Source organism: Pseudomonas sp. B10(2017) (assembly GCF_002113295.1).
Lineage (GTDB): Bacteria > Pseudomonadota > Gammaproteobacteria > Pseudomonadales > Pseudomonadaceae > Aquipseudomonas > Aquipseudomonas pudica.
The window spans coordinates 1-93,268 of the sequence record NZ_NEJU01000023.1 but is presented as its reverse complement, the minus strand read 5'-3'; the positions used below and the strand labels follow the sequence as shown (position 1 = coordinate 93,268).

91 protein-coding genes and 1 pseudogene are annotated in these 93,268 nt (G+C 62.5%); 46 read left to right on the top strand and 46 right to left on the bottom strand.

The features are described from left to right. Positions 1-304: 304 nt before the first annotated feature. Together CAF92_RS22880 and CAF92_RS22875 are read right to left on the bottom strand one after the other, a co-directional pair. Complete coding sequence (locus CAF92_RS22880) at positions 305-1,525, bottom strand: CaiB/BaiF CoA-transferase family protein (protein ID WP_085602009.1); 1,221 nt, start codon at positions 1,523-1,525, stop codon at positions 305-307. Positions 1,526-1,539: 14 nt separating this feature from the next. Continuing rightward, positions 1,540-2,721: an acyl-CoA dehydrogenase gene (locus CAF92_RS22875; protein ID WP_085602008.1), complete on the bottom strand. Its 1,182-nt coding sequence runs from the start codon at positions 2,719-2,721 to the stop codon at positions 1,540-1,542. A 161-nt stretch (positions 2,722-2,882) separates the two neighbouring features. On the opposite strand from CAF92_RS22875, the gene CAF92_RS22870 reads away from it, so the two are divergent. The 10 genes from CAF92_RS22870 (at position 2,883) to CAF92_RS22825 (ending at position 12,693) form a co-directional block, all read left to right on the top strand. Beyond that, positions 2,883-3,782, top strand: coding sequence for a LysR family transcriptional regulator (locus CAF92_RS22870; RefSeq protein ID WP_085602007.1), 900 nt, complete (start codon positions 2,883-2,885; stop codon positions 3,780-3,782). 438 nt (positions 3,783-4,220) lie between these two features. Next, a complete protein-coding gene (locus CAF92_RS22865; RefSeq protein WP_046616903.1) occupies positions 4,221-5,342 on the top strand; it encodes a Re/Si-specific NAD(P)(+) transhydrogenase subunit alpha in 1,122 nt (373 codons plus the stop codon). 11 nt (positions 5,343-5,353) lie between these two features. Then, positions 5,354-5,668 (top strand): NAD(P) transhydrogenase subunit alpha, encoded by a 315-nt coding sequence (locus CAF92_RS22860; RefSeq protein WP_003256966.1) that lies wholly within the window; start codon positions 5,354-5,356, stop codon positions 5,666-5,668. A gap of 2 nt (positions 5,669-5,670) precedes the next feature. Further along, positions 5,671-7,107: an NAD(P)(+) transhydrogenase (Re/Si-specific) subunit beta gene (locus CAF92_RS22855; protein WP_015268505.1), complete on the top strand. Its 1,437-nt coding sequence runs from the start codon at positions 5,671-5,673 to the stop codon at positions 7,105-7,107. A gap of 186 nt (positions 7,108-7,293) precedes the next feature. After that, positions 7,294-8,787 (top strand): acetyl-CoA hydrolase/transferase family protein, encoded by a 1,494-nt coding sequence (locus CAF92_RS22850; protein ID WP_013970344.1) that lies wholly within the window; start codon positions 7,294-7,296, stop codon positions 8,785-8,787. A 374-nt stretch (positions 8,788-9,161) separates the two neighbouring features. Beyond that, complete coding sequence (locus CAF92_RS22845; RefSeq protein WP_003256968.1) at positions 9,162-9,377, top strand: DUF1127 domain-containing protein; 216 nt, start codon at positions 9,162-9,164, stop codon at positions 9,375-9,377. 307 nt (positions 9,378-9,684) lie between these two features. Next, a complete protein-coding gene (locus tag CAF92_RS22840) occupies positions 9,685-10,002 on the top strand; it encodes a DUF2388 domain-containing protein (protein WP_046616904.1) in 318 nt (105 codons plus the stop codon). An 88-nt stretch (positions 10,003-10,090) separates the two neighbouring features. Further along, a complete protein-coding gene (locus CAF92_RS22835; RefSeq protein WP_085602006.1) occupies positions 10,091-10,384 on the top strand; it encodes a DUF2388 domain-containing protein in 294 nt (97 codons plus the stop codon). Between the two features lie 36 nt (positions 10,385-10,420). Continuing rightward, positions 10,421-10,741 carry a DUF2388 domain-containing protein gene (locus tag CAF92_RS22830; RefSeq protein WP_003256970.1) on the top strand — a complete coding sequence of 107 codons (321 nt, stop codon included), beginning with the start codon at positions 10,421-10,423 and terminating at the stop codon, positions 10,739-10,741. Next, complete coding sequence (locus CAF92_RS22825) at positions 10,738-12,693, top strand: DUF4105 domain-containing protein (RefSeq protein ID WP_085602005.1); 1,956 nt, start codon at positions 10,738-10,740, stop codon at positions 12,691-12,693. The genes CAF92_RS22830 and CAF92_RS22825 overlap by 4 nt, the downstream gene beginning before the upstream one ends. 126 nt (positions 12,694-12,819) lie before the next feature. Here CAF92_RS22825 and CAF92_RS22820 read toward each other — a convergent pair whose 3' ends face one another. Beyond that, the gene (locus tag CAF92_RS22820) at positions 12,820-13,221 is read right to left on the bottom strand and encodes a GFA family protein (protein ID WP_046616907.1); all 402 of its coding nucleotides are present in this window, start codon (positions 13,219-13,221) and stop codon (positions 12,820-12,822) included. A gap of 266 nt (positions 13,222-13,487) precedes the next feature. On the opposite strand from CAF92_RS22820, the gene CAF92_RS22810 reads away from it, so the two are divergent. The 9 genes from CAF92_RS22810 (at position 13,488) to CAF92_RS22770 (ending at position 23,687) form a co-directional block, all read left to right on the top strand. Beyond that, positions 13,488-14,795: a CitMHS family transporter gene (locus CAF92_RS22810; protein ID WP_015268498.1), complete on the top strand. Its 1,308-nt coding sequence runs from the start codon at positions 13,488-13,490 to the stop codon at positions 14,793-14,795. 71 nt (positions 14,796-14,866) lie between these two features. After that, positions 14,867-15,637: a TerC family protein gene (locus tag CAF92_RS22805; RefSeq protein WP_046616908.1), complete on the top strand. Its 771-nt coding sequence runs from the start codon at positions 14,867-14,869 to the stop codon at positions 15,635-15,637. A gap of 197 nt (positions 15,638-15,834) precedes the next feature. Next, entirely contained in the window at positions 15,835-17,493 is a 1,659-nt protein-coding gene (locus tag CAF92_RS22800) for a Na/Pi cotransporter family protein (protein WP_046616909.1), read from the top strand. 30 nt (positions 17,494-17,523) lie between these two features. Then, positions 17,524-18,924 (top strand): pitrilysin family protein, encoded by a 1,401-nt coding sequence (locus CAF92_RS22795; RefSeq protein WP_085602003.1) that lies wholly within the window; start codon positions 17,524-17,526, stop codon positions 18,922-18,924. A 129-nt stretch (positions 18,925-19,053) separates the two neighbouring features. Next, positions 19,054-20,076, top strand: coding sequence for a DUF5924 family protein (locus CAF92_RS22790; RefSeq protein ID WP_046616911.1), 1,023 nt, complete (start codon positions 19,054-19,056; stop codon positions 20,074-20,076). Positions 20,077-20,209: 133 nt separating this feature from the next. Then, positions 20,210-21,343 (top strand): ABC transporter permease, encoded by a 1,134-nt coding sequence (locus CAF92_RS22785; RefSeq protein WP_046616912.1) that lies wholly within the window; start codon positions 20,210-20,212, stop codon positions 21,341-21,343. Next, positions 21,340-22,131, top strand: coding sequence for an ABC transporter ATP-binding protein (locus CAF92_RS22780; protein WP_046616913.1), 792 nt, complete (start codon positions 21,340-21,342; stop codon positions 22,129-22,131). The genes CAF92_RS22785 and CAF92_RS22780 overlap by 4 nt, the downstream gene beginning before the upstream one ends. 3 nt (positions 22,132-22,134) lie before the next feature. Beyond that, positions 22,135-23,073 carry an MlaD family protein gene (locus tag CAF92_RS22775; RefSeq protein ID WP_046616914.1) on the top strand — a complete coding sequence of 313 codons (939 nt, stop codon included), beginning with the start codon at positions 22,135-22,137 and terminating at the stop codon, positions 23,071-23,073. Then, positions 23,070-23,687 (top strand): ABC-type transport auxiliary lipoprotein family protein, encoded by a 618-nt coding sequence (locus CAF92_RS22770; protein ID WP_085602002.1) that lies wholly within the window; start codon positions 23,070-23,072, stop codon positions 23,685-23,687. Before CAF92_RS22775 ends, CAF92_RS22770 begins: the two co-directional genes overlap by 4 nt. Before the next feature lie 26 nt (positions 23,688-23,713). On the opposite strand, the gene CAF92_RS22765 is transcribed toward CAF92_RS22770, so the two are convergent. From CAF92_RS22765 to CAF92_RS22740, 6 genes are all read right to left on the bottom strand, one after another. Beyond that, positions 23,714-24,943, bottom strand: a complete 1,230-nt coding sequence (locus CAF92_RS22765; RefSeq protein ID WP_085602001.1) for a nucleoside recognition domain-containing protein — start codon at positions 24,941-24,943, stop codon at positions 23,714-23,716. A gap of 238 nt (positions 24,944-25,181) precedes the next feature. Continuing rightward, entirely contained in the window at positions 25,182-26,510 is a 1,329-nt protein-coding gene (gene gltP, locus CAF92_RS22760) for a glutamate/aspartate:proton symporter GltP (protein WP_025337235.1), read from the bottom strand. 743 nt (positions 26,511-27,253) lie between these two features. Next, on the bottom strand, positions 27,254-27,724 hold the full coding sequence (locus CAF92_RS22755; protein WP_025337234.1) for an inhibitor of vertebrate lysozyme family protein: 471 nt from the start codon (positions 27,722-27,724) through the stop codon (positions 27,254-27,256). Between the two features lie 2 nt (positions 27,725-27,726). Beyond that, on the bottom strand, positions 27,727-27,888 hold the full coding sequence (locus tag CAF92_RS22750) for a DUF1328 domain-containing protein (protein ID WP_003252966.1): 162 nt from the start codon (positions 27,886-27,888) through the stop codon (positions 27,727-27,729). 41 nt (positions 27,889-27,929) lie between these two features. Next, positions 27,930-28,220 carry a hypothetical protein gene (locus tag CAF92_RS22745; protein WP_046616917.1) on the bottom strand — a complete coding sequence of 97 codons (291 nt, stop codon included), beginning with the start codon at positions 28,218-28,220 and terminating at the stop codon, positions 27,930-27,932. Positions 28,221-28,394: 174 nt separating this feature from the next. Then, positions 28,395-29,216 (bottom strand): BON domain-containing protein, encoded by an 822-nt coding sequence (locus CAF92_RS22740; RefSeq protein WP_085602000.1) that lies wholly within the window; start codon positions 29,214-29,216, stop codon positions 28,395-28,397. 211 nt (positions 29,217-29,427) lie between these two features. On the opposite strand from CAF92_RS22740, the gene algB reads away from it, so the two are divergent. Both algB and CAF92_RS22730 read left to right on the top strand, forming a co-directional pair. Then, a complete protein-coding gene (gene algB, locus CAF92_RS22735; protein ID WP_046616919.1) occupies positions 29,428-30,774 on the top strand; it encodes a sigma-54-dependent response regulator transcription factor AlgB in 1,347 nt (448 codons plus the stop codon). After that, a complete protein-coding gene (locus CAF92_RS22730; protein ID WP_046616920.1) occupies positions 30,771-32,552 on the top strand; it encodes a KinB sensor domain-containing domain in 1,782 nt (593 codons plus the stop codon). The genes algB and CAF92_RS22730 overlap by 4 nt, the downstream gene beginning before the upstream one ends. Before the next feature lie 121 nt (positions 32,553-32,673). Here the strand turns inward: CAF92_RS22730 and CAF92_RS22725 are convergent, their stop codons facing one another. From CAF92_RS22725 to CAF92_RS22695, 7 genes and pseudogenes are all read right to left on the bottom strand, one after another. Beyond that, positions 32,674-34,278: an EAL domain-containing protein gene (locus CAF92_RS22725; RefSeq protein WP_046616921.1), complete on the bottom strand. Its 1,605-nt coding sequence runs from the start codon at positions 34,276-34,278 to the stop codon at positions 32,674-32,676. A gap of 307 nt (positions 34,279-34,585) precedes the next feature. Next, a complete protein-coding gene (locus tag CAF92_RS22720) occupies positions 34,586-35,374 on the bottom strand; it encodes an N-acetylmuramoyl-L-alanine amidase (protein ID WP_085601999.1) in 789 nt (262 codons plus the stop codon). Positions 35,375-35,454: 80 nt separating this feature from the next. Beyond that, positions 35,455-37,374 (bottom strand): GGDEF domain-containing protein, encoded by a 1,920-nt coding sequence (locus CAF92_RS22715; RefSeq protein WP_085601998.1) that lies wholly within the window; start codon positions 37,372-37,374, stop codon positions 35,455-35,457. Positions 37,375-37,401: 27 nt separating this feature from the next. Continuing rightward, positions 37,402-38,234 (bottom strand): annotated as a pseudogene (locus CAF92_RS22710) (endonuclease/exonuclease/phosphatase family protein). A 34-nt stretch (positions 38,235-38,268) separates the two neighbouring features. Beyond that, positions 38,269-38,901 carry a thiol:disulfide interchange protein DsbA gene (gene dsbA, locus CAF92_RS22705; protein WP_046615267.1) on the bottom strand — a complete coding sequence of 211 codons (633 nt, stop codon included), beginning with the start codon at positions 38,899-38,901 and terminating at the stop codon, positions 38,269-38,271. A gap of 174 nt (positions 38,902-39,075) precedes the next feature. Then, positions 39,076-39,693, bottom strand: a complete 618-nt coding sequence (locus tag CAF92_RS22700; RefSeq protein ID WP_003256951.1) for a cytochrome c — start codon at positions 39,691-39,693, stop codon at positions 39,076-39,078. 31 nt (positions 39,694-39,724) lie between these two features. Beyond that, complete coding sequence (locus CAF92_RS22695; protein ID WP_046615268.1) at positions 39,725-40,027, bottom strand: cytochrome c5 family protein; 303 nt, start codon at positions 40,025-40,027, stop codon at positions 39,725-39,727. 201 nt (positions 40,028-40,228) lie between these two features. Between CAF92_RS22695 and yihA the strand changes: the two genes are divergently transcribed. Further along, positions 40,229-40,861, top strand: a complete 633-nt coding sequence (yihA, locus tag CAF92_RS22690) for a ribosome biogenesis GTP-binding protein YihA/YsxC (protein ID WP_003252993.1) — start codon at positions 40,229-40,231, stop codon at positions 40,859-40,861. A 413-nt stretch (positions 40,862-41,274) separates the two neighbouring features. On the opposite strand, the gene polA is transcribed toward yihA, so the two are convergent. Further along, positions 41,275-44,022 carry a DNA polymerase I gene (gene polA / locus CAF92_RS22685; RefSeq protein ID WP_046615269.1) on the bottom strand — a complete coding sequence of 916 codons (2,748 nt, stop codon included), beginning with the start codon at positions 44,020-44,022 and terminating at the stop codon, positions 41,275-41,277. Positions 44,023-44,097: 75 nt separating this feature from the next. On the opposite strand from polA, the gene CAF92_RS22680 reads away from it, so the two are divergent. Both CAF92_RS22680 and CAF92_RS22675 read left to right on the top strand, forming a co-directional pair. Further along, positions 44,098-44,385, top strand: coding sequence for a DUF2782 domain-containing protein (locus CAF92_RS22680; RefSeq protein ID WP_013970316.1), 288 nt, complete (start codon positions 44,098-44,100; stop codon positions 44,383-44,385). 69 nt (positions 44,386-44,454) lie between these two features. Next, positions 44,455-45,405: a homoserine kinase gene (locus CAF92_RS22675; RefSeq protein ID WP_024087954.1), complete on the top strand. Its 951-nt coding sequence runs from the start codon at positions 44,455-44,457 to the stop codon at positions 45,403-45,405. 111 nt (positions 45,406-45,516) lie between these two features. Here CAF92_RS22675 and CAF92_RS22670 read toward each other — a convergent pair whose 3' ends face one another. Beyond that, positions 45,517-46,473 (bottom strand): zinc ABC transporter substrate-binding protein, encoded by a 957-nt coding sequence (locus CAF92_RS22670; protein WP_085601997.1) that lies wholly within the window; start codon positions 46,471-46,473, stop codon positions 45,517-45,519. 18 nt (positions 46,474-46,491) lie between these two features. Between CAF92_RS22670 and zur the strand changes: the two genes are divergently transcribed. The 4 genes from zur (at position 46,492) to CAF92_RS22650 (ending at position 49,360) form a co-directional block, all read left to right on the top strand. Continuing rightward, the gene (gene zur / locus CAF92_RS22665) at positions 46,492-46,977 is read left to right on the top strand and encodes a zinc uptake transcriptional repressor Zur (RefSeq protein WP_046615272.1); all 486 of its coding nucleotides are present in this window, start codon (positions 46,492-46,494) and stop codon (positions 46,975-46,977) included. After that, positions 46,974-47,750, top strand: a complete 777-nt coding sequence (znuC, locus tag CAF92_RS22660) for a zinc ABC transporter ATP-binding protein ZnuC (protein ID WP_046615273.1) — start codon at positions 46,974-46,976, stop codon at positions 47,748-47,750. Before zur ends, znuC begins: the two co-directional genes overlap by 4 nt. Further along, positions 47,743-48,525: a zinc ABC transporter permease subunit ZnuB gene (gene znuB, locus CAF92_RS22655; protein WP_046615274.1), complete on the top strand. Its 783-nt coding sequence runs from the start codon at positions 47,743-47,745 to the stop codon at positions 48,523-48,525. The genes znuC and znuB overlap by 8 nt, the downstream gene beginning before the upstream one ends. A gap of 127 nt (positions 48,526-48,652) precedes the next feature. Then, a complete protein-coding gene (locus tag CAF92_RS22650; protein WP_085601996.1) occupies positions 48,653-49,360 on the top strand; it encodes a PA5502 family lipoprotein in 708 nt (235 codons plus the stop codon). Positions 49,361-49,474: 114 nt separating this feature from the next. Here CAF92_RS22650 and katE read toward each other — a convergent pair whose 3' ends face one another. Beyond that, complete coding sequence (katE, locus tag CAF92_RS22645; RefSeq protein WP_085601995.1) at positions 49,475-51,610, bottom strand: catalase HPII; 2,136 nt, start codon at positions 51,608-51,610, stop codon at positions 49,475-49,477. Positions 51,611-51,837: 227 nt separating this feature from the next. Here katE and CAF92_RS22640 point away from each other — a divergent pair, with 227 nt between their 5' ends. The 3 genes from CAF92_RS22640 (at position 51,838) to CAF92_RS22630 (ending at position 54,351) form a co-directional block, all read left to right on the top strand. Further along, the gene (locus CAF92_RS22640) at positions 51,838-52,845 is read left to right on the top strand and encodes a methionine ABC transporter ATP-binding protein (protein ID WP_003256960.1); all 1,008 of its coding nucleotides are present in this window, start codon (positions 51,838-51,840) and stop codon (positions 52,843-52,845) included. Next, complete coding sequence (locus CAF92_RS22635; protein ID WP_013970307.1) at positions 52,845-53,516, top strand: methionine ABC transporter permease; 672 nt, start codon at positions 52,845-52,847, stop codon at positions 53,514-53,516. The genes CAF92_RS22640 and CAF92_RS22635 overlap by 1 nt, the downstream gene beginning before the upstream one ends. A 64-nt stretch (positions 53,517-53,580) precedes the next feature. Further along, entirely contained in the window at positions 53,581-54,351 is a 771-nt protein-coding gene (locus tag CAF92_RS22630; RefSeq protein ID WP_085601994.1) for a MetQ/NlpA family ABC transporter substrate-binding protein, read from the top strand. A 120-nt stretch (positions 54,352-54,471) separates the two neighbouring features. On the opposite strand, the gene CAF92_RS22625 is transcribed toward CAF92_RS22630, so the two are convergent. From CAF92_RS22625 to CAF92_RS22605, 5 genes are read right to left on the bottom strand one after another with little or no spacing between them, the layout of a single operon-like run. Next, a complete protein-coding gene (locus CAF92_RS22625; protein WP_013970305.1) occupies positions 54,472-55,104 on the bottom strand; it encodes an SCO family protein in 633 nt (210 codons plus the stop codon). Next, positions 55,101-55,994, bottom strand: a complete 894-nt coding sequence (gene cyoE, locus CAF92_RS22620) for a heme o synthase (protein ID WP_085601993.1) — start codon at positions 55,992-55,994, stop codon at positions 55,101-55,103. The genes CAF92_RS22625 and cyoE overlap by 4 nt, the downstream gene beginning before the upstream one ends. Beyond that, a complete protein-coding gene (locus CAF92_RS22615; protein WP_046615278.1) occupies positions 55,979-57,058 on the bottom strand; it encodes a heme A synthase in 1,080 nt (359 codons plus the stop codon). The genes cyoE and CAF92_RS22615 overlap by 16 nt, the downstream gene beginning before the upstream one ends. A gap of 9 nt (positions 57,059-57,067) precedes the next feature. Then, complete coding sequence (locus tag CAF92_RS22610) at positions 57,068-57,649, bottom strand: hypothetical protein (RefSeq protein WP_085601992.1); 582 nt, start codon at positions 57,647-57,649, stop codon at positions 57,068-57,070. Next, positions 57,618-58,355 (bottom strand): SURF1 family protein, encoded by a 738-nt coding sequence (locus CAF92_RS22605; protein WP_085601991.1) that lies wholly within the window; start codon positions 58,353-58,355, stop codon positions 57,618-57,620. The genes CAF92_RS22610 and CAF92_RS22605 overlap by 32 nt, the downstream gene beginning before the upstream one ends. 63 nt (positions 58,356-58,418) lie before the next feature. On the opposite strand from CAF92_RS22605, the gene CAF92_RS22600 reads away from it, so the two are divergent. Further along, positions 58,419-58,622, top strand: coding sequence for a twin transmembrane helix small protein (locus CAF92_RS22600; RefSeq protein WP_003258925.1), 204 nt, complete (start codon positions 58,419-58,421; stop codon positions 58,620-58,622). Between the two features lie 99 nt (positions 58,623-58,721). Here the strand turns inward: CAF92_RS22600 and CAF92_RS22595 are convergent, their stop codons facing one another. The 4 genes from CAF92_RS22595 to coxB are packed head-to-tail and all read right to left on the bottom strand — an operon-like array spanning position 58,722 to position 62,963. Then, a complete protein-coding gene (locus CAF92_RS22595; RefSeq protein ID WP_003258926.1) occupies positions 58,722-59,609 on the bottom strand; it encodes a cytochrome c oxidase subunit 3 in 888 nt (295 codons plus the stop codon). Positions 59,610-59,625: 16 nt separating this feature from the next. After that, entirely contained in the window at positions 59,626-60,192 is a 567-nt protein-coding gene (locus tag CAF92_RS22590; protein WP_015268464.1) for a cytochrome c oxidase assembly protein, read from the bottom strand. Positions 60,193-60,202: 10 nt separating this feature from the next. Further along, positions 60,203-61,792, bottom strand: a complete 1,590-nt coding sequence (gene ctaD / locus CAF92_RS22585) for a cytochrome c oxidase subunit I (RefSeq protein ID WP_013970300.1) — start codon at positions 61,790-61,792, stop codon at positions 60,203-60,205. A 43-nt stretch (positions 61,793-61,835) separates the two neighbouring features. After that, the gene (gene coxB / locus CAF92_RS22580; protein WP_085601990.1) at positions 61,836-62,963 is read right to left on the bottom strand and encodes a cytochrome c oxidase subunit II; all 1,128 of its coding nucleotides are present in this window, start codon (positions 62,961-62,963) and stop codon (positions 61,836-61,838) included. Between the two features lie 369 nt (positions 62,964-63,332). On the opposite strand from coxB, the gene CAF92_RS22575 reads away from it, so the two are divergent. Beyond that, the gene (locus CAF92_RS22575; protein ID WP_085601989.1) at positions 63,333-63,974 is read left to right on the top strand and encodes a hypothetical protein; all 642 of its coding nucleotides are present in this window, start codon (positions 63,333-63,335) and stop codon (positions 63,972-63,974) included. Positions 63,975-64,105: 131 nt separating this feature from the next. On the opposite strand, the gene CAF92_RS22570 is transcribed toward CAF92_RS22575, so the two are convergent. The 6 genes from CAF92_RS22570 to prlC all read right to left on the bottom strand — a co-directional run bounded on the left by CAF92_RS22570 (position 64,106) and on the right by prlC (position 72,588). Continuing rightward, complete coding sequence (locus tag CAF92_RS22570) at positions 64,106-65,638, bottom strand: SulP family inorganic anion transporter (RefSeq protein WP_085601988.1); 1,533 nt, start codon at positions 65,636-65,638, stop codon at positions 64,106-64,108. A 191-nt stretch (positions 65,639-65,829) separates the two neighbouring features. Then, complete coding sequence (locus CAF92_RS22565; protein WP_013970295.1) at positions 65,830-66,549, bottom strand: carbonic anhydrase; 720 nt, start codon at positions 66,547-66,549, stop codon at positions 65,830-65,832. A 422-nt stretch (positions 66,550-66,971) separates the two neighbouring features. Further along, positions 66,972-68,030, bottom strand: coding sequence for a PA0069 family radical SAM protein (locus tag CAF92_RS22560; protein WP_085601987.1), 1,059 nt, complete (start codon positions 68,028-68,030; stop codon positions 66,972-66,974). Between the two features lie 77 nt (positions 68,031-68,107). Beyond that, a complete protein-coding gene (locus tag CAF92_RS22555; RefSeq protein ID WP_085601986.1) occupies positions 68,108-70,102 on the bottom strand; it encodes a M3 family metallopeptidase in 1,995 nt (664 codons plus the stop codon). Between the two features lie 120 nt (positions 70,103-70,222). Next, positions 70,223-70,504 carry a YheV family putative zinc ribbon protein gene (locus CAF92_RS22550; RefSeq protein ID WP_013970292.1) on the bottom strand — a complete coding sequence of 94 codons (282 nt, stop codon included), beginning with the start codon at positions 70,502-70,504 and terminating at the stop codon, positions 70,223-70,225. Then, a complete protein-coding gene (gene prlC, locus CAF92_RS22545; RefSeq protein WP_085601985.1) occupies positions 70,501-72,588 on the bottom strand; it encodes an oligopeptidase A in 2,088 nt (695 codons plus the stop codon). The genes CAF92_RS22550 and prlC overlap by 4 nt, the downstream gene beginning before the upstream one ends. 66 nt (positions 72,589-72,654) lie before the next feature. On the opposite strand from prlC, the gene CAF92_RS22540 reads away from it, so the two are divergent. Both CAF92_RS22540 and CAF92_RS22535 read left to right on the top strand, forming a co-directional pair. After that, entirely contained in the window at positions 72,655-73,203 is a 549-nt protein-coding gene (locus CAF92_RS22540; protein ID WP_003261048.1) for a gamma carbonic anhydrase family protein, read from the top strand. A 119-nt stretch (positions 73,204-73,322) separates the two neighbouring features. Then, positions 73,323-73,973: an HAD family hydrolase gene (locus tag CAF92_RS22535; RefSeq protein ID WP_085601984.1), complete on the top strand. Its 651-nt coding sequence runs from the start codon at positions 73,323-73,325 to the stop codon at positions 73,971-73,973. Positions 73,974-74,090: 117 nt separating this feature from the next. Here the strand turns inward: CAF92_RS22535 and CAF92_RS22530 are convergent, their stop codons facing one another. Continuing rightward, positions 74,091-75,164, bottom strand: a complete 1,074-nt coding sequence (locus CAF92_RS22530) for an aminopeptidase (protein WP_085601983.1) — start codon at positions 75,162-75,164, stop codon at positions 74,091-74,093. 85 nt (positions 75,165-75,249) lie between these two features. On the opposite strand from CAF92_RS22530, the gene CAF92_RS22525 reads away from it, so the two are divergent. Both CAF92_RS22525 and CAF92_RS22520 read left to right on the top strand, forming a co-directional pair. After that, on the top strand, positions 75,250-75,663 hold the full coding sequence (locus CAF92_RS22525) for a hypothetical protein (protein ID WP_015268455.1): 414 nt from the start codon (positions 75,250-75,252) through the stop codon (positions 75,661-75,663). 55 nt (positions 75,664-75,718) lie between these two features. Further along, positions 75,719-76,132, top strand: a complete 414-nt coding sequence (locus CAF92_RS22520; RefSeq protein WP_046615291.1) for a hypothetical protein — start codon at positions 75,719-75,721, stop codon at positions 76,130-76,132. Between the two features lie 44 nt (positions 76,133-76,176). Here the strand turns inward: CAF92_RS22520 and CAF92_RS22515 are convergent, their stop codons facing one another. After that, the gene (locus tag CAF92_RS22515) at positions 76,177-76,410 is read right to left on the bottom strand and encodes a DUF1161 domain-containing protein (protein ID WP_046615292.1); all 234 of its coding nucleotides are present in this window, start codon (positions 76,408-76,410) and stop codon (positions 76,177-76,179) included. A 73-nt stretch (positions 76,411-76,483) separates the two neighbouring features. Further along, positions 76,484-76,909, bottom strand: coding sequence for an OsmC family protein (locus tag CAF92_RS22510; protein WP_085601982.1), 426 nt, complete (start codon positions 76,907-76,909; stop codon positions 76,484-76,486). A 151-nt stretch (positions 76,910-77,060) separates the two neighbouring features. On the opposite strand from CAF92_RS22510, the gene CAF92_RS22505 reads away from it, so the two are divergent. Then, positions 77,061-78,065, top strand: a complete 1,005-nt coding sequence (locus CAF92_RS22505) for an LLM class flavin-dependent oxidoreductase (protein ID WP_046615294.1) — start codon at positions 77,061-77,063, stop codon at positions 78,063-78,065. A gap of 98 nt (positions 78,066-78,163) precedes the next feature. Here CAF92_RS22505 and CAF92_RS22500 read toward each other — a convergent pair whose 3' ends face one another. Together CAF92_RS22500 and CAF92_RS22495 are read right to left on the bottom strand one after the other, a co-directional pair. After that, the gene (locus CAF92_RS22500; protein WP_003261041.1) at positions 78,164-78,385 is read right to left on the bottom strand and encodes a DUF1161 domain-containing protein; all 222 of its coding nucleotides are present in this window, start codon (positions 78,383-78,385) and stop codon (positions 78,164-78,166) included. Positions 78,386-78,486: 101 nt separating this feature from the next. Further along, positions 78,487-78,702: a dodecin gene (locus CAF92_RS22495; RefSeq protein WP_013970282.1), complete on the bottom strand. Its 216-nt coding sequence runs from the start codon at positions 78,700-78,702 to the stop codon at positions 78,487-78,489. 150 nt (positions 78,703-78,852) lie between these two features. Between CAF92_RS22495 and CAF92_RS22490 the strand changes: the two genes are divergently transcribed. Continuing rightward, on the top strand, positions 78,853-79,176 hold the full coding sequence (locus CAF92_RS22490; protein WP_003261039.1) for a YqjD family protein: 324 nt from the start codon (positions 78,853-78,855) through the stop codon (positions 79,174-79,176). Here CAF92_RS22490 and CAF92_RS22485 read toward each other — a convergent pair. Continuing rightward, positions 79,173-80,069, bottom strand: coding sequence for a LysR family transcriptional regulator (locus CAF92_RS22485; RefSeq protein WP_085601981.1), 897 nt, complete (start codon positions 80,067-80,069; stop codon positions 79,173-79,175). The two genes, CAF92_RS22490 and CAF92_RS22485, sit on opposite strands and share 4 nt — an antisense overlap. A gap of 110 nt (positions 80,070-80,179) precedes the next feature. Between CAF92_RS22485 and trpB the strand changes: the two genes are divergently transcribed. Both trpB and trpA read left to right on the top strand, forming a co-directional pair. Beyond that, positions 80,180-81,397, top strand: a complete 1,218-nt coding sequence (gene trpB, locus CAF92_RS22480) for a tryptophan synthase subunit beta (RefSeq protein ID WP_015268451.1) — start codon at positions 80,180-80,182, stop codon at positions 81,395-81,397. Beyond that, on the top strand, positions 81,394-82,203 hold the full coding sequence (gene trpA, locus CAF92_RS22475; protein ID WP_046615296.1) for a tryptophan synthase subunit alpha: 810 nt from the start codon (positions 81,394-81,396) through the stop codon (positions 82,201-82,203). Before trpB ends, trpA begins: the two co-directional genes overlap by 4 nt. Before the next feature lie 120 nt (positions 82,204-82,323). On the opposite strand, the gene CAF92_RS22470 is transcribed toward trpA, so the two are convergent. Continuing rightward, a complete protein-coding gene (locus CAF92_RS22470; protein ID WP_046615297.1) occupies positions 82,324-82,656 on the bottom strand; it encodes a DOPA 4,5-dioxygenase family protein in 333 nt (110 codons plus the stop codon). Between the two features lie 52 nt (positions 82,657-82,708). Between CAF92_RS22470 and CAF92_RS22465 the strand changes: the two genes are divergently transcribed. Further along, positions 82,709-83,326 (top strand): NAD(P)-dependent oxidoreductase, encoded by a 618-nt coding sequence (locus tag CAF92_RS22465; protein WP_046615298.1) that lies wholly within the window; start codon positions 82,709-82,711, stop codon positions 83,324-83,326. A 130-nt stretch (positions 83,327-83,456) separates the two neighbouring features. Here CAF92_RS22465 and CAF92_RS22460 read toward each other — a convergent pair whose 3' ends face one another. After that, positions 83,457-84,356, bottom strand: coding sequence for a LysR family transcriptional regulator (locus CAF92_RS22460; RefSeq protein ID WP_085601980.1), 900 nt, complete (start codon positions 84,354-84,356; stop codon positions 83,457-83,459). 108 nt (positions 84,357-84,464) lie between these two features. On the opposite strand from CAF92_RS22460, the gene betC reads away from it, so the two are divergent. The 3 genes from betC (at position 84,465) to CAF92_RS22440 (ending at position 88,635) form a co-directional block, all read left to right on the top strand. Next, entirely contained in the window at positions 84,465-85,982 is a 1,518-nt protein-coding gene (gene betC, locus CAF92_RS22455; RefSeq protein ID WP_085601979.1) for a choline-sulfatase, read from the top strand. Positions 85,983-85,996: 14 nt separating this feature from the next. Continuing rightward, on the top strand, positions 85,997-86,926 hold the full coding sequence (gene choX / locus CAF92_RS22450) for a choline ABC transporter substrate-binding protein (RefSeq protein ID WP_085601978.1): 930 nt from the start codon (positions 85,997-85,999) through the stop codon (positions 86,924-86,926). A gap of 143 nt (positions 86,927-87,069) precedes the next feature. Next, on the top strand, positions 87,070-88,635 hold the full coding sequence (locus CAF92_RS22440; RefSeq protein ID WP_085601977.1) for a SulP family inorganic anion transporter: 1,566 nt from the start codon (positions 87,070-87,072) through the stop codon (positions 88,633-88,635). Between the two features lie 44 nt (positions 88,636-88,679). On the opposite strand, the gene aroE is transcribed toward CAF92_RS22440, so the two are convergent. The 3 genes from aroE to CAF92_RS22425 form a co-directional block, all read right to left on the bottom strand. Further along, positions 88,680-89,504, bottom strand: coding sequence for a shikimate dehydrogenase (aroE, locus tag CAF92_RS22435; protein WP_085601976.1), 825 nt, complete (start codon positions 89,502-89,504; stop codon positions 88,680-88,682). Positions 89,505-89,529: 25 nt separating this feature from the next. Then, positions 89,530-90,441, bottom strand: coding sequence for an oxygen-dependent coproporphyrinogen oxidase (gene hemF / locus CAF92_RS22430; protein WP_085601975.1), 912 nt, complete (start codon positions 90,439-90,441; stop codon positions 89,530-89,532). A 210-nt stretch (positions 90,442-90,651) separates the two neighbouring features. After that, positions 90,652-90,915 carry a hypothetical protein gene (locus tag CAF92_RS22425; RefSeq protein WP_085601974.1) on the bottom strand — a complete coding sequence of 88 codons (264 nt, stop codon included), beginning with the start codon at positions 90,913-90,915 and terminating at the stop codon, positions 90,652-90,654. Positions 90,916-91,168: 253 nt separating this feature from the next. Between CAF92_RS22425 and CAF92_RS22420 the strand changes: the two genes are divergently transcribed. Next, positions 91,169-92,146: an NADPH:quinone reductase gene (locus tag CAF92_RS22420; protein WP_085601973.1), complete on the top strand. Its 978-nt coding sequence runs from the start codon at positions 91,169-91,171 to the stop codon at positions 92,144-92,146. A gap of 278 nt (positions 92,147-92,424) precedes the next feature. Here the strand turns inward: CAF92_RS22420 and CAF92_RS22410 are convergent, their stop codons facing one another. Next, complete coding sequence (locus CAF92_RS22410) at positions 92,425-92,733, bottom strand: hypothetical protein (RefSeq protein WP_170978805.1); 309 nt, start codon at positions 92,731-92,733, stop codon at positions 92,425-92,427. Positions 92,734-93,268 lie beyond the last annotated feature (535 nt).

Genomic DNA, 93,268 nt, shown 5'->3' with positions numbered 1-93,268 from the left:
CTTCAAACACTTGACTCGCTGCGATCTCTCGTAGCGGGAGGCGAATCATACAGCGTTTAGAAGCGCTGTCAACCATCATCTCAACCGCTGGCGATCATTCGATCGAAGCACTCCTGATACTACCTGAATCGCCTAACTAATTGATTTACAAGAAGTTTTACGCTTCGGCCACGTCAGAAGTGGGGCGCATTATAAGCGGATTCGAAACCGCGTCAACCCTTAATTTCAAGAAACCTTGATATCGCTGAAAAGCAAAGCGGGGAGGCCTGACGGCCTCCCCGCTTTTCACCAGGGCCAAACGCCCTTAAAGCACACCGGTACTGCGCAGCCGCCGCACCTCACCGGCATCCAGCCCCAATACATCCTCCAGCACCACCTCGGTATGCTCACCCAGCAGCGGCGGCGCCCGACGGTACTCAACCGGCGTCTCCGACAACCGTATCGGGCTCGCCACCTGCGGCACACTTCCCGCCAACGGATGCGGAATGTTTACCGCCAATCCGCGTGCCAGAACCTGCGGATCCTGGAACATCTGCGCCAGGTCATTGATAGGCCCGCACGGCACTCCTGCAGCTTCGAGCTGGCTTACCCATTCCGCCGTGGTCTTGAACACCGTGGCCTGGCGGATCAAAGGAATCAGCTCGGCCCGGTTGGCAACCCGCAGCTTGTTGGTAACGAAACGCGGGTCGTCCGCCCATTGCGGCTGCCCGGCCACCTCGGCGAACTTGCGGAACTGGCTGTCGTTGCCCACGGTCAGGATGAAGTCGCCGTCCGCCGTGGGAAAATCCTGATAAGGCACGATATTGGGGTGCGCATTACCAAGCCGACGAGGCGGGTTGCCAGTGGTCAGGTAGTTCATCGCCTGGTTCGCCAGGCAGGCCACCTGCACATCGAGCAACGCCATGTCGACATGCTGGCCCACCCCAGCCTGCTCGCGATGGGCGAGGGCAGCGAGGATCGCCACCGTGGAGTACAACCCGGTAAGGATGTCGGTCAGCGCCACCCCTACCTTGACCGGCCCCGCACCCTCTTCACCTTCCGGGCGGCCGGTCAGGCTCATCAGCCCGCCCAACCCCTGAATCATGAAGTCATAACCCGCGCGCTTGGCATAAGGCCCGGTCTGCCCGAACCCAGTGATGGAACAATAGATAAGCCGCGGATTGATCGCCTTCAGGCTCTGGTAGTCCAGGCCGTAGGCAGCCAACCCACCAACCTTGAAGTTCTCGATGACGATATCGGACTTCGCCGCCAACTCACGTACCAGGCGCTGCCCCTCGGCCTGGGTAAAGTCGATGGTCACCGAGCGCTTGTTGCGGTTGGCCGACAGGTAATAGGCCGCCTCGCTTGTGCTCTCACCCTTGGCATCCTTGAGGAAAGGCGGCCCCCATGAGCGGGTATCGTCACCACTGCCAGGGCGCTCGACCTTGATCACATCGGCACCAAGGTCAGCGAGAATCTGGCCAGACCATGGGCCGGCCAACACGCGAGAAAGGTCCAGCACCCGCAGATGTGATAGCGCGCCCATTGGCTGGCTCCTTATCAATAGAAGGCCTGGATGCCGGTCTGCGCACGCCCCAGGATCAGTGCATGCACATCGTGAGTACCTTCATAGGTGTTGACCACCTCCAGGTTGACCAAGTGACGAGCCACGCCGAACTCATCGGAAATGCCATTGCCCCCCAGCATGTCACGCGCCATGCGGGCAATATCCAACGCCTTGCCACACGAGTTGCGCTTCATGATCGACGTGATCTCCACTGCAGCCGTGCCTTCGTCCTGCATCCGCCCCAGACGCAGGCAGCCCTGCAGTGCCAGGGTGATTTCAGTCTGCATGTCGGCCAGCTTCTTCTGTATCAACTGGTTGGCAGCCAACGGGCGACCGAATTGCTGACGGTCCAGGGTATACTGACGCGCAGTGTGCCAGCAGGCTTCCGCAGCTCCCAGCGCACCCCACGAGATGCCATAGCGGGCGGAGTTCAGGCAGGTGAACGGACCTTTGAGGCCGCGTACATCCGGGAAGATGTTTTCTTCCGGCACGAACACGTTATCCATGACGATTTCGCCAGTTATCGAGGCGCGCAGCCCGACCTTGCCGTGAATCGCCGGCGCGCTGAGGCCTTGCCAACCCTTTTCCAGAACAAAGCCGCGGATATCACCCGCATCGTCCTTGGCCCAGACCACGAACACATCGGCGATCGGGCTGTTGGTGATCCACATCTTGCTGCCAGTCAGGCGGTAGCCGCCGTCGACCTTCCGGGCACGGGTAATCATCGAACCCGGGTCGGAACCGTGGTTGGGCTCGGTCAGGCCGAAGCAACCGATCCACTCGCCGCTAGCCAGCTTGGGCAGGTACTTCTGCTTTTGTGCCTCGGTACCGAACTCGTTGATTGGCACCATCACCAGCGACGACTGCACGCTCATCATCGAGCGGTAACCCGAGTCGATGCGCTCTACCTCGCGAGCAATCAGGCCATAGCACACGTAGTTCAGGCCACTGCCACCGTATTGCTCGGGAATGGTGGCGCCCAGCAACCCGACCTCACCCATTTCACGAAAGATCGCCGGGTCGGTCTGCTCATGACGGAAAGCCTCGAGCACACGCGGGGCCAGCTTGTCCTGGGCGAACTGATAAGCGCTGTCACGCACCATGCGCTCTTCTTCAGTGAGCTGCTGATCGAGCAGCAGCGGGTCGATCCAGTTGAAGCTTGCTTTACCGGCCATGAGCGAAATCCTCGAAATAGGGGGCAGTTTCTTGTGCCTTTGAGCCTAGGCCTGATCGGCCGTCGGGACAAACGAGGATTGCGCACCAATTAGTGATAATTTGTCACTTCGTAAATCGGCAAAACGCCATATTGACAGCCTTACGAGTGAGGTTGACGTACATGCGCCGCAAGATTCCCAGTACCGCCGCCCTGGTTTGTTTCGAGGCGGCAGCACGCAACGAGAGCTTTACCAAGGCCGCCCAGGAACTTGCGCTGACCCAAGGCGCCGTCTGTCGGCAGATAGGTGGCCTGGAAGCCTTCCTTAATGTGGAGCTGTTCCGCCGCTCGCGCCGCGGCGTGAAGCTGACAGAAGCCGGCCTTTCCTATAGCCGCCAGGTGGCCGCCCAATTGGACGCGGTAGAGCGCGATACCTTGTCGGTAATGCGCCAGCAGGGCGCCAACGTGATCGAGCTCGCCGTGGTACCCACCTTCGGCACCCAATGGCTGCTACCGCGACTAAAGGACTTCCAGCAGCGCCATCCAGAGGTCACGGTCAACCTCACCAACCGCACCCGGCCTTTCCTGTTTGCCGACACCACCTTCGACGCCGCTATCTACTTCGGCGATGCCGACTGGTCCGGCACGCAGTCGCACCGGCTGATGGGGGAAAACCCGGTGCCGGTGTGCAGCCCTGTGCTGCTGGACGGGCAGGGCACGCTCGACGCGCAGCGTATCGCCCGGCTACCACTGCTGCAGCAGAGCACGCGCCCCTATGCCTGGCGGCAATGGTTCGGCAGCGTCGGCATGAATGTGGAACGCGACATGACAGGCCCGCGCTATGAACTATTCTCGATGCTCGCGCAGGCGGCCATGCATGAGATGGGCATCGCCCTGATTCCGCCGTTCCTGATCCAGCGCGAGTTGGAGGAGGGCAGGTTGGTGGTCGCTAACAGGCATGCCCTGAGTAGTGACAAGGCCTACTATCTGATGATCCCGGAGCGCAAGGTGGAGTCGGCTTCGCTACGCGCCTTCCGCGACTGGCTGCTAAGCCAGGCCCAGGCCTACACGGCCAAGACGTGAGCAAAACCCGATAACTTGACCCCGTAGTCAATTATTTTTAACACCTACAGATATATGTATTTGTCGCATATACGTAAACTGTTATGCAGGGTGCAAAAATCCGCTTTAACCCTGCTTACGGCGCGGCTTTGCGGGTTATTTTGCGACATTCACCAAGCCGTAAGCGAATTGATCGCAAAATTTTTGTTTTTTTCTCCTAATCTGCCAATAGCCTATGTTTGACGGGCTGCAGCCTGGCCGTTGCGACATACGGTCACAGGGTGACTTGTAGTTTTGACTTCGTTTCGCTCCAGAACCGGTTGAAGGCCTCTGGCTTCGTCTGCAAAATGCTTCGCCCGCCCGGGAATCGGCGGGCTGGCGCTCCACAGCCGCCCCAGCGCACCATCCGAAGTGCGCTGGCTTTTAAAAAGACAAAAGGTCACCGCAGGAGAAATAGTCGTGCACATTGGTGTTCCTCTCGAGACGCAGACCGGTGAGACAAGGGTCGCTGCGACCCCGGAAACCATCAAGAAACTGATTGGCCAGGGCCATCAGGTCACCGTCCAACGGGGGGCAGGGCTCAATGCCAGCATTCCGGACAGTGCCTATGAGGCCGTGGGTGCTTCCCTGGGAAGTGCAGCCGATGCCTACGGCGCCCAATTGGTGCTCAAAGTGGTCGCCCCCAACGACCAGGAACTGGCCCTGATAAACAGTGGCAGCCTCCTGGTGGGCATGCTCAACCCCTTCAACAGCGAGCTGATCGGCAAGATGGCCGAGCGCGGCATTACCGCGTTCGCGCTGGAGGCTGCGCCGCGCACCTCGCGGGCGCAGAGCCTGGACGTACTGTCGTCGCAGGCCAACATCGCCGGTTACAAGGCTGTGTTGCTGGCTGCCCATCACTATCCACGCTTCATGCCCATGCTCATGACCGCCGCCGGTACCGTCAAGGCTGCGCGCGTGCTGATCCTGGGCGCGGGCGTTGCCGGCCTGCAGGCCATTGCCACGGCCAAGCGCCTGGGCGCAGTGATCGAGGCGTCCGACGTACGCCCGGCCGTGAAGGAGCAGATCGAGTCGCTGGGCGCCAAGTTCATCGACGTACCCTACGAAACCGATGAAGAGCGCGAGTGCGCCGAAGGTGTCGGCGGTTACGCCCGGCCGATGCCGGCCAGCTGGATGCAACGCCAGGCCCAGGCCGTGCACGAGCGCGCCAAGCAGGCGGATATCGTAATTACCACTGCGCTGATCCCGGGGCGCAAGGCGCCGACCCTGCTAAGCGCCGAAACCGTCGCGCAGATGAAGCCCGGCTCGGTGGTCATCGACCTTGCAGCAGCCCAGGGCGGCAACTGCCCACTGACTGTCGCCGACCAGGTGGTACACGAGAACGGCGTGATCATCGTCGGCCCGACCAACCTGCCGGCCCAGGTGGGCGCCGATGCCTCGGCACTGTATGCACGCAACCTGCTGGACTTCATGAAGCTGCTGTTCGACAAGGACGGCGCGCTGGTCATCAACCTCGAAGACGACATCGTCGCGGCCTGCCTGATGTGCCGTGATGGTCAGGTCGTCCGCAAGAACGGCTAAGGAGCACGACAATGGAAGACATGCTGATTTCCCATGGCATCTACAACCTGATCATCTTCGTGCTGGCCATCTATGTGGGCTACCACGTGGTGTGGAACGTCACCCCGGCACTGCACACGCCACTGATGGCCGTGACCAACGCCATCTCCGCGATCGTCATCGTCGGCGCCATGCTGGCCGCCGCCCTGACGGTGACCCCGGCCGGCAAGCTGATGGGCACCCTGGCGGTGGCTCTGGCCGCGGTCAACGTGTTCGGTGGCTTCCTGGTCACCCGTCGCATGCTTGAGATGTTCAAGAAGAAAACCAAGAACGAGGCGCAGAAGTAAGCATGAGCATGAATCTGGTAACGCTCCTCTACCTCGTCGCCTCGGTGTGCTTCATCCAGGCGCTCAAGGGCCTGTCGCACCCGACTACCTCGCGGCGTGGCAACCTGTTCGGCATGATCGGCATGGGTATCGCCATCGTCACTACGGTCGGCCTCATTTATAAGCTCGGGGCCGAGCTTGCCACCGCTGGCATCGGCTACGTCCTCGTTGGCCTGCTGGTCGGCGGCACTGCCGGTTCGATAATGGCCAAGCGCGTCGAGATGACCAAGATGCCGGAACTGGTCGCCTTCATGCACAGCATGATCGGCCTGGCTGCGGTGTTCATCGCCATCGCCGCAGTGCTGGAACCGCAATCGATGGGCATCGTTGCCGCCATGAGCGACCCGATCCCCACCGGCAACCGCCTGGAACTGTTCCTCGGCGCAGCCATCGGTGCCATTACCTTCTCCGGCTCGGTGATCGCCTTCGGCAAGCTGTCGGGCAAGTACAAGTTCCGCCTGTTCCAGGGCGCACCGGTACAGTTCGCCGGCCAGCACAAGTTGAACCTGATCCTCGGCCTGACCACCATTGCCCTGGGCCTGCTGTTCACCTTCACTGGCCACTACAGTGCCTTCACCCTGATGCTGGTCTTGGCCTTCATCATGGGCGTGCTGATCATTATTCCGATCGGGGGCGCCGACATGCCGGTAGTGGTGTCGATGCTCAATAGCTATTCGGGCTGGGCAGCGGCCGGTATCGGTTTCTCGCTTAACAACTCGATGCTGATCATCGCAGGCTCCCTGGTCGGCTCGTCCGGTGCCATCCTCTCGTACATCATGTGCAAGGCGATGAACCGTTCGTTCTTCAACGTCATCCTCGGTGGCTTCGGTGGTGATACCGATGCGGGCGCGGCGCAAGGTTCCAAAGAGCAGCGCCCGGTGAAGTCTGGCTCGGCCGACGATGCCACCTTCCTGCTCAGCAACGCCGACAGCGTGATCATCGTCCCGGGTTACGGCCTGGCGGTGGCTCGCGCCCAGCATGCGCTCAAGGAACTGACCGAGAAGCTGAGCCACAACGGCGTGACCGTGAAGTACGCGATCCACCCAGTAGCGGGCCGTATGCCCGGGCACATGAACGTGCTGCTGGCCGAGGCAGAAGTACCGTACGACCAGGTGTTCGAAATGGAAGACATCAACGCCGAGTTCGGCCAGGCCGATGTGGTGCTGGTGCTGGGCGCCAACGACGTGGTCAACCCGGCAGCGAAGAACGACCCCAAGTCGCCGATCGCCGGCATGCCGATCCTCGAAGCGTTCAAGGCCAAGACCATCATCGTCAACAAGCGCTCCATGGCCAGTGGCTATGCCGGCCTGGACAACGAACTGTTCTACCTCGACAAGACCATGATGGTGTTCGGCGACGCCAAGAAGGTCATCGAAGACATGGTGAAGGCGGTGGAGTGACAACGGCCGCTGCAAACCAGCTGATATAAAGGAAGCCCCGGTCAGAATCTGCCGGGGCTTTTCTTTTATTGATCCGGATCAACGGCTCTACTCCAACGCTTCTCATACGACCATGGTCGTGGGACGGCAAGGGGCGAAGTCTCTAGACTGCGCTGCAGTAGTTTCAGTAGCCCGAGATAACAATCCATGTACCGTGATCGTATCCGCTTGTCCTCCCTGCACAGCAAGGTAATGAGTGCGGCTGATGCCGCTGGTCTGATCGAGGACGGCATGACCGTCGGCATGAGCGGTTTCACCCGCGCCGGCGAAGCCAAGGCCGTACCGCATGCACTGGCCGAGCGTGCCAAGCAATCGCCACTGAAAATCAGCCTGATGACCGGCGCCAGCCTGGGCAACGACCTGGACAAGCAACTGACCGAGGCTGGCGTGCTGGCTCGCCGCATGCCGTTCCAGGTCGATAGCACCCTGCGCAAGGCTATCAACGACGGTCAGGTGATGTTCATCGACCAGCATCTGTCAGAAACCGTCGAGCAGCTGCGCAACCAGCAGCTGAAACTGCCGGACATCGCGGTCATCGAAGCCGTGGCCATCACCGAGCAGGGCCACATCGTGCCAACCACCTCGGTGGGCAACTCGGCCAGCTTTGCGATCTTCGCCAAGCAGGTGATTGTCGAGATAAACCTCTCGCACAACACCAACCTCGAAGGCCTGCACGACATCTATATCCCGACCTACCGCCCGACCCGTACGCCAATCCCGTTGGTCAAGGTCGACGACCGTATCGGCAGCACCGCCATTCCGATCGACCCGGCCAAGATCGTCGGCATCGTTATCAGCGACCAGCCGGACTCGCCGTCCACCGTCCTGCCTCCGGATGACGAAACCCAGGGCATCGCCGACCACCTGATCAACTTCCTCAAGAAAGAAGTGGAAGCTGGCCGCATGACCAACAAGCTTGGCCCGCTGCAGGCCGGTATCGGCAGCATCGCCAACGCAGTGATGTGCGGCCTGATCGAGTCGCCGTTCGAAGACCTGACCATGTACTCCGAAGTACTGCAGGATTCCACCTTCGACCTGATCGATGCTGGCAAGCTGAGTTTCGCCTCGGGCAGCTCGATCACCTTGTCGACCCGCCGCAACGCCGATGTGTTCGGCAACCTGGAGCGTTACAAGGACAAGCTGGTTCTGCGCCCGCAAGAGATTTCCAACCACCCGGAAGTGGTCCGCCGTCTGGGCATCATCGGTATCAATACCGCGCTGGAGTTCGACATCTACGGTAACGTCAACTCCACCCACGTCTGCGGCACCAAGATGATGAACGGCATCGGCGGCTCGGGTGACTTCGCCCGTAACGCCCACCTTGCCGTGTTCGTCACCAAGTCGATTGCCAAGGGTGGCGCGATTTCCAGCGTGGTACCGATGGTCAGCCATGTCGACCATACCGAGCACGACGTGGACATCCTGGTCACCGAGCAAGGCCTGGCCGACCTGCGTGGCCTGGCGCCACGTGAGCGCGCCCGGGCGATCATCGACAACTGTGTACACCCGGACTACCGAGCAGCGCTGAACGACTACTTCGATCGCGCCTGCCAGCGTGGTGGCCACACCCCACACATACTGCGCGAAGCCCTGAGCTGGCACGAGAACCTGGAAGAAACCGGGCGCATGCTGGCTAGCTGATACAGATGAGGTACGGAACGGCGGCCCTGCTTCCGCTGTTCCGGCCTCTTCGCAGGCAATTCCGCGAATGGGCCAGATACAGTCAAACCCTTCGATCAATACACCTTGCCGTAGCATCCAGCATAATCTGTACTACTGTACCGGTTCTTGCGCGCCTTCTCGGCTCGCAAATCAACCTCCCTAAATCAAAACGCACCAAATAAGTGCAGACCAGTACAGTTGCGCCAGTTTCGAGTGCAACAGTAGGGTTACACAGTTAACTGGACCATCGTCTTTCCACCGAACTGTATCTACTGTAATGGACGACAGAGGAGGATCATTGGCATCAGTTAAATCACTACCTAATCCCGCCATAAGCGGAAGGATGAAACATCATGGAACGTACCCTCAGTTCCGGTCTGGTTTTTGAAAGCAACGCCCAACAATCCAACGCTTCGCTGCCGCTGCGCGCTCTGTCCACCCTGCTGCTGTGGCAGCGCCGTATGGCCAGCCGCCGTCAACTGGCTCGCCTGGACGCCCGCCTGCTGGCCGATGCCGGTATCAGCGAGTCGCAGCGTTACGAAGAGCTGAGCAAGCCTTTCTGGCGCTAAGCTCCGGCTTGCCGGCTTTGGTCGGCACCGCGAATTTCCGAAACCCGTTGCAGGTGACTGCGACGGGTTTTTTGTTTGCAGACGGCATGCCAGAGCCTTTTACAAGCACACATGTACAGTTTGTAAAGTCACAAAACAAACCATAACAGTTTGTTGGCGCGCTGTTCATTGACATCCAGAAACACCGGCGCGTGATACGCTTGGCATAACAGTCTGGTAGAACGCACTGTTGAAAAAGTACCGCGACGAGCTGTGCGAGCGTCCGATAAAACAGAACCACCCGACCCTAGTCCAGGAGTCCACGATCATGTCCCGTAAATACCTGATTGGCGCCGCCCTGATGCTGAGCCTGGCCGGCACCGCAAACGCCACCAGCTTCGTTGTCACCACCGACGCCGTCGTTGGCGCAGTGGCCGCGTCCACCGATGCCACTTCCGATATTTCCTCCTCGTTCCGTGACGACAAGATTGTCCAGGCCGCCCGTGACGACGCCGCCAGCTTCGTTGGCAGCCAGGGCGACATTCGTGGTGCCAAGCTGGAAAGCGCTTTCATGCACATCCGCTCGCAAATGCCAGCCCTGCAAGCCAGCGACGCGCAACTGGCCCAGGCCATCCTGGCGCTTTGACCCCGACTGAGCCGTTCAGCTGTGCTGGTCACCACCAGCACAGCCGCACACATCTTTGCCATCCACGTTTCCAGCTGTTGTAGAGCCCATGCGTTATCTGTTGCCGTTGCTGTTCTCCGTTGTTGGCATGGTCAGCGCCCATGCCATGGATACCACTACGCAAAGCCTGGTCATCACTGGCTATGTGACCAGCCAGGTCACCACCGCACCGTTCGACCGTAAACTGGTCCGCCAGGCCCAGGACGATGCCGCTGCCTTCGTCGCCAGCGACGGCCAGATCCGCGGTGCGCGGCTGGAGGCAGCACTGGAATCACTACGCCACAATTGCGCACGGCATACCGTCGGCGATCTGGAACTGGCGCAGGCAATTCTCGTCCAATAACTACATCTGACTCCCTGTATTTTTCGGAGATGCTCCATGCGTAAACCGCTGATTGCCGCTACCCTCGGCATGCTGCTGCTGGCCGACCTGGCTCAGGCACAGACCCTGGTGGCCACCAGCAATATCATCGTGCGGGCCTTTGGCCGTTCGATCGACTTCACCTCTGACACCACCACCTCGATCCGCGACTCCAAAGTGGTGCGCGAAGCCCATGACGACGCCGCCAGCTTTGTCGCCAGCAACGGTGACATCCGCGGCGCCCAGCTCGAGGCCGCTTTCAACACTCTGCGCGAGCGCGTTCCGCAAGCGCGCGACGCCAGCGACCAGGTACTGGCTGAAGCCATCCTCGCGCTGTGAACCGCGTGCGCGCCTGGCTGCTCGGCTGCGTCCTGACGCTGCTCGGCACGCCCGCCCTGGCCGACCTGCAGCTCGAGCTGCAGGCGTCCGGCCTTGACCCACAGCAGACCCGAGCCACTCAGGCTCTGCTCGACGAAGCCGTGGGCAAGCTGCCCCCTCGCTTCAAGCAACAACTGAACCGCCGCGTGCGGGTCAGCTGGAGCGACAACATGCCGACCGACGCCTATGGCCAGGCATCGCTGGTATCTACCCTCGAACTCAATCGCCGCCTACTGCCCAGCCTCACCGATGGCAGTGCTGCCACCGAGCGCACCAAGCGCCCGCATGGCACGGTGCGAGAAGAACTGCTGGCCACCGTGCTGCACGAACTCACCCATATCTACGACCGTGCCCGGCTGTGGCCCAGCGCCGAGAACGCGCTGATCGCCCGTTGCAAGCGCCAGCAAGGTACGTTGGGCAAAGTTGGCCTGCCCGAAGCATGCAGAGGCCAGGCAGAGCGCCGTTTCACCCTCAGCGACGACCCGCGCCTGCTCGACCTGGCCGGCTGGCAACAGTATGTGGGCCGACGCGGCGAGCGCGAGCAGCACAACGGCCAGTTCGTGCGCAGCCCCGACAGTTATGAACTGAGCAGCCCCAAGGAATACATCGCGGTCAACATGGAGTACTTCCTCCTCGACCCGAGCTACGGCTGCCGCCGTCCGGCGCTGAACCAGTACCTGCGCGAACACTTCGGCTGGGCACCGCAGCAGGACAGCTGCGCCAAGGGCCTGCCGTTCATCAATGCCGGCAGCGACTTCGCCCGCCAACCGCTGGGTGAAATCGACCCCGAGCGGGTCTATGAGGTGGACTACCTGCTGGCCGAAGCCAACCAGAACCTGGTCAGCCGCTGGGGCCACAGCATGCTGCGCCTGGTGATCTGCAAGCCGGGTCGCCCCCGCGGGCCGGACTGCCGCCTGGACCTCGACCAGAGCCTGGTGCTGTCGTACCGAGCCTTCGTCAACGATGTGCAGCTTTCCAGCTGGGACGGCCTGGTCGGTGCCTACCCCTCGCGCCTGTTCGTGCTGCCGCTGGGCCAGGTGATCGACGAGTACACCAAGACCGAACTGCGCAGCCTGGCGTCGGTGCCCTTGCGGCTGAACCGCGACGAGATCGAGAACCTTGTGCGTCAGGCCGCCGAAATGCACTGGAGCTATGATGGCAACTACTGGTTCCTGTCCAACAATTGCGCGGTAGAGTCGTTGAAGCTGCTGCGCAGCGGCACCGCCAACCCACGCCTGAACGACCTCGACAGCATCATGCCCAATGGCTTGCTGGCCGTGCTCAAGGGCAGGGGGCTGGCCGATACCAGCGTGCTCGACGACCCCCGCGAGGCGCTGCGCCTGGGTTATCGCTTCGACTCCTACCGCGACCGTTACCAGGCCATGTTCGAGGTGTTGAAGAAGCAGTTGCCAATCAAGCAGGATAAGGTCGAGGACTGGCTGGCCCTGGACGCCGAGCAACGGCGAGGTTGGTTCGCCCAGGCCGACCTGCGCACCAGCGCCGCCTTGCTGCTGCTTGAACAGGCCAGCTTGCGCCGGCAACTGCTTCTGGCCCAGGACGAGGTCAAACAGCGCTACCTGAACGCCGCCGCGCTGAACGATGGTAGCGTCAGCAAGGCCGATGCGACCCTCAGGCAGATGCTTGCCAACAGTGGCTTCCTCAGCCGCCCGGCAGAGTTGCTCGACAGCAAGGGCTACGGGCTGCCGCAGCCGCAGGAGCGCAAGCAACTGGAGCAGGTCAGCAGCGAGCGGCAAGCGCAGTTGCTGCGCTTGAGCACGAGCCTGGACAAAGAGGTTAGAGCGCTGCTGGAGCCATCGCGGGCCAGGGAGATTGCGGCGGTGGAAGCCAATGTGAAGCAGGTGGGCGAGCATCTGCGGGCATTGCACAAGGCTGCAGGAGGCCTGCAGTTGTAAGTACGGCTGTGCCGGCCCTATCGCCGGCAGGCCAGCGCCCACGAGATCACCATGGGTCTGAAAGTGGTGGGACACCTGTGGGAGCTGGCTTGCCGGCGATAGGGCCGGCAGCACCAACACAATCCCTTACAGGTTTTCCTCCGCCTCCGAAGGCAAATCCTCATCCAGATGCAACCAGGGCAACCGGCTACCCACCCAGATATGCCGGTTGGCCCTGACCCGTTCCGGGTGGTCCAGCGTCGCCACCGTCACATCAACCGTCTCCGAGCTGTGTGTAGTCACCAACGCCACATGCGCCCCGCAATGCCCACAGAAGTACCGGCTGCAACTGGACGGTGCCACATAGCAGTTCGGCTCTCCAGCCAACCACCGGAACCCCGAGCGGGGCAGGGTGAGCCAGGTCACCACCAGCCCGCCACTGACCCGTCGGCAGATAGAACAATGGCAATGGGCGATGTCTGTCAGGTCGCCCGCCAACCGATAACGCAAGGCGCCACAATGGCAGCCACCCTCGGTCACATCCTGCATCACCTACCTCTCGTCGCCTTTGCTTCGGCGAAAGCTGGCTGAAAGCTTGCCCTCATAGGATAGCCCCCACTACCGGCACAAGACCGGTCAGCCAGGGCACCCGGTAACCACCGCGCCCGGCCCAATCAACAACAACAATGGTGATTCTGATGTATTCCTGTGCCCGACTTTCCGTAGTTCCCCTCTGCATGCTCCCCGCACAGCGCCAAACGCGCTGATCCGCCCGAATCGACGTTCCTTCGCCGCGCCACGCCTGGAGTATTGCCATGCTGACCTTCCTCGGCTTTGCCATGGTCATCACCTTCATGTACCTGATCATGACCAAGCGCCTGTCTGCCCTGATAGCGCTGATCCTGGTACCGATCCTGTTCGCCCTGTTCGGCGGTTTTTCCGCAAAGATCGGCCCGATGATGCTCGAGGGCATCAGCAAACTCGCACCTACCGGTGTGATGCTGATGTTCGCCATCCTCTATTTCGCCCTGATGATCGACTCCGGCCTGTTCGACCCGGCTGTGCGCAAGATCCTCAAGCTGGTCAAGGGTGACCCGCTGAAAGTCTCCGTCGGCACCGCAGTGCTGGCCCTGGTGGTCTCGCTCGACGGTGACGGCGCCACCACCTACATGATCTGCTGCGCCGCCATGCTGCCGATGTACAGCCGCCTGGGCATGAGCCCGCGGATCATGGCCGGCCTGATCATTCTCGCCGGCGGGGTGATGAACATGACCCCTTGGGGTGGCCCGACGGCCCGCGCAGCCAGCGCCCTGCACGTGGACCCGTCGGACATCTTCGTACCAATGATCCCGGCCATGCTGTTCGGCGTGCTGGCGATCCTGGCCATCGCCTACATGTACGGCAAGCGCGAACGTGCCCGCCTGGGCGAGTTGCACCTGCCCACCGACGACATCGACCACAGCGAAATCACCGTTTCACAGTACCCGGACGCGCGCCGGCCAAAACTGCTGTACTTCAACGGCGCCCTGACCGCTGCCCTGATGGTCGCGCTGATTGCCGGCGTACTGCCGCTGCCGGTGCTGTTCATGATCGCCTTCAGCATCGCCATGATCGTCAACTACCCGTGCCTGCAACAGCAGAAAGACCGCATCGCCGCCCACGCCGGCAGCGTGCTGGCGGTCACCGGTCTGATCTTCGCCGCCGGCATCTTCACCGGGATCCTGTCGGGCACCGGCATGGTCGACGCCATGTCCAAGAGCCTGCTGTCGGTCATCCCCGAGGCGTTGGGCCCATACCTGGCGGTGATCACCGCGATCGTGAGCATGCCGTTCACCTTCTTCATGTCCAACGACGCGTTCTACTATGGCGTGCTGCCAGTGCTGGCCGAAGCTGCCAGCCACTACGGCATCAGCCCGGTGGAAATGGCGCGTGCTTCGATTGTCGGGCAACCGGTACACCTGCTCAGCCCCCTGGTACCCTCCACCTACCTGCTGGTGGCCCTGGCCGGCATCGAGTTCGGCGATCATCAGCGCTTCACCTTGAAGTGGGCAGTGCTGGTATGCCTGTGCATAATGCTCGCCGCGCTGCTGATGGGGATTTTCCCGCTGTTCAGTAGTCTTTAATAAACGCGTATTTCCCTAACGCGACGCGCCCTGACCCGGGCGTGTCGCCTTTACCGTTCGAAGGAAAACAAATGGAATGGCTGACCAGCCCGGAAATCTGGGTTGCCTTTTTTACCCTCACCGCGCTTGAGATCGTCCTCGGTATCGACAACATCATCATGATCTCGATTCTGGTCAGCCGCATGCCCAAGCACATGCAGCCGCGCACCCGGATCTTCGGCCTCGCCCTGGCCATGGTCACGCGTATCATGCTGCTGCTGTCGATCACCTGGGTCATGCGCCTTACCGCCGACCTGTTCGTGGTCCTGGGCCAAGGCATCTCGGGGCGTGACCTGATCCTGTTCTTTGGTGGCCTGTTCCTGTTGTGGAAAAGCTCACAAGAGATCTACCACGGCCTCGAAGGCGAGGACGAGAACCAGGAAGAACCGAAAGGCGCGGGTGGCAAGTTCTTCTACACCATCATCCAGATCGCCATCATCGACATCGTGTTCTCGCTGGACTCGGTGATCACTGCGGTGGGCATGGTCTCGCACGTACCGGTGATGATCGCCGCGATCATCGTCGCCGTGCTGGTGATGATGCTGTGCGCCGGCACCATCAGCGATTTCATCGACAAGCACCCGTCGCTGAAGATGCTGGCATTGTCGTTCCTGATCGTGGTCGGGACCGTGCTTATCGCCGAAGCTTTCGATGTGCATGTGCCGAAGGGCTACGTCTACTTCGCCATGGCGTTCTCGCTGGCGGTGGAAGCTATCAACATCCGCATGCGCACTGCCTTGGCCCGCAAGAACGGCAAAGAGCATGAACCGGTGAAACTGCGCAAGGACATTCCGGGTCAATAAGATCAGGAAGTGCAGGACACAAAGGGCCCTTCGGGGCCCTTTTTTCATTTCCGCTGTATTTCAAACAAATGACAGCCATGCGAAGCTGGCGACAGCTTCGCAAAACAACTAAAGCTTTGAGTGAGCACTGAAAATTCTTCAAACGCTCACGCTTCGTCTCTTGGCCCTCTGGGCCAATGCAACAGGGGGCCGTAGCCATGCTGACCCTGCTCAACCTGCTCTCGGCCGTTACGCTTCTGGTCTGGGGCACCCACATCGTGCGTACCGGCATCCTTCGGGTATTCGGCTCGAGCCTGCGGCGCATCATCAGCCAGAACATGAGCAAACGCCCGCTGGCGTTCGTCGCCGGCATTCTGGTCACGGCGATGGTGCAAAGCAGCAACGCCACCGCCATGCTGGTCACCTCGTTCGTCGGCCAGGGCCTGATGGCGATGACTCCGGCCTTGGCAATCATGCTCGGCGCCGACGTGGGTACCGCGCTGATGGCCCGGGTGCTGACCCTGGACCTGTCCTGGCTGTCGCCGCTGCTGATCTTCCTGGGTGTGATCTTCTTCCTCTCCCGCAAGCAGACGCGAGCCGGCCAGCTGGGCAGGGTAGGCATCGGGCTTGGCCTGATCATTCTGGCATTGGAGCTGATCGTGCAGGCAGCTACGCCGATTACCCACGCCCAGGGCGTGAAGGTGCTGTTTGCCTCCCTGACCGGCGACATCATGCTCGACGCCCTGGTCGGCGCGCTGTTCGCCATGATTTCCTATTCCAGCCTGGCGGCCGTGCTGCTCACCGCAACGCTGGCCGGTGCCGAAGTGATCAGCCTGCCGGTGGCCATCGGTCTGGTGGTGGGGGCCAACATCGGCAGCGGATTGCTGGCTTTCATCAGCACCAGCATGCAAAACGCCGCCGGGCGCCGGGTGGCTCTGGGCAGCCTGCTGTACAAGTTGATCGGCCTGCTGCTGATCATCCCCGTGCTGCACCCGCTGGTGGGGTGGATGGACTCACTGAGCTTCAGCGCACAGGAGCTGGTCATTGGCTTCCACCTGCTCTACAACACGCTGCGTTGCCTGATCATGCTGCCCACAGTCAAACCCATGGGCCGGCTGTGCAACACTCTGCTGCCCGAGCGAGAAAACGGCAACGGCCAGATTCGCCCGCGCCATCTCGACACCTCGGCGCTGGAAACACCCAGCCTGGCCCTGGCCAACGCCTCCCGCGAAACCCTGCGCCTGGGCGATATCGTCGACAGCCTGCTCGAAGCCATGCTAGGTGCCCTGCGCGGTACCCAGGCCGCATTGCCACAGCAGGTCCGCGCCTTGGGCGAGGACGCCGAAGCCTTGTACAGCGCGATCAAGCTGTACCTGGCGCAGATGTCGCGTGAAGACCTCAGCGAACAGGACAACCGCCGCTGGGCAGAAATCATCGAACTGGCAATCAACCTCAAGCTGGCCTGCGACCTGATCGAGCGCATGCTGCGCAAGGTCCAACAGCAGAAAACCAGCCAGCGCCGGGAGTTTTCCCAGGTAGGGCTGGAAGAGTTGACCGGCTTGCAGGAACAATTGCTGGCCAACTTGCGCCTGGGCTTGTCGGTGTTCCTCAGCGCCGATCCAGAAAGCGCCCGCCTGCTGCTGCGGGAAAAACGCCGTTTTCGCGCCCAGGAACGGCGCCTTGCCCACGCCCATGTCAGCCGCTTGCAGCGCAAGGTAGTGCAAAGTATCGAGACCAGTTCGCTACACTTGGAGCTGATCGCCGACATGAAACGGTTGAACTCTTTGTTCTGTAGCAGTGCCTATGTGGTACTGGGCGGCTCGGACACGGGCGGGCTGATGCTCGACAGCGTGCCGGACGAAGCCCGTCTGCCGTGATTTCGCCTACCTGAGGACCCAAGCTCGCCCATGCGTTGCCTGATGTTCGTTTGCCTGCTGATCTGCAGCCTGCCCTCATTCGCCCTCGACCGCTCGCGGGTGGAAGGTTACCTGTTGCCCAACGGCCTGCAGGTCATCCTGAAAAACGGCTATGAACGCGACCATGTGGCGATTCGCCTGGTGGTCGGTGTCGGCCTGGATGACTTCAATTGCGAGCAGAAAGAGCTGCCGCACCTGCTCGAGCACCTGCTCTTCAGCGGCATCGACGAAACTGGCGAAGGCGGCCTGGAAGAGCGCCTGCAATCGCTGGGCGGCGAGTGGAACGCCTACACCAGCAGCGCCGACACCACCTTCGTGATCGAAGCCCCGGCACGCAACCAGCGCAAAATCCTGGACCTGCTGCTGGCGGTGATCCACGACACCCGCATCGATGCCAAGGCCCTGGCCACCGCCAAGCGCATCATCGAGCGCGAGGATGGCGGCCACTATGGCCACCTGCAGCGCTGGCTCGACCGCCAGGACATCGGCCACCCCGCCAGTGACCAGCTAGCCACCGAGCTGGGCCTGAAATGCCCGGAGCGCTCCAACCTCGAAGATATGACCCTGGAGCAGGTGAACACCTTGCGTGACCGCTGGTACGCGGCCAACAACATGACCCTGATCGTGGTCGGCGGCCTCGACCGCCTGCTGCCGGCTTACCTGGAGCGTACCTTTGGCGAACTGCCCGCCACCGAGCCGGAGGAGCGCCGCACCCTGGAAAGCATCGGCCAGCAAGCTGCACAGCGCCGCGACCTGACCCGCGGCTGGCTGGGCGACAGCGTCAAGCTGCACTGGCTGTTCGTCGAGCCGGTGCTGGACAACGACCACCAGGCCACCCTGGACCTGCTGTCGCACTACCTGGACTGGGCGCTGTACGACCAGCTTCGCCTGCGCAACGGGTTGTCCTATGGCCCTTCGGCAAAACGCGAGAGCTTCGGCGACACCGGCCTGCTAAGCCTCGATGCCGATCTGGAGCGCGAGGACATCGACCAAGCGGTCGAAGTGATGCAGAAGTTGTTCGACCACCTGCGCAAGGAAGGCCTCGACCCGGAGACCTTCGAGCGCATCAAGTACGCCAGCGTCGCCAAGGAAAGCTGGAGTACCCAGGGCAACAGTGCCTTGGCCGACTACTACTGGGGCGCGCTGAACGACTATAGCGACGGGCGCTTCGTCAACCCGGTGCGCAAGCTGCGCCAGGTCAGCCTGGCGCAGGCCAACGAGGCGCTGAAAGAACTGCTCAAGGAAGATGGCTATGTGCGTATCGAGAAACCATTGCTTGGCTATGATGAGCTCTACGGGCTGGTTGCCTTGTTGTTGGGGCTGATCCTGGCAGCGGGGTTGTTGCGCTGGCGTCGGCATGCTCCTGAAAAGCCGGGCGGTGCTACACGCTAGCAGTGAATCGGCGGTATCCTTTTGCCAGTACCGGCCAGTTCGCGGGTATCGCAACGCGGTCCCTTTGGGAGCGGGTTCACCCGCGAAGAGGCCGGCACAGCCACCATACCCTTTCTGTTGTAGCCCCCAATGCCCCAAATCCCCCACATCGTCCAGCGCATCATCGAACTGCTTAAACGCTACCCCGGCATCATCGCGCTCGGCGGTTTCCTCTCCGGGATTGGTAGCTTCATCCTTGTCGACCGCCAGGCTGGCCTGGCCAGCTGGATTGCTGTGCTCATGCTGGTCAGCTGGGTCTGGCTGATGCTGGAAAACACCCTCACCGGCCTGTTCGCGCGCACCTTCAACCGCGAAATACCGCAACCATTGCTGCGCTACGCGACGCAGATGATCCACCAGGAATCACTGTTCTTCGTACTGCCGTTCTTTTTCATCACCACCACCTGGAACAGCGGCCAACTGGTGTTTACCGGCCTGCTCGGTGCCGCCGGGCTGATTTCGATCATCGATCCGCTGTACTACAAGTGGCTGGCGCCGCGCCGCTGGCTGTTCCTGGCATTGCATACCCTGACCCTTTTCGCCGCCCTGCTGACCGCGCTGCCGATCATCCTGCACCTGACCACCGCGCAAAGCTTCAAGCTGGCCCTGATTGCAGCCATGGCACTGTCGTTCCCCAGCCTTGTCAGCAGCTTCCCGATCAACAACTGGCGCCGCGCTGTGGCCCTGGTGGTGGTCACCCTGTCGGTCGGCGCCGGGGGTTGGCTGCTGCGCTCCTGGGTGCCGCCAGCGACCCTGTGGATGACCGAAGTGGCGGTCAGCACCGAAGTGCTGAACCGCCAGCCGGGCGATTCGCTGCACGAAATTGCTGCCAGCCGCATCCGTAGCAGCGGCCTGTACGCCTACACCGCGATCAACGCGCCACGCGGCCTGAACGAGCGGATCTACCATGTGTGGCAAAAGGACGGCCAGGAAGTCGATCGCATTGCCTTGGACATCCACGGCGGGCGCAAGGAAGGCTACCGGGCCTGGACCCACAAGCAGAACTTCCCGCCGAACCCGGTGGGCAAGTGGCAGGTGAGGGTACTGACCGAAGATGGGCAGGTCATCGGCGTGCTGCGCTTCAAAGTGGTAGATGACGCGCCCACGGGGTGAGTGAAAGGGGCCGCTTGCCGGCGATGGGCTGCAAAGCAGCCCCCAAGGTCCGTGAAGACAGCACATAATCACCAAACAGCCCATGCCCGCTGCGCTATGATCAGCCCCTATGCCTTAGCGCCGAGTCAGTAGCATGGAGCCGATGACCACCCCCAGCGCCACCCTGGACACCAGTAGCCAACCGGCCTGTCTGCGCATTACCGGTGACTGGACCTTGGCGCATTACGCCAGCCTCAAACGTGAGAGCGAGCGCCTGCGCGCGCAATACGCTGCCGATACCATCGCCGACCTCAGCCAACTGGGCCGCCTGGACACCGCCGGCGCCTCGCTGCTGGCCGAACTGCTCGGCTCCGAACGCCTGTCGCGCTGCACCCACGGCCTGCCAGAAGCCAGCCGCGCCCTGCTCAAGAATGTCTACTGCTCGGTGCAGGACTACTGCATCCCGGTCAAGGAGCCCGAGCGGAACGTGCTGCTGTTGCTGCTGGAGCGCATCGGTTGCGCCGTCGGCACCTTGTGGCAAGACACCATGCAGGTGCTCGGCTTCGTTGGCCTGATCCTCGAAACCCTGCTGCGCCGCGCCCTGCAACCCCATCGCTGGCGCTTCACCCCGGTCGTGGCGCACATCGAACAAACCGGCCTGGACGCCGCGCCCATCGTCGCCCTGCTGACCTTTCTGGTGGGCGCGGTAGTGGCCTTCCTTGGCGCCACGGTGCTGGCCGATTTCGGCGCGACCGTCTTCACTGTCGACCTGGTGGCATTCTCGTTCCTGCGCGAGTTCGCCGTGCTGCTGACCGCCATCCTCATGGCCGGCCGCACTGCCAGTGCGTTCACCGCGCAGATCGGCTCGATGAAGGCCAACGAGGAAATCGATGCCATCCGCACCCTGGGCCTGAACCCCATGGAGATGCTGGTGGTGCCGCGCGTACTGGCACTGTTGATTTCGCTGCCCTTGCTGACCTTCATCGCGATGATCTGCGGTATCGTCGGCGGTGCGGTGGTGTGCGCGCTGTCACTGGACATCTCGCCAGCCATGTTTCTGTCGCTGCTGCAAAGCGACATCGGCGTGCAGCACTTCCTGGTCGGCCTGGCCAAGGCACCGTTCTTCGCCTTCCTGATCGCCGCCATCGGCTGCCTGGAAGGCTTCAAAGTCAGCGGCAGCGCCGAATCGGTGGGCGCGCACACCACCTCGGCGGTAGTGCAGTCGATATTCGTGGTCATCGTGCTGGATGCGGTGGCTGCACTGTTCTTCATGGAGATGGGCTGGTGAATGGCCAGGAACGCGTGATCGAGGCCCGCGGCATCTGCAACCGCTTCGGCCGCCAGAGCGTGCACGAAAACCTCGATCTCGACCTGTATCGCGGCGAGATCCTCGCCGTGGTCGGTGGGTCGGGCAGCGGCAAGTCGGTGCTGCTGCGTAGCATCATCGGCCTGCGACGGCCCGACGACGGGCAGATCAAGGTGCTAGGCCAGGACCTGGCCGGCCTGCGCGAAGAGCAGCGCTCCTTGGTCGAGCGACGCTTCGGCGTGCTGTTTCAGAAGGGCGCGCTGTTCTCTTCGCTGACCGTCACCGAAAACGTGGCGTTGCCGCTGATCGAGCACGCCGGGCTGTCCCGCGCCGATGCCGAGCACCTGGCCGGAGTGAAGCTGGCCCTGGCCGGGCTGCCAATCTCGGCCGCCGACAAGTACCCGGCCTCGCTGTCGGGGGGCATGATCAAGCGCGCCGCGCTGGCCCGTGCCTTGGCACTGGACCCGGACATCCTTTTCCTCGACGAGCCCACCGCTGGCCTGGACCCGATCGGCGCCGCCGCCTTCGACCAGTTGATCCTGACTCTGCGGGACGCTCTGGGCCTGTCGGTGTTCCTCATCACCCACGACCTCGACACCCTGTACACCATTACCGACCGCATCGCCGTGCTGTCGCAGAAGAAGGTCCTGGTGGCCGGCCCGCTGGCCGAGGTCGAGCAGACCGACGACGCATGGATTCAAGAATACTTTCATGGCCCACGCGGGCGCGCGGCCGAACAGGCCGCCACCCGTGCCGGGCAGGAGCGCTGAGCAATGGAAACCCGAGCCCATCACGTTCTTATCGGCCTGGTCACCGTCCTGGTGGTAGCCGGCGCCATGCTGTTCGGCCTGTGGCTGGCCAAGTCCAGTGTCGACGACGCCTTCAAGGACTACGAAGTGGTGTTCAACGAAGCCGTCTCCGGCCTGTCCCGCGGCAGCCCGGTGCAGTACAACGGCATCAAGGTGGGCGACGTGTCCACTCTGCGCCTGGACCCGAAAGATCCGCGCCGAGTACTGGCACGGGTGCGCCTGAGCGCCGACACCCCGGTGAAGGAAGACACCCAGGCCAAGCTGACCCTGGCCGGCGTGACCGGCAACTCGTTCATCCAGCTCAGCGGGGGCACCCCGCAAAGCCCCGAGCTGAAAGGCAAGGATGGCAAGCTGCCGGTGATCATCGCATCGCCCTCGCCAATCTCGCGCCTGCTCAATGACAGCAGCGACCTGGTGACCAACATCAACCTGCTGCTGCACAACGCCAACCAGATGTTTTCCGAGGACAACATCGGCCATCTCAGCAACACCCTGTCCAACCTCGACAAGACCACCGGCGCCTTCGCAGGCCAGCACGGCAGCATCACCCAGGCCATCGAGCAACTGGTCCAGGTGGGCAAGCAGGCCAGCGCCACCCTGGCCGAAACCCAGGCACTGATGCGCAATGCCAACGGCCTGCTGGGCAGCGAAGGCAAGCAGGCCATCGGCAGTGCCGAGCAGGCTATGCAGTCACTGGCCGAGAGCACCGCCACCATCAACCGCCTGCTCGAGGACAACCGCGAAGCCATCGGCGACGGTGCCCAAGGCCTGAACCAACTGACCCCGGCAATTCGCGAGCTGCGCGAAACCCTCAACGCCCTCAAAGGCATTTCCCGGCAATTGGAGGCCGACCCCAGCGGCTACCTGCTCGGCCGCGACAACAACAAGGAGTTCCAACCATGAAACCGTCGCTGCGCCTGCTGGCCCTGGCGGCCGCACTGAGCCTGGCCAGTGCCTGCTCCATCTTGCCGCAGAGCGAGCCCGTCGACCTGTACCGTCTTCCGGTGAACCAGCCCGGCCGGACGGCACCAGCGCTGGACTGGTCATTGCGCCTGAACAAGCCGCTGGCAAGCGAAGTGCTGGCCGGGCCACGGATTGCCGTGATTCCTCAGGGCGATGTGGTCAGCAGCTACAAGGGAGCGCGCTGGAGCGACGCGGTGCCGGTGCTGCTGCGCAACCGCCTGCTTGACGGTTTCCAGCGTGACGGCCAGGTGCAGCGCCTGAGCGCCGACGACAGCAACCTGCAGGCCGACTACGAGCTGGCTGGCGAGCTGCAGGCGTTCCAGACCGAATACCGCGCGGGCGGAACAGTGGAGGTGGTAATCCGCTATGACGCACGCCTGGTCCAGGGCCGCAGCCAGCGCATTCTGGCCAGCAAACGCTTCGAAATCCGCCAGCCGCTGGCCGACAAACAGGTTTCAGCGGTGGTTGCCGGTTTCGGGAAGGCCTGCGACCAGCTGACCGAGCAGGTGGTGAGTTGGACCATTGCGCAATCAGCCAGCGTTCCCGCTTCCTGAAGCTCTGCCTGTTCTTTGCGGGAGCGTCAGGCGAAGAACCAGTAGCAGACGAAGATCGCCGCGATCACACCGGACAATTCGGCCAGCAATGCGCAACCGACAGCATGGCGCACGCGCTGGATACCCACCGCACCAAAGTACACTGCGAGCACGTAGAAGGTGGTTTCGGTACTCCCCTGAATCGTCGCCGCCACCAGCGCCGGGAAGCTGTCCACACCGTGGGCCTGCATGGTCTCGATCAGCATCGCCCGCGCCGCACTGCCGGAGAACGGCTTGACCAGCGCCGTGGGCAGGCCCTCGACGAAGCGGGTGTCCAGGCCCAGCCAGGTGACCGCATGGCGAATACCGCCCAGGGCCAGCTCCAGGGCGCCTGAGGCCCGCAGCACACCCACCGCCACCAGCATCGCTACCAGGTAAGGCAACAAGCCCTTGGCCACATCGAAGCCTTCCTTCGCGCCTTCGACAAAAGCTTCATACACCTTCACACGCTTCAAGGCGCCGGTCACCAGGAACAGCATGATCACGCCGAACAACGTGAGGTTGCCCAAGATCGACGACAGGCTGGCCAGCGCGGCCGCCGAAAGGCTGCCGAGAAAGGCCATGAAGCCGCCCAGCAGCAAGGCACCGGGGATGAGGTAGGCAAGCACTACCGGGTCCCACAGGCGCAGGCGCTGCATCACCGCCACCGACAGCAGGCCGACCAGTGTCGAAACGCTGGTAGCCAGCAGAATGGGCAGGAACACCATGGTCGGGTCCGCCGCGCCTTGTTGGGCCCGGTACATGAAGATGGTCACAGGCAGCAGGGTCAGCGACGAGGCGTTGAGCACCAGAAACAGGATCTGCGCGTTGCTCGCCGTGGTGCTGCTGGGGTTCAGCTCCTGCAGCGCGCGCATGGCCTTCAGGCCGATCGGGGTGGCGGCATTGTCCAGGCCCAGGCCGTTGGCGGCGAAGTTCATGGTGATCAGGCCCAGGGCCGGGTGGCCGGGCGGGACTTCCGGCATCAGCCGGGCAAACAGCGGACCGAGCACCTTGGCCAGCCACTCGACAATGCCAGCCTTCTCGGCAATCTTGAGAAAGCCCAGCCACAGGGTCAGCGTGCCGAACAGCAGCACCATAACCTCGACCGACAGCTTGGCCATGGCGAATATGCTCTCGACCATCGCCGCGAAGATGCCGGCGTTGCCGCCTACCAGCCATTGGGCCAGGGCGGACACCGCCGCCACCAGGAAAAAGCCAAGCCAAAGGCCGTTGAGCATCCGTGTGTTCCCCCTGAAAAATGCCCGAATGATAGCGTATCGGGGCGCATGGCTGGAGACCGCAGGCGAGGGCTGCGCCCTCGTATCGCGACACAAGGCCGCTCCCACAATGGCCGGCGTATAGCGAGCCCTGTGGGAGCGGCCTTGCGTCGCGAAAGGGCCGCAAAGCGGCCCCAAGATCTCACAGGCAACAAAAAGCCCCGACAAGTCGGGGCTCTTGGTCATGCAGCAGTCAGGCTCAGCGCTTGGCAGCTTCGCCAACCATGGCCGCTTCCTGCTTGCCGGCCATCAGCGAGGCGTAGTACTTCTCGCCCTTGGCGGCGTCGTACATACCCTCCCAGCGAGCGATGACCAGGGCTGCCAGGGCGTTACCCACAACGTTCAAGGCGGTACGGGCCATGTCCATGATGCGGTCGACACCGGCGATGAAGGCCAGGCCCTCCAGCGGGATGCCCACGCTGCCCAGGGTGGCCAGCAGCACCACGAAGGAAACACCCGGTACGCCAGCGATACCCTTGGAGGTGACCATCAGGGTCAGCACCAGCAGCAGCTGCTGGCTCCACGACAGGTCGATACCGTACAGCTGGGCAATGAAGATGGCCGCGATGCTCTGGTACAGGGTCGAGCCGTCGAGGTTGAACGAGTAGCCGGTCGGAACCACGAACGAACAGATCGACTTCGGTGCACCGTACTTCTCCATCTTCTCGATCACGCGCGGCAGCACGGTTTCCGAGCTGGAGGTGGAGTAGGCGAGGATCAACTCATCTTTCATGATGCGCATGATCTTGATCACCGAGAAGCCGAACAGGCGGGCAACCAGGCCCAGCACCATGAAGGCGAAGAAGGCGATGGCGAAGTACACCAGCAGCACCAGCTTGGCCAGCGGCAGCAGCGAGCTGAAACCGAAGTTGGCGACGGTCACGGCGATCAGGGCGAACACGCCGATAGGGGCGTAGTTCATGATCATGTGGGTGACCTTGAACATGGTCTCGGAAACCGCCTGGAAGGTACGCACCAGCGGGTCGCGCAGCTCCGCCTGCAGGCTCGATAGGCCCAGGCCGAACATCACCGAGAAGAAGATGATCGGTAGCATTTCGCCACGCATCAGCGCTGCGAAGATGTTCGACGGGATCAGGTTCAGCAAGGTTTCGATGAACGCGTGCTCATGCTGCACTTCGGCCGCGGTAGCCTGGTACTTGGAGATGTCTACGGTACCCAGGGTGCTCATGTCGATGCCGGCGCCCGGGTGGAACAGGTTGGCCAACACCAGGCCCACGACGATGGCGATGGTGGTCACCACTTCGAAGTAGATGATGGTCTTCAGGCCGATGCTGCCCAGTTTCTTCGCGTCGCCAACCCCGGCGATACCCACGATCAGCGACGAAATCACGATCGGGACGACGATCATCTTGATCAGGCGAATGAAGATGTCACCAGCGGGCTGGAGGACGTTGCTGATCCACCATGCCTTTTCTGCACTGAAATGATTCAGTAGCGCGCCGATTGCAACACCCAGGACCAGACCGATGACGATCTGCCAGGCGAGGCTCAGTTTTGCCTTCTTCATGTCTTTACCCTTTGTTCTAGTGGTCATGGGCACCCAACGGAAACGCCCGTAACAGAGCCGTTGGCTAGGTCACGAGCAGAAGATGCTTCCGTCCGGCGACTTCATGTAAGGACACCGCAGGCGAGCGACAGGGCGCTCGGGCCGGCGAAAAAGGCGGCAACTATTGCGATGGCAAAGGGGGAAATCTAATGCCGGAAGCGCATAGCCCATACCGTTAATGCATAACATTTCTGACCAAAATGGGAGGTTCGCAAGTGCTTGATTTAGAACGTTCGGAATCCCGAACAAGACCAAACCGCCAAATTCAGGCAGATTTGGCAGGGTGAAAAGGACAGGAAAGATGGCTTGTTCGACAATCCGAATGGCTGAAATGGCACTTGAACAAGCGTAGTGCTGATCGAAAAAAAATTGATGTACGGTCAAGACAAAATGTGTCTTGGAGAGGAAATCGCGCAGGGAAGAGACGTTTCTTACATGGCTCCTCGGAAGTCAGGTCTGGACAGCGCCCTACGGCTCCGCCGACCTGAAACTTCCGATTCCGCCTTTCCTGACCCGGCCCATTGCTGGAGGCACTCCCTGTACCCCTAGGCCACTCCGATCCTGCAACAATCAGAACAGCCCGGCCCCTTGGTCATGTGCAGCCCCTCCTCGGGGCAGCGCATCATAGAAGGCTGAACTATAGAAAGGTTCAGCTTCTATTACGTGACAGTGCATGACCTTTCATCCGTACCGGATACAAAAGCTCAGTACCAATTCGGGTCACGCTTGAGCTGCTCCTGCAGCATCGCCTTCATGCCGTCGTCCGGCTTACCCAGCCAGCGATATTGCGCGTGGCGGGTGGGCGACTTGTCGCTCGGCAAACCTTCGGGAACTTCCACGAGCATCCCGTAGGCATCGTCCTTGTCCCAGCTGAACGCCACGATCAGGCGCTTGTAGGTGCAGTTGTCCTGGCGTTCGCACAATGGGCCGACCAGATACTTGTCGCCGTCTTCGGTAACGGCGGACATCTGCTGCTGGGCGCTGCCGGTCAGATTGACCACCCAATCGGGCAGGCGTTCCTCTCCTTCGATCGTGTCCTGCCAGGTTTCCCGGTATTCCGGGTCCGAGCCGAGCAGCTGGTCGACCCGGACCTGGCCGTCATTGGCCGCCATCGCCGCCGCACTGCCGCCCAGTAACAGGGCGGCAGCCAGGGATGTCCAACGCTTCCTGCCCATCTTCAACCTCGTCCACGTCCAAAGAAGAAGGAGGCTACGAACAGTACCAGGAAGACAATGAACAGAATCTTCGCGATACCGGTGGCAGCGCCCGCGATACCACCGAAGCCCAGTACGGCGGCGACAATGGCGATGATGAGGAAAGTGATAGCCCAACTCAGCATGGTGGTTCTCCTTTCTTTTTTGAAAACGGTACGGCCAGCGGTCAGAACACCCAGCGGTCCTGGGGTACAACATTTTCCACGGTGGCCGGTGACGCAGTGGCCTGACTGGCTGGCAGCGGGTCGGCGGCCTTGACCAACGTATTGGCACGGGTTGCCTGAATCTGCGTCAACAGCGCGGTCTGCGCCGCCACTTGCTCGGCCAGGCGCGCGGTCTGCCAGCTGTAGTAGAAGAGGCCAGCGGCCAAGGTCAGCAACAGCGCCAGGCCGAGTGAAAGCACCTGGCGCAGGGGCATTGCAGCGCTCTGCAAGCGGTTGACGGATTGGCGGTTCATGCCGGCTCCTCCTGCTGTAATTCTTGTTCAAACCTGAACAGGTAATTGCAGCCTGCGTGCCAGCCTTTTGGATTAGATAAAATCCATTAAAATCAAGTAGTTATGTAAATTACTCAAAGCCGGGGAGGACGTATCCTGCACGATGCCGCCCAGGCCGTCGTGCGAATTGCACGATCAGCCTTCGACCTTGGTCGCCACTTTGAGCAGGTCAGCATCCACCCCGCGCACACCGATGATCTGCCGGGCGATTTCCACGGCAATGGTTTTCTGCTCGCTACTGACCACTTCGCCGGAAAGCCGCACCAACCCCTCTTCGCTGGCCACTTTCAGGTTCAGGCCATCCAGGTTGCGGCTGAAGCGGTAGCTGTTCTGGATCTTGTCGATGATCCAACTGTCGCTCGGCTGCGGCCCGGTCGGCGCTCCCACCGGGGTTTCCCGGGCCTTGGCCATGGCAGCGGTATCGAGGCTGACCAGGTTGTTGACCAGGTGCACGCCCTCGGTGGTACGCGCCACCACGCCGGCCAGCTCCTTGGCCTCGGCACTGTCGACCTTGCCACGCAGGGTCACCACACCTTCGCTGCTCTGTACATCTATAGGCGCCTTCTCGGTGGTGCGGCTCCACAACAGCCGCGCACGGATCACCGCGGCCAGGGTTGCATCCTCCAGGCGCTGGGCGTAGGCACGCAGCGCCAGCGGGCGCTCCACCAGCTGGGCATTGACCCGCAGCTGATTGTCGACTTGCTCGATGCCACGGGTAGCCAGCGCCACATGCTCGGCCAACTGGCGCTCGACGTCATTCTCCACCTCACCGGAAAGCCGCGCCTGCTTGCCGTCCACCTCGACCTGAATACGGAACGGGTCGAGCATGCGGTTCAGCGACAGGGCAGTTTGCAGGGCCCCCTCCAGGCGAGCGTCCTGCACCGGGCCGGCGAGGGCCGGGGTGAATATCGGCAGCAAGGTGGCTGCCAACATAGCGGTGCGAATGGAAAAGGACATGGCGGTGCCTCCTTTTGTAGAGCAAAGCTAAAAATCCTCGCAACCAATGTGCCACCGTGGACCTCTAACCAAATCATCGGGATATCGCGGTCTAAAGGCGTCGATTGGCCATTGGCTAGCATGCAAAGGACAGGTTCCTTCACAATGGACCATGCAACTTGCCCGATTTTTCCCACACTAAATGAAGATCTTTCCTAAAGGAGCGCAGCACATGGAGTCAGCCCAGGACAACCAAGGCCGCATTCTGCTGGTGGATGACGAGTCCGCGATCCTGCGCACCTTCCGCTATTGCCTGGAGGACGAGGGCTATAGCGTGGCCACGGCCAACAGCGCCGCCCAGGCCGAAGCCCTGCTGCAGCGCCAGGTGTTCGACCTGTGCTTCCTTGATTTGCGCCTCGGCGAGGACAACGGCCTCGACGTGCTGGCGCAGATGCGTATCCAGGCCCCCTGGATGCGGGTGGTGATCGTCACCGCGCACTCGGCGATCGATACGGCAGTGGACGCGATCCAGGCCGGCGCCGCGGATTATCTGGTCAAGCCGTGCAGTCCCGACCAGCTGCGGCTGGCTACCTCCAAGCAATTGGAAGTACGCCAACTTTCCGCGCGCCTGGAGGCCCTGGAAGGTGAAATACGCAAACCCAAGGACGGCCTTGATTCGCACAGTCCGGCGATGATGGCGGTGCTGGAAACCGCCCGCCAGGTCGCTACCACCGATGCCAACATCCTCATCCTTGGCGAGTCGGGCACAGGTAAAGGTGAGCTGGCCCGGGCCATCCATGGCTGGAGCAAGCGCGCGCGCAAATCCTGCGTGACCATCAACTGCCCGTCACTGAACGCCGAGCTGATGGAAAGCGAGTTGTTCGGCCACACCCGCGGCGCCTTCACCGGCGCCAGCGAAAGCACCCTGGGGCGAGTCAGCCAGGCTGATGGGGGCACGCTATTCCTCGACGAGATCGGCGACTTCCCACTGACCTTGCAACCCAAACTGCTGCGCTTCATTCAGGACAAGGAATACGAGCGCGTCGGCGACCCGGTCACTCGTCGCGCCGATGTGCGTATCCTCGCCGCCACCAACCTCAACCTCGAAGAAATGGTGCGTGAGAGCCGCTTCCGCGAAGACCTGCTGTATCGCCTGAACGTCATCACCTTGCACCTGCCGCCGCTGCGCGAGCGCAGTGAAGACATCCTGACCCTGGCCGACCGCTTTCTCGCCCGCTTCGTCAAGGAATACTCCCGTCCTGCCCGCGGCTTCAGTGACGAAGCCCGTACGGCCCTGCTCAACTACCGCTGGCCCGGCAACATTCGCGAACTTCGCAACGTGGTGGAGCGTGCCAGCATCATCTGTCCGCAGGAGCGCGTGGAAATCAGCCACCTGGGCATGGGCGAGCAGCCTGCAGGCAATGCCCCGCGCGTTGGCGCCGCGCTGAGCCTGGATGAGCTGGAACGCGCCCACATTGGCGCGGTGCTGGCCGCCAGCGACACCCTTGACCAGGCTGCCAAGACCCTGGGAATCGATGCCTCCACCCTGTACCGCAAGCGCAAGCAGTACAACTTATGAGGTGGCCACCCATGAAGCTGCGCACGCGGCTTTTCCTCAGCATTTCGGCGCTGGTCACCGTAGCCCTGCTCGGGCTGCTGCTGGGCCTGGTCAGCGTGCTGCAGATGGCCACGGTGCAACAGCGACTGGTGCGCGATACCACCCACGCCCTGGAAATAGGGCTGAAGTTGCGCCAGAACCTTGGCGAACAGTTGACCTTGATCCTCGATGACGAGACCGCCCCGGAAAACCTGCGGCTGCTGCAGGACAACTTCCAGACCCTGCTGAACCAGGGGCTGGACCAAGGTGGCGAGCGCACCGGCTTCAGCAAGGCCAGCAGCAATTACCAGGCCTTCCTTCAGGCCTACCGCGATAGCCCGGCGCCCTCGCGCAGCATGGGGGCTGAGCAGCCACTGGGAGCCGCGTTCAATCAGGTCCGCACCGACCTGATCGATTCCCACAGGCAGGCGCTGGATCACATCACCCGTAGCGAAGAACACACCCGCGACCACGCCCTGCTGGTCAGCGGCGTACTTGGCCTGATGGGCCTGGTGGTACTGGTACTGGGCTTTATCACCGCGCACAACATCGCCCGGCGCTTCGGCCAGCCGATCGAAGCCTTGGCATTAGCGGCCGACCAACTCGGCAAGGGCAATTTCGACGTCACCCTGCCGGTCACCCAAGCCACCGAACTGAACCAGCTTACCCGCCGCTTCGGCCTGATGGCCGATGCCTTGCGCAAGCACCAGGCCACCAACGTCGACGAACTGCTGGCCGGCCAGCAACGCTTGCAGGCCGTACTTGACAGCATTGACGATGGCCTGCTGATCATCGACCGCCAAGGCCGCCTGGAACACCTCAACCCGGTGGCGCAGCGCCAGCTGGGCTGGACCGATAGCCGCGCGGGCAGCAGTCTGGCTGAAGCTCTGCAGCGCCCGGAACTGGAACAGCAACTACGCCAGGTACTACGCGGCGGCAACCTCGACCGGCAGCCGGACGACTTGAACATGGAGGTCGATGACGAAACGCGCCTGCTCGCCTACAGCCTGACGCCGGTCAGCCACCCGCAAGGGCCGATCCTTGGCGCGGTGATGGTGCTGCACGATGTAACCGAGCAGCGAGCCTTCGAACGCGTGCGTAGCGAATTCGTACTGCGCGCTTCCCATGAGCTGCGCACTCCGGTGACCGGCATGCACATGGCCTTCGGCCTGTTGCGCGAGCGGCTCAAGTTCCCGCCCGAGGCGCGCGAGCATGACCTGCTGGAAACCATCGGCGAGGAAATGCAGCGCCTGACCCAGTTGATCAACGATCTGCTCAACTTCAGCCGCTACCAGAGCGGGATGCAGAAGCTCGAGCTGGCTCCCTGCGCTATCGACGAGTTGCTGGAGCGTGCACAACAGCGCTTTGCCGAGCCGGCAGCGAACAAGCAGATCGAGCTGATCACTGAACTGGAACCACCGCTACCGCGTATCCAGGCCGACGTTGCCCAGCTCGATCGGGTGCTGGACAACCTGTTGCACAACGCCATCCGTCATACCGCCAGCGGCGGGCGTATCCGCCTGCATGCACGGCGGCATGCGGAGCGGGTGATCATCAGCGTCGAGGACAACGGCGAGGGCATTGCCTATGGGCAACAGGGGCGCATCTTCGAGCCCTTCGTGCAGGTAGGGCGCAAGAAAGGCGGCGCAGGGCTGGGGCTGGCGTTGTGCAAGGAGATCGTGCAGTTGCATGGCGGACGCATGGGCGTGTTTTCCCGACCAGGACAAGGGACCCAGTTTTACATGGCGCTGCCGGTCTGAATGTTGCCTGCCCTGTCCCCATCGCCGGCAAGCCAGCTCCCACAGGGATCGCACCGCACTTGGTGCCATTGCAATACCTGTGCGGGCTGGCTTGCCGGCGATGAGGCCGGTGCAGGATCACTCAATGCTCAACCCGCCGCGGCAGCCGTCCTCGGGTCACCAGTTCAGCAAACTGCCGGGCATTCAGTGGCCGGGCAAACAGCCAGCCCTGGCCATAATTGACTCCTTCGCTGTTCAGCAGCACCGCCTGGTCTTCACACTCGATGCCTTCGGCGATCACCCGCAGGTGCAAGTCGTGGGCCATGCGGATGATATGCGGGGCAACACCGCTGCTGGCGGCGTCATGCCCAAGGGCATCGATAAAGGCCTTGTCGATCTTCAGGCAGTCCACCGGCAGGGTCTGCAGGTAGGCCAGACTGCAATATCCCGTACCAAAGTCGTCGATCAGCACCTGGTGCCCCACCGCGCGCAACGCCTGCAGGTTGTCGCGCGCCACCACCACGTCGATCAGGCCGCGCTCGGTCACCTCGAATGCAATCTGACTCGCCGCCACCCGGTGCAGGGCGAGCAAGCGCGCCGCCACCCGGCCAATGCGCGGCACCATCACATCGCAAGCCGCCAGGTTCACCGAAATGTAAAGGTTGGGGTGCGAGCGCAACAGTTGCCCTAACTGTTCCAGCACACGCTGCAGGACAAAATCGGTGATCTGGCGAATCTGCCCGGTGTTTTCCGCCAACGGGATGAACAGATCCGGGCTGGTCAGGGTGCCGTCCGGGCGGCGCCAGCGCACCAGGGCCTCGGCCCCGACACAGCGCCGGCTGTCGAGCTCGAAGATCGGCTGGTAGAGCACCTGCAGTTCGCCGCGGCGCAAGGCATTCTGCAATTCCGAGCTCATCGACCGCCTCTGCAGGATCAGTTGCAGCACCAGCCAGCCGATGCAGCAGGCCGCCAGCACACTGCCGGGGAACAGGAGCCAGAGCATGCCATTCATCCTCAACGGCAGGCTCGCCCGCGGGGCAATGAGCACCAACTGGTAGTCCGGCGACTTGGTTGGCATGCGGTAGATCAGGCGGTCGCTGAGCTCGAGCAGCGACTTGTGGCTGGTCGACCAGGCCGAGGGAGGTGGCCATACCTGCGGTGGGCCCAACACAGGGATGGCCCGGGCACCGTTGTCCAGCACCACGACAAGGCTGCCGCCCGGGGGCAGGTCGACCACATCGGTCAGGTGCCCACGAGAGGTGGATACCACGAACTTGCCCCTGCCCAGCATCAGTGCAGCCAGGTTCTCGTTCGGCTCGGTCGTGGTGTTCAGCCAGTAACTGTAGGTCGGCCCCTGAATGTCGGGAACCCGCAAGGGTTCGAACGCCCGCTCATCACCGCGGTTCGAGCAGGCGATATCCCCATCCACGTATGCCGCTTCATAAATGAAGCGTGAACTCAGGCTTACCTGCTGCAATGCCGTCAGCATCGCCGGACTGCAGCCGCGCAAAGGCTGCGCCTGCAACAGGTCGACCCCTTCGCGCAACTGGCCGAACACCTGCTCGAGGCGCTCGAGAAAGCGTTCCCCTTGGGCGTTCATCTGTGCACTTTCGCTTTGCTTCATCTGTTGCAGGGCAATGCCGATGCTGGCAGAGAGCAACAGTGCAGCGCTGGCCAGCGCTGCCAATGTGGCCAGCATCCAGGGACGGTAAAAAATTTGGCGCAGCAAAGCGATGAAGGCTGGCATCGAGGGCATCCAGTTGATAACTAAGGTATAGCAACTGAATCAAGAATCACCTTCGCCGTTGGGCGTTTCGTTTGCTTGTTGAGAGATGACCATCTCCCAAGGCTGCGCTGTCGCGCAGAGAGTCGATTTGCAGGCGCTACACGGACTCTGTGGGAGCAAGCAGCAAACGCGGTGGCTGGCACCGCGTTGGATTCTTCGCGGCTAAAGCCGCTCCCACAGGGTACGAGGATCGCTTGCGAACTCAGTTATCTGTGCGACAGCGCAGCCCAAAGGGCTGGGCAATCCCCCACAGAGCCTCGCTGGCGGCTCAACGCATCCGGTTGACTACCTGCAGCATCGCCGCCGTCTGCGCATCCGGCATGCCATCGAAACGCTGCGGGCGGAAACGCATCTGGAACGCGGCGATCACATGGCGGGTGGCAACATCCAGTACCCCAGTCTGCTCGATCGCGTAGCCAAACCGTGCCAGCTCCTGCTGATACCAGCCAACACTTGGCGGGTTGACGCTGAAATAGGCTTGCTGCCGTGCCACGGCGTTGGCATCCGGCCAGACACCCAACCCGGCGTCGGCCAGGCGCTTCCATGGGAACAGCGGCCCTGGGTCAAGCTTGCGCAGCGGCGCGATATCGCTGTGACCAATGATGTGCCGTGGCTCGATGTTGTTGCGTTTGACGATGTCCTTGAGCAGCGCGATCAGCGACTGGACCTGCGCTTCGCTGTAGGGGTGCCAGACCCGGCCATTCGGCGTGTCCGTGAAGCCCGGATTGACGATTTCGATACCGATGGACGAGGAGTTCAGCCAAGTCCGACCTTGCCACTGGCTATCACCGGCATGCCAGGCGCGGCGGCTTTCATCCACCAGCTGGTACACCGTCGCCGGGCCATCACCAATCAGGTAGTGGCTGCTGACTTCGCCATGGGTCAGCAACGCCAGGGAACGCTCCAGCGAAGCATTGGTGTAGTGCAGGACAACGAACTGGATTCGGTTGTCCTGGTTGACCGAAGGGTGGCTACGGTCGATGCGCAGGCCTGTCGAGCAACCGGCAACAGCCACCAGCAGGAAGGAAATCAGGGTTGTTTTAAGCGTGGAAAGCACGTCAGTGGCCTCAGCGAATGAGCGCTACAGTATAACGTGCTCCCCAGGGGCCGTGCTTGCCGCGAGTCAGCGGCTGCCGGCTACGCCTGCTCGACCCGGTTGCGCCCCGACTCTTTGGCCCGGTAAAGCGCCGCATCGGCGCGCTTGAGCACCTGGTCACCGCGCTCGCCGGAACGGAATGCACCCAGGCCGATGGACGTGGTGATCACCACCCGTTCCCCCTTGAAGTGGAACGGGCACGCCTCGACTGTGGCCCGCAGCAGCTCGGCGATCTGGGCAGCGGCGGCCGGCGAGGTCTGCGGCAGCAGCAGGACAAACTCCTCGCCGCCAAACCGGGCAATGAAATCACGGCTACGCAGGCGCTTGCGCAACTGGTCGGCGACGATCTTGAGTACTTTGTCCCCAGCCAGGTGCCCATAGCTGTCGTTGATTCGCTTGAAATGGTCCAGGTCGAGGATCGCCATCGCCAGATGGCCGCCGTGCGCTTGCCATTCGAGCATTTCGCGCTCAACCCGCTCGCTCCAGGCCGCACGGTTGGGCAAGCCGGTGAGGGGGTCGAGCAAGGCCTTCTGGCGCTGCTCTTCAAGGTGCTCGCGGTAGCCGAGCGCCTCCTGCTCCATGTTCGCCACCCGCTCCGACAGCCCTTGCAGGCGCCCAGCCAGCTCCTGTTCGCGGCGATCACGCTCGTGCTTGTGCTCGTCCATGGTCACCAACAGGCCTTCCAGGCGGTTTTCCAGGATGTGCTTGAGGCTGTCGACATCGGCGGCACCTTGCACACTGCTCTGCAGCCCGTCGACATGCTCCCGCAGTTGGGTATCCAGCTCGCGGGCGGCCGAGCTGTTGTCGGCATGCCCGGCACTGGCCTCGTGCAGGTGACTCTGGAAACCTTCGAGGCGTTCGTTGAGCTCCTGCAGGTAGGTTTCGAATTCGTGCTGACCGCTGTCAGTGATGGCCAGCATGAGCACAGCCAGGTCATCCAGTACCGGGATCAGCTCATACCAGTTCAAGCCGCGGGCGACCCGTTCACGCATCTCGAGGGCTTGTGCCTTGTGTCGCTCCGGCAGGCTGAGGTCATCGAGCAGGCCGATCAGGGTGTGTTCGATGTGCTCGGCGACCTGACTGTAGGGCGGCTCTACCGCGTAGGGCAGGGCGTAGGGGCCGTCCTCGCCGAAGGTTTCTTCGAGTGTTTGTACCAGTCCCGTTCCAGCCGGAGGCTCGCTTGCGACAACTTCCGGTGCCGGCACATCGTCCGGTAGCGGCGCTGGTGCCAGTTCAGCCGTTTCGATCAGGGCCGGGCCAGTCTCCAATGGCACTACGGGCGCCTCGACAACAGATGTTGAAGAGGCTGGCAGCGGCTGTAGCTCGTCCACATCGTCGGGCTGCAGAGCATCGACACTGGCCGGTGCCACCGGGGGCTGCGCCTCGGCAACTGGCAAAGCCAGCGGCACAAGCGCTGGCTCGCTTTGCGCGTCACCTTCGCGGCTGCCGAACAAGCGCTGCAAGAAGCCGGGGCGGGCGTCCTCCGCCGACTTGCCCAAGGCTGACAGCGCACGGCCCTGCAAGCCGCTCAACTCGCCCAGCAACGGTGGCAGGTCGCGTGACTGAGCCACCCCGCCATCGAGCTTCTTCGCCAGTTTTTTCAGGGGCCGCGACACATCGTTCGGCAATGGCAGGCCTTGCAGTTGGTCGACCAACGCGGTCAGTGCATCGCTGACCTGGTTCATGCGGGCTTCGCGGCGCTGTTCGGACTCCAGCACCGCCTTCTCAAGACGCGGAATCAACCCGGCAAGGCCGGCGTCCATGTTGTCGCTGCGGATGACCTCGCGCATTTCCTTCATGCACTGGTCCACCACCTTGTCGCTGCCTTCGGCAGCCAGGGTGCTGCGTACCAGGCCGCGACACAGCAGGTCTAGACGTGCGTCCCAACGGCGCTCGAGCTTTTCCTGCTGCTCGATGCTTTTCAGGTATTTTTCTTTCCAGCGCTCAGCGTCTTCAGTCATGCCCGGGTCCGCAAACGGTGATGGCAATTAGCTCAGGACCGGCAGCGTATCCACAGTCAATGCATCAGGCAATCGAATCTCGACAGCAACGGGAAGGTGGTCGGAAATTGGTTGCGCCAGCACCTCGACGCGCTCCAGCGTGAGGCTTGAGCTGAGCAGGATGTGGTCAAGGCAACGCTGCGGGCGCCAGCTGGGGAAGGTGGCCTCGACTTGCGGGGCGATCAGGCCCAGATCGCGCAGCGGCGAGTGCTCCAGCAGGTCGGTTGCATGGGTATTCATGTCGCCCATCAGCACCTGGTGCCGGTAGCCGCCAATCAGCTCGCGAATGTAACCCAGCTGCAGGGCGCGGGTCTTGGCACCGAGGGCAAGGTGCATCATCACCACGATCAACGCATCTTCACCCTCGCCAAAGCGCACCAGGATCGCACCACGCCCAGCCGGGCCGGGCAACGGGTGATCCTCGAGCAGTTGTGGCTTCAGGCGGCTGAGCACGCCATTGCTGTGCTGGGCAAAACGCCCAAGGTTGCGGTTGAGTTGCTGGTACCAGTAGGGGAAGGCGCCCAGGTGGGCAAGGTGCTCGACCTGGTTGACGTAGCCCGAGCGCAGGCTGCCGCCATCGGCCTCCTGCAGGGCCACCAGGTCGAAGTCGCCCAGCAGTTGGCCAATTTTCTGCAGGTTGCCTGCTCGCCCGTTGTGCGGCAGCAGGTGCTGCCAACTACGAGTCACGTAATGCCGATACCGCTCGGTGCTGATGCCCACCTGGATGTTGAAACTGAGCAGCCGCAGACGACCATCCTCGGGCAGGCCAGGCGCCTGCAGGTGATGCTCGTTGACCTGCGGCTGGTGCAGGCCAATGCCACGCGCGGTTCTGAAGCGGCGCATGGGTTACGCCGCTTACTTAGCGGCGCGCTCCTTGGCGATCAGCTGGTCGGCAACGTTCAGTACGCCTTCCGGCCCGCCGGCAGTACCCAGGTCGAAGCGGTACTTGCCGTTGACCACCATGCTCGGTACGCCGGTGATCTCGTACTTCTTCGCCAGTTCCTTGGCCTGGTTGACCTGGCCCTTGATGGCGAACGAGTTGAAGGTGGCGAGGAACTTGTCCTTGTCCACGCCTTGGGTGGCAAGGAAATCGGCCATGTCTTGCGGGTCGGTCAGGCGCTTGCGCTGGTTCTGGATGGCGTCGAACACTGCGGCGTGCACTTTCTGCTCGACGCCCATGGCTTCGAGGGTCAGGAACATCTGGCCGTGGGCATCCCACGCACCACCGAACATGGCCGGTACGCGCTTGAAGTTGACGTCCTTGGGCAGTTTTTCTACCCACGGGTTGATGGTCGGCTCGAAGTGGTAGCAGTGTGGGCAGCCGTACCAGAACAGCTCGACCACTTCGATCTTGCCAGGCACGGAAACCGGAACAGGGTTGCTCAGCTCGAGGTATTCCTTGCCGGCGGCAGGCTCGGCGGCCTGGATGGCAGTCATACCGAATACGCTGGCAGCGACCAGCGCGGCGCTGAGAATCAGTTTACGCATGCTTTACTCCTGGGCAGTCATTGGTCGCCACGACGCGACCTGCTCTGAGACAGGCCGGGAAGGGGCCGAGTTCTGTAGTGTAACGGCTGCGGACGGAAAAAAGGGCGGTCCGGCCGCCCTTTCATCATTGCCTTACAACATTAACTGAAGGTTAATGCGCTGCCTGTAATGGCCTCAGTGCAGGCCCTGGATGTAACTGGCCAACGCCTCGATGTCGTGGTTGCTCAGCTTGCCGGCGATGGTGCGCATGGTCATGGCATCGCCATCGTTGGTGCGGTTTCCTTCGCGGAAGTCGGTGAGCTGCTTGGTCACGTACTGCGCGTGCTGCCCGCCCAGGTGCGGGAAGCCGGCCAGGGCGATACCCGCGCCGTTCGGTGAGTGGCAGCCGGTGCAGGCAGGCATGCCTTTTTCCAGGTCACCGCCGTTGAACAGCGCCCGGCCACGTTCGACCAGCTTGGGATCGGCGGCGCCCACGCTGCCTTTCTGGCTGGAGAAGTAGGCGGCGATGTCGGCCAGGTCCTGGTCGCTGAATGCGGCCAGCATGCCGGTCATTTCCAGCACGGTACGCTTGCCCGACTTGATATCGTGCAGTTGTTTTTCAAGATAGCGCTGGCCTTGGCCGGCCAGTTTCGGGAAGTTCGGTGCCAGGCTGTTGCCGTCGGGGTTGTGGCAGGCGCCACAGACGGCCGTCTTGGCCTGGCCGGCGGCGGCATCGCCTTTGACGGGTTGCGCAGCAGTGGCCGCACCTGCGACACCCAGGGTCAACAGCAGACTCACGACTAGTTTGTTCATCAGCTAATCCAACACGGCTAAGGGTGAAATGTTATGTATCGGGACTGCCACTCATCCAAAGGATGACCAAACGGTAGTCCTCGGCACTGCAGTCCATGCACAATCCACGCGGCGGCATAGCCTTGAAACCCTGGGTCACGTGCTTCACCAGTACATCCATGCCTTGCGCCAGCCTTGGCTCCCATGCTGCCCGGTCACCCTGCCTGGGTGCCTGTGGCAACTGCCCGGCGTGACAGGCCGCACACGTGCGGTTGTACAACACCTCGGGATCCTGTGTAGCCTGTGCGCTGTAAAACGGCAGGAACATACCGACAGCAAGCAGCCATTTCGCCATGCGGAACGACCTTCAGGGTTGGGGGCCGCGCTGCGTTCTGTTGCGCGAGCTATTGTTCGACACCCCATGCCCGTTCTCCTTCTCTGGGAGAATGAGCACACAAAAACTGGGGCATTATATACTTCCGCCATCCAAACGGAAACGACACCGCTTGCCAGGCTCGGGCCTACAGAGTCAGGCAACACCCACATCGGATATCCCATGCAAGTCAAGAACCCCATCCTCGGCCTCTGCCAGAAAGCCAAATTCGCCCTCAGCGCTGCCAAGGTCGAACAATGCCCGGACGACCAGGGTTACGAGGTGGCTTTCGCCGGCCGCTCCAACGCCGGCAAATCCAGCGCCCTCAACACCCTGACTCATGCCAGCCTGGCGCGCACCTCGAAAACCCCCGGGCGCACCCAGCTGTTGAATTTCTTCAGTCTGGACGATGAACGGCGTTTGGTCGACCTGCCAGGCTACGGTTATGCAAAAGTCCCTATTCCGCTCAAGCAGCACTGGCAGAAACACCTGGAAGCCTACCTTGGCAGCCGGGAGTGCCTGCGTGGCGTAATCCTGATGATGGACGTGCGCCACCCGATGACCGACTTCGACAAGATGATGCTCGATTGGGCAAAGGCCAGCAGCATGCCGATGCACATCCTGCTGACCAAGGCCGACAAGCTGACCCACGGCGCGGGCAAGAACACTTTGCTCAAGGTGCAGTCGGAAATCCGCAAGGGTTGGGGCGACGGCGTGACGATCCAGCTGTTCTCGGCGCCCAAGCGCCTGGGCGTTGAAGATGCCTACCGAGTGCTGGCGGACTGGATGGAACTGGAAGACAAGCCAGTCATTTGAAGGTTTGCTCAACCTGCGGGAGCGGGCATGCCCGCGAAGAATCCAGCGCGGAGCATGGCCTGGGCTTCGCCCAGGTTCGCGGGCGCGCCCGCTCCCACAGTGTTCCTTCACCAGACTCAGGGCAAATTCCGGGCAAAAAAAACCCCGGACTTCGTATGGGGAGGGGGAAGTTCGGGGTCCAAGTCCGGACCGCTAGGGCGGGGTCCAGATATCTGCCAACACTTAACACAACATAGGAGCATCGAAAGGCTTCACCAGCCATTCAGTTACTATGAGTTCCGCTTCACCGGTTTAGTTCCAAAGCCCTGAAAACTATTTGCGATAGTTTCATGAAACTTCAGCACCGCTGGCACTGAGCAGTGCCAGGATCCGCATCCCTACGTCACGGATCCTACACAGCTTTCCCCGCCCGATCAGTGAGCTTCGTCCCAATTCGCACCAATTCCTGCCTCGACCAGCAGCGGTACATCCAGCTGTGCGGCCTTGCTCATGTGCTGGCGGATTTCATCTTTCACTTGCTCAACCAGGTCCTCGCGCACTTCCAGCACCAGTTCGTCGTGTACCTGCAGGATCACCCGGGCATCCAGCCCGCTCTCGCTCAGCCAGTTATCCACATTGACCATGGCCCGCTTGATGATGTCGGCCGCAGTGCCTTGCATCGGGGCGTTGATCGCCGTGCGCTCGGCGCCCTTGCGCAGAGCCGGGTTCTTGGCATTGATATCCGGCAGGTACAGGCGGCGGCCGAACAGGGTTTCGACAAAGCCTTGCTCCGCCGCCTGGGCGCGGGTGCGCTCCATGTAGGCCAGCACGCCCGGGTAGCGTGCGAAGTAGCGGTCGATGTAATCCTGCGACTGCTTGCGGTCGACGCCGATCTGCTTGGCCAGGCCAAAGGCGCTCATGCCGTAGATCAGCCCGAAGTTGATGGCCTTGGCACTGCGGCGCTGGTCGGTGGTGACGTCTTCCAGGGCTACGCCGAATACTTCCGCCGCTGTGGCGCGGTGCACGTCCAGGTCGTTGCGGAAGGCATGCAGCAAGCCTTCGTCCTTGGCCAGGTGGGCCATGATGCGCAACTCGATCTGCGAGTAGTCCGCCGCCAGCAGCTTGTAGCCCGGGCTGGCGACGAAGGCCTGGCGGATGCGTCGGCCTTCGGCAGTACGGATCGGAATGTTCTGCAGGTTCGGGTCGCTGGACGACAGCCGGCCAGTGGCCGCCACCGCCTGCTGATATGAGGTGTGGATACGCCCGGTGCGCGGGTTTATCTGCCCTGGCAGCTTGTCGGTGTAGGTGCTCTTGAGCTTGCTCAGACTGCGGTACTGCATCAGTACCTCCGGCAGCGGGTAGCCTTGTTCGGCCAGCTCGTCGAGCACCGCCTCCGCCGTGGATGGCTGGCCTTTGGTGGTCTTGCTCAGCACCGGCATGCCCAGCTTGTCGTAGAGAATCGCGCCCAGCTGCTTGGGCGAGCCGAGGTTGAACTCCTCACCGGCCAGCTCATAGGCGCGCTGCTCCAGCTCGGCCATCTTCACCCCCAGCTCACCGCTCTGCACCTGCAGCAGCGCAGCATCGACCAGCGCCCCCTGGCGCTCGATCTTGGCCAGCACCGGCACCAGCGGCATCTCGATGTCCATCAGTACCGGCTGCACGCTCGGCGTCTGCGCCAGGCGCACCTGCAGCGCCTGGTGCAGACGCAGGGTGATGTCCGCGTCTTCGGCAGCGTAGGGGCCGGCCTTGTCCAGGTGGATCTGGTTGAAGGTCAGCTGCTTGGCGCCTTTGCCGGCAATGTCCTCGAAAGCGATGGTGGTGTGGTCGAGGTACTTCTGCGCCAGGCTGTCCATGTCGTGACGGGTGGCGGTGGAGTTCAGCACGTACGACTCGAGCATGGTGTCGTAGGCAACGCCGCGCATTTCGATGGCGGGCGAGCCGTTGGCAAGGATGTTGATATCGTACTTGGCGTTCTGCCCGACCTTGGCCTTGGCCGGGTCTTCCAGTAGCGGCTTCAGCGCCAGCAGCACGGCGGCGCGGTCCAGCTGGACCGGCGCGCCTTCATAGTCGTGGGCCAGCGGCACATAGGCCGCTTCATGCGGCTCGACGGCGAACGACAGGCCGACAAGCTGCGCCTGCTGCGCGTCCAGGCTGGTGGTCTCGGTGTCGAAAGCGAACAGTGGCGCCTGGCGCAGCTTCTCCAGCCAGAAGTCGAAACGGGCCTGGTCGAGAATGGTCTCGTACCTGGGCTCGATCTTGGCCACCGGCTCCGCGACCGGCGCAATATCGTCACCGGCGTTGGCAGCGTCACGCTGCACCTCGGCGACCCAGCTCTTGAATTCCATCTCGGTGTACAGCGCCAGCAACGCTTCGCGATCAGGTTCGCCGCACACCAGGGCATCAACTTCGATATCCAGGGGCACGTCGACCTTGATGGTAGCCAGCTCATAAGACAGGAACGCCGCGTCGCGGTGCTCTTCCAGCTTGGCCGGCAGGGTCTTGGCGCCGCGAATGGCCAGTGTCGGGACCTTGTCCAGGTTGGCATACAGGTCGCTGAGGCCACCGCCGATACCGGTAAGCAGGCCCACCGCGGTTTTTTCGCCCACCCCCGGTACACCGGGGATGTTGTCGACCTTGTCGCCCATCAGCGCCAGGAAGTCGATGATATGTTCCGGGCCGACGCCAAATTTCTCGTGCACGCCAGCCACGTCCAGCACGCTTCCGGTCATGGTGTTGACCAAGGTAATGTGCCCGTCCACCAGCTGCGCCATGTCCTTGTCACCGGTCGAGATGATCACCGGGCGGCCCAGCGCGGCGCTGCTGCGCGCCAGGGTGCCGATCACGTCGTCGGCCTCGACCCCCTCGACGCACAGCAGCGGGTAGCCCAGCGCCTTGACGCTGGCGTGCAGCGGCTCGATCTGCACCCGCAGGTCGTCCGGCATGCTTGGGCGGTTGGCCTTGTATTCGGCGAACATGGCATCGCGGAAGGTGCCACCCTTGGCGTCGAACACCACCGCGAACAGGCTGTCGGGGTATTGCTTGCGCAGGCTCTTGAGCATGTTCAGCACCCCCTTCACCGCGCCGGTCGGCATGCCTTTGGAGGTAGTCAACGGCGGCAGCGCGTGGAAGGCGCGGTACAGGTAGGAGGAACCGTCCACCAGGACGAGGGGCGCTTGGCTCATGAGCAGAATCAACCTTTTCGACGGGTCCGGCGCTAGAATAGCCAGAATCATTGACGACAAAGGGACAAGGTTATCATGCGTACACTCAATCGCCTGTTACTGCTCGGTCTGTTGGCCACCATGCCTGTCGTCACCCTGGCGGCGGACGACGCCCCCTCGGCCGATCCCGAGGTGACCATTCGCACGGAAGGCGACAAAACCATCCAGGAGTACCGGCAGAACGGGTTCCTGTATGCGATCAAGATCACGCCGAAAAACGGCAAGCCTTATTTCCTGGTACGCGCCGATGGCTCTGATGGCAATTTCATTCGATCCGACCAGCCGGACATGCTGATTCCGTCCTGGAAGATCTTCGAGTGGTAATCTGACGCGCACCGTTCACATCAACCCGGCACTTCCCGGCGGAAGTGCCCGTATGGGCAATTTTTCATCATGTCAGTCTTCACCCCCGTGACCCGGCCTGAGCTGGAAACCTTTCTGGCACCGTACGCGCTGGGTCGTCTGCTCGATTTCCAGGGCATCGCCGCCGGCACCGAGAACAGCAATTTCTTCGTCAGCCTCGAACAGGGGGAGTTCGTCCTGACGCTGATCGAGCGCGGGCCCAGCGAGGACATGCCGTTCTTCATCGAGCTGCTGGACACTTTGCACGCAGCCGACATGCCGGTGCCCTATGCAATACGCGACCGCGACGGCAATGGCCTGCGCGAGCTGTGCGGCAAGCCGGCGCTGCTGCAACCACGGCTGTCGGGCAAGCACATCAAGGCACCGAACGCCCAGCACTGCGCCCAGGTCGGCGAGCTGCTGGCGCACATTCACCTGGCTACCCGCGAGCACATCATCGAGCGCCGCACCGACCGCGGCCTGGACTGGATGCTGGCCTCGGGTGCCGAGCTGCTGCCGCGCCTTACTGCCGAGCAAGCCGCGCTGCTGCAGCCGGCGCTGGATGAAATCAGCGCACACAAGGCACAGATCCTGGCCCTGCCACGGGCCAACCTGCATGCGGACCTGTTCCGCGACAACGTGATGTTCGAAGGCACCCACCTGACCGGTGTAATCGACTTCTACAACGCCTGTTCCGGGCCGATGCTGTATGACATAGCCATCACCGTGAACGACTGGTGCCTGGATGAACACGGCGCAATCGATGTGCCACGTGCCCAGGCGCTGCTGGCGGCCTATGCGGCGCTACGGCCCTTCACCGCAGCCGAAGCCGAGCTGTGGCCGGAGATGTTGCGGGTAGGCTGCGTGCGCTTCTGGTTGTCGCGCCTGATTGCAGCGGAATCGTTTGCAGGGATGGATGTGATGATCCACGACCCGAGCGAGTTCGAAGTGCGTTTGGCGCAGCGTCAGCAGGTGGCATTGCACCTGCCGTTCGCCCTCTAGAGCGTGTCTGCTTCTTCGCGGGTAAACCCGCTCCCACAGGTACGGTGAAAGGCGTGAAGCTGGCGCTATCCCTGTGGGAGCGGGTTTACCCGCGAAGAGGCCGGCACAGGCCTACAGCTGTTCCAGGCACCCAACCAGGTCGCCACCCAACTTTTCCAGCAAGCGCTCATAGCCTTTGCCATCCACAGGGTCGGTACCGCCCAGGGCATCCAGCTCGGCCAGGCGCACCGGCAGCCCGGCGGTCAAAGTCTCGGCAAGCCGTGGCCGCAGCGGCGGTTCGCTGAACACACAAGTCTTGCCCACTTCCTGCAGGCGCTTGCGCATGGCCGCCACGTGCTGCGCACCCGGCTGCACCTCGGAAGCCACGCTGAACACCCCGGTGTGCTTGAGCCCATACTCTGCTTCGAAATAGTCGAACGCTTCGTGGAACACGAAGTAAGGCTTGCCGGCGATCCCGGCCACCTGCGCCTTGATCCGCCCATCCAGCGCGTCCAAGCGTTCGTCGAAGGCCGTGAGGTTGCTCTGGTAGCGCGCCGCATTGGCCGGATCGACCTGCGCCAGATCAGCCGCCATTTTCGCGGCAATCACCCGCGCATTGACCGACGATAGCCACAGGTGCGCGTCCAGGCTGCCCGGGCGGTGGTCATGATCATGGTCGTCATGGTCTTCTTCCTCGTGGGAATGGCTGTCCTCGCCAAAATGCCGCAGCTTCATGCCCGGTAACGCCTGCACGGCCACCGTGGGCTTGCTGCGATTACCCAATACCCGCGGCAGGAAGCCCTCCATGTCCGGACCGATCCAGTACAGCAGGTCGGCATCGCCCACCCGCCGTACGTCGGACGGGCGCAGCGCATAGTGGTGCGGCGAAGCACCCGGCGGCAGCAATACTTCGGGGTTGCCAACACCATCCTGCACGGCGGCGGCAATCTGCTGCAGCGGTTTGATACTGGTCAGCACGCGCACGTCGGCCTGGGCGGAAAATGCGATGAAAGCGACAAAAAGGACTAGGAATCGGGACACGGTGAATACTCGAGTCATCAGAAACAGGTAACATAATAACGTCTCCATCCAGAACCGTCGCTGCCCATGTCCATCACGCCGCTGGCCAACCGTCCTCACGATCATTCTCATTGCGTACACAGCGCACTGACTGAAGCCGACGCCTTGTGCACCCGCCAGGGCCTGCGCCTGACCGCGCTGCGCCGTCGAGTGCTGGAACTGGTCTGGCAAAGCCACAAGCCACTGGGCGCCTACGACATCCTCGCCGTGCTCAGTGAGCAGGACGGCCGCCGAGCCGCGCCCCCAACGGTGTACCGTGCGCTGGACTTCCTGCTGGAAAACGGCCTGGTGCACCGCATCGCCTCGCTCAACGCCTTCATCGGCTGCAGCCACCCGGAACACCTGCACCAGGGTCAGTTCCTGATCTGCCGGGCCTGCCATGTAGCCATCGAACTGGAACAGAACAGCATCAGCGAAGCCATCATCAGCAGCGCCAAGGGCGTGGGCTTCACGGTCGAGACCCAGACGGTTGAGGTGGTAGGTCTGTGCAGCAATTGCCGGAGCGCGGCATGAACGATGCGCTGATCCGCCTGGAGCAGGTCGGTGTCACTTTCGGTGGCGAGGCGGTGCTAGACAGCATCGACCTGTCGGTCGCACCTGGCCAGATCGTCACCCTGATCGGCCCGAACGGCGCAGGCAAGACCACCTTGGTGCGCGCCGTGCTTGGTCTGCTCAAGCCGCACCGCGGCAAGGTATGGCGCAAGCCGAAACTGCGCATTGGCTACATGCCGCAAAAGATCCAGGTTGATGCCACGCTGCCGCTGTCGGTACTGCGCTTCTTGCGCCTGGTGCCCGGTGTAGACCGCGCGGCAGCCTTGTCGGCGTTGCAGGAAGTGGGCGCAGAACAGGTCATCGATAGCCCGATCCAGACCGTTTCCGGCGGCGAGATGCAGCGGGTATTGTTGGCCCGCGCCCTGCTGCGCGAACCCCAGCTGCTGGTGCTCGACGAGCCGGTGCAGGGCGTAGACGTGGTCGGCCAGACCGAGCTGTACAACCTCATTACCCGCCTGCGCGACCGCCACGGCTGCGGCGTGCTAATGGTTTCCCACGACCTGCACCTGGTGATGAGTGCCACCGACCAGGTGGTGTGTCTGAACCGCCACGTGTGCTGTTCGGGCCACCCCGAGCAGGTAAGCGGCGACCCGGCATTCGTCGAGCTGTTCGGCCAGAACGCCGCACCCAGCCTGGCCATCTACCACCACCATCACGACCACAGCCACGACCTGCACGGCTCGGTGGTCGCCCCTGGCCCCCATGTTCACGGAGCGCACTGCAAGCATGGCTGATTTTCTTCTCTACGCCCTGCTTGCCGGTTTGTCCCTGGCGCTGGTGGCCGGCCCACTGGGCTCCTTCGTGGTGTGGCGGCGCATGGCCTATTTTGGCGACACCTTGTCCCACGCCGCCCTGCTAGGCGTGGCCCTGGGCTTCGCCCTGGACGTCAGCCCGGCGCTGGCGGTAACCGTGGGCTGCCTGTTGCTGGCGATCTTGCTGGTGACCTTGCAGCAACGCCAGCCGCTGGCCTCCGACACCCTGCTCGGCATCCTCGCCCCCAGCACCCTGTCGCTGGGCCTGGTGGTGCTGAGCTTCATGCATGACGTGCGCATCGACCTGATGGCGTACCTGTTCGGCGACCTGCTGGCCATCAACACCACCGACCTGGCCTGGATCCTTGGCGGCAGCGCGCTGGTTTTGCTGCTGCTCGCTGCGCTTTGGCGGCCGTTGCTGGCAGTTACCGTGCACGAAGAGCTGGCCATGGTCGAAGGCCTGCCGGTGGCCGGGCTGCGCATGGCGCTGATGCTGCTGATCGCGGTGGTGATTGCCGTGGCCATGAAGATCGTTGGTGTGCTGCTGATCACCTCGCTGCTGATCATTCCTGCCGCTGCGGCACAACGTCACGCCCGCTCTCCCGAGCAGATGGCCCTGGGCGCCAGCTTGCTGGGCGTGACCGCAGTATGCGGCGGCCTGGCCATGTCCTGGTTCAAGGACACTCCCGCAGGCCCATCGATCGTGGTCTGCGCGGCGGTGCTATTCTTGCTGAGCCTGGCCCTGCCAAAACGCTGAAAAACAGGGCGTGTGAAGGCGCGCCCTGCAACCTTTTCGCACGTAAAGGGTCTGTAAGACTTGTTTTCGAGCGTGCGCACCTGGGTGTAGACTTGCTCGCTTTTTGCGCAAATAGAGAGTCGCAGGAATGAAGCCGTTCGCCTCCCGTTATCTGCTTGTTGCCGCGTTTTCCCTGTTCCTGGCTGCGTGTTCCAGCGCGCCGGTAGAACAGGTCACCGCACCTGCCCAAGCCGATGCCTGGCAGCAGTTGCAACAGAACATCGCCAGCAACGAGCTGGCCACCGCCGAAGACCAGCTGGCAGCCTTGCAGGCGCAGGCGCCGGATGACGCGCGTCTGGAGCAATACCAGCGCCAACTCGCCGAAGCCTACCTGCAACGCAGCCAGATCTTCCTGCAGAAGGGTGATGTGAACGCTGCCGCCACCGCCTTGGCCCGTGCCCGTGCGCTGATGCCGCAGGCCCCGGCAGTGACTGGTGGCGATGCAGTGACCCAGGCGCGCAAAGCAGAGCTGGAGAAGGCTGAAGCGGCGCTGAAAGCTGCCGAGGCCAAGCCCAAGGCGCGCATCATCGACCCGGCTGCACCGAGCACCGTCGTGGCCTTGAAAACCACCGACAGCCGCGCCATGCGTCGCCAGCTGGATGACATTGCCGCCGATGTGGTGAGTTATCAGTGCGACGTGGTGTTCCAGGTGCCGCGGACCGAGGATGCGCCTTGGCTGAAGACCTTGCTGGAAAAACGCGTGCGCAAGATCGACAGCGGGTTCGAGCTGAAGCAGAAGCACCAGATTCAGCGATCGCTGCCTGCGCAGGTGGTTCTGGTTCCGCATCAGCAATGAGCCTCCCGGGCCCTATCGCCGGCAAACCAGCTCCCACCTCGACCGCACCAATTTCAAGCCTGGTGCAGTACCTGTGGGAGCTGGCTTCCCGGCGATGGGCTGCGAAGCAGCGCCTTAGGCCGGCACAGCCTCCGCAGCTGCCTCCCGCTCCCACACCCGATGCCCTTCTACCGCTTTGACGAAGGCATCTACGATCTTCTGCTCATCTCCCAGCAGCAACCCTTTGTCTTCTTTCAACCCCAAGCTGCCCAAAAGCTCTTTGGTCAACACCATCGCCTTCAGGTGCTTGTAGCCCTCCAACAAGAAGTGCTTGGCCAAGCCGCTGGCCGCCAGCGCATCGGTCGAAGCCTTGCCCCCAGGCACGACAATGCCATCGAACATGATCGATGGCATCCCTTCCATGGAAGCATCCACCGGCAGTTGCTTGCCGTCCGCAGCCTTCACCGGTGCCGAGGTCGGCCCAAGGAGCAATGGTCGGGCACTGTGCGCTTCCAGGGCCTTGACCAGCTTGTCTACACTGGCAGCGTCTACGCCGTCTGCCACCAGCACGGCAATCTTGCGCCCCTTGATGCCAACCGAACCCGGGTGGTTCATCTGGCTCAAGGCAGGAGACTGCGCAAGCTGGCTCCCCTTCACTGGCACCGTGCCCCCGCTCGGCGCAGGCAAGCCCAGGTTGGCGGCCACCGCAGCTGCCAGCTTCAGGTCGATATTGGCGAGAATTTCATTCACTTCCCGAGCGCGGATCGCCTCCCGTTCCACTTTGCCCAATTCAAAGCTGTAGGCCTTGATGATGTGCTGCTGCTCGGTCGGGCTCATGCTCTGGAAGAACAACCGCGCCTGCGAGAAGTGGTCGCCGAACGACTCGCTGCGCTGGCGGATCTTGTGCGCATCGATACGCTCCTGATAACTCTCGAAACCACCATCCTGCTCAGCAGGTGGCGTTTCCTTCGGCCAGCCACCATCGATGGAATTGGGCTCATACGATGCGCGGCCCTTGTGCACCACATGCTGATGCAGGGCATCGCGCTGGTTGTTGTGGTTGGGAGCGATGGGGCGGTTGACCGGGATCTGGTGGAAATTGGGCCCGCCCAGGCGGCTAAGTTGCGTGTCGGTGTAGGAGAACAGCCGCCCCTGCAGCAAGGGGTCGTTGGTAAAGTCGATACCAGGCACGATATGACCCGGGCAGAACGCCACCTGTTCCACTTCGGCAAAGAAGTTGTCCGGGTTGCGATTCAGGACCATCTTGCCCAACGGTGTAACCGGCACCAGTTCTTCCGGGATTATCTTGGTTGGGTCCAGCAGGTCGAAATCAAATTTGTGCTCATCGGCTTCCGGCACGATCTGTACGCCCAGTTCCCACTCCGGGTAATCGCCCGTCTCGATTGCTTCCCACAAGTCGCGACGCTGGAAGTCAGCGTCCTTGCCTGCCAATTTCTGCGCTTCGTCCCATAGCAAGGAGTGCACACCCTGGCGCGGCTTCCAGTGGAATTTGACGAAACTGGCTACGCCCTCAGCGTTGATCAGCCGGAAGGTATGCACCCCGAACCCTTCCATCATCCGCAAGCTGCGCGGGATAGCACGGTCCGACATAGCCCACATGACCATATGGGCCGACTCCGGTACAAGCGAGACGAAATCCCAAAAGGTGTCATGGGCCGAAGCGCCGGTCGGGATCTCGTTATGCGGCTCCGGCTTTACGGCGTGGACGAAATCCGGGAATTTGATCGCATCCTGGATGAAGAACACCGGCATGTTGTTGCCCACCAGGTCGAAGTTGCCCTCGTCGGTGTAGAACTTCACAGCAAAGCCCCTCACGTCACGCACGGTGTCGGCTGAGCCACGCGGGCCCTGTACCGTGGAAAATCGCACGAAGACAGGCGTAACTTTCTCCGGGTCCTGCAGGAAGCCGGCCTTGGTCAGCTCGGCGTGGTTGCCATAGCTCTGGAAATAGCCATGCGCCCCCGTCCCTCGCGCATGCACGATGCGTTCAGGGATGCGCTCGTGGTCAAAGTGCGTGATCTTCTCGCGCATGATGAAATCTTCGAGCAGTGAGGGGCCTCGATCACCGGCCTTCAGCGTGTTCTGGTTGTCGGCGATGCGCACCCCCTGGTTGGTGCGCAGCGCATGGCCTGTAGCATCGCTGCGGTCAGCCTCCAGGCTCTGTAACTTGGCGTTGGTATTGGCCCGGTCCGGGGTCTGGGTGCCAGCGGCTTCGCTGTGCTTGGGCGCGTCCGTGTTCTTTCTGGGCATGGTCGGCTCTCCTCATCAGTCTTCAGGCGTACCCGTTTCGGGCTGTGTGCAAGTAGTGACCGGGAGGCTTTGCCGAGCGTTCAATCAGGATTACCGGTTGTCGCGATATGCCCGAAGGATTGGTGCATTACGAAATAAATGCTAAGAACAGCTATGGGAAAAGGCTAAAATGCGCGACCCCAGCTAACCGCTGACCCAAATTCCATGCGCCCCACAAGGTTCGCTACGTGATCGAGTTCCAACAGGTACACAAGACCTACCGCGTCGCCGGTAGGGAAATCCCCGCACTGAATCCGACCAGCCTGACCATCGAAGATGGCCAGGTGTTCGGCCTGATCGGCCATTCCGGCGCCGGCAAGAGCACCATGCTGCGCCTGATCAACCGCCTGGAAGAGCCTTCTGGCGGCAAGATCATCGTCGACGGCGAAGACGTTACCGCGTTCAACGCCAGCCAGCTGCGCGGTTTCCGCCAGCAGGTCGGGATGATTTTCCAGCACTTCAACCTGCTGGCCTCCAAGACCGTCGCCGACAACGTCGCCCTGCCACTGACCCTGGCCGGCGAGCTGTCGCGCAGCGAGATCGACAAGCGCGTGACCGAACTGCTGGCCCGCGTCGGCCTTTCCGACCACGCCAGAAAGTACCCGGCGCAGCTGTCCGGTGGCCAGAAGCAGCGCGTCGGCATCGCCCGCGCCTTGTCCACCAACCCGAAGATCCTGCTGTGCGACGAGGCCACTAGCGCCCTCGACCCGCAAACCACCGCCTCGGTCCTGCAATTGCTGGCCGAAATCAACCGTGAGCTGAAGCTGACCATCGTACTGATCACTCACGAAATGGACGTTATCCGCCGGGTCTGCGACCGCGTGGCAGTGATGGACGCCGGCCAGATCGTCGAGCAGGGCTCGGTGGCCGAAGTGTTCCTGCACCCGCAGCACCCCACCACCAAGCGGTTCGTCCAGGAAGACGAGCAGGTCGACGAAGGCGAGCAGCGGGACGACTTCGCCCATGTGCCGGGCCGCATCGTGCGCCTGACATTCCAGGGCGACGCCACCTACGCGCCGCTGCTGGGCACCGTGGCCCGCGAAACCGGTGTGGACTACAGCATCCTCGCCGGGCGTATCGACCGTATCAAGGATGTCCCCTATGGCCAGCTCACCCTCGCCCTGATCGGCGGTGACATGGAAGCGGCGTTCGCCCGCTTCAAGGCAGCTGACGTACATATGGAGGTACTGCGTTGATGGACGCCCTGAATTTCTTTGCCAACGTCGACTGGGCCGAAATCTGGCTGGCCAGCGTCGACACCATGATCATGCTGTTCGGCTCGCTGTTCTTCACCGTGCTGCTCGGCCTGCCGCTGGGCGTGCTGCTGTTCCTGTGCGGGCCGAAACAGATGTTCGAGCAGAAGGGTGTGTATGCGCTACTGTCGCTGATCGTCAACATCCTGCGCTCGCTGCCGTTCATCATCCTGCTGATCGTGATGATCCCGATCACCGTGCTGATCACCGGCACTTCGCTGGGTGTCGCCGGTGCCATTCCGCCGCTGGTGGTGGGTGCCACGCCATTCTTCGCACGCCTGGTGGAAACCGCCCTGCGTGAAGTGGACCGCGGCATCATCGAAGCCACCCAGTCGATGGGTGCCACTACCCGCCAGATCATCACCAGCGCACTGCTGCCGGAGGCCCGCCCAGGCATCTTCGCCGCCATAACCGTGACCGCCATCACCCTGGTGTCGTACACCGCCATGGCAGGTGTAGTCGGTGCCGGCGGCCTGGGCGACCTGGCCATCCGCTTCGGCTACCAGCGTTTCCAGACCGACGTGATGGTCGTCACCGTGGTGCTGTTGCTGGTACTGGTACAAGTCCTGCAGAGCGTGGGCGACAAACTGGTCGTGCATTTTTCCCGTAAGTAACCCCAATGGGGTCGGCCCGGCCGACCCGTTCGGGGGCCGTCGCGGCCCTCACAAGGAGTGATCAATGAAGAAGCTGCTTGCTGTTGTCGCCGCTGTCGCGGCCTTCTCGGCCCACGCCGAGTCCCTGACCGTTGCCGCTACCCCGGTGCCGCACGCCGAGATCCTCAACTTCGTCAAACCTGCACTGGCGAAAGAGGGCGTGGAGCTGAAGGTCAAGGAGTTCACCGACTACATCCAGCCGAACGTGCAGGTTGCCGAAAAGCGCCTTGACGCCAACTTCTTCCAGCACCAGCCGTACCTGGATGAGTTCAACAAGGCCAAGGGCACCAACCTGGTTAGCGTTGCCGGCGTGCACATCGAGCCACTGGGCGTGTACTCGACCAAGGTCAAGAAGCTCGACGAGCTGTCCTCCGGCGCCACCGTGGTAATCCCCAACGACGCCACCAACGGCGGCCGCGCGCTGCTGCTGCTGGACAAGGCCGGTGTGATCAAGCTGAAGGACAACAAGAACATCCTGTCCACCGTGAAGGATGTTGCCGAGAACCCGAAAAGCCTGAAGTTCCGTGAGCTGGAAGCAGCCACCATCCCGCGCGTGCTGACCCAGGTCGATGCTGCCCTGATCAACACCAACTACGCGCTGGAAGCCAAGCTGAACCCGGAGAAAGACGCCCTGGTCATCGAAGGCAGCGACTCGCCTTACGTGAACATCCTGGTTGCCCGCCCGGACAACAAGGACTCGGACGCGATGAAGAAGCTGGCCGCTGCACTGCACTCGCCTGAGGTGAAGCAGTTCATCAACGAGAAGTACAAAGGCGCTGTGGTGCCGGCGTTCTAAGCCGTCATATCGCGCAGGACTCTTCGCGGGTAAACCCGCTCCCACAGGGATAGCGCAAGGCTCACGGCCTACGCTGTACCTGTGGGAGCGGGTTTACCCGCGAAGCTTTTGGGGGTTAACTCAATCCCGCTTCACAAGCCCAGGCAATTGCGCCACCAGCTTCTGGTTGTTGAACGGAGCCCGAATGAACCCGCGCTGACGCCCATCCGGCCCCACAACCGCCAGATTGCCGCTGTGATCCACGGTATACCCCGGCTTGCTGGTATCGGCCGGAATGAAAGGTATGCTCAAGGCATTGGCCAGCTTCTGGGTATCCTCGATCGACCCCGCCACCCCGACGAAATCCTTGTCGAAATAACCCAGGTACTGCTTCAGCTGGTTCGGCGTGTCGCGGTTCGGGTCAACGCTCACCAGCACCACCTGCAGCCGGTCGACGGCCTCCTTGGGCAACTCGCTCTTCACCTGGCGCAACTGGGCCAAGGTCGTCGGGCAGATGTCGGGGCAGTAGGTGTAACCGAAGAAAAGCAGCGACCATTTGCCCTTCAGGTCATCCAGTTGCACCGGCTGGCCGTCCTGGTTGGTCATGGTCACATCGGCCACGGTACGGCTCTGCGGCAGCAGGATGATGCCGGCATCGATCAGCTCGGTGGGGTTGGGCTGGTCGCGGCCATTGAGCACCTTGTTGACGGTCAGGCCCAGGATCAACGCGACCAGGGCAACGAGGATGAAGACGGTTTTCTGGGTTCGGGTCATAGGTTCAGCAACAGGTAGTGGTCGAGGAGCAACGCGATGAACAGCGCGAACAGGTAGCCGATAGAGTACTTGAAGGTGCCGATCGCCGCGTGCGGCCGGCTGCCACGGTACAACACCCAGGCCCATTGCAGGAAGCGCAGGCCGAGCACCAGGGCACAGGCCAGGTAAAGCGGGCCACTCATGTGGATGACGTAGGGCAGCAGGCTTACCGACAGCAGTACCAGGGTGTACAGCAGGATATGCAGCTTGGTGTAGCGCTCGCCGTGGGTCACCGGCAGCATCGGGATATCGGCCTTGGCGTATTCCTCCTTGCGGTGGATGGCCAAGGCCCAGAAGTGGGGTGGGGTCCAGGCGAAGATGATCAGCACCAGCAACAGGGGCTCGGCGCTGACATGGCCGCTGACCGCCACCCAGCCCAGCAACGGCGGGGCGGCGCCAGCCAAGCCGCCGATGACGATGTTCTGCGGCGTGGCGCGCTTGAGAAAACCGGTGTAGAGCACCGCATAGCCGAGCAGGGAAGCCAGTGTCAGCCAGGCAGTGAGGGCATTGGTGAACACCATCAGCAGGGCCATGCCAAGTAGCGCCAGCGCCAGGGCGAACAGCAGCGCCGGCAGCGGCTCGACCCGGCCCTGGGCCAGCGGCCGCTTGTGGGTACGCGCCATCAGCGCGTCGATGCGTCGGTCCACCACATGGTTGACCACCGCCGCGCCGCCTGCACACAAACCGATGCCCAGGTTGCCGAACAGCAGCACGCTCCAGCTGACACCCGCACGGGTGGCAAGGAACATGCCCGCCAGCGAGGTGATCAGCATCAGCACCACCACCTTGGGCTTGGTCAGTTCCAGGTAATCACGCCAACTGGCCCTCTGTGCGCTCAGAAGCGTCGCCATGAATCATTCCTCATGTGGTGGGTGATGCCAACGCCAGCCACAGGCCGCAGGCGCCAGCCATGGCCGACACCCACGCGAACCTTGTCGACCACGCGGATGCGGTAGTTCACCAGCACCATGCTCAGCAGCAACAGCGCCCCACCAGCGTTGTGCGCCACGGCCACGGCCAGCGGCAGGTGCAGCAGCACATTGCTGATGCCCAGACCGACTTGCACCACCAGCGCCAGCAGCACCAGCCGTGCCAGGCCAGGGAGGCCGCAGCGGTGCAGCTTCCAGCTGAGCATCAGCAGCACACAGGTCACCAGCAATGCGCCCAGGCGGTGGCTGATGTGGATGGCCGTGCGCGCATCACTGTCCAGTTGCCCGCCCAGATAGTTGGGCCCAACGTGCTGGGTCAGGTGGAAACCGTTGCTGAAGTCCGCCGTCGGCCACCATTGACCGTGGCAGGTGGGCAGGTCGATGCAGGCGACGGCCGCGTAGTTGGCACTGACCCAGCCGCCCAGGGCGATCTGGCCGATCACCACCAGCAAGGCCAGCGCAGCGATCCGGCGCAGGCTCAATGGCAGCTTTGGCAAAGGCGCAAAGGCCCGGGACAGACGCAGGGACAACAGGAACAGCAAACTCAGGGTAGTGAAGCCGCCGAGTAGATGCGCGGTGACCACCTGCGGCCACAGCTTGAGGGTGACCGTCCACATGCCGAAGGCTGCCTGCGCCAGCACCACGCCCAGCAGCAGCAAGGGCAGACGGTAAGGCTGGCCATCGCGGGTATGCCGGCGCAGCGCCTGCAAGGCGAGCAGGGCGATCACCATCGCCAGGGTGCCGGCGAAGTAGCGGTGGACCATCTCGGCCCAGCCCTTGGCGGCTTCCACCGGGTGTTCGGGGAAATGCAGCTCGGCATGGGCCAGCTGCGCTTCGCTCTTGGGCACGCTGATGAAGCCGTAGCAACCCGGCCAGTCCGGGCAGCCGAGGCCGGCGTGGGTCAGGCGGGTATAGGCACCAAGCAGGACGACCAGCAGTGCCAGCAGGGTGGCGAACACAGCAAGGCGGAATCCGGGTCTGGCCATGGCAGGCTCCTAGCCGATGTTGGACAGCTTGAGCAGGTGGCGCAGGTCGTCCAGCACATGCTTGCCGTTGACCTTGGCGTCGTAGCGCAGCACCAGGTTGCCGTGTGGGTCGACGATCCACAGCTGCGGGCCGGCCTCGCCGACCTTTTGCAGGTAGCGTTGCGCATCCAGCGGGTAACGCTGCAACTGTGGGTATTCGCGGCCTAGCAACGCCTGGTACTCGGCACTTGCCAGCTGGGCGGCCGCCAGGGCATGGCTGGCACGGCTGGCATCACGACCCAGGCCGACCTGGATCTGCCGAGCCAGGTACACCAGCCGCTGGCAATCCTCGGCACAGGCTGTGGGTGTGCTCACCAGCAGCTGCCAGCGCTCGCCCTGGCCCGCCACGCCGAGATCGGCAAGGGTCTCCCCGTTGCCGATCATCACGCCGTGGTAGCTGCGGCCGTCCGGCACCCAGAACTTGAGCTTGTACATGCTGGTGGCCAGAACCATCGGCCCGAGCACCACCAGCAGAATCAGCAGCAGCTGCAAACGCCCGCGGGCTCTGGGTTTGCTGCGTTCAGGCACTTCCAGTGGAGTGGCGGTGGCCATGGCGTTTCTCCTTGTTGTGGTGCCAGCCGAAGTAGAGGTAGAGCAGTACCAAAGTGGTTGCCAGGGCAAACCACTGCACGGCGTAACCCAGGTGTTTTTCCGGGCCCATGGCAACGACCGGCCAGTCCAGGCGATAGGTCGCCGGGCCGGGTTCCAGGCGCAGCTCATGGGCGAAGCCTTCGCGATCGAGCTGTTGCCATAGCTGCGCGGCATCCACGGCAGTCAGCAGGTGCGGCCACTGGCCGCCTGCAGGGTCGGGGTGCAGCTGGAACGTGCTGCCAGGCGCGACATACACCGAAGCGTCCAGCGCCAACGCCTGGGCAGGGGTATCGAAATGCACCGGCACACGGCGATCGGGCCAGGGCAACCAACCGCGGTTTACCAGCAGCCACGCGCCGCTGGCCTGATCATGGAAGGGTTGCAGCAGCTCGACACCGGCCTGGCCATCGCGCATGCGGTTGTCCAGCAGCAGGCTGTGTTCGGAGTCGAAGCGGCCATAGAGATGCACGCGGCGGAAGGCATTGTCCTGGTTCGCTGTCAGCTGGGCCGTAGCCACTGGCGCTTCTACCCGCCGCTCGGCATAGGCGGCCAGCAGCATGCGTTTTTCCTCGGCACGGCCGAGTTGCCAGCAGCCAAGCGCGATCAGCCCCGGCAGCAGCGCAAGCACCACCAGGGTTGGTACCCAGCCCGGACGAAACGGCCTCATCGGAGCCTCGTCGGGCCGATCGCTATACTTATCCACATCACCGCATCCCCCCGGAGTATCGCCATGCTCAAGGCCGCGATTGTCCTGATGCTGTTGGCCACGATTGCCAGCCTGTTCAGCGGCCTGGTGTTTCTGGTAAAGGACGATGAAAACTCGACCCGTTTACTGAAAGCGCTGACCGTGCGGGTGACCCTGGCGGCGCTGACCATCGGCCTTGTCGCCTGGGGCTTCATCAGTGGTCAGCTCGTATCTCACGCCCCTTTCTGAAGTTTCCACCTGACCCTGTGGGAGCGGGCATGCCCGCGAATGCGATGTTGAATGTACCGACGCATTCGCGGGCGCGCCCGCTCCCACAGGGTTCTTTATTCACAACACATAGACAAAGATGAACAACCCCACCCACACCACATCGACGAAGTGCCAGTACCAACTGGCGGCCTCGAAACCGAAGTGTTTCTCCGGGTTGAAATGCCCGCGCAAGATGCGCACGAACATCACGATCAGGATGATCGTGCCCAGGGTCACGTGGGCGCCGTGGAAGCCGGTGAGCATGAAGAACGTCGCGCCGTAGATACCCGACCCCAGCGTCAGCCCCAGCTTGGTATAGGCCTCGTGGTACTCGTAGGCCTGCAACGCGATGAAGCTGGCGCCCAGGACGATGGTCAGCGCCATCCAGAATTTCAGCGGGCCACGGTGGCCGCGACGCAGGGCATGGTGGGCGATGGTGATGGTCACGCTGGAGCTGACCAGCAAGATGGTGTTGATAAGCGGCAGGTGCCACGGATCGATCACTTCCTTGGGCGGCGGGAACAGTTTCGGGTCGGGCGTGTGCAGCAGCGGCCAGGTGAATTCGAAGGTCGGCCACAACATGTGCGCAACACCCTTGGCCCCTTCACCGCCCAGCCACGGCCCGGCCAGCACCCGCACGTAGAACAGCGCACCGAAGAAGGCCAGGAAGAACATCACCTCGGAGAAGATGAACCAGCTCATGCCCCAGCGGAACGAGCGGTCCAGCTGCGGGCTGTACAGCCCCGCGCGGCTTTCCCGCACCACCGAACCGAACCAGCCGAACAGCATGTAGGCCAGGAACAACGCACCGATGAAGAAGATCAGCGGCCCGTGCGACTCGGGGTGGCCGGCCTTCATGTCATTGAACCAGGTGCCCAGGCCGAACACCGTGATGAACATGCCGATGGTGGCGATGATCGGCCACTTGCTCTGCGCCGGAACGTAGTAGTGCTCATGACTTGCCATTGCTGTTCTCCTTCCCTTAACGGGCGCCCTGGACGTCCTGGGCCGCGACATGCGCGACCGGCGGGTGGCGAGCGGTGATGTCGAACAAGGTGTAGGCCAGTGTCAGGTGCTTCACGCTGGCCGGCAGGTCGCGGTCGACGATGAAGCGCACCGGCATCTCGATGCGTTCGCCGGGCTGCAGCACCTGCTGGGTAAAGCAGAAGCACTCGGTCTTGTGGAAGTACGCCGCAGCCTCGGCTGGGGTGATGCTGGGGATGGCTTGCGCACTCATCGGCCGGTCGGTCGGGTTGTGGGCAATGAAGATCATCTGGTTCACCGCACCCGGGTTGACCTCCAGCTGGTCCGCGGTGGAGTAGAAGTCCCAGACCATGTCGCTGGCATTGGTCGACATGAACTGCACCCGCACCGAACGCGTCGGGTCGCTGACCTGGCTGCCTTCGTACTGCCCTCCGGTCTTGCCGTTGATACCGAAGGCCTTGCACATCACGTCATAGATAGGCACCAGGGCGAAGCCGAAGGCGAACATCACCACCGTCAGCATCAGCAGGCGCAATACCAGGCGTTTCAGCGAAAGGCCGTTCATGGCACGGTTCCTATTTCACTTCCGGTGGCGTCTGGAAGGTGTGATAGGGCGCAGGCGACGGGATCGACCACTCCAGGCCCTCGGCGCCATCCCATGGTTTGGCCGGTGCCGGCGCGCCGCCACGGATGCATTTGATGACGATGAACAGGAAGAAGATCTGCGTGGCACCGAACATGAACGCGCCGATCGACGACACCATGTTGAAGTCGGCGAACTGCAAGTTGTAGTCGGGGATCCGCCGTGGCATGCCGGCAAGCCCCACGAAGTGCATGGGGAAGAAGGCCATGTTCATGCCAATGAACGATAGCCAGAAATGCAGCTTGCCAAGGGTTTCGTCATACATGTGGCCGGTCCATTTCGGCAGCCAGTAGTAGGCCGAGGCGAAGATGCCGAAGATCGCCCCAGGCACGAGCACATAGTGGAAGTGCGCCACCACGAAGTAGGTGTCGTGGTACTGGAAGTCAGCCGGGGCGATGGCAAGCATCAGCCCGCTGAAACCGCCGATGGTGAACAGGATGACAAAGGCGATGGCGAACAGCATCGGCGTTTCGAAGGTCAGTGACCCTTCCCACATGGTGCTGACCCAGTTGAACACCTTAACCCCGGTAGGCACGGCGATCAGCATGGTGGCGTACATGAAGAACAGCTCGCCGACCACCGGGATGCCGACCACGAACATGTGGTGGGCCCAGACGATGAACGACAGGAATGCGATGGCGCCGGTGGCGTACACCATGGAGGTGTAGCCGAACAGCGGCTTGCGCGAGAACGCCGGGATGATCGAACTGACCGCGCCGAAGGCCGGCAGGATCATGATGTACACCTCGGGGTGGCCGAAGAACCAGAACACGTGCTGGAACAGCACCGGGTCACCACCGCCGGCGGCACTGAAGAAGCTGGTGCCGAAGTGGATGTCCATCAGCATCATGGTCACGACGCCGGCCAGCACCGGCATCACCGCAATCAGCAGGAACGCGGTAATCAGCCAGGTCCAGACGAACAGTGGCATCTTCATCAAGGTCATGCCCGGGGCGCGCAGGTTGAGGATGGTGGCGATCACGTTGATCGCGCCCATGATCGAGCTGATGCCCATCAGGTGGATGGCAAAGATGAAGAAGGTGACGCTGGCCGGCGCGTAGGTGGTGGACAGCGGGGCGTAGAAGGTCCAGCCGAAGTTGGGCCCCCCGCCCGGGCTGAACAGGGTCGAGACCAGCAACAGGAAAGCCGCCGGCAGCAGCCAGAAGCTGAAGTTGTTCATCCGCGGCAGGGCCATGTCGGGCGCGCCGATCATCAGCGGGATCATCCAGTTGGCCAGGCCGACGAAGGCCGGCATCACCGCACCGAACACCATGATCAGGCCGTGCATGGTGGTCATCTGGTTGAAGAACTCCGGCTGGACGATCTGCAGGCCGGGCTGGAACAGCTCGGCACGGATCACCATGGCGAAAGAGCCGCCGAGCAGGAACATGATGAAGCTGAACCACAGGTACATCGTGCCGATGTCCTTGTGGTTGGTGGTCAGCACCCAGCGCATCAAGCCCTTGGCCGGGCCGTGCGCATGGTCATGGCCGTGGGCGTGGTCGTCGATCACTGCACTCATGTCCTGTCTCCTGCAATCCATTGATTGCCGCGAGTAACCCGGTTCATTGCGCTTCTGCCTGCTTCAGTGCCAGCACGTCCTTCGGCGTGACCATGTCACCCTTGTTGTTGCCCCAGGCGTTGCGCTCGTAGGTGACCACGGCGGCGATGTCGACTTCCGAGAGCTGCTTGCCGAAAGCCGCCATGGCGGTGCCGGGCTTGCCGTGGAAGACGATACCCAGGTGGGCTTCCTTCGGCCCGGTGGCGATCTTCGAGCCCTTGAGCGCCGGGAACATCGGCGGCAGGCCCTGGCCTTCGGCCTGGTGACAGGCCACGCAGGTGGTGTGGTAGACCTTGTCACCACGTTCCACCAGCTCCTGCAGGGTCCATTCCTTGCTGGTCAGCTCCTTGAGCTTGGCAGCTTCGGCCTTGCGCTCGCCCAGCCAGGTGTCGTAGTCAGCCTTGGACTTGACCTCGACCACCACCGGCATGAAGCCGTGGTCCTTGCCGCACAGCTCGGTGCACTGGCCGCGGTAGATGCCGGGCTTGTCGATACGGGTCCAGGCTTCGTTGACGAAGCCGGGGATAGCATCACGTTTGACCGCGAACGCCGGCACCCACCAGGAGTGGATGACATCGGCAGCGGTCACCAGGAAGCGCACCTTGGCGCCCACTGGCAGCACCAGCGGCTGGTCGACTTCGAGCAGGTAGTGCTCGTCCTTGGGTGCCTTGTTGTGGATCTGCTCGGTGGGGGTGGCCAGGTTGCTGAAGAACTCCACGTCCTGGCCCAGGTATTTGTAGTGCCACTTCCACTGGTACCCGGTAACCTGGATATCGATATCCGACTCGCTGGCATCGTAGATGTCGATCAGGGTCTTGGTGGCCGGGATGGCCATGGCCACCAGGATCAGGAAGGGGACCACCGTCCAGAGAATTTCCACCCAGGTGTGCTCGTGGAAATGCGCAGCCTGCTGACCGGTGGAACGGCGGTGGATGACCATCGACCAGAACATCGCGCCAAAGACAACGATGCCGATGATCACGCAGATCCAGAAGATGGTCATGTGCAGGTCGAAGACGGCGTTGGAGACTTCCGTCGCCCCTGGGTGCATGTTCACGGTCCAGGCGGCATTTGCCTGACCAAAAACCGTCCACAACAGGAGGCCCATCCAGACATGTGGATGTCGCATCATTGCGGGTTCCCCTTCTCGTTCTTGTAGTCCCGGAGGCGTGGCCTGCGGCAAGAGGGAACGGCGGTCAAGACTGCCTGGCTTCGACGACCGAGCCCCTGCTAAAAGCAGTCGGGCCTCATCAACGAATCACGTTCACCGGGAGTATAGACAGCGACCAACGGCACGCAACGAAGGCCGTGAAATGAACTTCATGAAATGGCTGAGTGGCCTGAAAACCGCGCGCTTGATAGGTCATGGCGCAATAATGGCATTTCGATATGCCTGAGCATGCACACGTTTGCGTGATTTATAACAAATACGTCTTAGGTATTCTGTATACCGAGCTAATTTAGTGTCTTCCGTTTGAAACGTAATGTCCCTGGAGTTGTCATGAACATCGCTGCTGTACGCGAGCAGGTAAGCCAAGCCCATCAACACGAAGGCCAGACCGGCCAACTGAAAAAGCGTCTCGAGCTGCAACTGCCCCACCTGCACCCCTCGATCCAACTGCCTGAGCAGGACGCCCAGGGTACTTTGGCGCGCTTCGTCAGCGCCTACATCGACCAGGTTCCGGAACTGCTGGAGGCCGCCCATGAGGTCGCCCGCGAGGCCGGGATCGAATCGCAGATCAAACCTGTACTGAAAATCGCCGAAGCCTACTTTCTGCAGCCGCCCAGCGTGATGCAAGGGCATGTGGGCCTGGACTGCCTGCTGGATGAGGCCTACCTGGCGCACCGCCTGGTGGAAGAGGTGAACGACCTGTACATCCGTCACTTCCAGCAACCGTTGATCCCGGTCGACACCACCGTCGCCAACCTGATTGCCCACCAGTTGATTGGCGAGACGTTTGCCAACCAGCTGGATGAAGTGGTGCACCACTCGGTGGATGAAATGTTGAATGACGAAAGCTTCGCGGTGGAATCGGTGGAGGCCTACCGCGAGAAATTGAGCAGCCCGAAAACAGGCGCGGCGTGGAAGCGCTGGCCTTGCCTGTCGCGGCAGCTGGGTGTGGAGCTGGGCCAGCCGGCCTGAAGTTCCTGTCCCAGCCTCTTCGCGGGCACGCCCGCTCCCACAGGAAAAGCACATGCCTTGATGGCTGTGGATTACCTGTGGGAGCGGGCGTGCCCGCGAAAGGGCCGGCTCATGCAGCAAATATTCCGGCTCTAGGCCCCAACCCCGGCCGTAGTCCGCATCCGCCCCTCGATCCGCCGCTTCAAGCGCCGCTGCTCGATCAGCAACCGCGACCCATTTGCCAAATTACTGCGGCCCCAATCTTCAAGCAGCTCAAGGCACGAGTGGTCGATATAGCTGAGGTTACCCAGCGGCACATGCAGCGTGGTCCCCGCCGGCACGCTATCCAGCACCTGGGTCAGCGCCGGCACCTTGAGGAAGGTGGCCGCGCCACTCAAGCGCAGCTCCATGTGCCCAGCCTTCTCCAGGCTGACCAGGTTGATCTTCAACCGCGCCGCCTTCAGTGCCAGCTTCAGCAAGGTCAGGGCAAAGCCCAGCAATACGCCGGTCAGCAGGTCGGTAAAGATGATCGCCAGTGCCGTCGCCGCGTAGGTGACCATCGGCATGCGGCCATAGCGGCCCAACCCACGAAACGCCTTGAAATCCACCAGTTTGACCCCGGTGAACACCAGCACACCCGCCAGGCTCGCCACCGGGATCTGCTGCAGCACGCTGCTCAGCGCCACCACGAATGCCAGCAGCCACAAGCCATGGAAGATCGCTGAAGCCCGAGTCTGCGCACCAGCCTGCACGTTCGCCGAGCTACGCACGATCACCCCGGTCATCGGTAACGCGCCGAGCACCCCACACAGCATGTTGCCGATGCCCTGGGCAGACAGCTCACGGTCGAAGTCCGAACGTTGGCCGCTGTGCATGCGGTCAACCGCTGCAGCCGACAACAAGGTTTCGGCGCTGGCGATGAAGGCCAGAGCGAAAGCGGCGACCAGCAGGGTAGGGTCGGCCAGTTGCATCAGGTCACCAGGGCGGATCCAGTCGATGGCCTCGGACAGGTCGGCCGGCACCTGTACGCGATTCACCGGCAAGGCCAGCCACATGCTGATGGCCGTCATGGCCGACACGCCCAGCAGGGCACCTGGGACAAAGCGCAGCCGCTGCGGCCGCAGGCGCTCCCAGCCCCACATGATGGCGATGGTGCCCAGACCCAGCGCACCGGCCATCCAGCCGGAGCCGGCGCTTTCCTGTGGCAGGGCCGCAGCCACGGTCGCCGGGAACTCCAGCAGGTTCTGCATGCCGGATGGCTGCGGCGCGGTGTCGAACATCACATGCACCTGCGACAGCACGATCAGCACGCCAATCCCCGCCAGCATGCCGTACACCACCGCCGGCGCGGTAACCCGGAACCAGCAGCCCAGGCGCAGACGCCCGGCCAGCAACTGCAGCAAGCCGGCCAGCAGCAGGATCGGCCCGAGCATGGCCATGCCATGCTGGCGTACCAGTTCGAATACCAATACCGCCAGGCCAGCGGCCGGTCCACTGACCTGCAGCGGGGAACCGGCGAGAAAACCCACGACAACACCGCCGATAATGCCGGTAATCAGGCCTTTGGCGGGCGGCATGCCCGAAGCGATCGCAATGCCCATGCACAACGGCAGGGCCACCAGGAAGACCACCACCGACGCCAGCAACTCACGCGGCAGGGCCGCTTTCAACTGTGTAATGTTCACCGTGTTTCTCCTTTCTCTGTCGCACAGCCATTCCCCTGGCCGTGGGCACGTTTGCCCCTGACGAGCGCGCAGGCGCGGGCCGCCAGCGGGCGTGCCGGCAGGCAGTCAGGGAATTCAAGGCAGCCGAAAGCCATGCCACACCCCTGCAGGGTGCAGCCGGCTATCAAGGTTCCAGCGGGTGGATGGGTCGCTTAGTAGCGGCCTCTCGGAGTAGCGCAGGGGACCGGCTCGCCAGCAGCCAGGGGCAGGAAGGTATCGCTGGCGGCGTCGTAGGCTTCGATCTTGCTGGTCTCGATGTCGTAGACCCAGCCATGGATGTACAGCTCACCGGCTGCCAGGCGCGAAGCCACCGAAGGGTGAGTACGCAGGTGATGCAGCTGGGCGATGACGTTTTCCTTGGTCAGCACTTGCATGGTTTCGTGTTCGCTGCCGCACGAGCAGTTGTTCTCGACCACGGTGCGGGCCACTTCGGCGTGGCGCAACCAGGCGGACACTGTCGGCATCTTGGTCAGCGATTGCGGGTTGAGCACGGCACGCATGGCGCCGCAGTCGGAGTGGCCGCAGACGATGATGTGATGCACTTTCAACGCCAGCACGGCGTACTCGATAGCGCTGGAAACGCCGCCGTTCATCTGGCCATAAGGCGGTACCACGTTACCGACGTTACGGGTCACGAACAGGTCGCCAGGCGAACTCTGGGTGATCAGCTCGGGAACGATGCGCGAGTCGGCGCAGGTAATGAACATGGCTCGCGGGGTTTGCGCGGTGGCGAGCTTCTTGAACAGCTCTTGCTGCTCGGGGAAAACGTCATGGTGAAAACGCAGGAAGCCGTCGACGATGTGCTTCAGGGCGGCATCGGCGCTCTCCGCGGGGACCTGCGGTACGACCTTGGATGGGTCCTTGACGGGCATGATTCATCCTCTTGACGGTGTGTAGGTAAATCCATTTTACCGGTGAAAGATTCTGGCTATGCAGGGATTTAGATGACACGCACAGGCCATAGATCACAGTCGGTGAAGACTGATTTCCTACGCTAGCGGGGAAAACTTAACTGAAACTTAATTCGAAGGCTCTAGAACGGGTGTTCCAGATAGGAAGGGCGGGCACTGGATAATAGCAAAAAAACATCAACTGCCAAGAGCCATTAGTCCAATTATCTACTTGGATTAGTTGTATTGACGGATGGCAATGCGCCCCATGCGGGAACCCGGAACCTGCACAGAACCTGTGGGAGCGGGCGTGCCCGCGAAAGAGGCAGCTTGGTACAAGGCACCGGCTGCGCCGGTGTTCGCGGGCGCGCCCGCTCCCACAAAGGCCGTGCTCTGCTCAAGCATCAGAACAGCGCCATCTGCCCACCCGGTGGGCAAAACGCCGAACAATCCAGCGCCTGCGCTTCTCGCCCTTCGAACTCCAGCCGCTTCATGGCCTTGGCAAAGCGCTGCGCCAGCAACTCGGCAAACACGCCTTCACCGCGCATGCGCGCACCAAACCGGCTGTCGTACAGTTCACCGCCGCGGCTCTGGCGGATCAGGCTCAATACATGCGCCGCCCGCTGCGGGTAATGGTCCTGCAGCCATTGCTCGAACAACGGTGCCACCTCCAGCGGCAAGCGCAACATCATGTAGGCTGCGCTCTGTGCACCGGCCTCCCTCGCCGCATCCAGCAGCCGTTCCAGTTCACTGTCGTTGATCATCGGGATCATCGGCGAACACAACACGCCCACCGGCACTCCCGCCTCACGCAACACACGGATAGCCCGCAAACGCGCCTTGGGTGATGCCGCGCGCGGTTCCAGCACCCGTTTCAGGTCATCGTCCAGCGTGGTCAGGCTGATCATCACCCGTACCAGACGCTGGCGGGCCATCTCGGCCAGCAGGTCGAGGTCGCGCAGCACCAGTGAACCCTTCGTGACGATGGTCACCGGGTGGCGAAAACGCAGCAGCACTTCGAGCAGGCGACGGGTCAGCAGTTGTTCCCGCTCGATCGGCTGGTACGGGTCGGTATTGGAACCCAGGTTGATCGGCGCGCAAATGTAACCCGGTTTGCTCAATTGTTGCTCAAGCACCTCGGCGGCGTTGGTCTTGGCAATCAGCTTGGTCTCGAAATCCAGGCCGGGGGAAAGGTCCCAGTAGGCGTGGGAAGGGCGGGCATAACAGTAGATGCAACCGTGCTCGCAACCACGGTATGGGTTGATGGAGCGGTCGAAGGGCAGGTCGGGAGACGTATTGCGGCTGATCACCGACCTGGCCGTCTCTACCCGCACCTCGGTGCCCTGGGTTTGCGGCACCTCCTGACACCAGCCGTCATCCTCCGCCACCGAATGGCTGGGGGCAAAGCGGTTGTGCGGATTGTGCGCCGTGCCACGGCCCTTTTGCGGTGCTGGAGGAATCATGGCCTACCCCTGATACTGTATTCATATACAGTATATTGCCTGCCTGATTCTTTCCAGCACCTCCGGTCAGCGCGCGTTCACTTCAGGCCATGCCAACGTAGAAAGGGCAGCTGGCTCGACTGCCGGCCGAGGAACATCTCGATACCTTCACGCAACGGTCGCGATGCCCCTGGGGCAAGCAATGTCTCCTGCAAGGCCTGCCCTGTGGCCCGGTCCAGCAGGCCTTGGGCCTCGAAGCGGGTGAACAGGTCGAAGGCGTGCACGTCCGACCACAGATAGGCGTAATAACCGGCATCGTAGCCGTTTACCAAATGGTCGAAGGCATGCGCCGGGTGCTCGAAATCGGCCAGGGGCCAGTAACCACAATACTCACGGGCATCGCCCAGGCGCTGCTCGAGGGACCGGCCATCGTTCGGCATGCCATGCAGGTCCAGGTCGAACAGCGCCATGCTCAGGTCGCGCGCGGTTTCTTCCACACCTTGTTGCCGCAAGCGGCGCAGGCACTCATCGACCCGCGTCCGGGAAAGCTGGCTACCATCGTGCTGGTGCGAAGAGATCGCCACCAGGTAATCCGCGTCCCAGACCCAGCGCTCGAACAGCTTGCCGAACAACTCCACGCCATCGGTACCGAGTTCGGTGACGTTGGACATCACGTGGTTGGTCGTGCGCACCAGCAAATGGTGCAAGGCATGGCCAAACTCATGGAACAGCTTGCGCAGTGACAGATGGTCCAGCAACGGCTGGCTACCCGGCAGCGCTGCCGGCACGTCGCTATAGACCACCACCGAGGCCGTCTGGAAGATTCCCTCGGCATCGACCCGACGGTTGCGAATGTAGGTGGTGAATACCGAGTCAGGTTGTTTGCCGGCATGCTGTACGGCATCCAGGTACAGGAAACCGATCAAGGCGTTGTCCTGCCACACCTCGAACGGTTGCACGCTGTCATCCCAGGTTGCCAGCGGCCTGGCCAGCAGCGTTACGCCAAACAGTTTTTCCGCCAACTGCTGCAATGCGCTGACCACGACATTCAGCGGGAAGTATTCGCGCAAGGCTTCGGTGGAAAGTACCGTGCGCGACGAGGCCTGCAGGTACGCAATGTCCCAGGGTTGGACATTCCCCAGCCCTTTGGCTGAGGCCTGGCGCTGCATATCTGCACGCCAATTCAGTACGGCCGGCCGCACATGGTCGGCCAGGTCATGAAGGAAGCTGCGCACCTGGGCAACCGAACCCGCGCTCTTCATCTGCAGGCTCTGCTCCAGATGGCTGGCAAAGCCGAGCAGGTGGGCCTTTTCTTCCAGCAGCCTCGCAAGTTGCTCCAGGTGCAAGCGATTATCCTGCTGTTGGCCAAGGCCGACGCCTCGGGTGTTGTAAGCCCGGTATACGCGCTCACGCAGTTGCCGGTTGTCAGCATGTTTGAGCACGGCCTCGGTGGTCGCGCTTTCGCATGCAATCAACCAACCCGGCTCACCCGCCTCCTGTGCCCTTGTAGCCAGCTCGTCACGGATACGTTGAGGTACACCGCTCAGTTCGGATTCATCCGTGATGCTCAGCCCTGGTCGGTTGATGTTGCTGCGAAACGCCTCCCGCGCAGCGCCAATCTGTTTCAGCAGGTCGGCCAGGCGCAGCTTGCCTGCTGGGTCGAGCGATGCACCACTGGAGGCGAACTTGTGCAGATGCCAGCGCAATGTGGCGCGTTTCTGGGCATCCAGCTGCTTGCCAATGTCGCTGCTGGCCAAGCGCTCATACAGGGCCTGCAGTGCGGAATTGGTGAACTTCTGTTCGAACCGCTCCGTGGCCTTGGCGAAGAAGTCGAAAATGGCACCGGCCCAGGCTTCATCCCGGCCCACCAACGGCGAGGCAGCATACAACACCGTCAGAAGCTGACTATCCAGCCCATCCACCGCCAGCACCATGTCATCCCAGGTTGGCAATGCCTGCTGGTCGCGGATGATGCGTTCGATGCCTTGCTCGTGCGCCAGCAGCACATGGTCGAAGGCAACTTGCATGTTTTGCAGCGTGATCGACGGGTAATCGACGGGGATACGGCTATTTTGCAGAAGAGGGTTGTCCATGGTGCAACACCTTGCTCGTAGAGAAGAGCAGGCGAGCTTGCATGGCCGGCGTGCAGCAGGTGGCCTGACTATCTACCACCCGCTACCACCCGGGCACGGCGCCCGGGCGGCACGACGGCTTTATTCAGCCGGTTTCTTCAGCTTCGGGTTTGGGAAGAACTGCACCGTCTGTACCTTGGCCGGCGCGGCTTTCGGTTCCAGATGGTTGACCCGGGTACCGAGCTCCTTCGGCACCGACAAGCCCTGCTCGTTGAGGGTGTCGGTAAAGCCGCAGGCCACGCATTCGCGATGCGGCACGCCGTCTTCGTTCCACATCATCAGCTTGTCGGTCTCACTGCACGCCGGGCATACCGCCCCGGCAATGAAGCGTTTCTTGGTCTTGTTCACGGCTACCTCGCTCATGCTGCAGCGTCCTCGCTCAGGCCACTATGGCGCAGCAAGGCATCGATGGAAGGCTCACGGCCACGGAAGTCGACGAACAACTCCATAGGCTCGCGCGAACCGCCGCGTGCCAGGATTGCCTCGCGGAAGGCACGGCCGGTTTCGGCGTTCAGCACGCCTTCTTCCTCGAAGCGCGAGAAGGCGTCAGCCGACAGCACTTCGGCCCACTTGTAGCTGTAATAGCCTGCCGCATAACCGCCAGCGAAGATGTGCGCAAAACTGTTGGGGAAGCGGTTGTACGCCGGTGGTCGCATGACCGATACCTCGTCGCGCACGCCTTCGAGCACCTGCAGCACACTGCGGCCGTCGCCATGGGTGGCATGCAGCTCGAAGTCGAACAGCGAGAACTCCAGCTGGCGCACCATCATCATGCCCGACTGGAAGTTCTTCGCCGCCAGCATCTTGTCCAACAGGTCCTGGGGCAAGGGAGCGCCGGTTTCGTAGTGGGCGGAAATCAGTGCCAGGCCTTCCGGCTCCCAGCACCAGTTTTCCATGAACTGGCTCGGCAGTTCCACCGCGTCCCAGGCCACGCCGTTAATGCCGGATACACCGGCATGCTCGATGCGGGTCAGCATGTGGTGCAGGCCGTGGCCGAACTCGTGGAACAAGGTGGTGACTTCATCGTGAGTCAACAGCGCCGGCTTGCCGGGTGCGGCCGGGGTGAAGTTGCACACCAGGTTGGCCACCGGGCTCTGCAACTGGCCGGCAGCTGTGCGGCGGCGGTCACGCGCGCCGTCCATCCAGGCGCCGCCACGCTTGTTGGCGCGGGCGTAGAGGTCGAAGAAGAAGCGGCCGACATGCTGGCCGTTTTCCTTGATCTCGAACAGGCGCACATCCGGGTGCCAGCTGTCGAAGCCCTTGAGTTCGGCGATCTCGATGCCATACAGGCGCTGCACGATGCTGAACAGGCCGCTCAGTACCTTATCGATCGGGAAGTAGGCGCGCAGGGCTTCCTGAGAAACGCTGTAACGCTGCTCACGCAGCTTCTCGCCGAAGTAGCCGGCGTCCCAGCTGGCCAGTTCAGGGCAGCCCTGCTCGGCGGCATAGGCCTTGAGCTGCTCCAGATCCTGGGCAGCGAACGGCTTGGAACGCTTGGCCAGGTCACGCAGGAAGCTCAGCACCTGGTCGCTGGACTCGGCCATCTTGGTGGCCAGGCTCAGCTCGGCGTAGTTCTTGTAGCCCAGCAGTTCGGCCAGTTCCTGGCGCAGACCGAGGATTTCCTGCATCACCGGGCCGTTGTCGAACTGGCCTGCATTCGGGCCCTGGTCCGAGGCACGGGTGCAGTATGCGGCGTAAAGCTCTTCGCGCAGAGCGCGGTCGCTGGCGTAGGTCATCACCGCGTAGTAGCTGGGGAATTCCAGGGTGATCAGCCAGCCGTCGAGGCCCTTGGCCTGGGCGGCGGCGGCCATCTGCGCCTTGGCCGAATCGGTCAGGCCGGCCAGCGCTGCTTCGTCGGTAACGTGCTTGGTCCAGGCCTGGGTGGCATCGAGCAGCTGGTTGGAGAAACGGCTGCCCAGCTCGCTGAGCTTGCTCTGCACTTCGGCGTAGCGCTGCTGTTTATCTGCCGGCAGGTCGATACCCGACAGGCGGAAGTCTCGCAGGGCGTGCTCGAGGATAGTCTTTTGCGCCACGTCGAAACCGGCGGCCTCGGGGCTGTCGATCAGCGCCTGGTAGGCTTCGAACAGCGCGCGGTTCTGGCCCAGTTCGGTAGAGTAGGCGCTCAGCGCCGGCAGGCACGACTCATAGGCTTCGCGCAGCTGCGCGCTGTTGCACACCGCATTGAGGTGGCTGACCGGGCTCCAGGCGGCGCCCAGGCGGTCGTTCAGTTCGTCCATGGCCAGCACCAGGCCAGCCCAGGTAGGGTTCTTGCCTTGCTTTTCGAGGATCTCGGCAATGGCTTTACGGTTGTCGGCCAGGATCGCTTCGATCGCCGGCAACACGTGTTCGGCACGGATTTGCGAGAAGGGCGGCAGATCGTAGGACTGCAGAAGCGGGTTGTTCGCACTCACGGTTTGGATACCTTGGCAGAAGAAACACTGCCCCATCTTAATTACAATCGACGCCGACCGCAGCAGGCAGCCTGCCTATCGGCACAGATGAGAGACGCTATCATGGCCATCCGAAGCTTCCAGCAACACACTCCGAAAGTTGGGCCCAGGGCCTTCGTCGACCGATCGGCGGTAGTGCTGGGCGACGTGGAAATCGGTGAAGACAGCTCCGTCTGGCCGTTGACCGTTATACGCGGCGACATGCACCGCATCCGCATCGGCGCGCGTACCAGCGTGCAGGACGGCAGCGTGCTGCACATCACCCATGCCGGCCCGTTCAACCCGGACGGCTTCCCGCTGATCATCGGTGACGAAGTGACCATCGGCCACAAGGTCATGCTGCATGGCTGCACCTTGGGCAACCGCATACTGGTCGGCATGGGCAGCACCATCATGGACGGCGCCATCGTCGAGGACGAAGTGATCATCGGCGCCGGTAGCCTGGTGCCGCCGGGCAAGCGCCTGGTCAGTGGCTACCTGTACATGGGCAGCCCGGTGAAGCAGGCCCGGCTGCTGAACGACCAGGAACACGCATTTTTCGCCTACAGCGCCAGTAACTACGTGAAGCTCAAGGACCAGCACCTGGCCGAAGGCTACGACCAACCGGAATGACCGCATTCGCGGGTAAACCCGCTCCCACAGGTATGGTGTCGGCCTGAGAGGCTCCGCTACCTGTGGGAGCGGGTTTACCCGCGAAGAAGGCCACGCAGCACTCAAGTGGAACTCAGTAAATGCACCAGCAAAACATCCTGTTCGACCTCGACGGCACCCTGACCGACCCACGCCAGGGCATCACCCGCTCGATCCAGTACGCCCTGGCCAAACTGGGCATCGACGAGCCGGACCTGACCCGCCTCGAGCACTTCATCGGCCCGCCTCTGCTGCAGGCCTTCATGCAGTTCTACAGCTTCGACGAAGCCAAGGCATGGGATGCAGTGAACTTCTATCGGGAACGCTTCAGCGTCACCGGCCTCTACGAAAACCTGGTGTTCGAAGGTGTGCCGGAGCTGCTCGAGGCCCTGAACGGCCAGGGCCGCACCCTCTACATCGCCACCTCCAAGCCGTGGAAGTTCGCCCGTGAAATCGCCCGGCACTTCGCCTTCGACCACCACTTCAAGGTGATCTACGGCAGTGAACTGGATGGCACACGCACCAACAAGGTCGAGCTGATTCGCCACCTGCTTGATGAAGAAGGGCTGGACCCGGCGCATACACTGATGATCGGCGACCGCAAGCATGACCTGATCGGTGCGCGCAGCAATGGCTTGCAGGCGGTGGCGGTGGGGTACGGGTTTGGTAGCCAGGAAGAGTTGATGGCCGAAGCGCCGGCCTACCATTTTGCTACCTTGGCCGAGATGCATCAGGCGTTCCTCAAGGCTTGATGGCCCTGGGGGCTGCTTTGCAGCCCATCGCAACACAAGGCCGCTCCTACAGGCGATCGCGTATCTTCTGTAGGAGCGGCCTTGTGTCGCGATGGGCCGCAAAGCGGCCCCAAATTCTCACCGGCTAACCATCAACCGCCGCAACGCCGCCTTCCGCTCTTCAATCGGCAACTGCCCCAACTGCTCGACCCGCTTATAAAACCGCGCCCAGTCCCCATCCACCTCACGGAACACCGCCGCAAACGCCGGTACCCACTGGTCATACAGCCCGAACGGCAGCAACTTGGCATTGCTCATCGGCCCATACATCCAGGCGTCATAGCGCTTGTCACCACCCCACTGGGCATCACGCACCTGCCGGTATTCCCGCCTTAGCCGCTCGAACTCCGCCTGCTTGGCCGTCCGCTTCTGCGCGTCATCCAGAGGCCCGGCATAAATCGCCTGCAACCGCTCGCGGCTGGCCAGCACCAACCGGATGAACTGCTCACGCTGCTGCCCCTGCTCCCCACCAGAGGCAGCCAGGCCCCGCGCCACGCGCCATTGCCGGGTGCCTTCCTGCTCGACGAAGGAGGCAAACGACTCGTTGAACTCGGTGTCGTCCTGCACATAGAAGCGCTGGTGGGCCAGCTCATGGAAGATCAACGTGGCCAGGCGCTCGTCGCTCCAGCCCACCATCGACGACAGGATCGGGTCGTCGAACCAGCCCAGGGTCGAATAGGCCTCCACGCCTCCCACATACACATCCATGCCGTCCTGTCGCATCAACGCCGCCGCCCCACGCGCCGCGCCTTGCTGGTAATAGCCGCGATAGGCCACACATCCCGCGATCGGGAAGCAGTGCGTCACTGGCTGCAAAGACAGCTCGGGGGTGGCGAACACATTCCATACCACGTAGGGCCTGCCAAGGTCGGCATACACCCGATAGCTGCGGTTATCCGGCAGCTTCAGTTGCTGGCTGGCAAATGCTCGCGCCTGCTTGGCATGCTCCAGGCGCGCGCGCAATTGCGGTGAAGTGGCCGGGTTGGCCACTACCTGCTCCAGCGGCTGACGTGCGCGTAGCAGCTGCCACTGGCCCTCGGCCAACTGCCCATAGTAGGCCGCGCTGCTGCAACCGTTCAGCAGGAGCACCGCTAGCAGGGGAACCAAACGGGTGAAAACAAGGTCGAGTGGCCCAGGGCCTGAGCGCTGCATAAGAATAAGTCGAAGCATCCAGGACTGTCTGACTCGCTCAAGGCCGATTCACTCCAAGACTATCTCGCCAAGGGGGCGTTTCGCCATGCGTGCACTGTTGGTCACCGGCTCACTGTTGCTGATATCCGCCTGTTCGACCTTGCCAGACCCCGACCCGAACCAGGCCTGGATCGACCTCACGCCCTACGACAACACCTCGCTGCACGCCGTGCAGGTAGATGAACGCGACTGGGCCGACAGCCGTTACTTCGAAGTACAGCCCGGCAGCCACGAGCTGACCGTGCGCTACCAGTTTCCGGTTACCCCCAGCAATATCGGCCCGGTCGAGGAGCCGTTGTGGCGGGATTGCCAGGTCAAGCTGACCTTCAAGGATTTCAGTGCCGGCCAGCGCTACCAGCTGCAGGCTGGCAGCATCGGTTTCCGCCCCTGGATCAAACTCTATGACCACCAGCAGAAACTGGTTGGGCAGGGTTTGCCTGCAGGCTGCCAGCGCACCTGAAACGCACAAACGGCGCTATGCTTGTAGCTTATAAGTCGCAAGTGGGAGTCTTGCCATGCGCCAGCCCATGATGCTGATCGCCCTCAGTGCATTGGGGGCTTGCGCCAGCCCCTTGCCGCCCGTCGACCCCAAGCAGGCCTGGGTCGACCTGTACACCATGACTCCCGGCAGGGTGATCATGGCCGACCGCCTCGACGGCAAGCGCCTGGAGGATGGCCGTTACTTCCAGGTGACGCCGGGCAAGCACGAACTGGTAGTGCGCTTCGATTACGAGATATATGGGGGCGGCCTCATGACCCAGCCCAGGGACCGTACCTGCTACCTGACCGTGCGCTTTGACAACTTCAAGGCCGGCGAACGCTATCGGCTGGAGGCACGGGCGCCGGTGATGGAGCCGCAGGTGCTGCTCTATGACGGCAACCGCAAGGTGGTGGTGAACGAGCCTAGCGAGGTGTTCTGCATTCCGTGATCGGGGCTGCGAATGGGCCGCAAAGCGGCCCCGCAATTCTGAACCTACCGGTCATTCTTCTGATAAATGATCTTCTTGGTCCCACCATCGCAGGTCCCGACGACCATGTTCTGGTCCTTGACCTCGCTGTTGGGCACGATCTCCAGGGTGTAGGACGGAACACCCTGGGCCTGGATCTTGGCCTCGATCTCGGCTTTGAGCTCCTCGCACGGCTTGACCGCCGCCAGCGCAGATGTGGCGACCAAGGAAGCCAACACGGCGATTGCTACGCGAATCATGAAACGGCTCCTGAAAGGGCAGCGTGCTGCCGACGCTGTTTAGACTACAACAAACCGCCCTTATTGCACTGCTTCACCCCACCAGCGCCGCATCCAGGCTGATCTTCGCGTTCAGCACCTTGGACACCGGGCACCCAGCCTTGGCCTTGTCGGCAATCTCCAGGAACTGCACTTCACTCGCCCCAGGCACCTTGGCCCTGAGCACCAGATGCACTGCGGTAATGGCAAAGCCATCAGCTTGCTTGTCGAGTGTCACTTCGGCAGCGGTGTCGATCCTGTCCGGGGTGAACCCCGCTTCGCCCAGCATCATCGACAGTGCCATCGAGAAGCAGCCAGCGTGCGCCGCGCCGATCAGCTCCTCCGGGTTGGTCCCGGGTGAGCCTTCGAAACGGGTATTGAAACCGTAGGGGTTCTGCTTGAGCGCGCCACTTTCAGTAGAAAGCAGGCCTTTGCCGTCCTTCAGGCCACCTTGCCAGATCGCCGATGCTGTCTTTTTCATGATGCCTCCTGGTCTCGGGTTACATGCTCATGGCTTCAGAGGTCAGCCGCCTACAGCAAGTTCAGAGCAATCGCACGGCAAGCATTGAATCCGTCGAATGTGCCCATACAGAGTTGTAAAGGCCTGTGGCCAAAAACCTTGCGGAGGCTCCATGACGCAGCTGCGTGAACTGAAAATTTCCACCCTCGACCTGGTGCCGGTGCGCGCCGACGCCGGCCCGGCGCAGTCGCTGCGCAACTCGCTGGACCTGGCGCAGCACGTCGAACGCTTTGGCTACAACCGCTTCTGGGTTGCCGAGCACCACAACATGGACGGCATCGCCAGTTCGGCGACTTCGGTGCTGATCGGCTACCTGGCCGGGGGCACCTCGAGCATTCGCGTGGGCTCTGGCGGGGTCATGCTGCCCAACCACGCACCGCTGGTGATCGCCGAGCAGTTCGGCACCCTGGCCAGCCTGTACCCAGGGCGCATCGACCTGGGCCTGGGTCGCGCGCCGGGTTCCGACCAGATGACCGCCTACGCTCTGCGCCGCGACCGCGCCGGCGGCCCGGATGATTTCCCGGACGATGTCGAGGAACTGTCACGCTACCTCGGCCCGCGTACCGATGATCAAAAAGTGATCGCCGTGCCAGGGCACGACACCGACGTACCGATGTGGCTGCTCGGCTCCAGCCTGTTCAGCGCTCAATTGGCCGGCATGCGCGGCATGCCCTACGCTTTCGCCTCGCACTTTGCGCCGCGCTACATGCACGAGGCGATCCGCGTGTACCGCAACCACTTCAAGCCCTCGACAACGCTGGACAAGCCATACGTGATGCTGGGCATCCCCATGGTGGTGGCGGAAACCGACGAAAAGGCCGAATACCTGGCCACGTCCGTGTACCAGCGCATCCTCGCGCTGATTCGCGGGCAGAGCCTGATGCAGAAGCCGCCGGTGGAAAGCATGGATGGGCTGTGGCTGCCCCATGAGCGGGACGCGGTGGGCAGCTTCCTCGGCTTGGCGATGATTGGCAGCCCGCAGAAGGTGCGGGCCAAGGTGGAAGTGCTGCTGGAGCAGACCGGAGCAGATGAGCTGATCTTCACCTGTGATTTGTATGAGCATGCGGACCGGATTCGGTCCTATGAACTGTTGGCGCAGGCTCTCAAGACCGCGTGATCTTCTTCGCGGGTAAACCCGCTCCCACAGGTACGGCGTCGCTCTCAGGCCTGTGATATCCCTGTGGTAGCGGGTTTACCCGCGAAGAACCCAACCCGTTAACCGCGCCGGTACACAATCTCCTTGGTACCAGCCTCGCAGCTACCAATCACCTTGCCGGCCGGGTCGCCCTTGTCGACGATCTCCAACTTGTAGCCGGTAACCCCCTTGGCATCCAGCTTGGCCGCAATCTCTGCCTTGAGTTCCTCGCACGGCTTGCCTGCCGCCAGCGCACCACCGGCCAGGGTCATCAGGCCCAGCGCCAGAATCAGTTTGTTCATCACTCGCTTTCCTTGTGCAGATGACATCAGAAAGGGCGCCCGCCAAGGCGCCCTCTTCCTAAATACCCCATCATGTCGGGCTCATCCAGCCCGGCAATATTTCAGCTATTGGCGATACGGAAGCCGACCTTCAGCGTGACCTGGAAGTGCGCCGCCTTGTTGTCACGGATATGGCCACGGGTATCTATCACTTCGAACCACTCCAGGTGCTTGATGCTCTTGCCGGCTTCGGCAAGAGCATTGTTGATCGCCTCTTCGATGCTGGTGGTCGAAGACCCCACCAGTTCGATCTTCTTGTAGGTGTGATGATCGGTCATGAGCGCTCTCCTCGGATGATGGTGAGATTGAGCCTAGCAGTGCAGGCCTGGTTTACCTGCGAGCGGTCACTATTGGCGAAAGTTCGATCGCACTTTCCCGCGGGCCCAAGGTCGCAATCCTTACAGTCCATACTGCAAAGGAGAGTCAACATGCACCGCAATTCGCTGCGTAGAACGTCCCTGGAAAGCATGGAAGCGGAGATCGAGAGCCTTCTGAAAAGCCTGGAAAACCTCAAGCATGATGCGTCGGAGGAGTCCCAGAAATCGGTGAAGGCAATCCGCAGCAACGCCGAGAGCGCCCTTCGTCATTCGCGCCATCTGCTGAGCGATGCCTACGAGGAGGTGAAGCACCGCACCCGCCAGACCGGCATCGCCACCCGCGACTATGCCCAGGAACACCCGTACACCACCGCCGGCGTCGCCATTGGCGCGCTAGGCCTGCTGGCGGCGTACCTGATGTGCAAACGCAACTAAGCGCCCTGTCGCGCCAGTTCTGCCCTTAGCCACTGCGCCAACTGCTCGGCGCGCCCGTCCGCGGCGCGCCTGGGCACCCACAGCGCCAATGCCGCAGGGGTAGGTGAAAAGCCCCACGGCGCATTCAAACGGCCCGCCCGCAGGTCATCAGCGACCAGCGGCTGCGGCGCAATCGCCACACCCAACCCGGCCACCGCAGCTTCCAGCAGGTAATACAGGTGCTCGAAAGCCTGGCCATAGTGGAGGGTCGCCGGCTCCAACCCCTGTTCCAGTGCCCAGGTCGGCCAAGCCTGCGGGCGCGAGGTGGTGTGCAGCAAGGCTTCGCCCAGCAAGGCCTTGGCCGGCGCGCCCTGCAAGCGCTCGAAACCGGCGAAATGCGGGCTGAGCACCGGCCCGATGCGCTCCTCGGCCAGTACATGCACCTGCATGTCCGACGGCCATGGCGGCTCGGCATACACCAGCAGCGCATCCAGCCCAGGCCGTCGCGGGTCCAGGTCACCTTCACCGGCCGACAGGTGCAGGCGTAGCTCTGGCAAATCTGCCTGCAACCGCCCCAACCGTGGGATGAACCAGCGCGCCAGCAGGCTGCCCGAGCAGCCCAGCACGAACGGCGCCTCGCTGACATCGTGGCTGAGCTCGGCGCACACGCTGCGCAGGCGATCGAAGGCTTCGCTACTGACATCGCGCAAGCGTACGCCGGCATCTGTGAGTTTGATGCCACGCCCGTCCTTCACGAACAGCGCGACGCCGAGGTGCTCTTCAAGTACCTTGATCTGCCGGCTGACGGCGCCATGGGTGACGTGCAGCGCTTCGGCAGCCTGGCTGACGCTGTTGAGCCTTGCGGTCGCTTCGAAGGCCCGCAGGGCATTGAGGGGAGGGAGGTCGTGGGCCATTTTATCTGTGAGTTTTTCTGACAAGTTTGCGCAATCTTATCGGTTTTCAGCCGGGCTTGCCGTGGTTACAGTAAAGCCCATCACTCATTCATAACGCCCTGGAGCGCCCCATGACCCAGTCCCAATACCGCCCCGGCCCCGACGCCAACGGCCTGTTCGGCTCGTTCGGCGGCCGCTACGTGGCCGAGACCCTGATGCCACTGGTGCTGGACCTGGCCCGCGAATACGAAGCGGCCAAGGCAGACCCCAAGTTCCTCGAAGAGCTGGCCTACTTCCAGCGCGACTACATCGGCCGCCCCAACCCACTGTACTTCGCCGAGCGCCTGACCGAGCACTGCGGCGGCGCGAAGATCTTCTTCAAGCGTGAAGAACTCAACCACACCGGCGCGCACAAGGTGAACAACTGCATCGGCCAGGTGCTGCTGGCCAAGCGCATGGGCAAGAAGCGCCTGATCGCCGAAACCGGCGCCGGCATGCATGGCGTGGCCACCGCCACCGTCGCTGCCCGCTTCGGCCTGCCTTGTGTGATCTACATGGGCGCCACCGACATCGAGCGCCAGCAGGCCAACGTGTTCCGCATGAAGCTGCTGGGCGCCGAGATCGTCCCGGTCACCGCCGGCACTGGCACCCTCAAGGATGCCATGAACGAGGCCCTGCGCGACTGGGTCACCAATGTCGAAGACACCTTCTACCTGATCGGCACCGTGGCCGGCCCGCACCCGTACCCGGCCATGGTCCGCGACTTCCAGTCGATCATCGGCAAGGAAACCCGCGCCCAGTTGCAAGAGAAGGAAGGCCGCCTGCCAGACAGCCTGGTTGCGTGCGTCGGCGGTGGTTCCAACGCCATGGGCCTGTTCCATGAATTCCTCGAAGAACCCAGCGTGCAGATCATCGGCGTCGAAGCCGGTGGCCACGGCGTGCACACCGACAAGCACGCCGCCAGCCTGAACGGCGGTGTACCGGGCGTGCTGCACGGCAACCGCACCTACCTGCTGCAGGACGAAGACGGCCAGATCACCGACGCCCACTCGATTTCCGCCGGCCTGGACTACCCGGGCATCGGCCCGGAGCACGCCTACCTGCACGAAGTGAAGCGTGTCGAGTACGTCAGCATCACCGACGACGAAGCGCTGGATGCGTTCCACGCCACCTGCCGCCTGGAAGGCATCATCCCGGCCCTGGAAAGCTCCCACGCCCTGGCCGAGGCGATCAAGCGCGCACCGAAGCTGCCCAAGGACCACCTGATGGTCGTGTGCCTGTCGGGCCGCGGCGACAAAGACATGCAAACCGTCATGAACCACATGGCCGCCCAGGAGAAACAGGCATGAGCCGTCTTGAACAACGCTTCGCCGAGCTGAAGGCCGAAGGCCGCTCGGCACTGGTCACCTTCGTCACCGCGGGCGACCCGGGCTATGACGCCTCGCTGCAGATCCTCAAGGGCCTGCCGGCAGCCGGTGCCGATGTGATCGAGCTGGGCATGCCGTTCACCGACCCGATGGCCGACGGCGTGGCCATCCAGCTGGCCACCCTGCGTGCCTTGGAAGCTGGCCAGACCCTGGCCAAGACCCTGCAGATGGTTCGCGAATTCCGTGTGGATAACCAGGCCACACCGATCGTACTGATGGGTTACTACAACCCGATCCACCGCTTTGGCGTGGAAAAGTTCGTGGCCGAAGCCAAGCAAGCGGGTGTCGATGGCCTGATCATCGTCGACCTGCCACCAGAGCACGACGCCGAACTGGCGACCCCGGCCCAGGCTGCGGGTATCGACTTCATCCGCCTGACTACCCCTACCACCGACGACGTGCGCCTTCCGCGCGTGCTGGAGCGCAGCTCCGGGTTCGTCTACTACGTGTCGGTGGCCGGCGTGACCGGCGCCGGCTCGGCGACCACCGAGCACGTGACCCAAGCCATTGCCCGCCTGCGTCGGCATACCGATCTGCCGATCAGCGTTGGTTTTGGCATTCGTACACCGGAGCAGGCTGCGGCCATTGCCCGACTGTCGGACGGCGTGGTGGTGGGCTCGGCGCTGGTCGACAAGATTGCCCAGGCCAATAGTGCCGAGCAGGCAGTCAAAGATGTATTGAGCCTGTGCTCGGCACTGGCTGAAGGAGTGCGCAGCGCCCGCCGTTGAACCGCGTCGCCTTCATCGCCGGCAAGCCAGCTCCCACAGGTACAGAGCCGCCCTCAGGCCCTGTGATATCCCTGTGGGAGCTGGCTTGCCGGCGATGAGGCCTGTACAGACTATGAAGATCTAGCCCCCAAACATCGACAGATCCAGCGGCCGCACAGCCCCCATCCAGATCGCATGGTCACGGTGGTCCGCCAGTTCATCCCCGGTCAGCGGGTGCATGAAAACCACCAACCCCTTCCGATACAACGCCAACCAAGGCAACACCACACCCACCACCTCCGGCCCGAACGCCAACTGGCAGCTCCAGTCCGGGTGCGGCCCCACCGGTTTCTGGTGCATGCGCCCCATGGTCACGGGGAACAGACGCGCCGCCTCCTCGCACAGTTCACGGGCCTGGTCCATGGTCGCTGCGTCGTAGTAAACATGGGCGTGGTAACCCTTGATCCTCTGCACGATAACTCCTGATTGCGGTCCAACCATCACCACCTGCAAAGGGAGTGATGCAGTGAAAAACGCCGAAACCCCAGTGTTCAAACTGGTCCTGTTCGGGCCTGAAAGCAGCCTGGGCAACGCCCTGATGGTAGAGCTGCTGTCGCGCCAGCACGAAGTCACCGCCGTGGTCGACGACCTCAACCGCCACGCGCCGCGCCCCGGCCTGCATTTCAAGATAGGCGGGCTGGGCGATGCCGACCAGGCGGAGCAGGGCGCGGCAGGCGGGTCAGCAGTAATTGCCTTGTTGTCGACACTGGCACCGGGCGATTTGCCCGGGCAAGCCCGCATGAGCGAGGCGCTGGTGGCGGGGCTGAAGCGTACGACTATACGCCGGCTGTTGCTGGTGGGCGATTTCGATGTGCTGGATGAGCCGGGCAAGTACAGCGAGACAGAGCGGGAGTGTGTGGACCAGGTGGTGGACGGGTTACAGCGCAGTGCGTTGCACTGGACGCTGATCAATGCCCCACAGGAACTGGCCGGGTTGGGGATGGAGCATTTTCGCAGCACTGAAGGTACGCTGGAGCCGGGGTTGGCCGAGCCGTTGCGGCACCTGGCCAGGGTCGCGGCAGGGATGGTGGATATGCTGGAGCTGGATTTGCACCGGGGCGAGCATCTGAACTTCGTGGTCTAGATTGCCGGGGCTGCTGTGCAGCCCATCGCCGGCAAGCCAGCTCCCACAGGTGCTGTACAAGCCTGGAACATGACGCCGTCCCTGTGGGAGCAGGCTTGCCGGCGATGGGCCGCAAAGCGGCCCCAAAATCTCAAAGGCTACGCTCTTGCTCCAGCCAATCTACAAACCGCTCGATCAAGGCACCACGCCGCTTACGCGGCGGCAGCACGACGTAATACCCGCGCTCCGAACGCAAACTCCCCTCCAGCGGCCGGCACAGCAACCCCTGCTCGACCAACCCATCTACCAAATGCCCCCAGCCAATCGCCACCCCTTGCCCGGCAATCGCCGCCTGGATCAGCAACGTATAGTTATCAAACCGCAACTGCCCGGTCGGCGGCGGGCTGGCCACACCAAACCCGCGAAACACCCCCGACCAGTCAAACCAACGGCTAGCCTGCTCGCCCTTCAAGTGCAGCAAGGGCAATCGTTGCAAAGCCACGGCTGACAAGGCTTTGCCGTGAATCAACCGGGGGCTGCACACCGGGAAAACCTCCTCATCGAACAGCCAGCGGCTCTCGCCCTGGTGAAAACGCCCGTCACCAAACAGCACCGCCACATCAATGTCCGGTCGCAACATGCCCTGGCTGCGCTCACCGGTCACCAGGCTCACGTCCACCTGTGGATAAGCCTCGTGAAAACGCTGCAGCCGTGGCATCAGCCAGAACGCTGCAAAGGCGAAGTCGGTAGCCACCTGCAGCACTTCGCGCTGGCCGCGCCCACTGGCCTGGGCAATGCCGTCCTCCATGGCCTGCAGGCCCTGATGCACCTGTTCGAACAGCACCTGGCCAGCCTCGGTCAGCTCGATACCCCGATAAATGCGGTCGAACAGGCGCGTGCCCAACTCTGCCTCCAGCCGTTTGACTTGCTGACTCACCGCCGGCTGCGTGGTGCCCAGCTCCAGCGCCGCGGCGGTAAAGCCGCGCAAGCGTGCGGCGGCCTCGAACACGCGCAAGGTATCCAGCGACAGCTCGGCAAGGTGATCAAACATTAGCGTGGCTAATCCCAGTCATTGCCCGCCATGGGCTTTACCCATGTTATCCACAGTCGCATCTTGATAAGCAAGCGGTTCGCATAATCCTCAACGATGGAAGCCACCATGACGCGCCCGAATATCCTGTTCATCATGGCCGACCAGATGGCCGCGCCCTTGCTGCCGATCTACGCCTCTTCGCCGATCCAGATGCCGCACCTTAGCCGCCTTGCCGAACAGGCGGTGGTGTTCGACTCGGCCTACTGCAACAGCCCGTTGTGCGCGCCGTCGCGCTTCACTCTGGTCAGCGGCCAGTTGCCCAGTCGCATCGGCGCCTACGACAACGCCGCCGACTTCCCCGCCGACGTGCCGACCTACGCCCATTACCTGCGCCGCCTGGGTTACCGCACAGCGCTGTCGGGCAAGATGCACTTCTGCGGCCCGGACCAGTTGCATGGCTACGAAGAACGCCTTACCAGCGATATCTACCCGGCCGATTACGGCTGGGCGGTGAACTGGGATGAACCGGACGTGCGCCCGAGCTGGTATCACAACATGTCCTCGGTGCTGCAGGCCGGCCCATGCGTGCGCACCAACCAGCTGGATTTCGACGAGGAAGTGGTGTTCAAGGCGCGCCAGTACCTGTACGACCATGTGCGTGAAAATGATGGCCGACCCTTCTGCCTGACCGTGTCGATGACCCACCCGCACGACCCGTACACCATCCCCAGGCGCTACTGGGACCGCTACGAGGGTATGGATATCCCCATGCCCCGCAACGAGTTCGGCCAGGCAGAACTCGACCCCCACTCGCAACGCCTGCTGAAGGTCTACGACCTGTGGAACAAACCGCTGCCTGTGGACAAAATTCGTGACGCCCGCCGTGCCTACTTTGGCGCCTGCAGCTACATCGACGACAACATCGGCCTGCTGCTGCAGACCCTGGAAGAATGCAACCTGGCCGACGACACCCTGATCGTCTTCTCCGGCGACCACGGCGACATGCTTGGCGAGCGTGGCCTCTGGTACAAGATGCACTGGTTCGAGATGTCGGCACGGGTGCCGTTGCTGGTACACGCGCCAATGCGCTTCGCGCCAGCCCGGGTCAGCGCCTCGGTATCTACCTGCGACCTGCTGCCAACCCTGGTAGAGCTGGCTGGCGGGGCTGTGGATAACCACCTGCACCTGGATGGCCGCTCACTGGTCGGCCACCTGCAAGGGCAGGGCGGCCATGACGAAGTGATTGGCGAATACATGGCCGAAGGCACCGTCGGCCCTCTGATGATGATCCGCCGGGGCCCGTACAAGTTCGTGTACAGCGAAGACGACCCATGCCTACTCTATGACCTGAGCCGCGACCCGCACGAGCGGGAGAATCTCACCGGCAGCCCGGAACACCAGGCGCTGCTGCAGGCATTTGTCGATGAAGCACAGCAGCGTTGGGATATCCCCAGCCTGCGCCAGCAGGTTCTTGCCAGCCAGCGGCGGCGCCGCCTGGTGGCCGAGGCGCTGGCCATCGGCAAGCTGAAAAGCTGGGACCACCAACCGCTGGTGGATGCCAGTCAACAGTACATGCGCAACCACATCGATCTCGACGACCTCGAGCGCAAGGCACGTTATCCACAGCCCGCCCCCCTGGATTGAGAAGAGAGGCCGCCATGCACAAGTTCTCTGCAGCCGTGTTCGCCCTGGCCCTGAGCCTGGGTACCGCCACAGCCTACGCCGCCGACAGCGACGCGCAATGCACCACCGTGAAGATGGCCGACCCCGGCTGGAGCGACATCGCCACGACCAACGCCTTGGCCCGCCTGCTTCTGGAAAGCCTGGGCTACCGGGTGAAAATCGACAGCCTGGCCGTGCCAATCATCTACGGTGGCCTCAAGGATGGCCGCGTCGATGCCTTCCTCGGCAACTGGATGCCGGCGCAGCAGGGCTTTCATGACAAATTCATCGAAAATGGCGATGTGCAGCAGCTTTCACGCAACCTGGAAGGAACCGAGTTCACCCTGGCGGTGCCCGACTATGTGTGGAATGCCGGGGTGAAGGATTTCGCCGACTTGCAGAAACACGCCGACCAGTTCGACAAGAAGCTGTACGGGATCGGTTCCGGGGCACCGGCCAACCTGTCGTTGAAGGAAATCATCGACAAGAATGAATTCAACCTCGGCCAGTGGAAGCTGGTGGAGTCCAGCGAGCAGGCGATGCTGGCGCAGGTCGACCGAGCGGTGAAGAAACAACAGTTCATCACCTTCCTCGGCTGGACCCCGCACCCGATGAACGTGAAGCTGAAGATGCATTACCTGAGCGGTGGGGAGAAGTGGTTTGGCAGCAAGGGCGAGGTGTATACCCTGACCCGCAAGGGTTATCCACAAGCCTGCCCGAATGCGGCCAAGCTGCTGGGTAACCTGAAGTTCACGCTGGACATGGAAAACACCATCATGGCCGAAGTTGTGGACAAGAAGATCAGCTTCGATGATGCGGCCAAGGCTTGGCTTAAGGCGCACCCCGAGTTGCTGGAAGGGTGGTTGGCCGGGGTGACGACCAAGGCCGATGGCAATGCGCTGGAGGCCGTCAAAGCCAAACTGTAACCTCACAAGCAAACCTCTATCCCTGTGGGAGCGGGCATGCCCGCGAACACCGGCGAAGCCGGTGCCATCCACCGCGGCGGCTTCTTCGCGGGCGCGCCCGCTCCCACAGGGATTGGTGAAACAGTAAGGACTGTGGATAACCCATGCATCGCCTCACTCACCTGCTGCCCTTCCTCTCATGGCTCCCCCGCCAATCGGGCCGCAGCCTGCGCCAGGACCTGCTGGTAGGCCTGAGCGGTGCAATCCTCGCTCTGCCGCAATCCATCGCCTACGCCCTGATCGCCGGCCTGCCTGCCGAATACGGCCTGTACGCCGCCATTGTGCCAGTACTGATCGCCTGCCTGTGGGGCTCGTCCTGGCACCTGATTTGCGGCCCGACCGCTGCCATTTCCATCGTGCTCTACGCCAGCATCAGCCCGCTGGCCGTGGCCGGCAGCGCCGACTATGTCACCTTGGTGCTGCTGCTGACCTTCCTCGGCGGCATGTTCCAGTTGCTGCTGGGGCTTTTGCGCTTCGGCGCACTGGTCAATTTCGTCTCCCATTCCGTGGTGCTCGGCTTCACCCTGGGCGCCGCTGTCGTCATTGCCCTGGGCCAGTTGCCCAACCTGCTGGGCATGGACCTGCCAAGCCAAGCCACGGCGTTGAAAACCGTGCAGGACCTGGCCAGCCATGCTGGCGAGGTCGACCTGCCTTCCTTGATTCTGGGCCTGGCCACGGTGGTGATCGGCGTAAGCTTCAAGCTCTGGCGCCCACGCTGGCCCAGCCTGTTGATAAGCCTGATTTTGGTGAGCCTGCTGGCCTGGCTGCTGCCTGGGTTCTTTAGCCATGTGCCGCGTGTGCCCGCATTCACCGGCCAGCTGCCTCCCTTCAGCCCGCTGCCCTTGCTGGATGTGGAACTGATCCTGCGCCTGCTGCCCAGCGCCGTGGCAGTGGGCATGCTCGGGCTGGTCACCAGCCTGTCGATCGCCCGCTCGTTGTCAGCACGTTCGGAGCAGTTGATCGACGCAGACCAGGAAATACGCGCACAGGGCCTGTCGAACATCGTCGGTGCGTTTTTCTCCGGTTACCTGTCTTCCGGCTCCTTCACCCGCTCCGGGCTGAGCTACGACGCCGGCGCACGCTCGCCCATGGCCGGGGTATTCTCGGCGCTGTGGGTGGCGGTGTTCGCCGTTGCCGGAGCCGGGCTGATCGCGCACCTGCCGATTCCGGCCATGGCCGGCAGCATCCTGTTGATCTGCTGGGGATTGGTGGACCACCGGGGGATTCGCGCGCTGTTCCGGGTGAGCCGCTCGGAGTTTCTGGTAATGGCACTGACGGCGGCGGCGACCTTGTTGCTGGAATTGCAGACGGCGATCTATGCCGGGGTGCTGGCGTCGCTGTTCTTCTATCTGAAGCGCACCTCACGGCCACGGGTGCAACAAAGCCGTGAAGGGGAGGCGGACGTGCTGCGGGTGGGCGGGTCGATCTTCTTTGGTGCGGCGCATTACCTGCAGGTGCGCTTGCAGCGCTGCCAGGGGCCGCATGTGGTGATCGATGCGCGGCAGGTGAACTTCATCGATTACTCGGGTGTGGATATGTTGCACCGCGAGGCGCGGCGGTTGCGGCGGGCGGGGGGGAGTCTGACCCTGCACCGGGCCAGGCCGCAGGTGATCGAGGAATTGCAGAAGCTGGAAGGGGTGGAGCTTTGTCCGATCCGGTTTGAAGAGTGATGTTGGGTTGAGATTTTTGGGGCCGCAAAGCGGCCCCGGCAATCTCAGCCGCGAGCCAGCTGCCGGCGCAACTCAGCCAACACTGGCGCCGTATCCGGCCGCACCCCACGCCAGATAAAGAAAGCCTCAGCCGCCTGCTCAGCCAGCATCCCCAGCCCATCCAGCACCTTGGCCGCCCCCAACTTCTCGGCCCACTGGCAAAACGGCGTAGGCTCCTTGCCATACATCATGTCGTAGCAAACCGTGCGCCCCGCCTCGACCAGGCTGTCGGCAATCGGCGGCAACTCACCGGCCAGGCTCGCCGAAGTGGCATTGATGATCACATCCACCGGCTCCTGCAACCAGGCAAAACCACTGGCCACCACCGGCCCCAGTTCATCGAACTCACGCGCCAGCTGCTCGGCCTTTTCCACAGTCCGGTTGGCAATCACCAGCGACTGCGGCTTGTGCGCCAGGATCGGCTCCAGCACGCCACGCACCGCGCCACCAGCACCCAGGATCAGAATGCGTTTGCCCGCCAGCTCGACCCCGGCATTTACCGTCAGGTCTCGCACCAGGCCAGCGCCATCGGTGTTGTCGCCCTGCAAGCTGCCATCGGCCAGCTTGCTCAGAGTGTTCACTGCGCCGGCGCGCCGGGCACGCGGGGTCAGGCTGTCGCACAGACGATAGGCCTCCTCCTTGAACGGCACGGTGACATTGCCGCCGCAGCCTTGCTTGAAGAAACCGCGTGCACAATCGCTGAACTCGTCCAGCGGCGCCAGCAGGGTGGCGTATTCCAGATCCTGCCCAGTCTGTTCGGCGAACAGGCGATGGATCAGCGGCGACTTGCTGTGGCCGATGGGGTTACCAAAAACGACGTACTGGTCCATGACGGCTCCTTGGTTATCCACAGGCTCACTGGCCGAGCCAGTCGCGATCCTGCAGGAAATACTCGGTCAAGCGCGCTTCTTCACTGCCAGGCGCGGCCTTCCAGTCGTAGCCCCAGCGCACCTGCGGCGGCAGCGACATGAGGATGGACTCGGTGCGACCACCGGATTGCAAGCCGAACAGGGTGCCACGGTCGTAGACCAGGTTGAACTCCACGTATCGGCCACGGCGGTATTCCTGGAACTCGCGCTGCTGCGGGGTGTAGGGCGTGCCCTTGCGGCGCTGGACGATCGGAAGGTAGGCGCTAATGTAGGCATCGCCAATGGCGCGGATGAAGGCGAAGCAGGTGTCGAAGTCCCACTCGTTCAGGTCATCGAAGAACAGCCCTCCGATGCCGCGTGGCTCGCCACGGTGCTTTAGGTGGAAGTAGCGGTCGCACCAGGCCTTGTAGCGCGGGTACACGTCGGCGCCGAACGGAGCGCAGGCCTGCTCGGCCACACGGTGCCAGTGGATGCAGTCTTCTTCATTGCCGTAGTACGGGGTCAGGTCGAAGCCGCCGCCGAACCACCATACAGCCTCTTCACCTTCCTTTTCGGCGATGAAGAAACGTACGTTGGCATGGGAAGTGGGCACATGCGGGTTGTGCGGGTGGATCACCAGCGACACGCCAAGGGCCTCGAAGCCACGGCCCGCCAACTCGGGGCGGTGGGCACTGGCCGACGGCGGCAGACCTGCGCCGAACACGTGGGAGAAGTTGACCCCGCCTTTCTCGATCACTTTGCCATCGCCGATCACCCGCGTGCGGCCCCCACCACCGGCTTCGCGCACCCAGGCGTCCTCGACGAAGCGGGCGCCGCCGTCTTCAGCTTCGAGGGCAGAGCAGATGCGGTCTTGCAGGTCGAGCAGGTAGGCTTTCACGGCCTCGGTGCGGCTAGTCATCGGGTCACCAGGAACGGGCAGGGAAGAATTCGCCGCGTAGCATACCACCCCCAGCCCGCGCGCCGCAGTTGACGGCGATCAAGCAACGTGACGAGGGCCGGCCAACCAAATAAGCGTACACTTATTTGATCAGCCAGCGGACTGAACCAACAACGCCATTGATGAACAATGAAGTGGATGTATTTCAAAAAGCCCGCAACCAAGCAAGCATCAATTTAACCCTGACTTGTATGAAGCATACTTCATCAAGGCCTTGTCTGTTTCTACCTCTTTAACGGCCATAATAGCTTCAGCGACGCCCTGTGGATTCTTGTAGAAGCAAGTTTTCTCTACAACACGACCGTGCTTGGTGGGGCTGAGGTTCAAACTGTCTCCTTCCCGCATAGCCGAAAATACTGCTCTGCTATCTTCTAAAGAGAACTCCATCAACTCGCCCGTATTATCTGCATGGATAAAAATAATTGTATATTCCATAATGCACCTCTTGGGTTATTTACCGATTCATGATGGAAAAAACCCACACACCACGCCACTAGCAGAGTTGCCTGTTGACTTCAGAACGAACGCGTTGCTTCAGGCTTGTCCGCCCTGATTCACGCACCCGCGGTTGCTCGTAGAACAGTTTTGTCTGAGTTAATCACGCTCTGTACTGCTGCAGGAGTTGACGGCATTGCGGCAAAGGCGTCCGATAGAAGGCCTTTCCCGACCCATACGACAGGAGTGCGAGATGGCCAAGCGTATCCAGTTCAGCCAGCATGGCGGCCCGGAAGTGCTGCAGTTTGTGGAGTTCGAACCTGCCCCGCCAGGGCCACAGCAGGTGCGTGTGCGTAACCATGCGATCGGCCTGAACTTCATCGATACCTACTTCCGCAGCGGGCTGTATGCGCCGCCATCCCTGCCTTCGGGGCTGGGCACTGAAGCGGCTGGCGTGGTCGAGGCCGTGGGCGAGGGCGTGACCCGGCTGAAAGTGGGTGACCGCGTGGCCCATGCCGGCGGCCCGCTGGGCGCGTATAGCGAGGTGCATACGTTGCCGGAAGCAAATCTGGTGAAGCTGCCCGACACCATCAGCTTCGAACAGGCGGCGGCGGTGATGCTCAAGGGTTTGACCGTGCAGTACCTGCTGAAGCAGACCTATGAGGTGAAGGCGGGTGACGTGATCTTGTTCCACGCAGCAGCTGGCGGCGTGGGTTCGTTGGCGTGCCAGTGGGCCAAGGCCTTGGGCGCCAAGCTGATCGGGACCGTGAGCTCTGCCGAGAAGGCCGAGCGGGCCAAAGCTCTAGGGGCGTGGGCGACCATCGATTACAGCCGTGAAGACGTGGCCAAGCGGGTGATGGAGCTGACTGACGGCAAGAAATGCCCGGTGGTGTATGACGGCGTCGGTGCCGACACCTGGCTGACCTCGCTGGACTGCCTGCAGCCGCGTGGGTTGATGGTGAGCTTTGGCAATGCCTCGGGGGCAGTGAGCGGAGTGAACCTGGGTATCTTGGCGCAGAAGGGCTCGCTGTATGTGACCCGGCCCACGTTGGCGACCTATGCCAACAATGCCGAGAATACCCAGGCCATGGCCGATGACCTGTTTGCCATGATTGGCAGCGGCGAGCTGGTTGTGGATATCCAACAGCGGTATCCGCTGAGTGAGGCGGCCAAGGCACAGGCGGAGCTGTCGGCTCGGCGGACTGTAGGTTCCACAATTCTGCTTCCTTGAGTTCACTCCCACAGGTACTGCACCGATCTTAAGTACAGTGCCATCCCTGTGGGAGCGGGCATGCCCGCGAAGCAAGCACCGCAGTGCATGGCACCGGCTGCGCCGGTGTTCGCGGGCACGCCCGCTCCCACAGGTACTGCACCAGCCTTGAATACAGCGCCATCCCTGTGGGAGCGGGTTCACCCGCGAAGAGGGCACTGCGGTGTATGGCACCGGCTACGCCGGTGTTCGCGGGCGCGCCCGCTCCCACAGGTACTGCGTCGGCCTTGAACAGGGCGCTATGGCTGTGGAGGACGGGTGGTTGGTATAGACTCGATACCATCGAGAATCGCCTCCACCAATCCCTCCGCCAATTCAATGGAATGCAGGCTCGACCAATACATGCCACGGCCTTCCTCGCGCAGGTACTCGAGGGCTTTCGAGCCCGTTTCGTAGGCGCCTCGCAGATACAGAGCTACATGAACCAAGGCGTCCTCGGCGGAAATGTTCGGGTTTACGGTGAACAGCGGTTCGTGGCCGGCATCGCAGCGGCCGAAGGGGCGGGTGGATGTGCAGGGTAGGGGTGGATCGGGGACAATCTTCTTCATCACTAGATCTCGATTCATGGCACCACCCAGTCGTTACCACACGAATAGGTGGCAGCTGTACGCAGGGTGGTAAACCGGGTGGGAGATCTAAAACCCAGCAGGCACGAAGCCTCCTGCGAACAGCCGCCATGGACTGCCAAGATCACCCAGAACCCGGGTTACCACACCCGATCGCCAAGTTATTCGGCGACGGCTGAAGCCTAAGGGCAGAGGTTCCCACTGAGAAGGTGATGGCAGAGGACGCGGCTCGTAGGATATTTCCCAAGCCGCAAGCTGGACAGCCATTCGAGACAAAATCAGAAAAATCTGCGGGGTTCTGGGGCCGCTTTGCGGCCCAATCGCCGGCAAGCCAGCTCCCACACCGACCACGCCGATTTCAAGTCATGTGCAGTACCTGTGGGAGCAACTGTCTTGCTCAATTTCTAAAAGCTGGCGTGATCCCTGTGGGAGCGGGCTTGCCCGCGAACACGGGCGAAGCCCGTGCCATCCATCGCGGTGTCTTCTTCGCGGGTAACCCGCTCCCACAGGGATCACG

Coding starts and splice junctions, on each gene's coding strand:
- CAF92_RS22575 (WP_085601989.1), top strand. CDS start 63,333: ATGAACATCGCTGCTGTACGCGAGCAGGTAAGCCAAGCCCATCAACAC.
- katE (WP_085601995.1), bottom strand. CDS start 51,610: ATGCCCAGAAAGAACACGGACGCGCCCAAGCACAGCGAAGCCGCTGGC.
- CAF92_RS22695 (WP_046615268.1), bottom strand. CDS start 40,027: ATGGCGAAATGGCTGCTTGCTGTCGGTATGTTCCTGCCGTTTTACAGC.
- gltP (WP_025337235.1), bottom strand. CDS start 26,510: ATGAAGAAGGCAAAACTGAGCCTCGCCTGGCAGATCGTCATCGGTCTG.
- hemF (WP_085601975.1), bottom strand. CDS start 90,441: ATGACTAGCCGCACCGAGGCCGTGAAAGCCTACCTGCTCGACCTGCAA.
- CAF92_RS22520 (WP_046615291.1), top strand. CDS start 75,719: ATGCGCCAGCCCATGATGCTGATCGCCCTCAGTGCATTGGGGGCTTGC.
- CAF92_RS22605 (WP_085601991.1), bottom strand. CDS start 58,355: ATGAGGCCGTTTCGTCCGGGCTGGGTACCAACCCTGGTGGTGCTTGCG.
- znuC (WP_046615273.1), top strand. CDS start 46,974: ATGAACGATGCGCTGATCCGCCTGGAGCAGGTCGGTGTCACTTTCGGT.
- CAF92_RS22770 (WP_085602002.1), top strand. CDS start 23,070: ATGAAACCGTCGCTGCGCCTGCTGGCCCTGGCGGCCGCACTGAGCCTG.
- CAF92_RS22860 (WP_003256966.1), top strand. CDS start 5,354: ATGGAAGACATGCTGATTTCCCATGGCATCTACAACCTGATCATCTTC.
- CAF92_RS22765 (WP_085602001.1), bottom strand. CDS start 24,943: ATGCTCAACGGCCTTTGGCTTGGCTTTTTCCTGGTGGCGGCGGTGTCC.
- CAF92_RS22845 (WP_003256968.1), top strand. CDS start 9,162: ATGGAACGTACCCTCAGTTCCGGTCTGGTTTTTGAAAGCAACGCCCAA.
- CAF92_RS22500 (WP_003261041.1), bottom strand. CDS start 78,385: ATGAACAAACTGATTCTGGCGCTGGGCCTGATGACCCTGGCCGGTGGT.
- CAF92_RS22840 (WP_046616904.1), top strand. CDS start 9,685: ATGTCCCGTAAATACCTGATTGGCGCCGCCCTGATGCTGAGCCTGGCC.
- CAF92_RS22830 (WP_003256970.1), top strand. CDS start 10,421: ATGCGTAAACCGCTGATTGCCGCTACCCTCGGCATGCTGCTGCTGGCC.
- CAF92_RS22615 (WP_046615278.1), bottom strand. CDS start 57,058: ATGGCCAGACCCGGATTCCGCCTTGCTGTGTTCGCCACCCTGCTGGCA.
- trpB (WP_015268451.1), top strand. CDS start 80,180: ATGACCCAGTCCCAATACCGCCCCGGCCCCGACGCCAACGGCCTGTTC.
- CAF92_RS22740 (WP_085602000.1), bottom strand. CDS start 29,216: ATGTCCTTTTCCATTCGCACCGCTATGTTGGCAGCCACCTTGCTGCCG.
- yihA (WP_003252993.1), top strand. CDS start 40,229: ATGCAAGTCAAGAACCCCATCCTCGGCCTCTGCCAGAAAGCCAAATTC.
- znuB (WP_046615274.1), top strand. CDS start 47,743: ATGGCTGATTTTCTTCTCTACGCCCTGCTTGCCGGTTTGTCCCTGGCG.
- CAF92_RS22785 (WP_046616912.1), top strand. CDS start 20,210: ATGGAGCCGATGACCACCCCCAGCGCCACCCTGGACACCAGTAGCCAA.
- CAF92_RS22525 (WP_015268455.1), top strand. CDS start 75,250: ATGCGTGCACTGTTGGTCACCGGCTCACTGTTGCTGATATCCGCCTGT.
- CAF92_RS22560 (WP_085601987.1), bottom strand. CDS start 68,030: ATGATTCCTCCAGCACCGCAAAAGGGCCGTGGCACGGCGCACAATCCG.
- CAF92_RS22745 (WP_046616917.1), bottom strand. CDS start 28,220: ATGAACCGCCAATCCGTCAACCGCTTGCAGAGCGCTGCAATGCCCCTG.
- CAF92_RS22820 (WP_046616907.1), bottom strand. CDS start 13,221: ATGCAGGATGTGACCGAGGGTGGCTGCCATTGTGGCGCCTTGCGTTAT.
- CAF92_RS22630 (WP_085601994.1), top strand. CDS start 53,581: ATGAAGAAGCTGCTTGCTGTTGTCGCCGCTGTCGCGGCCTTCTCGGCC.
- cyoE (WP_085601993.1), bottom strand. CDS start 55,994: ATGGCGACGCTTCTGAGCGCACAGAGGGCCAGTTGGCGTGATTACCTG.
- CAF92_RS22550 (WP_013970292.1), bottom strand. CDS start 70,504: ATGAGCGAGGTAGCCGTGAACAAGACCAAGAAACGCTTCATTGCCGGG.
- CAF92_RS22880 (WP_085602009.1), bottom strand. CDS start 1,525: ATGGGCGCGCTATCACATCTGCGGGTGCTGGACCTTTCTCGCGTGTTG.
- CAF92_RS22495 (WP_013970282.1), bottom strand. CDS start 78,702: ATGACCGATCATCACACCTACAAGAAGATCGAACTGGTGGGGTCTTCG.
- CAF92_RS22635 (WP_013970307.1), top strand. CDS start 52,845: ATGGACGCCCTGAATTTCTTTGCCAACGTCGACTGGGCCGAAATCTGG.
- CAF92_RS22535 (WP_085601984.1), top strand. CDS start 73,323: ATGCACCAGCAAAACATCCTGTTCGACCTCGACGGCACCCTGACCGAC.
- choX (WP_085601978.1), top strand. CDS start 85,997: ATGCACAAGTTCTCTGCAGCCGTGTTCGCCCTGGCCCTGAGCCTGGGT.
- CAF92_RS22595 (WP_003258926.1), bottom strand. CDS start 59,609: ATGGCAAGTCATGAGCACTACTACGTTCCGGCGCAGAGCAAGTGGCCG.
- algB (WP_046616919.1), top strand. CDS start 29,428: ATGGAGTCAGCCCAGGACAACCAAGGCCGCATTCTGCTGGTGGATGAC.
- CAF92_RS22795 (WP_085602003.1), top strand. CDS start 17,524: ATGCGTTGCCTGATGTTCGTTTGCCTGCTGATCTGCAGCCTGCCCTCA.
- trpA (WP_046615296.1), top strand. CDS start 81,394: ATGAGCCGTCTTGAACAACGCTTCGCCGAGCTGAAGGCCGAAGGCCGC.
- CAF92_RS22425 (WP_085601974.1), bottom strand. CDS start 90,915: ATGGAATATACAATTATTTTTATCCATGCAGATAATACGGGCGAGTTG.
- CAF92_RS22485 (WP_085601981.1), bottom strand. CDS start 80,069: ATGGCCCACGACCTCCCTCCCCTCAATGCCCTGCGGGCCTTCGAAGCG.
- CAF92_RS22460 (WP_085601980.1), bottom strand. CDS start 84,356: ATGTTTGATCACCTTGCCGAGCTGTCGCTGGATACCTTGCGCGTGTTC.
- ctaD (WP_013970300.1), bottom strand. CDS start 61,792: ATGAGTGCAGTGATCGACGACCACGCCCACGGCCATGACCATGCGCAC.
- CAF92_RS22540 (WP_003261048.1), top strand. CDS start 72,655: ATGGCCATCCGAAGCTTCCAGCAACACACTCCGAAAGTTGGGCCCAGG.
- aroE (WP_085601976.1), bottom strand. CDS start 89,504: ATGGACCAGTACGTCGTTTTTGGTAACCCCATCGGCCACAGCAAGTCG.
- CAF92_RS22490 (WP_003261039.1), top strand. CDS start 78,853: ATGCACCGCAATTCGCTGCGTAGAACGTCCCTGGAAAGCATGGAAGCG.
- CAF92_RS22835 (WP_085602006.1), top strand. CDS start 10,091: ATGCGTTATCTGTTGCCGTTGCTGTTCTCCGTTGTTGGCATGGTCAGC.
- CAF92_RS22650 (WP_085601996.1), top strand. CDS start 48,653: ATGAAGCCGTTCGCCTCCCGTTATCTGCTTGTTGCCGCGTTTTCCCTG.
- CAF92_RS22530 (WP_085601983.1), bottom strand. CDS start 75,164: ATGCAGCGCTCAGGCCCTGGGCCACTCGACCTTGTTTTCACCCGTTTG.
- CAF92_RS22775 (WP_046616914.1), top strand. CDS start 22,135: ATGGAAACCCGAGCCCATCACGTTCTTATCGGCCTGGTCACCGTCCTG.
- CAF92_RS22600 (WP_003258925.1), top strand. CDS start 58,419: ATGCTCAAGGCCGCGATTGTCCTGATGCTGTTGGCCACGATTGCCAGC.
- CAF92_RS22410 (WP_170978805.1), bottom strand. CDS start 92,733: ATGAAGAAGATTGTCCCCGATCCACCCCTACCCTGCACATCCACCCGC.
- CAF92_RS22675 (WP_024087954.1), top strand. CDS start 44,455: ATGTCAGTCTTCACCCCCGTGACCCGGCCTGAGCTGGAAACCTTTCTG.
- CAF92_RS22800 (WP_046616909.1), top strand. CDS start 15,835: ATGCTGACCCTGCTCAACCTGCTCTCGGCCGTTACGCTTCTGGTCTGG.
- CAF92_RS22510 (WP_085601982.1), bottom strand. CDS start 76,909: ATGAAAAAGACAGCATCGGCGATCTGGCAAGGTGGCCTGAAGGACGGC.
- CAF92_RS22870 (WP_085602007.1), top strand. CDS start 2,883: ATGCGCCGCAAGATTCCCAGTACCGCCGCCCTGGTTTGTTTCGAGGCG.
- CAF92_RS22755 (WP_025337234.1), bottom strand. CDS start 27,724: ATGGGCAGGAAGCGTTGGACATCCCTGGCTGCCGCCCTGTTACTGGGC.
- CAF92_RS22590 (WP_015268464.1), bottom strand. CDS start 60,192: ATGAACGGCCTTTCGCTGAAACGCCTGGTATTGCGCCTGCTGATGCTG.
- dsbA (WP_046615267.1), bottom strand. CDS start 38,901: ATGCGTAAACTGATTCTCAGCGCCGCGCTGGTCGCTGCCAGCGTATTC.
- CAF92_RS22515 (WP_046615292.1), bottom strand. CDS start 76,410: ATGATTCGCGTAGCAATCGCCGTGTTGGCTTCCTTGGTCGCCACATCT.
- CAF92_RS22855 (WP_015268505.1), top strand. CDS start 5,671: ATGAGCATGAATCTGGTAACGCTCCTCTACCTCGTCGCCTCGGTGTGC.
- CAF92_RS22715 (WP_085601998.1), bottom strand. CDS start 37,374: ATGACTGAAGACGCTGAGCGCTGGAAAGAAAAATACCTGAAAAGCATC.
- zur (WP_046615272.1), top strand. CDS start 46,492: ATGTCCATCACGCCGCTGGCCAACCGTCCTCACGATCATTCTCATTGC.
- CAF92_RS22810 (WP_015268498.1), top strand. CDS start 13,488: ATGCTGACCTTCCTCGGCTTTGCCATGGTCATCACCTTCATGTACCTG.
- CAF92_RS22730 (WP_046616920.1), top strand. CDS start 30,771: ATGAGGTGGCCACCCATGAAGCTGCGCACGCGGCTTTTCCTCAGCATT.
- polA (WP_046615269.1), bottom strand. CDS start 44,022: ATGAGCCAAGCGCCCCTCGTCCTGGTGGACGGTTCCTCCTACCTGTAC.
- CAF92_RS22750 (WP_003252966.1), bottom strand. CDS start 27,888: ATGCTGAGTTGGGCTATCACTTTCCTCATCATCGCCATTGTCGCCGCC.
- CAF92_RS22565 (WP_013970295.1), bottom strand. CDS start 66,549: ATGCCCGTCAAGGACCCATCCAAGGTCGTACCGCAGGTCCCCGCGGAG.
- CAF92_RS22625 (WP_013970305.1), bottom strand. CDS start 55,104: ATGACCCGAACCCAGAAAACCGTCTTCATCCTCGTTGCCCTGGTCGCG.
- prlC (WP_085601985.1), bottom strand. CDS start 72,588: ATGGGGCAGTGTTTCTTCTGCCAAGGTATCCAAACCGTGAGTGCGAAC.
- CAF92_RS22790 (WP_046616911.1), top strand. CDS start 19,054: ATGCCCCAAATCCCCCACATCGTCCAGCGCATCATCGAACTGCTTAAA.
- CAF92_RS22420 (WP_085601973.1), top strand. CDS start 91,169: ATGGCCAAGCGTATCCAGTTCAGCCAGCATGGCGGCCCGGAAGTGCTG.
- CAF92_RS22875 (WP_085602008.1), bottom strand. CDS start 2,721: ATGGCCGGTAAAGCAAGCTTCAACTGGATCGACCCGCTGCTGCTCGAT.
- CAF92_RS22725 (WP_046616921.1), bottom strand. CDS start 34,278: ATGCCAGCCTTCATCGCTTTGCTGCGCCAAATTTTTTACCGTCCCTGG.
- coxB (WP_085601990.1), bottom strand. CDS start 62,963: ATGATGCGACATCCACATGTCTGGATGGGCCTCCTGTTGTGGACGGTT.
- CAF92_RS22610 (WP_085601992.1), bottom strand. CDS start 57,649: ATGGCCACCGCCACTCCACTGGAAGTGCCTGAACGCAGCAAACCCAGA.
- CAF92_RS22850 (WP_013970344.1), top strand. CDS start 7,294: ATGTACCGTGATCGTATCCGCTTGTCCTCCCTGCACAGCAAGGTAATG.
- CAF92_RS22505 (WP_046615294.1), top strand. CDS start 77,061: ATGACGCAGCTGCGTGAACTGAAAATTTCCACCCTCGACCTGGTGCCG.
- betC (WP_085601979.1), top strand. CDS start 84,465: ATGACGCGCCCGAATATCCTGTTCATCATGGCCGACCAGATGGCCGCG.
- CAF92_RS22680 (WP_013970316.1), top strand. CDS start 44,098: ATGCGTACACTCAATCGCCTGTTACTGCTCGGTCTGTTGGCCACCATG.
- CAF92_RS22805 (WP_046616908.1), top strand. CDS start 14,867: ATGGAATGGCTGACCAGCCCGGAAATCTGGGTTGCCTTTTTTACCCTC.
- CAF92_RS22440 (WP_085601977.1), top strand. CDS start 87,070: ATGCATCGCCTCACTCACCTGCTGCCCTTCCTCTCATGGCTCCCCCGC.
- CAF92_RS22700 (WP_003256951.1), bottom strand. CDS start 39,693: ATGAACAAACTAGTCGTGAGTCTGCTGTTGACCCTGGGTGTCGCAGGT.
- CAF92_RS22670 (WP_085601997.1), bottom strand. CDS start 46,473: ATGGAGACGTTATTATGTTACCTGTTTCTGATGACTCGAGTATTCACC.
- CAF92_RS22555 (WP_085601986.1), bottom strand. CDS start 70,102: ATGGACAACCCTCTTCTGCAAAATAGCCGTATCCCCGTCGATTACCCG.